Genomic DNA, 91182 nt, shown 5'->3' with positions numbered 1-91182 from the left:
CTCGTGCTTTGTAGTATAGCTTCTCGCTTTTAGTATAAGGCAAAACGTGGAGAAAGTCGAAACTTTCATTACTATTTGTGCCGCCAACTGAAAGGCGGCGGAATGGAGATTTTTATGAATTACACTTATATTCTCCGGTGCGGGGACGGTTCTCTCTACACCGGCTGGACCAATAATCTGGAAAAACGTCTGGAGGAGCACAATCAGGGACGGGGCGCGAAATATACCAGAGCTCATCTGCCGGTCGTACTCGCGTACTACGAATGCTTTGATACCAAAGAAGAAGCCATGCGGCGGGAGGCAGCTATCAAAAAATTAAGCCGCCCCCAAAAGGAACGGCTTATCGCTACTGGAGAAGGCTCATAGGATCGACGCTTTCTCCGTCCTTGCGGACTTCGAAATATACGTTGCAGCCTTCTTTTGTATAATAACGTGTAGGTTCACTTACATATCCCACGGTTTCGCCCGCCTTCAGATAATCTCCTTCCTTTACCGGAAGCTCTTTCAGCTGGCCGTAAACCAGTTCATATCCGTCTCCGATGTCCATGGTTACGGTCATGCCGGTTTCCTCCAGCGTCTCTATCTTCGTAACCTGTCCCGGAGCCGCGCTCATCACGTTTTCATCAAGCGTTCCCTGAATGATCACAGCAGGATTATATTTGTACTGATCCAAAGTGGCAAAATAGACGGTCTTGTCCATACTGTAGTCCATAATGACATTTCCGGCTACAGGCCAGAGCAGCTGATCCGTTTCCGGAGAAAAGGAAAGATCCATCTGCTCTGAAACCGCGTCTGCCGAGGACGCTTTCTCCGTTCCGTCCAAAATTACGGTTTCGCCGGTTCCCTCCGGATCTATCTCCGCGAATTCGCTTTCCAGCTCTGCGCCGTCTGCCATGCCTGTCCCCTCTGTGCCTGCCGTTTCTCCTGCTGCGTCTGCAGCCGCTTCTCCTGCCTTGTCACGGGACGCGGAGCCGGACGCCGCTTCCTGTGTCTTTTCCGCGTCCGCCAGCTCTTCCGTTTCTTCAGACTTTTCCGCCTCTTTTGCAGCCTTCTCTGCTTCCGCCTGAGCCTGTTCCCTGGCTCTGGCCTCCTCTTCTGCTTCGGCTACCTGCTGCTCCAGTTCTTTTTGCTGCTGGTCTGTCCTTCCGACGGTATACATGCCGATCATGGTCACCACCGCCAGAAGACACAGGCTGAACGCAACTGTGACGGTCCTTCCTCCGGAAAAGCCGCCTTTTTTCTTTCTTTTCACTGTCATAAGCTTCACCTCTATACTGTTTTCCACACTTTTTATGTGCTGCCGTCACTGCCCAGCCTTTCCGAACAGTCACCTGCCGCTATCTCTAGGATAGCCAGTTTAAGAGAAGCTTATACACTGGGTGTTTTTATAAAAATAATGCAGAATTTCCTGATATTGCATGCCTTCCAGGGCCAGAAGATTGGCCTGATACATGCTCATCCCCAGCCCGTGTCCCAGTCCCTTTGTGGTGATCCGCACCCCCGTCTCTGTCTGCTCTGCCGTAAAGCAGCTGGAATTCAGGCCGTACAGACTGCGGAACTCTTCTCCTCCCAGGGTTTCTCCCTGAACGCTTACCTCCGTTACATAACCGGCTTCGTCCCGTGACAGAATCCGAGGAACCTCATCCAAATCAAGCGTTTCTATTTTCAGATAATCGGATGACTGCAGGTCATCCGGGCATTCGGCAGACTCCAGCCAGGAATAGTCTTCGCCCAGGAGGCTGCCTCCACGGGTCCGTCCCGCGCTTACCGCGTGATAGGGCAGATCCGGAAGCGTTCCCTCCTCTTCCGCCGCTTCTGTCACCAACACCTGGCCTGCCGTACTCTCTGCGGCTTTCCCGCACTTCTCTGCGTACTGTTCCCAGCTGTCATATCCCCAGAGCCGAATCTGCTCTTCCCGGGGATAGAAGGTGAATCCCAGTGCCTCCAGATCGCTTTCCCGGACTGCTGACGCAGCCTCTGCCGCTGTTCCGTTCCCGTAGAAACTCATGGCCTGCCGCAGAAGGTTGGTGCGCACAATGACCGCCTGTGCTTTCAGCGCCTCTTCCTCATAGCTGACCGGCATCTGGGCGGGCAGGATTTCCGCGACCAGGTCTTCCACCCCTGCCTGACGTGCCGGTTCTTCCGTTCCGCTCATGCTCCCGGTCCGAAAAACGGCTGCCACATAAGGCAGTAAAATTAAAATAATCAGTACAGATATTCCTGTCTTTATTTTTTCCTTCATTCTACAATCTATGAGCATGAAAAAAGAGATAGACATGAGAATTCACGTCTATCTCTTACTCTTTTCTGTCTTTTTCTTTTATTCCTGAGGCAGAGTTACCTTCATCTTGTCAAGATGCCAGATATCATCCACATACTCCTGGATCGTGCGGTCAGAAGAGAACTTGCCGCTGCAGGCGGTATTCCAGATCGCCTTCTTTGCCCAGCCCTTCTCGTCTCTGTAAGCTGCTTCCACACGCTCGTGAGCCTCCGCGTAGGAACGGAAATCCTTCAGAATAAAGTAGGTATCCGCCCGGTCGCTGCTCTTGGTGTTCAGCAGGGAATCATAGATGTCGCGGAACATCTCCGGGTCCTGAGGCGCGTAGTAGCCGTTGATCAGCTGCATCAGTACGTGGCGGATATCCTGATCGCTGTTGAAGATATCCATGGGATTGTAGCCGCCGTTCTGCTCATAATTAATGACTTCGTCAGAGCTCAGGCCAAAGATGAAAGCGTTCTCCTCGCCCATCTCTTCTACCATTTCCACGGTAGCTCCGTCCATGGTTCCGATGGTCAGGGCTCCGTTCAGCATGAACTTCATGTTTCCGGTACCGGAAGCCTCCTTGCTGGCCGTGGAGATCTGCTCGGATACATCCGCCGCCGCAAAGATCAGTTCTGCGTTGGATACACGATAATCCTCAATGAAGACTACCTTCAGCTTGCCATTGATAGAAGCGTCGTTGTTGATCACATCCGCTACGGAATTGATCAGCTTGATGGTCAGCTTCGCTCTGCGGTAGCCTGCCGCCGCCTTTGCGCCGAAGATAAAGGTTCTGGGATAGAACGGCATCTCCGGATGCTCCTTGATCTTGTTATACAGATACATGACATGGAGAATATTCAGCAGCTGGCGCTTATACTCGTGGAGACGCTTTACCTGTACGTCAAAGATAGATCTCGGGTCCACGGTGATTCCGTTATGCTCCTGGATATATTTTGCCAGGCGTACCTTGTTCTGGTACTTGATATTCATGAATTCCTGCTGAGCCTTCTCATCGTCCGCGTAGATTTTCAGTTTGGAAATCTGAGACAGATCTGTGATCCACTCATCTCCGATATGGGCTGTCACCCAGTCAGCCAGCAGCGGATTGCCATGAAGCAGGAAACGGCGCTGTGTAATTCCATTGGTCTTGTTGTTGAATTTTTCCGGCATCATCTGATAGAAATCCTTCAGCTCCTGATGCTTGAGAATCTCGGTATGCAGTCTTGCCACGCCGTTTACGGAATAGCCTGCAGCGATAGCCAGATGAGCCATCTTTACCTGGCCGTCATAGATAATCGCCATCTTGCGGATTTTTTCCTGATCGCCCGGGTATTTCTTCTGGATCTCGATCACAAAGCGGCGGTTGATCTCTTCGATGATCTGATATACACGGGGAAGCAGGCGGGAGAACAGCTCGATAGGCCATTTTTCCAGAGCCTCGGCCATGATGGTATGGTTTGTGTAAGCGCAGGTCTTTGTGGTGACCTCCCATGCCTCATCCCATTCCAGGCCTTCCTCGTCGATCAGGATACGCATCAGCTCTGCCACTGCCACCGTCGGGTGGGTATCGTTCAGCTGGAAGGTGGCCTTCTCATAGAACTTGCGGATGTCGCTGTGCGCTCTCTTATAGCGGTCGATGGCAGCCTGCACGCTGGCGGAAATGAAGAAATACTGCTGCTTTAAGCGCAGCTCCTTGCCTGCCATGTGGTTGTCGTTGGGGTAAAGCACGTCTACCAGCAGCTTGGCCAGGTTCTCTTCCTCTACAGCTTTCTCATAGTCTCCCTTATCGAAGGCGTCCAGACGGAAGGTATTCATCGCCTCGGCATCCCAGATACGCAGGGTGTCTACCACATTATTTCCATAGCCTACGATGGGCAGGTCATAGGGGATCGCGCGCACGCTCTGGTATCCCTTCTGCACGAAATGAGTCTTGCCCTTTTCATCCACCTCTACGTCCACATATCCGCCGAATTTGACGATCTTCGCGTACTCGGAGCGGCGCAGCTCAAAGGGATTGCCGTCTTTCAGCCAGTCGTCGGGAATCTCGATCTGATAGCCCTCCTCAATCTTCTGCTTGAACATACCGTAATGGTAGCGGATTCCGCAGCCGTAGGCCGCATAGCCCAGGGTAGCCAGAGAATCCAGGAAACAGGCTGCCAGTCTTCCCAGACCGCCGTTTCCAAGAGCTGCGTCGGGCTCCTGATCTTCGATCAGGTTCAGGTCGCAGCCCAGCTCCTGCAGAGCTTCCTTTACTTCATCATAATAAGTCAGGTTAATCAGGTTATTGCCCAGGGCGCGTCCCATCAGGAATTCCATGGACATATAGTACACAATCTTCGGGTCCTGCTTCTTCATCTGCTCCTGAGTGGCCAGCCATGCGTCAATAATCGCATCCTTGGTCGCCAGAGCCACCGCGTTGAAGATGTGGCGGGGTGATGCTTCTTCAATGGTCTGTCTGTACAGGGTCTTTACATTGTAAACCACACTTCTCTTAAAGAGCTCCTTATTAAAAGGCCTCTTGCTCATATTGGTTTCCTCCTCATCTGCCATTTTGCGTGTAAGGCGCGGACGCGCTTTTAAGCGCGTTCCACACCCAGGGTTACCTCTTCCCCGTTAATATTCCAGTCTTTTACGTAGCCAGTCGTCTCTCCTGTCTGAATCCGGAGAGCCAGGACTTCCGACTGAATCTCTTCTTTATGATCCTCAAGAATCTTTTCAATCTTCTCATTGCCTTTGCAGGAGAGGACGATCTTGTCGGTTACCTGGAAATCTGCCTCTTTCCGCATGGTCTGTACCTTGCTGATGATCTCGCGGACGAAGCCTTCCTCAATCAGCTCCGGCGTCAGCTTCGTATCCAGAACAACCGTGATCTCATTGTCCCCATCGGATACATAGCCCTCTGTCTGAGCCATGTCGATCAGCAGATCCTCTTCTGATAATACCACAGCGGTGCCGTTTACGTCAAATGTAAGGTTTCCATTTTCTTTCAATTCATCCATGGCGCTGTTGCCGTCCACAGAAGAAAGGTATTCGCGGATACCGTTCAGGAATTTTCCATATTTGGGTCCTACTGTCTTAAGCTGCGGCTTGAAGCTGTAGGTGGTAAACGCGCGCACGTCGTCTGTGAACTCTACTGCCTTTACATTCAGCTCATCCCGGATAATATCACGGTAATACTCCGCAAGCTCATAAGGAGCCTTCACATACATCTGCGCAATGGGCTGGCGGTTCTTAATATTGGCCGCGTTCCGGCAGGCGCGTCCCATCACGACGATGCGGAGAACCTCATCCATATTCTTTTCCAGCTCCAGGTCGATCCATTCCTTCTTCACCTCGGGGAAGTCGCAGAGATGGATACTCTCGGGAGCGTCCTTGTCAATGCTGCGTACCAGGTTCTGGTAAATATCCTCTGTCATGAATGGAATCATGGGAGCTGCTGCCTTGCTGATGGTCACAAGGGCTGTGTACAGGGTCATGTAGGCATTGATCTTATCCTGCTCCATACCCTTCGCCCAGAAACGCTCGCGGCTGCGGCGCACATACCAGTTGCTCATGTCATCCACGAACTCCTGCAGGGCTCTCGCCGCTTCCGGAATCCTGTAATTTTCCAGATCGCTGTCTACCTCGCCCACTACTGTGTTCAGCTTGGAGAGCAGCCATTTATCCATTACGCTTAAGGTATCATATTTCAACTCATACTTTGTGGCGTCAAAGTTATCAATGTTCGCGTACAGCACGAAGAACGCATAGGTATTCCACAGGGTTCCCATGAACTTGCGCTGCCCTTCCGTCACGGCCTTTCCGTGGAAACGGTTGGGCAGCCAGGGAGCGCTGTTGATATAGAAATACCAGCGGATGGCGTCCGCGCCATAGGTGTCGAGAGCTTCAAAGGGGTCCACCGCGTTGCCCTTGGACTTACTCATCTTCTGTCCGTTCTCATCCTGCACATGTCCGAGAACGATGACATTTTCGTAAGGAGAGCGGTTAAACAGAAGCGTGGACTCTGCAATCAGAGAATAGAACCAGCCTCTTGTCTGGTCCACCGCCTCGGAAATGAACTGCGCCGGGAACTGCTGCTCGAACAGATCCTGGTTTTCAAAGGGATAATGATGCTGCGCGAAGGGCATGGCTCCGGAATCAAACCAGCAGTCAATGACCTCCGGCACACGGCGCATCTCACCGCCGCACTCGGGACACTTCATCGTGATCTCATCAATGTAGGGACGGTGAAGCTCCACGGTCTTCGCCTTCTCATTTCCGCTCATCTCATAGAGCTCTTCACGGCTGCCGATGGAATGCTGATGTCCGCATTCCTTACACTCCCAGATATTTAAGGGAGTTCCCCAGTAACGGTTCCGGCTGATGCCCCAGTCCTGAATATTCTCCAGCCAGTCTCCGAAACGTCCCTTTCCGATGCTCTCCGGAATCCAGTTTACCGTATTGTTATTCCGGATCAGATCCTCCTTTACCGCCGTCATCCGGATAAACCAGGATTCCCGCGCGTAATAGATCAGCGGCGTGTCGCAGCGCCAGCAGAAAGGATAATCATGCTCAAATTTCGGCGCGGAGAACAGCTTTCCTTCCTTATCCAGATCCTTTAAGATCTCCGGGTCCGCCTTCTTTACAAAGAGGCCCGCGTAAGGCGTCTCCTCTGTCATGTCTCCTTTGCCGTCTACAAACTGCACGAAGGGCAGGTCATAATTTCTTCCGATACGGGCGTCATCCTCACCGAAGGCCGGAGCGATATGAACGATTCCGGTACCATCGGACATGGATACGTAATTGTCACAGGTCACAAAGTGGCCTTTCTTCCTCTGCTTTGCGGCAGCCTCTCCGGCGCAGGTAAAGAGCGGCACATATTCCTTATGCTCCAGATCCTTCCCCACATACTTTTCCAGGATCTCGTAAGCCGGTTTTCCTTCCTCGGCCAGTCCGCCCAGTACCTTGTCAAGCAGCGCTTCCGCCATATAATATACGTAACCGTCCGCGGCTTTTACCTTCACATAGGTATCAGACGGATTTACGCAGAGAGCCACGTTGGAAGGCAGGGTCCAGGGTGTGGTGGTCCATGCCAGGAAATAGGCATCCTCGTCCTTCACTTTAAAGCGGACGATGGCAGAACGCTCCTTTACAGCTTTGTAGCCCTGAGCCACCTCATGGCTGGAGAGAGGCGTTCCGCAGCGGGGGCAGTAGGGAACGATCTTGAAGCCTTTATAGAGCAGTCCCTTTTTCCAGATCTCCTTCAGAGCCCACCACTCAGACTCGATGTAATCGTCATGATAGGTGACATAGGGATTGTCCATATCTGCCCAGAATCCCACAGTGCTGGAGAAATCCTCCCACATGCCCTTGTATTTCCACACGCTTTCCTTACATTTGCGGATAAAGGGATCAAGGCCATATTCCTCAATCTGCTCCTTGCCGTCCAGACCAAGCTCCTTCTCCACCTCCAGCTCTACCGGAAGTCCATGAGTATCCCAGCCTGCCTTTCTCGGCACATAATATCCCTTCATGGTCCGGTAACGGGGAATCATATCCTTGATAACCCGGGTCAGCACATGGCCGATATGAGGCTTTCCGTTGGCCGTGGGCGGTCCGTCATAGAAAGTATAGGTGGGACCCTCCTTGCGGTGTTCCATACTTTTCTCGAAAATGTGGTTTTCTTTCCAGAATTCTTCCACATTCTTTTCGCGTTCTACGAAATTCAGATTCGTTGATACTTTGTCGTACATAATAACCTCCTCGTATTCATCTGTCTTTTCGTCTGAAAGCATTGTGCCTGCAGGGATTTCCTGCCGCATAATAAAAAGCTTCCGTCCTGTAAAAGGACGGAAGCCATAGACTTTCGTTATACCACCTTATTACAACATGCCATCACATGCGTCTCCCTGTAACGGGGGAAACCCGTCGGTGCCTAAGAAGCCTTTCTTCTTTCAGTCCGCAGCTCGGAAGTGATCTTCGAAAAACCCTACTCGCGCCGGATTTCCACCCTCTCCGGCTCTCTGTGCCTTTTGGCGTCTTCCTACTCTCTTCGTCTCAGCCTTTTCACTGTGTCAAACACACTTTGTTTCGTCTGCTGAACGTTCATAGTATACCCTGTTTTTGCGGGATTTGTCAACCTTCCGCAGTTTTTTTCTTAAGGAAATGTGAACTTTTTTGATTTGCCCTTGCGCGCGAAATAGAAATGGCATATACTTGAATTTATAAATATTACAAATATGTTTCATTTTCGTTTCCAAAGGAGCTAATTCAAATGAAATTTTCACATAAATTCTGGGCAGGGGCTCTTGCGCTCTCTGTCCTTGGTTCTCTTTGTCTTCATCCTCTTACCGCAGATGCCGCCAGAATGACCGCTGCGGAACAGGCCGCGGCAGAAGCGGCGGAAGCTGAGCGCCAGGCCGCCTATGATAAAACCATCGATTCCAATTCCATCGAAAACTGGCCCCAGGGCCCCCAGATCTACGCGGAATCCGCCATTGTCATGGAAGCGGATACAGGAACTATCCTATATAATAAGGATATGGATATGGTCAATTATCCGGCCAGCATCACCAAGATCATGACAGCTCTCGTCACGCTGGAGAACTGCTCCCTGGACGAGATCGTAACCTATTCCTATTACGCGACTCATTCCATCGAGGCAGACAGCAGCACTATCGGTACGACAGAAGGAGAAGAGCTGACGGTAGAAGAATCTCTTTACGCCCTGCTGCTGGAATCAGCCAACGAGTGCGGAAACGGTCTGGCAGAACATGTGGCCGGCTCTATCGACGCTTTTGTAGAAATGATGAACGAAAAAGCCGCGGAGCTTGGCTGTACGAATACCCATTTTACCAATCCCCACGGTCTGCCCGATGAAAATCATTATACATCGGCTCACGACATGGCGCTGATTACCCAGGCCGCCCTGCAGAATGAGGATTTCGTGCGCATCTCCGGATCAGACCGCTACCAGATGCGGGCCACCAATAAGGACGAAGAAATTACTTATATGACGAATCACCATAAAATGATCGCTTCCTACAGAGGCGACGATCGTTTTCTGGATGATACCGTCATTGCCGGAAAGACAGGCTATACCTCCGCTGCAAAAAATACCCTCGTGACAGCGGCAGAACGGAACGGCATGACCCTGATCGTAGTCACTATGAAGACAGCCTCTACCGCAGAGTCCGGAATTCCCATGTACACAGATACGGCTCTGCTGCTGGATTACGCGTCTGAAAATTTCAGCAGAGTCAATGTGGCCGACAATGAGACGAATTTTGCGGTATCAAAATCAAATAATTTCTTTGCGGGAAGCTCCATTTTCGGCCAGACCATGCCGCTTATCACCATCAATCCGGACGATGGGATCATCCTTCCCAATGGCGTCTCCTTTACAGACGCTTCTCCGGAACTGACCTTTGTGGATGACAGCGGAGAATCTGATGTCATCGCAACCTTGTCTTATACGTACAGTGGACAGCCTGTGGGAACAGCCTCCATTATGCGTGGAGAAACCAATGTTCAGGACTTTACCTTTGACCGGGAGATCGATTCGGATGAAGAAGCCGACGCCATCACAGCGCTGAGCACAGGCGTACAGCAAAAGCGTTTTATCAAAATCAATGTGCGTCTGATTCTGATTTTCGCCGCTGTCATCGTCGTTCTCTTCCTGATCTACCGTCTGATTCGTCACCTGATGAAAAGCTTCCGGTTCTCTCTGGGCTTTTCCTCCAGACGCAGCCGTTACCGGCATACGCGCGCGCGGCGGCACAGAAACTTTTTCTGGCAGAAAAAGAACAGGAGCCCCGGCGGCAGGTACCACAGGACTCCAAAGAAAAGAGGCTCTTCCTCTTTAGATGATTTTGATCTTTAACCCCCGGCAGGACGGGGTTTCCGCGAAATTTTGAGCCGCAAAAACTGCTCCCAGACAAGAGCAGTTTTCGTGGCTCAAAATGATTCCGGCTTTGAACGGTTTCGGCTCAGATCTTCAGAATGCTTTTTGCCTCCTCAAATCTTGCGTAAAACTGTTCATAAAAATCCCGGTCCGTATCCCAGGGCTTCTGATAAAAACTTTTCAGAATATACAGACTGACCGTTTTCCGGTACTCCTCGCTGTCCGACGCTTCCAGCCGGGCGGTGAGGTCTTTTAAAAAGTAGTGCCAGTCAATGATAAATTTCTCATTTCTTCTGATATCCGGCGTATCGATCCACTTCTGCACCTTCACCTTCAGCTTCGGCTCTTTCTTACATTCATGCACCTGGAGAAAATACTGAAAGCTGCCGTTTTCATAATAACGTCCCAGCGGAAAGATCCGGCAAAGCCCCGGCCGCAGACTGTGAATGCTGCAGCGCCCCTCCTCATTCAGAAAACCGCAGCGCTCACTCTCTCCCTCCGTCTTCATATTCGGAAGAATGATTCCCTCCTGCACATTCAGCTCCAGCTTATCCAGCAGGAGCGTGTCAAAGGATACCTTCAGTCCTGTCGTCAGCCTCCAGACATCGTAAGGGTCCAAAATGATCGTGCTTCCCATGCTCTCGCAGCAGTCTGAGCAGCCCTGGCAGCCGCCGCAGTCTGCTTTCACCATATCCCGCAGGCCATAAAGCCGGCCGTCGGACACCTCTTTCATATCAATATCACGTTCCATATCCTGCGCTCCTCCCATTTTCCTGCTGCTTATACATTTCTGATACGTTTTCCGCCGCAGTTTTCCTGATGTTTTGAAAATTACCCGTCTTAACGGATGCTTTCACTGACGCTTTAAAAATTTCCCTTGTGGGATTTTTTATTTTATGGTACACTCTTTACTGGAAGTTCGTCAAGAGCGGCTTCTTGTTGTTTCCGTAGCTCAGTTGGATAGAGCGACCGCCTCCTAAGCGGTAGGTCGGGTGTTCGAGTCACCTCGGGAACGCCAGATTAAACGCCGAAAACCATTGATTTATCAGGGTTTTCGGCTTTTCTTATTTTCTCCGATTGCCTGAACATCCGAAAGATAAGGCCCTTGCTAACGGCCTTGCTAACGCGATTTCCGAGGATTGCAAAGAAAGGCGGCTGCTCTGTGTTCAAAGCCTTCTTTTCATGTCTGCTAATTTTGTTAGCAAGGATCGTGTAGATTTGCAAACAAATCGAGGTGCTTTGCAAACACGACCTCAAAACCTGCAAAAAAACCTGCTAACAAAAAAAGTGATTGGTCATAATACAATCCCGTTCAAAAGAAGAAAGCCCCTCATAAAATGAGAGGCTTTCTTTGCTGGGCCTGCTCTTACAGAGCACTGACAATTTGCTTTAAGAGCGCAGCGGTCTCAGGGTTTTTGAGGAGTTCAAGGATTTTTGCCGTATCACTTTCGGCAGTTTGAACGCATAAAGCGCACGAACACTATCCGCTTTCCCTTTTGTCTCTCGAAACTGTTTTTGGAGTTCAATATATTGCTTTAGGTATTCGTTCATAGACACATCCTCCTGCTCAATCCCACCAGAAGTACCAAACAGTGGACTGCCGCAGTACATCGGCCAAAGCACCAACGGTGGCTTCCTCCGGACCCTGGTCAATCACATCAGGGCAGAAGCCGTACAGCTCCACCGCCACATCTACAGCCTCTTTCTCGGAGACAGGAACCGGAAGCAAGAACTCCAGCTCATCATGAGTCATAACTGCGGGTACAGCGCCATACTGTTCAAACCAGTATTTTGCAACTGCCATTAACTCCGGCGTGTTAGGACATTCATTCCAGCCACCAAAGGGCAGATAGGCAAAAATCTCCCAAGGGTTCTTCACGGGGATTTTAGCCAGAATGAGAGGATAGGTCATATTATTATCGGAGTTCCAGTAGCTTGAAAAACGACGGTTATCATATCCGCCCTCCATCTCGCCAAGGATCTCCTCATCCCAGTCCATATCGTCATCCTCGGCTTCTTCCTTGCGCTGCCCAATCATTTCCTCCAGAACTGCTTTACTGTTCTTGATGGGGGCGGAGAGCATTTCCTTCCGGTATGCGGCAACTTTGTCCGGGTCGAAAGCATAGTCGTCCTCGCCATCGCTGTCCGGGTCAGAATTCATAATCAGGCATTCCCACAGGATTTCGGCATCCGCCTTAATCAGAACCGGCACAAAGCCCTCTTTGACACTTTCTCGTTTGGCATAGTTGTATGCCGACATGATGGGGTCATCATCCGTCATTGAGGGGAAATAGGTACATTCACAGTCCAGATATTCCATCATGGCTTTCGCAAGGTCTGAAGGCTCCAGAGTGGCCTCATCGAAACTCTGTCCCTGCCAGTTGACGAACCGCTTTTCCATGACTTTTGCCATAGCCTGATAATAGTTTTCATCAAATGGGATGAATAGATAGGCTTCATCCTGGAACTTATCGGAATAATATTGCTCTGAACCGAAATATTCCAAAGCATAGTTATCAATGTCGCTGGGGAAGTACGGGCTGTCCGCCTCGCCATAGTAATATCCAGCAAAGGCTGCGCCCTCCTTGTTGAACAGCGCCCCAAAGAGCTGTCCTTTCAGCTGGTCCCGGATAAAACCACGCAGATCGGCGCGGCTCAGATCTGCCATAAACGGCTGCACCTGCTCCCAGTACCGCTCCATGAATTCCGCGCTCATCAGATCATGCTCCATGCACCAGCGTAGATAGATTGCCATGTGGTTGTAGGCATTCATCTCGTCCACCGGCAAGCCCTTTTCCTGAATGGATTCCAGGTGACATGCGGCATCGTCCATATCGCCGGTGAATTCTTCCTCTGCAAGCGTTCCTCTGGTGATGGCATTCTGGCGGGTGGGATTAACCACAAAACTGATGCCTGCCATTTTTTTAAGCAGAGCGTCCGCATCATGCTCCATCTTATACTCCATCTCATTCCGATAGAGCGGGATCACCTGATAGAAGTTGACCTCCTCGCCGCTCGGCAAAGTGCAGACTTCGCCTCCGTTCCAGACAACATCCTGCGGACCTACCAGAAGTGCGGCGCAGAGTTCCGTATCCTCTGCAAACGGCGATTGCTTATCCATTGTGTGGCCAAAGCCCAGCCAGGTATCGTTGGAAATAGGCAGGCGTGCCAACACTTTCAAGAGACCAATAGGCCAGTACCACCGCTCATCCTTCAGGGATTCCTCATCCAGTTTCCAATCCGGTGGCAGAGCGATGGCCAGCTCTGCTCGCTCCAGCTTGTATTCCGCCAGTTCCTCCGGCACATTCATCCGGTGAGCACCCATGCCCATCGTTACCAGTGTGTAATAGTCCCGCTCATCAGAGGGAGGAACAACGCAGATGTCCACATGGATGTCAGGGGAAACCAGCTCATGGAACACATTCTCAAACTCGCCAAAGGTGTTTTTGATGTGCTGCTCTATCGCAGACATCTCATCCTCCGAATAAACCTCCGGCTCGCTGTTTTTTCTTGAGGACCAGAAGGCATCCGCCTTCGTGCCGTCCGGGTTCAGGAAAATCTGAAAATACTGATCGTCTCCCGGCTGTTGATAGACAAGACCAATGCGGCGGGTCTGGTCCACAAACACACCTGTTAGAATGCCCTCTGGTTCTCCTTCAGGGATGTGGGTCAGCCATTCACCGCTGTCCAGCCGTTCCTTGAGCTGCCGCAGCCAGTCGGTTCCCATCTTGGAGAGTCCAGCTTCGTTCATACGGAAGGAAAGCTCCACAAGATGTTCCTTTACCGGGTATTGAAATTCACAGCAGGGGGAATTTTTCTTATAGCTATACCGCTCTGGGTGGAACAGTTCATAAAATTCGGCAAGTCCCGCTTCGTCCACCCGAATGCAGGCTATGGCGCATTGTTTATCATCCGCATTCTCGTCCAGTCCCCGCTGGAGCGTTTGGTCAGCATCGGGATTGATCCAATGATATTCCATCTGTTCCAGGGTGGCTCCGGCTTTGATCTCTTTTTTTAAGGTCAGGAACTCATAATCTCCCGGTTCCAGTTTTAATCCTTGCTTGACGGCATCCAGCGCACCGGATTTATCGCCAAAATGCGCCCGTAGCTTGCCCAGATGGAGCCAGATCCAGGGGTAGTCCGGCTCCTCCAGAGCGCCCCGCTCCGCATATTCCAGTGCTTCTTCCAGCCTGCCGCAATACATCAACGCCACAGAATACCGGTAGTACCAGGTAGCGCAGCCCGTGGCGTTTTTCTCCGAATCCTTCATCCATTCCGCAGCGCGGTAGTAGTGGATGTAATCGTCCAGGTTAAGGCAGGCAAAGGCATACCAGAGGGCAATCTGTAAATCCTGGTGAGCCTGTTTTTCGCTGAATCGTCCTTCTTCTACGCCGCTTTTGATAAAATTCTCCAGCCAGTCGAGCATTTTCCCAAAGTAAGCGGCAGTTCCTTCGTCAAAGGACTCCAGTATTTCAATATCCTCTGTCGAGAGCAGGGAGCCAGTTTCCTCATGAATATCAGGCTCCGGTTCTTTCTCGTCCAGTAGCGGCACACCGCCCACATCCCGCCGAAATGCGTGGAAGTGAGCATAGGGCAGGTCGCTTCCCTCAAAGAATGCCTGTGCCGCTGTTAGTACAGCGGGCAGATCCCAGGCGATAAAATCCAGATACCCACAATACAGACCAGTGGCCCCACCCAGGAAGGTCACGGCTTCCTCTCCTGCATCCCGTAGGATGGCATCCCGCAGGTTATCCCGGAAATCCAGAATAGCTTTCACTCGTTCCTCACCGGTAAAACCGGACAGCGGGTACAGGAGGAATCCAGCGGCAATGCCATCCTTGTGGTACTCATCCACCATATCACTGCGGGCAGTCAGGTAGTCGTTGATGAGCACCGGCAGGCGGCAGCTTCCAGTATAAACATCCAGCCGCCAGTCAGCCTCCGGGTCCTCCACCGGTTCCAGTTCATAGGCAAGATAACTGTTTTCCAAGTAGTCGCTGCCATCCCGCCAGAGAGAAAGCCCCATGCTTTGCAGCAACTCCGGCAGTTCGGAAAGCAGCTTGGCCGGTTCGTCTTTCGGTTGAGCATAAACATCAAACCCAGCAACAAAGGCGATAGCGGAAACTTCTCCGATGGTTTGATCCACCAGCATAGAGAGTGCCCACCAGACCTTGTCTGTGTCCTCTTTCAAGATCGGGGTCAGCTTTTCACAGTAAAGGACCAGACTTACCTGATGATCCTCTGTTTCCTCTGCCCACATCTGCACATCCTCAGCCCGAACTTCAATCTCTCCAGCTCGCAGCTCGAACCCCTCACAGGGCTGGCGGCCTACCCAGATATTCCAATGCTCAAGCACCGATTCTGGGGCCTGCTTCTGGAAGTACACCAACGGGAACAGGCGGGAGCGAAGCCCCTCTGGACTGAGGATCAATTCATGCTTTTCGCCATTGAAGCCCAGCTCGAAGGAAGTATCACGCAGGGCCGTCTTGAGTGCATTCCCGCATTTTTCAACCAGTTCTTCGCCGCGCTGGTGTGTTTCGTCCGTATCTATGATTTGACGCAGTTCTGCCTCAATCTGAGAAAAGGCTGCCCATGCTTCCTGCGTCCTTTCACGGAAGTTCTTTTCAAAGCGGGGCAGGGACAAACGACGGCGGCAATCGTTTATGTACTCCTGAGTATCTTTGTCTCCGGGGCGGGCTTTCAGGGCCTTTTCAAAGTAACGCAGGGCGGGGCCTTCCTCATCCAGACAGTAATAGGCCAAAGCGATTCGATAATTCCAGCAGTGATCTTCGGCAAAATACTCCTCATGGGGAGCCAGAAGTTCCAGCGCCTTTTCAAAAGGCTCCCGTTCTCCTATATGTGCAACGGCAATATATGCCTTGGCCAATTCGCTGTCCAGTTCCGGGGTGCGCTCCTCGGCAGGAATCGCTTCCAGGGTGTCGATTACCTTCTGCGCTTCATCCTGTTCAAACCATTGCTGGCATTGTTTCAATAAATCCATATCATGATCTCCTTTTCCATCTTCGGTAGGGATAGGTTTTACTAATAAGCAGAGCTTGTAATTTCAAAGCTAAAATTCATATCTGCATTTATGGTGGCTTCTTCATTTGTGGCTGGTTGTATCACAAACTCAAATGTAGGTTCATAGTCCCCGTCCTGCAAGGTTTCTCCACCCAAAATCTCGATATGATACCAGCCATTTGCAAGCTCAATCATCGGCTTCTTATGCACTCTATAGTAAGAAATCAGATCTTTCACCTTTTCAGGCGTAAACTGTTCCAATATTGGCCATGTAAAAAGCATCAGCATATTATGAGCTACTTTGAGGGAATAGCCACTTTTTCTAAGCTGCAATCGGTTTCTTTCTTTGCACAGCTCCGGTCTATCACCAGAGAGATTGAACAATATGGTATAGGGATAGTTTTCAATACCGGTCATTGGGATTACAATTCCTTCGGCAAATATCCTGTCGCCGCTTTCGTTTGTGGTAAACTCCATCGCTAAATCATCTGAAAGATGATTTGCCTGCTTCCAGTCCTCCAGCAACAAAATGTCACCAAGGAGAAAATAATTAACAAGATCGTTTAATACTTCCGTAAACCTATATATCATCCGTTATGCCTCCCTTACAATCCTGTCCGTTGCCAGCCGTCCAGCCGCTCCTGCACCGCGTCAATCATCCAACCCTCGCCCACGCGCTTCATGAGAAAGCGGCGGTCAAAGCTGGTATTTTTCTCTCTGGTGTAGATGTAGAGCTTGTTCTTAGTGATCTGTTCCGCGTCAAGGAATTCTTCCCCGTTGTAGGTGCCCTGGGCGCTGTACGAAAGGCCCAGGGGCCGATAGCCCGGACGGGGCTTTTCACTCACATACTTCTCCCAGATCGCCAGCAGGCGGGGTACAGCCTCGGCATCCTCAAACCCGGCCTGCTCCATGTACCGCTCCCATTCAGTCATTTCGGCAAAGAAAGCGGACAACACCCTGCGGCATTCCTCCGCCGCCTGTTCATCCAGCTGGGCGGGCTTTTTCGCCTTCTCCCGCTGAAGCTGAGAGAAGTGTTCCATCTGCTCTTTGGTAAACTGCACATGGGCCACCGGATGGATGTAGTTGTTGCCGGCGACAGCCAGTAGTCCATCATAAGTAACAGCAGTGTGGTCGATCCAGATGTGGGAGAGTTTGGGGATGGAGGCTGCTCGAAGCAGACCGGCATCCTCCAGCCTGGTGTGGTCAAGGGCCAGTAAATCCAGCTTACAGCTTTGCAGGGCGGACAAGCCGCTTCCGTCGATCCCGGAATTCCCGGTCAGCAGCAGATAGCGCAGCTTGGGCATGGCGGAAAAAAAGGGGAAACAGGCGTCGGTGAGGGCGCCGTTCTCCACGCCGAAGTTGACCATACTTTTATGCCCGGCAAAGGGGGCAAGCAGTTCATCCGTCACCGGATACCCTTTCACATGGAAGCCTACCAGGGTGTAACCGGCCAACCGCTCCATGATCTCTGCGGTCAGCTTCGGGACTTCAAATTGTTTCTCTCTATCTAAGGCCAGGACACCGTTTTCCCAATCCGCTGTCCGCGCCCGTTTTGGCCATTCCATAGCTTTCCTCCTTACTCCTGTGCTCAATCTGCTAACATTTCATGGGGAAATCTCTTTTCAAATATCCCAGTCTATGAAATCTTCACGGTTCAATACAAAGTGCTGATACAGGCACTTCAAATTTTCTTGTTCATCCCGTGAGAGCTTCGCCCCGTTTTCATACTGTAAAGTGTCGGCATACAGGATAAAGCCATCCACTTTTCCTGATGAAGCCCGAAACTCACCGTTTCCAATAATGGCAACATCGCCACATACAAATGTAACCGTAGAAGAAGTGGTATGGATTTTCATAATTGCTTTGATCATGACTTCCTCCCAAAATCACATCATTGTGTACTTTGCTTATTTGGATTGTCTTTAGCGGGCTCCAATGCCGATGAATCGCACCTGCACAACGCAGCTTCGACCTTACAGATTGCGGATATATGCTTGATCTTCCAGAAACTTTTCCAACGAAATCTGCTGCTTTTCGTACATCAATCCCCAGCGGTCAAGAGAGTTTTCCAGCGGGGCGGTTCCGGTATCAAGACCGGAATAGATCAAGAGCGGCAGTTCTTTCAGCCTGTCTTTTGTCTGCTGAAAGCTGCTGTCGCCAAAATGCTGTTTTAGAAACACCAGAGCCTTTTTGGTGTCGGAAATCCCGGTTACAATCAGGCGGATGTAGTGATAGGGATATGCTGTTTCATATTCCTGCGTTTTGGGTACATCCAAAACGCTTTCGAGAAAATCTTCCAAACAATCAAAGGCAGGCTGAAAGTCCCAAGTTCCGGCGCCATGTTCTGCCCAGAACACGGCTGTATCGTTCCGTCGCAGGTCCAGGCAGTATGGATCACCAGCATCAGACGCAATCACCACAAGATGCTCGTCCCAATCTTTAATTACCTTTTGTTCCACAGGATTATAGGCGTATCCCTCCTGGCCCTTCACAAGGGTATCCAGTCCCCACAGTTCCAGGGCCTCATAGGTATCATTGCTCCACACGGTTCGCAGTCCACAGCAGCGCTCCAACAGCATCCAATAGTCTGCCGGAAGTTCCCAGCGTCTGCGGATCTGGCTCTTATACTGCTCGGACACGGCTTGCTCCATCGCAGGTATATCAATTTGCCTTAATAGCTCGTCCAATAATTGCTCCAATCGGCTTTTCATCAATATCACCTCTCATTTTCGGGTGATACCATTCTCCACCCGGATGTCTGCACCCGGATAACGGGACGGAAAAAGTCATAGTCATTGTGAATCTCGTTATCTTCCCGAACCTCCGGTTTACAGTGAGGGGAACAGGGTAAATATCCAAGCAAAGGACCCATGCCACCGCAGACATTGCAGCCACCGTCACCGCCGCAGGTGGTCAATGTTTTCCCGTCTACCAACTCTCGCTTATAGGGGTCGTAGGCAATAGACAGGCCAAAGAAGTTAGCCTGCTCCATGTCGTATGGCTTACCCTGATCTTCCTCGCTTTCAAAGTGGTGCAGATGCATGGAGTAGTCCAGTCCATCCCCCCAGGGAAACAGGGTGCGGCATCCGCCCCCGCACAGATAGGCCCACTCATCCGGCGTGGGAAGGCTGGCTGCCACCTCCCACAACAGGAATCGCTGAAACTCTGCGTAGGTCATGGGATGGCACAGCCACGCTCGCCAGCTATCACCATTGCGTTCAAAGCGGACAGTTTCATGTATCTCAAAACTCTGGCTGTTCTGGCCCGCCCACTTCTGCAAGTTCTCCAGCCAGTCGGGGTGGGCGGTGATGCGAGGGTCGTTCATGGGTACGCTTTCCCAGCCGATCTCCTCCAGTTTTCTGCCTACGAACATGGGGCCGATGGTCACCTGGCGTACTGGGGTCATGCCCTGCCGGAGAAATTCCTCCACAGAGCCCTCATATTCGATTTCCGCAAAAATACCCGCCAGTTCCTCTTGGTTGGCCTTGTCCATCCCTTGGGCAAAGCTCTCCCAGCCAAGAATCACGGTATCACCTGGGACAAAGACAAACTCCCGGCCACCTTTTTCAAACAGGCCGGTGGTGCAGCTTTGTCCCCAGCGGGAAAAGGCGTATAGTTCTTTGAATGTCAAATTATAACGAGTCGCCAGCGTCTGCATCAGCCAGAGCTTATCTGACAGTTTTAATGTATCAAATTGTGGGCGAAATAAATTCTCGTTCATAACAAGACCTCTTTCAATTTGCTCCGGCAGACTGTGATTCCTTTTCCACAAGGCGAACCGCCTCCGTCAACAGCTTGGGAAGCTGATTTGTTTCTGTCGTTTCATACTGCTGGACTGGATTCGCCCAATCGAAGTTATGAATCCTCCAGTTCAAAGAACAGGCAGGACAGCCCTTCCTCATTGTCCAGCTCCCAAGTCATTCTTTTTGCAAATAATTCCATCATTTTACCTCAGACTGCGTTCCAGTCGCACAACATTTCATTCTGCGTGACCCGGCGCAGTTCGTCCCGTACCTCCATTAGAGCAAAACCCAGCAGGTTTTGCCCCCGCCACTTCATCGGGTCCTGCGCCTCGGGGGAGCTGGCTGCGAGACGAATACCCCAGATGTTATCATAGGGACTGGCCTCCACCAGCACACCATCTCCGGTGGAGAGAAGAAATTCACGCAGGTCGCGGTTCTGGCTGAATTTGCACCAGTTGCCATTCAATACAATGGCGTATTTGAACTTGTCCCATACCTTCTGATCAAAACCCCGCACCTTGCGGCCCAGGGCCTTGATCTGTTTAGGGTCACTACACTTCAATATCTGCTCCTGGATTTCACTATCGCCAAAGAGCTCCGCCTTGGCCGCCATCATATACTGCTCCATACAAAGATAGGTATTGGCAATGGACCAGAAATCCTCCATCCACCACTGGCTGAGGCAGCTTTTTGTCAGCTGGCCGTCCTCGGAAGGCTGATGGCCCCAGAATAAGCAAAATTCCCGCTTTCTCCCAGCGGCAAACTCCTGCTGGAGCCACTGCCGGGTGTATTTAGGGATTCCTTCCGGCTGCCACGCATTCACCCAGAAGTCCCCATGTTCCAGCACTTCGCTGCTATCTTCATCATCCCACCAGCCCTTCCAGGTCACCGGCTCGGGAAAGAGGGTGCGGTATTCTGTCCGCTCATCCGGGGAGAGGGTGTCCAGCCAATCGCCAAATCGGTATATGTAATCCTCCCCGTAGCCCATGCGCCAGCCAATAGAGTATCGCTCGATCTCCCGGTGGGCCAGCCAAGGGGGAGGCATTATTTTCTTTTCCTGTAATGCCATATCATTTTCCCTCGTCTCACAGCAATTAAATTCTTCTTTTCCTACTTTTTTTGAAAAACACACTCAGCCCTCATAACTACTCCAAGGTCATTTCACAAAGAACCAGCTTATCTTTCTCATCGCTGAGAAATGCCCGATTTCCCCATACATCCAACACATGGAAGGAAGCGTATCCATGGGGCATGGCAAGGTCGATCAGCACCAGATCCGAAAGGCGCAGCACCTTTTGTTTACCCTTCCAGTCATCATTCTTAAAAATGGGAGATAGGATCAGGCAAGTCCTGTCACCGGAGAATTTTCCGCGCATCCCGTGTTTTCCGGGCAGGCGGCTTAAATTATCTTTGCCCCACAGTTTCTTTTTGAATAGTCCGTTTTCCTCCAGTTCCAGATACCAATAGTAGCCCATGAGAGAAAGACCCGCCGGATTGATGGTGCTGCTTTCCAAAAAGGCATAAAACTGTCCATTCTGTTCCAGTATGGAGCCAATCATAGGATAGTTGTAGTGAAAGTCTGCCTGGGCAAAATTTCCGCCAGCACGCTCTACAGCCGCCAAATGGGTCTGTCGGGTTCCTGCTTTGCTGTATACGCAAGAGCCGCTTTCTGCCCAGTGTGCAGTCATGGTTTCAAAGTCTACCGTCAGGCTGGTAAAACTGTTGGTCGCATCAGCGGAGTTGTCCACTCGGCACACAATAGGGAAAACGCCCTGGCTTCCGGTGACTGCCACCGGCTTGGGAATACCCTGGGCACACCAGTTATCCATGGGGATCGGAATCCACTCTCCATCCATCTGCGGCATCCACCAAAGGGATTTACTGGCCGGGCAAACCAACAGTATTCCTCTGTCGCATGAAAGCAAGACAGGATCTTCCCAAACATCTTGCTGCTCTTTCGGCTCCGGGCTGGGAATCCACCTGGAAACTTCGTCTTTGACCCACAAAACGCCGCTGCACTTTTGCGCGAAATGATAGGTCCAAAACACAATTTCATCTTCGCTGCGGGCTACCATACCTTTGCATCCAGTCGGGCTGTATTTGAAGGAAGTTCCCGTCAGTTCAAATTCCTCGAACTCCCAGTTCTTTATCACATTTAGTTTCGCTTTCATACTTTCACCTCACAGCAAGTCTACCTTGATACCGCACCGTTCCAGAACCGGCAGTACCTGTTCCGGCTTGGAGGACATGAGGGTAATATGTTTGAGATTGGGGAACTGGCGCAGTTCCGCCTCAGTAATGGTATTAAGATCAAAGGCTCCATCCTCGCCATCCCAGAACGGACAGAGCTGGGTATAAATCTCGCTGCCGCCATCCATCTCGATTTCTGTGACCTCCGGGGCCAACCGCTCCGGGACCGGGTATTTCTCCAGCCACTTCCGAATCTCTGGGATGGGTTCATACCCTTCCGCGTCAATGTCGATCTTGCGTCGGCTATACTCTCTGGCAAACTCATGGGCATCCAGTTTAGGAGCCAGTAAGCCTTTCTCGTACATCAGGACTTCCATGACCGCCAGCTTGAAGTTGAAGCTGGTAAAGGTGAGCACTGGTTCAGTCGGCTTGGATAACTTGTATTTCTGCGCTTTCGCTGCCTTTTGCTCTGGCTCTTTCCAGCTGATCTGCACCATGGCGGAGAGGGCCTCCAGCTTTGCTTTTTGCGCGGACTGCTCCTCTGGAACAGGCCCCGGCAAGCGGGTATAAACGGTAAAGCCGCCTAATTTGAGGGTATGGGCAAATCCGGCGAAATCCTTCCAGCTGGCCTCCCGGTAGTCCTTGGACCCGATCCAAACCACTCCGTCAAATGTCTGCCGGACCGCATACTCTCCCTGTGCCGCTACCCGGACACCAAGGGTTTTAATGGTCTGTTCATCTTCATCTAACCAGCCCTGGAGTCCAAGCTCGTCCCACAGAGCAAGGGCCTGGGTATAGGGACTCTCTCGGCCTGTAATGGGGCTTTTTCGTGTTCCATTTTGCAGGACAATGTGGGCAGGCCCCAACTTTTCCGCCAGCTGCGACAGGGTAAACGGCGGCGTAAATACCGACCCCAGGATGGTCAGGCTGTCTTTTTTGAGAATGATTTTTCGCTCCGTGGCCTTGGACGGTAGAAAGATGGGCAGATTCGGGTACACTTCTTTGTACTCCCGCCATTCCAGCTTTTTGGGCTTGTTTGCCGTCCGAAGGAAGCCCCAGAGGTCGATGGGATAACGAAATACCGGCCCAACCCTATCCCGCCGGGTGACGATGACCACCGTGCCATCGGTGAGTATTCCAATGTGCTGCATTTTCTCCCCACCGAACATTTCCGGACGGATACGCAGCACTTCACGGGTGTTCCTATTGATGAGCTGGGCAAAGTCATCGGAGAGGATCTCACCGTTCCCCTGCACCAGCAGCCAGTCTCCGGTAAACCAGCGAAGTTTCAGCCCCTCGCCCATTCCGGGCAGCGGGGCAATGCGGCACCGCCCGGTGTCCATGTCCAGTTCCAGCAGGCATTCTTCCATCCGCCCCTTGCCACTGACTGCGTGGATCATGGTAATGCGGCCTGTGCCGGGAACGGAAACGGCCTCGGAGAGATGGTCGTATCCATCCAGAGAGAAGGTGTGTTTTGTTACCTTGCCGTTTTCCCAGCGGTAAATCTGCCCCTTGTACCACTCGTTGGAAAAGTAGACCCGGCCCAGCCCGTCTGTCACGATGCCGCAATGGTATTTGGTGCTCCATCCATCTTCCGGCAGGGGCCAGTTTTTCACATCCTGACAGGTGCCCCGGTCTGTCAGTTCGATCCGTGTGGCGTTGGTGGGATCGCCCACCCAGAGGGAATGGTCAGCCCAGCACAGGGTCCGGGGCGGACCGTCATATCCAATGGGGGACGGCTCGAACCAGTTGAGGGTAGCCGGATTCTTGCTCAGTAATGCCCGCCCAATAGTCCCGCTGCCAGCGGCTCTGGACGCGGCATAGAGTCCATTTTCTGCGGAATAAGTGAGGCACCCAAGGTGCGGCAAACTGTGGGCGCGGGTCACCTGGGGCGGACGCTGGCGCAGATCGGCCACACAGCCGTTTTTCCATTCTTCTGCATCCTGGTTTTTCCATTCGCCCGCCGCAAAATCACCCGCCAGAGAGTTGAAGAAATAATCGTACTCATCCTGAAGTATGTATTCCTCGCAGGGCATCAGCTTTCCAGGGTCCTGCGCCTTGGCATGGTCGCCCCATTTTCGCCCTTGCTGTTTCATCAGGTGGCAATATTGCCCCTGCTTTTTGCAGTAGCGTTCCCATTCGTTGCGTTCTTCTTCTGGGATCAAGGCAAACAGATACTCGTCCTCATCGTCCAGGTTATACAACGCCCAGCCGAAGGCAGAGAGTTCCTGCCCCAAGGCCGCCGCTCCTTTTTCATGGGGCAATTTCATATATTGGATGCCGATGGCGTCAAAGCGTTCATCCAGCAGCGCCGGGACCTGTGCGCCCCATTTCCCTCGAAGTTCCGCCAGAGTGTCCTGTACGGCTCCGTCAAATTTTAGAATGTCCAGCGCATCGGATATGATTTGTGCCCAGTCTGGCATGAAAGTACCCCCTTTTTAGTGCCTCAAAGTTTGCTGCTCAGCCGCTTGACTGGCGCAGACATTACATCTGAAAAATGCTTACACAGAATCTCTGTGAATAAGGTCATTGCAAGAAACGGCTTGAGATTACCTGCTGCAATCTCAAAATATTGAGAATAGCCCCAATCCAACTCATCTTCTCCGCACCAAAAGTTGAGAAGTTCTGCCCCCAGATCCATCCGCTGACTGGATAGGGATTTCCATGGAATCTGTGACCGCAGATACTCCTGAACCTCTCTGAGCTGTTCTGCGGCAATGCGCTGATGGGCATAATCCCACACATTCTTAAAATAGGTATCCAGTTCTACATAGCCAGAAAAGATGATGCCGCAATCAATCTTGGAAAATATCTCCACCATACAGAGGATGCGCCGCCGGTGAAAAGCCTCCATTTCCCGTTCCAAGGCCTCAGCCTGAATCATTTCGTGTTTCTCTCTACAGGCATAGGCTTTATTTTCTGGTACCTGGAACGCTTCATCTACTTTCTTGGCTATGGTAAACATCTGGATTTCATCGGCATTCTTGCGCTTGCGCAGGTCATCCCAACTGCCTCGCTCCCATTTATCCTCTTTTGAATAACAAGCAGAGCATATCGCCTGTGCCGGGTCAATTTCTCTCGTCAAACAGTAAGGACAAAGAATTTTCGCATTCTCACACAATCTGATCGGCTCCTTTATATTATTCCATGTCCGCTTCTATTTCTTCCGCTTCCGACAAGCCATATACATCCGTTGGCGTATCCCCTGAAAACTCAACCATAAGTCCAAATGGCTCCCCCACAGGAAGGGTACAAATCTCAAAGTGCAGGCCCCATTCTGTCTCATCATAAAACAGAAATTGCGGCTGCTCGGCGGGAATCTCCGTTTCAGGGAATGGAGCGCGCTGCAATCCAAACTTCTCAGGGCTTTTACCAATCTGCGCCTGAATCTCATGCTCCGCTTTTGAAAGATACTCCCGCCAGTTTTGAAGCACAGAACGGATAAAATCCAGGTTTGCCGACCGGAGTTCAGATGTGTTCAAAATAATGGAAAACAGGATCTCTGTGTCTGCGATTCTTCCAGTCCAGCAGTGGATGGTCCCTGGTCCTTTCTGAAAGGTCAGTGTTCCCAATCCCAAATCGGAATGTTCAAAAAACTGTTCCATATCATTCTTCCCCCAATCCCCAGGTTACAGCGACAGCCATGTGGTCAAAGCACTAATTTCCTCCCGCAGCAATGCGGATTTCCCAGCGGCGGCAAAGGCTTTTTGGACACCGCCATAGCGCCGCTCGGAGCGATCCGCCAGCTGGAGCGCGGCTGCCTCCAGATTGGGAATCGCCATCACAGCATCTGCCAGCGCCTGGGCGGAGAGTTTATCCCCGATCAGAGAGGCGGCAAAGTAGCGCAAATGGCTGTGAGAGAGGGCGGACAAATCGTTTAGTTTATGCAGCTCATAGAGTTTCAGGGCATAAAGGGAAGGAAGCCCATCCAGAGCCGGTAGTTCCTGCACAGCTGGGAGTGACTGGAGATAGAGTTTCTGAAGCCGGGTCGCCGGAGTCAGGAAAGGGGTGAGATCTTCCGTTTTCCGCATTTCCTCCAAATGGAGATAGGTAATGCTGGTGAGAAGTGGGGTGATGTCGCCATTCTTTTCCCCACGCAGGTGGAGAACACGCAGACCGGGGAGAGAAACATTGTCCCAGGAAACAGGGGCCGACAGCCATAGGGACAGTGTATGAAGCTGCTTTAGCTCGGAGAGAACTTCTACACCCTCACACTTTTCCATTAGGGTTAGTTCCTCCAGATTGGGATAATCTCGCAGGAAGGACAGATTCACCCTCCGCTCTCCCGTCACAGACAGACACCGCACCGCATCTGGTTTTAGTCCATTCAGATCAATCTTTTCTCCGCCGCGCCAGAAAACTGCGGTGCAGTATGCCTGTTCCATTTTGCTTCTCTCCTTATTCTGCTAATGTGATTCAAAATTAGTATCCGGTCTTTGGAAATATACAACATGGTCTACATCTTCCATGTATTCCAGCATTTCATCTGTACTATGTTGAATCTTGTATTCCAGTTCGTTCTCTGTCAGAGGAATCACCTGATAAAAACCGACCCAACTTCCATCTGAGAGCTTACAGACGGCAGCACCCTCCGGCGCATCCTGTACGCCTAAAAGAACACACCCTGCCAGTAATGTATTATCTGCGTATGGTGTTCCGTTTTGAATAGAATGCCCATAGCCCAGCCAAGTGCTTTCTATGATTGGAAACCTTGCTAAATAGCGAAGCAACTCTACTGGCCAATTTTCTTGGCTTTCCTTACTTTCAGGGTTCCACTCAGGCGGAAGGCACATCATCAGTTCTATCCGAGAGGGAAGGCCATCCTCTTGGTATTCACTTGGGATCTTCATCGAAAACGCACCCATGCCTGTGGTTACCAAAGTATAATAGTTGTGTTCCTCATGGGGCGGAATGATGGAGACATCAACATGAATATCTTCGCTGAAAAACTCATGAACCACTGTTGTGGCTTTTCCAAAATATTTTTCGATATGGTTGTCCAATCGTTCAAGTTCATCGGGACTATATAACGCAGGATTCTCCAAATACTTTCCAGTAATCATTGATCACACACCTTACTTCTTTTCTCGGCTTACATTATCAACACCAATAATCGTCAAATTCTTACCAAAACAGTCCTATTGTACTCATGCCAGTTCCGCATCCAGAATCTGCACCTGTTTTCCTTTATCATTCACATAGTAAAGTGCAATGTAGTCAATACCGTCCCGTTTGACCTGCTCCCAGGGCATCCGCTCACCGTTAACCAGTTCCACGGTATCAGCCTCATCTACCTCGAAGTCCTCTTTTTCATCCTCATAGTCGATATTGTAGCCCAGTTCCAGCACCAACTTAGAGGCAGGGATCTCATACCGCTGGAGGGGGCGATGCGCCAGCTGGGCTGGATTGTGTTCATCGCAGAACATATTATCATAACCATGCTGCCCACCGTCGAAGATGACGAACTTCTCGCCGCTCTTTGGGTCGCGGGCTGCCACCAGTCCGGGGGCCTCGCCTCTATCTATGATATAGGATTGGGACTCCCCTTTCACTGTGAGCAAATCTCCGTAATACCACACTTCCAGCAGTTCATTTCCGGCAGAGGAGCAGAGGGTCACGGTGGGCAGGCGCTTTTGTTCCCGTTCTTTGACATGGCCCTCCAGCCAGGTAGGGATTAGGGGAAAGGAATCCCGTTTCTTCTTTTTTCGTGGTGATGCCTGTGCATCGTTCCACGGCTCCATATCCAAGCTGATGATCCATCCGCTATAATCGCTGTACTTCATTGTGGTGTGTGCCCGGATATAATCCTCCCCCCAGAGGGCCACATCCGCCTTACTATACCAGGTAGTCTGCGTTACACCATCCTCATTGGTAACATCGCAGCAGAGGTAATCTTCTGCTTTCCCGTTTCTCAACGCTATCATACGAAGAATTTCGGTATCTTCCGGGGTGACTTCATGAAAGTTCAATTTTAATGCCATAGGGGAGCCTCCCTGTATTAAAAGGTGTCGTAGCCAACCTTCGGACTTGGCACGAACTGCTCGTCAAAGGACACATTGAGATAGAGTTCCCCAGCCGGAGAGTCCCCAGTATCATAGCAGAGGGAAAATGTCCCGTAGCAGCCGGACTTGTCTATCGTAATGTCGGTCAGGGCCAGACCGGGGATGTCCTCATCATCGGGGAATTCTTTCTGTAAGATCTCATGGGCCTGCCGGTCCAGCTCATCCAGTTCCTGAATCAACCGCTCCCAGAAGGGCATTGCCAGAACCTCTGCCTCGGTATAATCACTGCAGTTGATATGCAGTTCCTTCCCCGCCCGGTGCGCCGTAAGGTAGACCCCGCAGCTCATTACCTCCCAGTTGTCCGCATTCCATAAAGATAAGAGTTGCTCTTTTGTCATTTGTGTTCTCTCCTTATTCCTCAAACTCGCCCTCAATCATCCCGTTCAGATATCGGCCGGGATCTGCGATGAAGTCATCCCATTTGGCCAGAGGGTGGAATTCCTCATGCTCAATATCCAGATACCATAGCTTCTTGTCCCTGGGGCTCCACAGCAGCAGATAGTCGCTGTAGTTGTCCATCTGCACCATGAGGGAGAGCAGCTTCTTCCGTTTCCAGGTCATCTCCTGCACATCCATGAAAGAGTAGAGCTCCGCCCACTTCACCCATTCCTGATCCGGGAACTCCAGCCGCAGGGGGCCGGTCTTCAAGTATTCCACCAGCTTGGCGGGCAGCTTGTAGGGCATGAGCTGCCGGATCTTTTCCTGTTCGTTATGCCATTCCTCCGGCTCCAGCGCTTTTAAGTAGGCGGACATTTCCTGATTTTTGTTCTGTACTGCCACGGTGTAGGGCCGGTCACCGTATTTATCCGGGATGGTGATGTCTGCACCCTGTTCCACAAGCCAGCGCACCATAGAAAAATCGTTGTGCCGTGCAGCTTCAGTGACAGGAGTCGAAGCGTAGGGAAACACCATATCTGGCTTGTGATAGTTGATGTCCGCCCCGTTTTGAATCAGATACTCCACCAGCAGCTGATTTCCATGGCTCGCCATACTGCGCAGGGCTTCACCGCCGTATTGTTTCAAATCCATGCCCATCCTTTTCAAAATGGGGAGTACATTAGGCTCATCCCGATCCACCAAGTGGAGAAACAGCCTGCATATATCCCTTTGCGTTGCGGGGATTCTGACTCCCACATCTACCAAAAAGGAAAACAGGGTCAGGTCTTGACTGCGCAGGGAACCACAAAGCAATTCTTCCGGGTTATGGGTCAAATCTGCTCCGCATTCGATCAGGAGCTGTACCATGTCCATCCGATTTTCCAGTACAGCCAATTCCAGCGGAGAGGCTTCGTCATCCCGCGGCCAATCTCCAATCATTACATGATAGCATTGTGGCTCATTGGGAGAATGCCCTGCGTGAAGCAGGGAACGAATCGCCTCTATGTCACCACTTTTGATGGCAGCCATCATGGGAGGTACATTTGAATAGCTTACTTCACTCATCCGAGTCCTCCTTATAGTCTATTGAAAAATTTCCTGATACCTTTCTCTCAGTTCCTTCGGAGCCGTCTTAATGACCTTGCTGCCGCCGTTTTCAGAGGCTTGCCCCCAGATGGCCCAGAGCAGGCTCTGCCAAGCGATGGCCCGGAATTTCGGGTCTTCGTTTTCTTCCGGCAGGAGATAAGCGGAAAAGCGGCGCTTGACTGCCAGCAGTGCATCCAGGCTTTCCCCATTGGCGATCAGGCTGCGGAATTCTTTGGCAGGCTCCAGCCACTGCATAGATAATGCGCCCCGCACCAATACCCCCAGTGTCCATGGTTGAAACCCAAACTTCCGGATCAAGGCATGAAGGAATTTTCCTTGCAGGGAGGAGTGCTCGTCGTCGCAGAGATCCAGATACTCCGTCACCAGCGGTGCCCACGGTTCTCCCTCCAGCCCCAGGGCAAACACGGCGAAGGTGCCGGGCATCGCACAGGCTTCATCTGCGAGGTTTTGGTACCACTCAAACTCCCGCATAGCCAGACGAGCGTATCGCTCCATAGCCGGATGAAGATTGGGGTGCTGCACAGCACAGGCAAAGAGCTGATTGACTCCCTTTTTGGGCAGGCCGGGAATAGGCAGATAGAGTTTTTCCTTCCCACGGAACTCCACCGAGTAACTGCGGGGAAATCCCTCCTGCTCCAACACCGCACACAGGTAGCCCAGGATTTCAGCATAGCACTCCTCCGTGGAGTCCCTGGCGGTGATGCGGATGGTAGCAAACACATCATTGGCCGATGCGGTGAAATGCTCCGTCTTACGCCGCTGGATGTCCTTTGGCAATTTGCCGCTGCCAGCTGTTTTCAGCTGCTTCACCATATCCGGGCGAAGCTGGGAAACCAGATCAAGGTAGTGTTCGGTTATAACCGTATTATCGCTGGCTCCATACACCGTATAGCAGACCGCCACATAGCAGGTAAAGCGCAGCAGGTTCTCGTCCACATCCTCCGGCCGTAGCTCCGGCCATGCGGTACAGAGTGGGAAAGGCGAAAAGTAGTCCTCATTCTCTCTAATCTCAAAAAACCTCTCCTGCACCTGATGTTTGATGTATTTTCCCAAGGTGTGGCCAATCTCTCTCCAGCCCACCAGCCGCCGCAGGGCATCGCAGAATATAACAGCTTCCTCGTAGGGGAATCCCTTCAAAGGCAGTTTGGACAGATACCGCTCCAGGAGTTGGCTGGGAAGAAAGGGCGTTCCGCTTTGGTTCCGAACGACCACCGGATAGCCGGAATGGTTTTCTTTTGCAGTTCCATCAAACACATCCTGGATGCACTGATCGGCGTGTTCCAGCACTTCGGGGTTCGTATCTGGTTTCTGGATCAAATAGTAACGGCCTTGTACGCCGTCGCGTTTCGGCAAACTCATAGCAGGCCACCACTTCCTTCCTGGTTCTTCGTTATCGGAATAAAAATCTGTCGGTAAAGTTCCTTCAGTTCCTCCGGAGCGGCTTCCACCACTTTCTGACCACCCTTGGCGCTGGCTTTGCCCCAGATCACATAGCAGACCGTTTCCCATGCGTATTGCAGCACTTCCTCCGGGCTGGCTTCTGTTTCCTCGGCGGGTTCCTCGTCCTCGTCATCATCGTCATCCTCGTCGGAGGAAAAACCGCTTGGAACGATCTCGGACAGGTGGATTTTTGCCTCCAGCAGAGCGTCCAGGCTTTCTGCGTTTGCCATCCACGCGGCATAGTCCTTGGAATACTTCATGTTCTGCATGGACAGCACCCCACGGACAAATACAGGGACGGTATCGGCGGTAAATCCGAACTGTTTCACATACTCCCGGAGGAATTTTTCCTGTAAGTGGGAGTGCTCATCATCGCAGAGATCGAGATAATCCCATACCAGCTGCCGCCACTCTTGCCCCAGCATTCCCAGGGCGAACACGGCAAAACTTCCGGGGAGAGCGCACTGCTCATCGCTGAGATTGGTGTACTGCTCATACTGCCGCATGGCAAGCCGGGCGTACCGTTCCATCAGGAGGTGGAGGCCGGGGTACTGCACGGCACAGGCAAAGAGCTGGTTTATTCCCTTTTTGGGCAGTCCTGTGATGGGAAGATAACTCCTTTCCGGCCCTTTGAACTCCACCGCATAGCTGTGGGGAAAATCCTCCTGCGAAAGAACCTCACACAGATAGTCCAGCACTTCATGGCAGCATTCCTCCGTATTGTCCCTGGCAGTAATACGGATCACGGCAAAGGCATCGTTGGCCGATGCGGTGAAGTGCTCTGTTTTCCTCTTTTGCAGAGAGAGCGGCAGCCTGCCGGTCCCGTGTTCCCGGAGCTTTTTCACCATATCCGGACGGACTTTCTCCACCAATCCAAAGAGGTAATTGGCGTCCAGATACTGAAAGTCCAAGCCATACACTTTATAGCTCACCGCCACATAGCAGGCAAAACGCAGCAGCGGCTCCGGGACCTGCTCTGCACGGATGCCTGGTTTCAAGGAATACTCCCGATCCCAGAAGTGGTCATCTTCATTGCCTGTCACGACAAAATACTTCTCCTGCAGCTCCCGTTTCAGCATATCAAGTAAATGGTGGTCAATTTCACCCCACCGGCTCTGGCGGCGCAGGTTTTCGCTGAAGGCGATGGCCTTTTCCGCGTCAAGGGTCTCAGCCCGCTGCGCTTCGGTCCATGTCCGAAGCAGTTGCCACACCTCAAAGGGCGCGCCTTCGCTGCTGACCACTACCGGCGGCCAGAGGGAATCAAGCCGCGTGATTCTCCCGTCAATGGCATCCTGGATACACTGGTCAAAGAGCGGTTGCAGTTCCTCCTGCACCTCGGGCTTCATCCAGTAACAGCGCCCGTCCGCACTATTTCGTTTTGGTAAACTCATATCAGGCCACCTCTTTCCGAACAATAAAAAATGCCCTGCGACACCCTGTCATTTGGACAGGCTGACGCAGGGCGCGAAAAGGCCGCACAGAACCAAAACCTGTATCCCAAGGCTCTGTGTCTGACGATATTCTGCTGTCTTTCCCGTCCGTTTGGACATGGGTACTCATCTCTATCCATTTGCTTTCACCTACCGCACATGCTCTTTTACCCGCTCCATCTCGTCCACCAGAGCCCTGACCTGGAAGTCCACCATATCCTCCGCCACCTCTGGGAATAGAAATGGCATGGTGTCTGGAATGGCTTTGTGTACCATCATCATGCTGAGGGCCAGATTGCCAAACAGCCGGGGATCAATACTGTCCACAGGGAGGCCAAAGATGGAAAGCAGCTTTCCATAAAAAATAATCTGATCCCGCCGGAACGCCTGGAAATTCTCCTCGGAAAGGCAGTGGCGTACTTGCTGCTCCTCCTCAATGGACAAAACGGCAACTCCGCTTTTAGCTCCATAACAGCAGTTTTTCAGAAAGGTTTCCACTCCCGCCCGCCAACTGAGTCCGGGGTCCTCCATTAGGGATCTGGCATAATCCAGCAGCTTGGGCTGTTGGTATCGCAGGGCGTAAAGCACCAGTTCTTCCTTGGATGAGAAAAAACTGTAGAAGAAGGTCTTGGAGATCTCTACTTTTCTGCACAAAACATCAATACTGCTGTGAATCAATCCCCGATCCGCGATACACTGAATCATGGTGGTCATTAGGGCATTCCGCACTTGCACTCTATCTTCTTCAGAATAGGCTTTTCGTGCCATATCTTCCCATCCCCCTATAAAGAACAGAATCATAAAACGGTATTTATATAATAACTGCACAGAAAAAAATATACAACTATATTTTGAAAATTTTTTATGAACTAAATAGCGGCAAGCAATGCTTGTGGCTATCCATTTCGCCACAAACGCTTGTTGAGGGCGCTGCCCCCAAGCCCCTTTGAACACAGGATTTTATCCTGTGGCCACGCGTTCTGCGAACGCTTTTGACTGCGATCAGCTCACCGCTGGTCGTGGTCTTTTTCTTTCTCCTGTTTCTGCTCCTCGTCCATTTTCAGCAGCCGATCCACATTCGCTTTGGCCGTCAAAAGTTCCCTCATTTCTTCGCGGGAACGCCGGTATTCAGCATAGATTTTTTTCTTTTCCTCCAGGAGTTTGGCATAGTCAGTTTGCAATTCTTTGACCTTGGGCAGCTTCTTAACCCCCATATCGTCGAAAGCATTTTTTGCTGCCTGGTGGAGCAGGATTTCTGCTTCATGTTCCTGGCGAAATTTCTTAGAGTAACCAGCCTGTCGATAAGCTACATAGATCTCGCGGGTCTTCGGCTCATAGCGTTCACCAGAGAAACCTCCATGCCGGAAAGCTGGATGTCAGCGGGCATCAGGTCAACGCCTTCCGGGTGATGCAGGATACCCTCGCCGGGGCGCAGCGGTTCGTCCATCAGGATACGGCCCATAGCATCAGAGAGAGTAAAGGGCAGCTTATCCGGCTGAGGGTGGCCCAGGCTGATGGTCAAGCTGCCTTGCGGATCTCCGTCGATCAGCAGCACTTTTCTTCCGGCCTGTGCAAGCCCAATGCCCAGATTCGCACAGGTCGTTGTTTTGCCCACACCGCCTTTCTGATTGGCGATGGCGATGATTTGCGTATTCATCATTTTCACCTCGTTTCACTCTGAGTTTTAGATATGAAAAAAAGCGCCTGCTTTACCTCTCGACTGAGAGATAAAACAGGCACTTTTCTTGCCCCACACATTTCTTGTAATGGGGCACTATGTATGATAGTATACTCAATAAGTGACAGACCAAGTAGATACTCACGCAGCATAATTTGAGTTTGCTCCGAGAGAAATCGAACTCAAAGCACACGCTATTAAGCCTTGATTTTGCTAACATCCTGCCAACAAGAGGGGGTAAAACCCCTTTATTTTGGCTTGATTTTGCTTGTACCAGATTTACACCTGACTTGGAGAAAAGCCTTGATTTCTCTTGGTTTTTTTATACTCGCTTGATAGTGCTTATGTCGCTTGGGGCCATCTCCTAAGCGGTAGGTCGGGTGTTCGAGTCACCTCGGGAACGCCAGCGCACAACGCCCGAAACCCTTGTAAATCAAGGATTTCGGGCTTTTCTTATACCCGGACAGTTTTGAACTTCAGGCCAAAATCATGCTAATTTCTATATGCGTAAATCCCCATTCAGCCATAGATGAATGTCCGGTATCCATCATATTAACCATAATTTTGCCGCCAATCCCCTTGAGTTTACAAGTATTTTGAAAAAGAGACACTCACAATACTTACAGGGCTCTATGACCTGACCGGCAAGCTGAATCATCTCGGTTTCGATACCTTCTTTGTTCAATTCCTCAAATACCCGGTTAATCAGAATGGCGGTATTTCCTCGTCCGTCAGCTCAAAGCAGAACAGGTCAAGATTTTCCCGGATGTGATCAGGCAAGATAGTCTCACGGCTCACAGCATCAGAGAGAGTAAAGGGCAGCTTATCCGGCTGAGGGGGCTCCAGGCTGATTCCCTATTCGATTACTTCCAGCACCTTCCCCTCCTGATCTGTGATGGTTGTGGGTACCAGTTCCACAGTCAAAGGAAGGTTGGACAGCATATAGATACCTGCATGGGCCCCCACTACGCCGGATAACTCCTCCAGGGCATCCTCCGGCAGAGTCAGGACAAGCCTGCCGTCTTCCTCACTGGCAGCGGCCTGCTCTCCTGGACGGAACAATACAGCCTGGCTGGCGCTCTGAAGGAACAGGATGCGGCCCTTTCCTACTCTGGCCCGCAGCATACGAACCAGGGTCTGTATGTGTCCTGTGCCCAGACGGAGGGCGGCATGGCCGTTTTCCAGCTTCGCGCCCAGCTCATCCATATAGAGAAAACTGGTGAAGGAGCCGTCCCGCTCCATCCCATCCTGCCAGGCTGTACGGAAGGCAGGAATCTCCATCATAGAATGCCGGGATAAATCGGTGACACACAGAGGAATTTCTTTCTCCAGTTCTGACAGAAATCTCTCTCCGTTCCAGCACATCATGGCTTCCATTTCATCTCTTGTCAGGCCCACCGCCTGCAAAAACATAAAACGGCCGTTAGGAGTATCCAGCTCTCCCAGTTCCGGGTCGATATGGAATCCCAGAGCGGTAAGACGGGTATCTGTTTCCAGTGCAATCGGGCCGTTGGCATCGATGTGGTGCCCGGGACCGAAAACATTTCCGCTGGAAAACACATACCGGGCAAGATTCTGCAGCAAGCTGACAGGCCAGACGGGAGGCTGTTCTTCATTCCCGCGCTTCAGGCGGAAAGTCAGCTCAAAACCATAGCCGCTCATCTCCGGATCTTCGCTCTCTTTTTCGTAAAGCTCGGTAAAACCGTATGTAATATAATGCCAGTGAGGGATGCCATGACCGCTTTTCCAGATCTCCACACCGTCCAGCGGATCGTTTCCACCCAGGACGTATGGGATAACGGTACCGTAATAGAGCCCCTCCTGATCAGGGTAAAGTTTCTGCACAGCCTCTGCAATGGCATCAAAACCAGTCTGGTTCAGTTCATTTTCACTGCTCATGTAAGTTTCTCCTTTTTCAATTAGTTTTTTCAGCGCCCCCTTAGCGGCCCCGCTAATCTGGGACGGAATCCCGGCGCTGTCATAACGGCAAAAGCCACCAAAACCTGAATAACAGAGTTCAGGCTTTTCTTCAAAGTACCCGGTACGACGTTTCCCGCTCCTCATACTCGGCTTTTCTCTGCTGATAAGCCCGCTCCTGAGCATACTGCTCCATATCATCTTCGGCATAAACCAGATCCCTGTACTCTTTAGAATCATAGAGCCCAAATACAGCTGCGGGAGCCTGTCTGCGCAGGCAGTCTATGGCTTCTTCCAGCTCCTGCCTCGACTTCAGGGAAGTGACCTGTCTCTGCCTGCGGTCATCTACGATCCAGACCTCGTAGATATAGGTCACACGGGTCCGGCCTCCACTATGGGACGTGTGCCGTTCTTCCCGGCTGAACACACCCCGGATACGGGGAATGAAAGAAACTTCATCCCCCAGAACCCATTCCTTTCCAATCCCCATCTTTCCACACCACTGACCATTTTGTTTCAGGTCCTGATCCACCATAGCAAAAAGCTCTTTCACCGGCGGTGCTTCGTCAGGATATGGAAGCTGTCTGCGGATAGACTGGGCCAGAGAGCTCTTCTCCGGAACCAGAGCGTCCCGCAGACTCCGGTAAGCCAGAAAGATCCCCACCGCCGCTGCGCCTCCTCCCAAAAACGGACTGAGCCGATAAACAAGGCGCATCTCCTCATCCAGCCGGGCTGTCTCCTCCGGAAGCGACAGCCCCATGAAAAAGAAGCACAGAAAGACTCCTCCTGCCAGGAAAAAGATCCCGGCCAGGATCAGTCCGCTCAGCCGCCCCCGGGTCCGATGGAGACAGTACCCCTCCTCCGGCCCATCCGGCTGCTGCTTTTTATTCCACCGCATAATGAGTAAAATTACCGGTATGGCAAAGATGCGCAGACTAACTGCCAAAACTATGTAGACCACCACATTCCAGGGCCATTTGAAATAAAAACGTTTTTTTGAAGATTCCTTTGATTCCATGATACCCTCCTCATCTTTATGCTTCCTCATCTCTATCTCTGATTCCTTTTACAAAACAGAAAAACGCCCCAGCGGCATCCTGTCATTTTGACAAGATACCGCTGGGGCGTGAAAAAGCCGCAAGGGAAGAACCGCATCTGCCAGCTGATGCAGTTTCTTCGGCTGCTAAAATAGTTCTGCTGTTTTTTAAAATAACCGGCTGCTGTCCGGGGACTTTGTCCATAACGGCACATCCTTACAGGCATTATTTCTTTTTATTATATCATAAGGCACTCGGCATGGGAAATGTTTTGTCCGTTCCGGCAATTAAGGTTTTGTTAATATTTGAGTCTCTCTGTCTGAACCGGAATTCCGGAGTGCCTGCTGCGGGATGCTTCGCCGAGTTTGACCGGTTTCTCCGTCAGCCGGCCGCTTTCTTCCTCACCAGTTCTTTCCCCGAAGTGACCACGATTGTCACTCCCAGGATCATCAGCAGTACCGCCACGATCAGCTGCAGACCTTCTACCATGAACACACCCGTTCCGGCGGAGAATGCCTGTACCAGAGAAATGGTGCGCTGCACCAGCGCCGTGAAGGTCACGCAGAGCATAATCACAAAGGGCGGTATCAGAGTTCTCAGCTCCCTTCCCGTAATCTTCAGGAATACACACAGAGTAATCAGAACCAGCGCGCTCAGAAGCTGATTGGCGCTTCCGAACAGGGGCCAGATATTGGAGTAGCCCACCTGCGTCAGAATATAACCGAAAATCAAGGTAATCAGCGTCGCAAAATACTTATTGCAGAGAACCTTTCTCCAGCTCTCCGCATGTTCCATATCATCTACGCTGAAAAGCTCCTGGAAGGACATACGTCCGATACGGGCCACGGAATCCAGCGTCGTAAATGCCAGAGCAGACACGCACATGGTCATGAAGCACTGGGCCACATAAACCGGGATGCCGAACATCTCCAGGAAGCCTGCCACGCCGGAGGAGAAAATCTGAAACGGCGTTCCCACCGCCGCGGTGCCATCCGCGCCGGCTGCGGCTCCTGCCACGCAGAGGGCAATGACAGCCAGAAGGCTTTCCAGGACCATGGCCCCATAGCCCACCTTCAGCATATCCTTTTCATTGGAAACCGTCTTGGAAGAGGTACCGGAGGATACCAGGCTGTGGAAACCGGATACCGCTCCGCAGGCCACCGTTACAAACAGAATCGGAAACAGATTTCCCAGGCTCTCATTGTGGAAGCCTGTATATGCGGGAAGATTCATCGTGGGATGCGCAAACACAAGACCCAGAACTGCTCCCGCAATCATTCCTGCGAACATAAAGGTGGACATATAATCTCTGGGCTGCATCAGGAACCACATAGGCAGAACAGCCGCCAGGAAGATAAAAGCAAACGCTATGTAAATCCACATGTCTTTTCCCAGAATTACCGGAAACGACATACCAAATACGAAGGCGAGAATCGTGCAGACCAGTCCAAGCACAATCTCTTTCCAGCCTGTGAATTTCACTTTCTTCTGAATCAGTCCAAACACAGCCGCGAACAGAATGAAGAACAGAGAAATGCTTCCCGCAGCCCCGTTTACTGTGGCATTTTCAGAAAGCGCCGCCACACCGTCTGTCACCACATATGCGTTAAAGGTATCCGCAACCATGTCTGCGAAAGCAGCTATTACGATCAGCGTAAACAGCCAGCAGAATCCGAGGAACAGTTTCCGTCCCGCCTTGCCGATGTATTTTTCGATCAGAAGCCCCATAGACTTTCCATCATTCTTCACGGAAGCATACAGAGCTCCGAAATCCGTCACCGCACCAAAGAATATTCCGCCCAGAAGAATCCACAGCAGCACCGGCAGCCATCCAAAAGCCGCCGCCTGAATTGCTCCGGTCACAGGGCCCGCTCCGGCGATAGAGGAAAACTGATGAGCAAATACCGTCCATCCGTCTGTGGGCACATAATCCTGTCCGTCATTGTGAAGGACTGCGGGTGTCTCCGCCTTGGGATCAATACCCCATTTTTTTGCCAGCCAGCGTCCATACAGCACATATGCCGCAAAAAGGCACACTGCCGCGATCAGTACAATTACCAGTGTGTTCATACATTTCACCCTCCTTTTAATTATAAATCCGGGCTCCGGCTTTTTCCGCCAGCCCGGGCTTCATTGTAAAAAGGACAAAAAAAACGCCCTCCTGCAGATCTCTCTGCAAGAAGACGAAGTATCTTTCCTCCGCGGTACCACTTCTGTTACCTTTAAGGTCTCTCTATCCCGTCGGCCGGTATTTCCCATCGTGCCCTGGCATATATGGCATACGGCGCGCAGGTGATCCCGGATTAACAGGTTTCCTTCTAACGGTGGAATTCCGATCAGAACTACTTTTGAAACTTTCGCCCTGACTGCTCGCAGGTGATGACTTTCCTCTCGCGCTGTTTCCTTTCACCAGCCGGAAACTCTCTGAAAGCGCTTCTTTCGGAAGCCGTGTCCTGTTCTTAGCTTTGTCGTTTTACAATTTAGATTTATTATAAATTAAATTTTGACAGTGTCAAGAAAATATTTTGTTTCTTTTTCATCTCTTTCCGAATTTTTTGCGGTTTTCCTTATTTTCAAAAGTATTTTCAGCACAGCAGAAAATCTGTGCCACAGAATCTGCCACAGATTGACGCTGTCAAAAATTTCATAGTATCATAAATTCAATGAAACCTAATTCATTTTCTGCAGGAAAGGAGCCTGTCGCCATGGAAACAACAGATCTCAGTATAAAGGAAACGGCACTTCAGGAACAGATTTCCGAAAAAAGAACACAGCTCTCCGAGTTATACCTGTCTCTTGGTCAAAAATATTATGAGTTCCACCGTAATGACGCGGAGCCTGCAATGCAGTCAGCTGTGGAGGCGGCAGACGCCGCAGAAACGGAACTCCGGCAGCTCGAAAGCCAGCTGAAAAAGCTGAAGGACGGCCTGATTTGCTCCAGCTGTGGAGCAGAGCTCAGTGAGGGAGACAGGTTCTGTCCCGGCTGCGGAAACAGAATCCTTCGAAATCATTCCGAAGAAGACAACGCCTCCTGTCCAAGATGCGGAACCGCGGCGGCGGCAGGCCAGAGATTCTGCGTAAAATGCGGCTGTCCTTTATCTGAGGAACCGGAAGAAAGCACGGAAAACACCTCTTTTGAGCCGGAAGTCCCGGCCGGCCCTGCCGTATGTCCCAGCTGCGGCGAGCCGGTGGATGATGATATGGCTTTCTGCATCTCCTGCGGATACAGACTGAAGCGCTGACTTTTTAAATCCAGATAAAAACCGTATAAGGACAGGTGAGATCCATGTATTGTACACACTGCGGAACACTCAACGAAGGCCGGGCGCGTTACTGCAAAAAATGCGGTACGCCGCTGGAATCTCCGCCAAAGGAAGAAAAAACATATAGTCCAGACAACAGGATTCAGGAAAACACTGCTGCGGAATCTCCGGGCAGAAAATGGCTTCTGCTCGCGGCAGGAATTCTGGGAATTCTGCTTCTCATCGTGCCGGTATACCTGTTTCTGAGCGGCAGACAGCGCAGTGGTTCCCTGGAATTCTCACAGCAGTATCAGAACAGAATCATAACAAAACGTCAGAACATGTATCAGGGGGCTGTCTTATTCAAACAGCCCCCTGATTCCATCCACGAACCCATCCAGAACGCCTTTCTCCTGCTCCTCCTGCAGCGGCAAAGTCTGCCCCATATAGATAAGTTCATCGTCTTCTTCTACCCGCAGATTATTTACCACAGTAACACATCCTGAACAGGAGGATGTCACCTTCCAGTCTCCTTCTGTAATCACCGCCGTATAGCTCAGAGAATTTCCGGATACAGTGACTGTCCCCTCCAGAACCTGCTCCTCATCTTTCTGGCTCGTCACTGTCACAGTCGGAGTTTCTGACACAGTCTCGGGAAAGCCCACATGCACCACGATATATTTTTCCGTGCTTTCTGTCTCCCACAGATACCCCTGTTCCAGAAGGCTGTCCATATATTTTCTTTCTGCGCTTTTCTGTCTTATGATACCGGTCAGCCCTGCAGCCGCTGTCATTACGATAACCGCCGCAGCTGCTACAGCCGCTGTTTTCTTTATTCCTGCGGGCAGTGAGCCAAGCGGACGCGCCTGCGCGTCCATTTTGCGAACGCCGCGGGGGTCAAATCCTCCGCCTCTTGATGCGCTGCCAGTCTGATGTCCGTTGCCCGCAGCGGAGTTTTTGACTTTGGATGCCAGTTTTCTGTTGTCTTTTTCTTTCTTTTTCATCTTTCCTGCCTCAAAACTACTGTACAGTTCATAATCCTGCTGCCGGTCTCTGGCTCCACCTGAACCTCTTCATACCCTTCCGCCCGGACAGAAAGCATCCCTGTCTCTTCCAGATTCACCATGGGACATACATAGCGGTTTTCTTCCAGCTTCACCAGCTCCAGCTGGCTGCCTGATGAATCCGTGACGCTTACCTCCTCCGGAAAAATTTCATTCCCTTCTGTGTCACAAAAGCTGAATCTCACAATCCAGTTCTCCATCAGATGAGTGTCCGCTGCCAGATCATATTCCGATGTTCCGTCAACAGTTCCCACGCCCAGACAAATAGATAACCCGTCATATTTCTGAACAAATTCATAGGTATCTTTTTTCACATGGATACTGCAGGTGCCATCCTCATCGAGCGCCTCCTCCACCGCCTTGCCGGTTCCGCTTTCTCCGATCAGCTGGAAGGAAATGTCTTCAGCCTGAATAGAACTGTCTTCCGGCAGTGACAGATTGATTGTAAGCGGAGATTTGACAAGTCCGATCTGCGCTCCCAGAAAGCGGATTCCATTCCAGCAGAGAAAGACAATCAGAACAATGACGAAAAGAACTGCCCCGCCTCCAATCAGCAGCTTAAAGCCGGCGTCCAGAATTCCCTCAAAAAAGCCGAATATCCCGCCGATCAGTCCTCCTCCGGAACCGGAGCAGCCTCCAGAACTTCCTCCCGTATAGCCGCCGCCTGCGTATCCGCCGGAGTACCCGGAATCATAACCGCTTTCCGCAGAAGCCCTTCCATATTCCGGCTGAGAAGAATAGCCGCTTCCGGAATATCCATCTTCTTTTTTTGTCTGACCGCCATCTGAGCTTCCGCCGGAGCTGCCGGAATTACGAAAACTGTCATCCCCGTCCAGATAAGGGCAGTGCCTGTAGCTGGTGCTTCCGCTGCAGTAATTTTTCCAGTAAGACGAGTCTACATACATTCCTTCCTGATTGCAGTACCATCCCTTGGACGGCCCGCTTTTGGCCTGATTTACATACGGACAATTTCCCATATTTTCTGCTCCTCTTCGCTCAATAAACTTTTGCGCCCACGTAATCTATGTGAGATACTTCTTTTCCCACTTTCGAAGCAGCTCCGCTGACTGGCTTTCGTCCAGCACATTTTCTCCGTCCGCAAAACTCTGCAGAAAATCGTAGGTTGCCTCCAGGATATCCCTCTCTTCAAACCAAAATACCTGAAACTGATTCTGATAAACATACTGGAACAGCATGCTGCTTCCCCTGTGGGCAAGAATTTCCCAGTGATAACTCAGCGGAAACTCTTCCGCCGGTACCATGCGGATGTGATACCAGCCCTCATCCACCGCTTTTAAAACCCGATCTACCAGTTCTCTCCGATCCTCTCTGCTCACCGGCTCCGCAAAGAAAACAGCCGGATATTCCCGGAACACGCCTGTTTTGATGAACTCCTCTACAAAAGAGCAGTTCATCAGCTCCACCGCCTGCCCCTGTTTCTTTCTCTGGTATGGTGTTGGAAAAATCTGTCCTGTTCAGATATACCAGTCCCCATTTGGCCTGTTCGCCTCCAAAACTGTCCATACTTGATACCAGCGGATGGCTCTGCTGACACATTTTATCAAAAAACTCATTCAGATACTCCACTGTCCTTGGGTCATTATGTAAAATTGCCGTCTTCCTGTCTGAGGATATCTGAATGCCATACTTCTCTGTGACGGCCAGATAGGGCATCACATTCATGGTCCCATAATGTTCCCTTGGTTTTCCATAATAATAGCGCGGCTCATAATGGCAAATCCCCACGCTGTAGCGCAGAATTCTCCGGATAATTTCCAGGTTGCTGCAGCCATCCTGGCCGCTGTCCGGTTCCAGACAGATAAGCTGGGTCACCTTTGTGTTCTCCAGACCGCCTTTCACCAGCATCAGAGATTCCATCATCAGATCATAATCAGGCTGAACCAGAAGCTTCAGTTCTCCGCCCCGCTCTGCGGTTTCGTAAATCACCTGATGGACAATCCGGTTTACCTCCAGTTCTCCCCGGATCAGACCCTGGTTTTCCACCTCCGCCGGAATCTTCTCCTGTACTGTCTTCACCGTCTCTGTTTTCCCTTCCTCCAGAGTCAGAAGCGATTCCAGAATCTCCCGGACCTTCCGGCGCCGGTTATAGTTTTTCATTCCTATCCGGGTGATTTCATAGGCTTCCAGCACGTCCGTCCTTTCATCCGGCGTCAGATGCAGATCTGCCATAATCGACTCCAGCTGAACCCGGTTCTGCAGCGGCCGCCTGTCTTTTATATATTGATAAAGGGTTGATCTTTCGATTCCGCTGCTTCTGGCCAAATCAGCTATGCTCAATCCTTTCTGATCAATAAAATACTTCAGCTTTTCTGACAAAACCGACATTTTCCACCATTCCTTTTCAGCCTTCGTAAAATACCGTTTCTATGATATTATATATTTTTTTATACTGTCAATCTGTGGCAGATTTTGTGGCATTATTTTTGTGCCGATGAAGGCTTTCCGCGCGGAACAAATCTGCATACGGAACTATGGGATATGACAAAAGCACATTCCGGATATTTTCTGGCAAGCGCAAGTATTTTATCCGTGCCTCCGGGAGCATACAGCATCCATGTATAGATTCCCAGCCTTTTCCCCTGTTCCAGCACACGGAGATACTCTTTTTCATTCTTTTCATATTCTTTTCCGGAAATAATCAGGCTGATGGACCAGGGAATATTAAATTGCTCCTTTTTTTCCAGCGCGCGGATCTTTTTTGCTCCGGCCGTACAGCTGTTATAGCCCAGATTAATTCCGAAATTGATAATTTTTTCCGTATCTACATGGACGGCCATATCCGGGATCAGCCTGTAATAAGCGCTGTTCTCATCCCGGAGCATGGACTGGGCTGTCTCAAAAAAACGGCTCTGGAACCGCCCCTCCGAAAAATTCAATGCCATATCAATCAGGTTCCGGGTGTTTCTTTTCGGAGAATCCCGGATATCCCGGATCGCCTTTCTTACGATTGTCTCTATCAGAATCTGAGGAAATACAGCGCTCATACGAAAAAACCTTCTTTCTCATGTTTCCATATTCCTTATTTCTATATTTCTGCCATCTCTTTGGACAGCAGACTGTCATGATTCCCATTAAAAATACCTTATTCGGTTCTCCTCTGTTTCTCAACGGACAAACCCGCAGATTTGTCCAAAAATGTAACACTCTCTTCTTTTGTCGTAATTTTTGACACTGCCAGATTTCTGTCCCATGACATTTATTTTTTCTTTTTTTATAATCTGCTTAAAATTTAAAAATTTAAAGCATTTGCCTGGAAGACAAATGCAAAAAACGCAAAAGAAAGGAACGATTTATTATGACTGGCATGAAAACCTCCATGCAGAACTTTGCAATCAATCAGGCGCTTAAATACATAGAAGGCGATCCGGAGACCAACATTCCAAAGCTGATGGCTCTGGTTGATAAATACTCTCCGGAAAACTGGTACAAGGGACAGCGCGACGCGATCCGCGGCGTCATTGAAAGGAAAGACAACTGGTATCAGCTGATTCTGAAAATTTATGATCTGGACCCCGGCGTAAGAAAAGCCTTTTTCCAGAACTTTCTGTTCAATGCCAGCTTAAGCGGCACCTCCCGCCAGAACGAGATGAAAGAAACTTACGGCTGCAATATTCCCTGGGCAATCCTGCTTGATCCCACCTCCGCCTGCAATATGCACTGTACCGGCTGCTGGGCGGCAGAATACGGAAACCGGCTGAACCTGAGCCTGGAAACCATCGACTCCATCATCCGCCAGGGCAAAGAGCTGGGCGTCTACATGTACATCTACACCGGCGGGGAGCCTTTGGTCCGCAAAGCCGACTTGATCAAAATCTGTGAGATGCACCCGGACTGCGAGTTTCTGTCATTCACAAACGGCACGCTGATAGACGATAATTTCTGCCAAGAAATGCTGCGCGTGAAGAACTTTGTTCCGGCTATTTCCCTGGAAGGCTTCGAGGATGCCAACGACGGACGGCGGGGAGACGGAAGCTACGCAAAGGTAAAGCACGCCATGGATCTTCTGAAAAACTCCAGGCTTCCCTTTGGAATCTCTACCTGCTATACCAGCCGGAATTACCAGGATATCAGCAGCGAGAAATTCTTTGATTACATCATTGATTCCGGCGCGCTGTTCTGCTGGTTCTTCCATTATATGCCCGTTGGAAACGACGCCGCTGTAGAGCTTCTTCCCACACCGGAACAGAGAGAGACTGTTTACCGCCGTATCCGGGAATTCCGTAAGACGAAGCCGATCTTTACCATGGACTTCCAGAACGACGCCGAGTATGTAGGCGGCTGCATCGCCGGCGGACGGAACTACCTGCACATCAACGCAAAGGGAGACGTGGAACCCTGCGTATTCATCCACTATTCCAACTGCAACATCCACGAGACCTCTCTTCTGGACGCGCTCAAAAGCCCGCTCTTTATGGCCTACCACGACGGACAGCCCTTTCATGAAAATATGCTCCGTCCCTGCCCCATGCTGGAGAATCCGGAAAAGCTGCGGGCCATGGTAAAAGAGACGGGAGCTGTCAGCACCGACTACCAGAGTCCCGAAGCTGTGGACAGTCTCTGTGACAGAACCTCAAAATACGCGGAGAAATGGACGCCGAAGGCAGAAGAACTCTGGGAGGCAGACGGAAAGTCAAAGAAGCAAAAAGGAGCATAAGCAATGGCTGATTATCAGATTTTTACAGACGCCACGGCAGATTTGAGCCCTGAAATGCTCTCAGGGCTCCCTCCTGTAGAGATGCCATCGGCGTCTCCTGGCCTCTTTCTATCAATGTAAACACCTTTGGAACAGGCCGTATTTCTGACAAAATTCTTGAAAAATGGATTGAAAATAATCTGGATCTGTACCCCGCAGCTATCATCAATCGGCTGCAGCTGCGCAATCCCATTTATGCATCCACCACCAATTACGGACATTTCGGAAACAGCTGCTTTTCATGGGAGCAGATAGGCGATACTCTTATCAAGTCCCTGAAACAGCTTCTTGTAAAACATATGGTTTAATGTTTCCGCCCCAGCTCCCAGAACGCCACCGCGCTGGCCGCTGCCACATTCAGCGAGTCCACGCCGCGGGACATGGGAATCCGGACCGTATAGTCGCAGTCAGCGATCGTAGAGAATGCCAGGCCGTCACCTTCTGCCCCCAGAATGACGGCCAGCTTCTCTTCTGCCAGAAGCTGAGGGTTATCAATACTGACCGAGTCATCACGGAGCGCCATGGCTGCCGTCCGGAATCCCAGCTCTCTCAGAAGACGGATTCCCTTTTCCGGCCAGGCATCCTTCTCAAAAAAAGTCCAGGGAATCTGAAAAACCGTTCCCATGCTGACACGGACCGCCCGGCGGTACAGGGGATCGCTGGAATCATAAGTCAGAAGAACCGCGTCGATTCCCAGAGCCGCCGCCGAGCGGAAAATCGCCCCTACATTCGTGGGATTTACCACGTTTTCCAGAATGGCAATCCGGCGGCTTCCTTCGCAGATCTGCCGTACCTCCGGAAGCGGCGGCCGGCGCATGGCACAGAGCATCCCTCTGGTCAGCTTGAAACCGGTGAGCTGCGTCAGCACATCAAATTCCGCCGTATAGACGGGAACGTTACCGATTTCTCCGCATCTTCGGATGATTTCTTTTGCTTCCCCTTCGATATGCCTCTTCTCCACAAGGCAAGAGACGGGCCGGTATCCCGCGTCCAGCGCCCGCTCGATCACCCGCGGACTCTCCGCGATGAACATTCCCTTTTCCGGCTCGCAGCGGTTCAGGAGCTGATTCTCCGACAGGCGGGCATACACGTCCAGCTCCGGCGCCTGAAAGTCTGTGATTTCGATGATGTTAGAAGTATTCATTTCTGTCGTTCTCCATATGTTTCTCAATTTTCTTTTGATAGATTATATTTTCTGTCCTTTATCCGATCAAAACCGCGCAGCTTTTCCCTGCCGGAAACAAAACTCCGCTGTCTTCCTTCACATCTCTGCGCTTTCCTTCCGCACGCAGGATCAATCCCTCTTCATTCTTTCTATACTGGCGCACGCACAGATTTCTGTAAATCTGCTTTTCTCCATATAGATACCAGGTCCACAGGACCCTGGAAGCATCCCTGACCACAAATCTGTCTGCTTTATTTTCCACCACCTCAGGGTCCGTGATATACAGAGACTCGCCGCCCTTAAAATGAATGGAAATGCTGTCTTCTGTCCATTTGACGGTCTTCACCTGATGAAAATTATCACCGGGCCTTCCAAACCATTCTCCCCAGATACAGACGCTCCCACCCTTTATTTTCAGTTCTTCCTTAAAGTACTCTCCCATGAAGCATTTTACCTTGTCCAGAAGTTCTCCGCACTCCGGATATTTTTCGATCCGTTCTCCGCTCATCTGGTCTCTGTATAAAAAGCGGCCTGTATGAAAATACCTGCAGTGCAGATAATGGATTTCTGTCTCAGCAAAACGCTTATCCTGTTCACAAAGCTCATACCAGTATCTGTTTTTCGTTTCCATCACGATATAGGCTTCTGTCTTTATTCCTGTATCTACAGACCAGACTACATCGTTCATTTTGGGGAGATAAGCGCAGATTTTTTCAATCACATCCGACAGCGTTTCATTTTCTGCCACCGGAAAAATCTTTTCATTTGGAGCCGTTACGTCGTCCCCCATACATACGCTTTCCCGGTCTACCGTAAGCTCAATATGCCTGGCTTTCTTTTTTACTTTTTTTCTAAACAACATAAACTTTTTGACCTTCTTTATTCTTAATTGGCGAAGACATTTCCTCCCTGTCAGTCAGAGATACTTTTTTCCAATTATAACATCTGTTTTTTCTTGAGGAAACTGTTCTCGACTGATATACTGAAGACAGATGCCATAAGTTTACGAGAGTATATACCTATGCAAACTTATGATATAGAAAGCAGATTACTGTGAACGAAGCAAATAATAATAGATTACTATGAGATAAGGGGGATTTCCATGCGTCTGCTGATCAAACAGCGTGTCTTTTCCTGGTCAGACACCTATGATATTTATGATGAAAATGAAAACATACGCTATTTTGTAAAAGCAGAGGTTTTTGCACTGGGCCACCAGCTTCATGTATATGATGCCTGGAACAATGAAGTCGGCCGGATCAGTCAGGAGCTTCTGACTTTTCTGCCCGCTTTTGAAATAGAAGTAAATGGGGTAAAGCAGGGAACGATTCAGAAGAAATTTTCATTCCTGACGCCAAAGTACGAGATAGATTTCAACGGCTGGCGCGTGGAAGGCGACTTTCTGGGCTGGGATTACGACGTCTACTCCCAGTGCTGTCCCATTATTCATATTACCAAAGAGGTTCTGCACTGGGGAGATACTTATGTCATCGACATTGCGAATCCGGAAGATGAACTGATGGGACTGATGCTTGCCATTGCTATTGACGCTGCCAATTGTACAAACTGACCGCGTTCATTCTATTTTTTATTCTTTACGAAAATACCCCCGGCTGCAAAGGAAGTATCTTTTTCATCTCTTTCTCTGTCAGCCAGGGATATCCTGATAAAACTTTTTTTATTTTCTAATTCTGGAAGCTTACGTTTCCCTGAAGCCACACAATTCCTTTAAATCTTCTGCCCACTGCCGGCTCTCCCAGCAAATCCTTCTGATTGATACAAACCTCAAAAATCAGATCATGACTTTCAATTGTGAGTATATATACTCTCTCTCTGGTCAGGCTGTTTTCTACCATCTCGATATTCAGAATTTCGCCAAGTACATTATAATGATCACACTCTACGCCATAAGGCATAAAGTAGGTGGACACAATGGAAAACACATCTTCATCCGCAATCCGCCTGGAAATCATGGAATAAGTGTCCATATCCTCCAGTGTCAGGTTTTCAATGGCTTCCTCATCTCCCTCTCTGGCTGCTTTGAGAAGACGGGTTCTCTGCAGAATCGCTTCCGAATTTTCCTCTTCTGTCATGCGTTTTGCCACAGGAAGAAGAATCCGTCCGTCAATGGAAAGACCGGAAAAACGAATCCGCGCGGTGCAGGATGACAGATGATTCAGGTGGCGCTCACTCAGATAATCCACAATATTCTGCACATAGAAAATGATGGTTACTCCCATGGACAGATCTTCACAGACACCTGCATAAGATTCCTTCTCCGCATGACGCTCTATGCTGATATTATCATAAAATTTTTCCTGCGTTCCCTCAAAATAAGGAAAATAATAATCTCTCTGATAATCGCCTTTCTCATCATATTCTCCCCGGAGAATAATCCCCATCCGCGGAGCGAATTCTTTTTTTCTCTCGGAGAAATCATTTCCGTTCCCGGAAAACGCGGTCTTTTCACTTTGATAAGAATCCTCTGTCATTTCCAGAAGATGCTTCAGCTGTTCCTTATTTTCTATACTGCTGAAGCCTACAGCTCTCAGGTATTCGTGCACTGTATTCACCTCCTCAGGATCAGGTTATCCACATTTCCACGTGCTTTTCCACAAATGTGGATAAAGCTTACTATTTGATAATGGTCTTTCCTCCCATATAGGGCTGAAGAACCTTCGGTATCTTCACTGTGCCGTCCGCCTGAAGATTATTCTCCAGGAACGCAATCAGCATTCTGGGCGGAGCAACTACGGTATTATTTAATGTATGCGCAAAATACTTGCCCTTCTCCCCGTTAATACGGATTTTCAGGCGGCGCGCCTGAGCGTCTCCCAGATTGGAACAGCTTCCCACCTCAAAATACTTCTTCTGGCGGGGAGACCAGGCTTCCACATCCACAGACTTCACCTTCAGATCTGCCAGATCTCCGGAACAGCACTCCAGAGTTCTTACAGGAATATCCAGAGAGCGGAATAAATCCACGGTATTCTGCCACAGACGATCAAACCACATGGGGCTCTCCTCCGGCTCGCAGACCACGATCATTTCCTGCTTTTCAAACTGATGGATACGGTATACGCCGCGCTCCTCCAGACCGTGGGCTCCTTTTTCCTTACGGAAGCAGGGAGAATAGCTGGTCAGAGTCTTCGGCAGCTCATCTTTCTGAAGAATCGTGTCAATAAATTTTCCGATCATGGAATGTTCGCTGGTTCCGATCAGATAGAGATCCTCTCCCTCAATCTTATACATCATGGCATCCATTTCCGCGAAGCTCATAACGCCTGTAACTACATTGCTGCGGATCATAAAGGGCGGCACGCAATAGGTAAAGCCTCTGTCGATCATAAAATCACGGGCATAGGCCAGTACCGCGGAATGCAGTCTTGCAATATCTCCCATCAGATAATAAAATCCGTTTCCGGCTACCTTTCTTGCGCTGTCCAGATCGATTCCATGAAATTTTTCCATAATTTCAGTGTGGTAGGGAATCTCAAAATCAGGAACCACCGGTTCTCCGAAACGTTCTCTCTCCACATTCTCGCTGTCATCTTTTCCAATGGGAACGCTTGGATTGATGATATTGGGGATCACCATCATAATTTTCAGGATCTTCTCATCCAGTTCTTTTTCCTTTTCCGACAGCTCTGCCAGACGGTCTGCCTGTGCAGCCACCTGTTTCTTTACTTCTTCTGCCTCATCCTTTTTGCCCTGCCCCATCAGAGCGCCAATCTGCTTGGAAAGCTTATTTCTGTCTGCCCGCAGGCCGTCCGCCTCCTGCTGAGCGGCACGCTTCTGCGCGTCAAGCTCGATTACTTCGTCCACCAGTCCAAGCTTCTGGTCCTGAAATTTATTTCTGATATTCTGCTTTACAATTTCCGGATTTTCCCGTAAAAACTTAATGTCTAACATCTTTTTTCTCCTTTTTCATTCCTGCGCTATATTTTAAAACTGTATTTCAGCGTCAGACTTATTTTTTATCATATACCAGTCTGTACTCTTTTTCAAGACTGGCTTTTTGCTTTGTCAAGAGCAGCCTGCTCTTCCTCAGAAAGCTGAATAACGCTTTCTCCGTTTACGATCTCTTTGATATAGGAATACCCGCCTTCCTTCGCATATACAGAATTCATGAGAAAACCGTTATTCTGCTGATCCAGAAGAGCAAGGGCATAACTCAGATCCCCGCTCATCTCACGAAAAGCGTTATATTTTACCATTCCCATTTTCTGATAAGTAATACGCTGATTTTTTCGAAGACCAATGATATCTTCCCGCAGTATCTGATTCATCTGGTCAAGCTTTTCATTCTTTTCGATACAGGAAAGAATCGTATCTTCCATACTTTCCGCATCTTTTCCTCTCATAAAACGGTCATATCTGCGGTGCAGTTTTTTTAGTTTACATAACGCCACAATTACCAGAATGAAAAGAATCAGAATCAGCACAAGCATCCCGATCAGAATGTATGCCGCGTCAATTCCTGTCATCTGATATACATAATCTAACATTGGACTCATCTTTTGTTTCCTCCTGCCGCTAACGATTCTCTGCGTGTGTAATGATGTCAATGATTCGCTCCAGATCTTCTCTGGAGTAATATTCTATTTCAATCTTTCCTTTCCCCTTCGCGTTCTGACGAATCGAAACTTTCGTACCTACCGCTTCTTTCATCTTCTCTTCCAGGTCAGTGTAGATGAAATCATGTATGGTTTCTTCTTTCTTCTTTTCTGCCTTTCCCTGCTGAATCTTCTTTACCAGCTTTTCCACTTCCCGGACACTGAGTTTTTCATCGAATACTTTTGCCGCTGTAGTATACTGAAGCTCCGGATCTTCGATTCCCAAGAGAGCTCTCGCATGTCCTGTGGAAAGCATATCGTCAATGACCATCTGCTGGACTCTCTCATCCAGCTTCAGAAGCCGCATAGAGTTTGTCACGGCTGTCCGGCTCTTCGATACACGCTCCGCCACTTCATCCTGTTTCAGATTAAATTCATTCAAGAGACGTTTATAAGCCAGTGCCTCTTCAATGGGATTCAGGTTCTCTCTCTGAATATTTTCGATCAGAGAGATTTCCACCACTTCCAGATCCGAATAATCTTTTACAATGACAGGAACCTCTTTCAATCCCGCCAGCTTTGCGGCACGCCAACGGCGTTCTCCGGCAATAATCTCATAAAAACCGTTTTTTTCCTGTACAATCAGAGGCTGGATAATACCAAACTGTTTGATCGAATCTGCCAGCTCTACCAGCGCGTCTTCATCAAACTGTTTTCTGGGCTGGTCCTTGTTGGGACCCACCTTTGATATTTTCACTTTCAGTTCTACCGGTTTTTCGACAACTTTTTCTACTACCTTCTCCACAACCTTTGTTTTGTCGGGCGCTGTAGTTTTAATCGTCTCGGGAATCAGACTGTCCAGTCCTTTTCCGAGTCCTCCTCTTCTTGCTGCCATTTTATTCGTCCTCCCTGCTAATTACTTCCTCTGCGAGAGCTCTGTAGCTCTCCGCTCCTGCCGACTTGGGATCATAGATGGTAATCGGATATCCATGGCTGGGAGCTTCCGCAAGACGTACATTTCTCGGTATGATGGTACTGTACACCTTCTGCTTTACATTTGCGCGTACATTTTCTACTACCTGAAGAGAAAGATTTGTCCGGGCATCAAACATGGTAAATACAATTCCTTCAATATCCAGATAGGGATTCAGACGCTCTTTTACAAGATTGATTGTATGTATCAGCTGGCTCAATCCTTCCAGAGCATAATATTCACATTGAATCGGCACAAGCACCGTGTCGGCTGTAGTCATTGCGTTTATAGTAAGAAGATTCAATGAAGGCGGACAATCGATCAAAATAAAATCATATACGTTTTTGATCTTTTCCACTTCTTTTCTGATGATAAATTCCTTATCCGGTATTCCAATTAACTCAATCTCCGCCGCAGCTAAATCTACATTGGAAGGAATTAAATGAAGATTTTCAAACTCTGTATATTCAATACATGACTGAATCGTTGTTTCTCCAAGGATCAAATCATATATTGTGTTTTCCACTTCATTCTTTTCTACACCTACTCCACTGGTAGCATTACCCTGAGGATCAATATCGATCAAAAGAACCTTTTTTCCCTTTTCTGCTAATGCTGCCGACAGATTAATTGCCGTCGTTGTTTTACCAACGCCACCCTTTTGATTTGCTACCGCTATAACTCTTCCCATAATTATTCTCCTCAATGTTTCACGTGAAACATTTATAAGTATAAACTGTTAATTCTCGCAGCTTCTAACTCAAGCACGTAACAAAGCAGACTTCCTGCAATTGGATTACTGACACTCTTCATAATCTGCCCGCATAGCTGAGATTCAGTTGTATGCTCTCATGCAGCCAGCTGATAGAAACAGCCATAGGTGTAAATATTATAAACCGTCAAAGTTCTGCCGTTGTCCTGCCACTGCAGCCTGTTTTCATTTTTAAAAGCATACTGCGAAAATATAACTCTTTGCCTAGATATTATAGCATAGAATTTAATCCATCTACAAGAGAACGAATGTTTCACGTGAAACATTTTTATTCACAAGTCAGCCATGCGAAAAAGAATAAATGAATTAACCGGGGGAGCTCGCTCACTAAGATTAATTCATTTGTTCTTTTTCATAGGGCGGACGCCCTATAAGCGAGAAGATGCTTCTCCTCCTTTAAGGCCGAAGGCTCAGATACTTCCCCGCATATTCGAGCTTCATGGCTGACTTTCTCCGGATTTCTTGATTCTTCAGCCATGCGAAAAAGAATAAATGAATTAACCGTGGGAGCTTGCTCACTAAGGTTAATTCATTTGTTCTTTTTTACCGGATTGGCTCCTTTGTCGGTGTCCCTGCTTTTCTCGGATACTTCTTTGGTGTTTCCTGAATCTTTCGAATGCAGAGCAGACATCTGTAAATATCCGATCCCGGCAAAAGAAACTCTTTCTGCTCTTCCATCTTTCCTCCGAGAATACGGACTGCCTTTTCCGCTCCTTTGATTTCTTCCTGAATTTTTTCCGATTTATACGGCACAAAACATCCTCCTGACTTTACAAAAGGAAGACAATATTCCGAAAGTGAAGCCAGATTGGCCACTGCTCTGGACACACAGCAGTCAAACTGTTCTCTGTACTCTGCTTTTCTGGCAAGCTCTTCCGCACGGCCGTGGACAGCATCAATTTTCTTCAAATCCAGTTTTTCTATAACTTCCTGAAGAAACTTAACCCGCTTATTCAGCGAATCCAGGAGTACAAGCTTCAGTTCCGGATATACAATTTTCAGAGGAATTCCCGGAAAACCTGCTCCTGTTCCCAGGTCGAGCCAATATTCTCCGGCCTTTGGTTCCAGAATATTTTTTATTGTCAGGCTGTCTACGAAATGTTTTCGGACCACATCCTCAAATTCTGTAATCGCTGTCAGATTCATCACTTCATTTTTCTGAATCAAAATCTCGTAATAACACGCAAATTGCTGAATCTGCTCTTCATTTAAAAAGATTTGGATTTCTCCAAAAGCTTTTCTTATATAATTCTGTCTTTCTTTTTCCATTCAGTTTTTCCTGCCCTTTCTCTGTTCCAGCCATACCAGAAGAACCGAAATGTCCGCCGGGGAAACGCCGGAAATCCGTGATGCCTGTCCCACAGACAGAGGCTTTACCATTTTCAGTTTCTGCCGTGCTTCTGTCCGAAGACTGGGAATTTCATCATAATCCAGATTTTCCGGCAGCTTTTTATACTCAAGCTTCTGAAACTGTTCCACCTGCTTCTGCTGACGGCGGATATATCCGTCATATTTAATATGAATATTTACCTGCTCCGCCACTCCTCTCAGAAGCCGGGGTCTGTCCGGATCAAGCGGCTCCAGAATCTCATAATTAAGTTCCGGCCTGCGGATCAGTTCCGCCAGAGAAATACCGGAATGAAGAGGGGTACTCTCATACTTTTCCAGGAGCTCCTGAACTTCTTCGGAAGTTCCCACAAATACCTTTTCTACCCGCTTAATTTCTTTCTCAATCTGACGCTCTTTCTCCAGAAGCTCCTGATACCGTTCTTCTGAAATCAGACCCATTTCGTATCCAATCTTTGTAAGGCGGAGATCCGCGTTATCCTGCCGTAAAAGCAGACGGTATTCTGAACGGGATGTCATCATCCGGTAAGGCTCTCTGTTTTCCTTTGTAACCAGATCGTCAATCAATACACCGATATATGCCTGGGACCGATCCAGAATCAGAGGGTCCTTTTTCTGAATCATCCGCGCCGCGTTGATTCCAGCAATCAATCCCTGAGCCGCCGCCTCCTCATACCCAGAGCTTCCGTTAAACTGGCCGCCGCTGAACAGACCATGAATCTTTTTAAATTCCAGACTCGCATAGAGCTGCCGCGCATCGATACAGTCATATTCAATCGCATAGGCATTTCTCACGATTTTCACATGCTCCAAACCGGCCACAGAAGAATACATGGCGTGCTGCACATCTTCAGGAAGGGAACTGGACATGCCGCCCACATACATCTCATTGGTATAGAGACCTTCCGGCTCTATAAATACCTGATGCCGGTTCTTATCGGCAAAACGGACCACTTTATCTTCTATAGAAGGACAATACCGGGGGCCGGTTCCCTCTATCATTCCAGAATACAACGGGGAACGATCCAGATTATTTCTGATAATTTCATGGGTCTTTTCATTCGTATAAGTCAGCCAGCAGGAAACCTGAGGAATCTGTACCGTATCCGGATCAGTCGTAAAAGAAAATGGTACAACCTTTTCATCTCCAAACTGCTCTTCCATTTTACTGAAATCAATCGAACGTCTGTCGATTCTGGCAGGCGTTCCTGTCTTAAACCGATACATTTCGATCCCAAGCTTTTTCAGAGAATCTGTCAGATGATTCGCCGCCTGAAGACCGTTCGGTCCCGTATAGGTACTCACATCCCCGTAGATACAGCGGGCTCTCAGATAAGTGCCTGTGCATAGAATTACAGCCTGAGCCTCATAGATCGCTCCGGAAGCAGTCTTTACTCCTTTTACGATCCGATTTTCTCCGGAGCCTTCTGTCAGAATCTCCGCCACCTCAGCCTGAACGATAGACAGGTGATCGGTATTTTCCAGAACTCTGCGCATACTGCGGCTGTATTCTGATTTATCTGCCTGGGCCCGGAGAGAATGCACTGCCGGCCCCTTGGATACATTCAGCATTTTCGACTGAATAAAGGTCTTATCGATATTTTTTCCCATCTCGCCGCCAAGGGCATCGATTTCACGGACCAGATGTCCCTTGGAGGTTCCTCCAATATTGGGATTGCAGGGCATCAAAGCAATACTGTCCACACTCACTGTAAACATTACTGTCTCTATCCCCAGTCTGGCACAGGCAAGGGCCGCTTCACAGCCCGCATGTCCTGCTCCGACTACAACTGCCTGGCACGTCTCTTTGTATACTGTATTCATAATATCTCCTGTTATCTATCCATTACCTGTCTGTTATCGGTCACTTATTTGCCCATACAGAATTTTCCAAATATTTCATTGATCAAATCTTCTCCCATCTCTTCTCCAAGAATTGTTCCCAGAGCCTGATAGGCGTCTGTCAAATCAATAGTGTAAAAATCTTCCGGCATCCCGTTCTGAATACTGTCCATCACCATGGACAGGCTTTCCTTCGCTCTCTGCAGAGCGGTCTTATGACGCACATTTGTGATAAGAACCTCATCATTAAAATCCAGTTCTCCCTGGAAGAAAAGGGAACGAATCTCTTCCTCCAGCTCACGGATTCCCTGTTCCTCCTTTGCTGAAATTAAAAGGACCTTATGATTCGTCCTTTTTTCCATCATCTGAGGGGTTATGGCAGACTCCAGATCTGACTTATTCAGAAGCACCAGCGCCTTTTTGCCCTTCAAAAGATCAAGAATCTCTTCATCGCTTTCATCCAGAGGCCGAGAACTGTCTGCCACATACAAAATCAGGTCCGCGTCCTCAGCCTGCTTCTTCGCTCTCTCTACTCCAATCTGCTCCACAATATCTTCCGTAGAACGGATTCCAGCCGTATCCAGAAGTGAAAGAGAAAGATCGCCGAGCTGAAGCTGCTCTTCCAGCACATCACGGGTTGTACCCTCTATCTCTGTCACGATAGCCCGTTCCTCTCCCAGAAGCACATTCAGAAGCGACGATTTTCCCGCATTGGGCTTTCCCAGAATAACCGTTTTGATTCCCTCTCTCAGTATTCGTCCGTTTTCTGAAGATTTCAAAAGCTTCTCTATTTCGCCCCCTATCTCTTCCACTGTTTTGTACAGCTTTTCCGCATATCCGTCCAGACTGATATGCTCCGGATCGTCCAGCGCCGCTTCCAGAAAGGCCGTCTCATAGAGAATCCGGGAACGGAGCTTTTCGATCTGCTGGCGAACAGATCCCTGAAGCTGAGATACAGAGGACTTCAGAGCCATTTTGTTTCTGGACTGTATCAGATCCATGACTGCCTCCGCCTGAGACAAATCGATTCTTCCATTCAAAAAGGCCCTCTTTGTAAATTCACCGGGTTCTGCCGGCCTGGCCCCGCTTCTCATTACCAGATCCAGAATCCGCTGCATCACAAGCCTTCCCCCATGGCAGTCTATCTCCACCGTATCCTCTGCCGTATAGCTGTGGGGCCCTCTCATTAGAAGAACAAGCACTTCATCCAGAACTTCCTCTCCATCCACAATCGTACCATAATGTACGGTATAAGAAGGCTGCCCTGCCATATTCTTATTTCTGTTATGAGGCCTGAAAATTTTTTCCATCACAGAAAACGCATCTTCTCCACTGATGCGGATAATTCCAATCCCGGAACTTGACATGGCTGTGGCCGCAGCCGCTATCGTCTCAAACTCTTTCATCTTTTCTTCCTTATCTACTACTCTGCGAACGTCTTCTTTTTCAATCCGGACAGGCGCTTACAGGAAACATCGCCCCATGCAGAAAAAGGAACGCATCAGCGTTCCTTTTTCTTATAATTACGGTTATAACGATTTCTTCCCCGTCCGTTGTAATTATCCAGGCGGACGCCTTCCTTCAATGAAACTACCACACGGCGGTAGGGTTCTTCTCCTTCGCTGTGGGTGCAGACATATTTGTCATTCTGAAGCGCGGAATGAATCACTCTGCGCTCGTAGGGATTCATAGGCTCCAGAGATACAGGCTTTCTCGTTCTCTTTACCTTCTGAGCGATATTTCTCGCCAGATTTTCAAGAGTCGCTTTTCTACGCTCACGATAATTTTCCGTATCCACCTTTACTCTGATATAATCGTCACTGCCCTTATTGACCACAAGACTGGTCAGATACTGAAGGGAATCCAGAGTCTGTCCTCTCTTTCCGATCAGAACGCCCATATCGTCGCCTTCCAGATCGATATTTACTTCATGCTCTTCCGGCTTCTGGGTGATAGTAATCTGAACCTTCATATCCATAGCCGCAAATACTTTCTCGAGAAAAGCTTTTACTTCCTCTGTATTTACCGGCTTGGCAGGAGCCGCTTTTACCTCTGTCACGGCTTTTTCCGGCTTCTGAGGATTCTGAGAAGTTTCTGCCTTCTCTTCCTTCTTTTCTTCTTTCACAGGCGCAGGCTTCTTCTCCACATTTTTCTGCTCTTTGACAGGAGCCTTCTTCGGCTTTTCCGCCTGCGGTTTTTCTTTCCGCGAAGGCTGCTCTTTATCCCTGCTCTCCGTCTTTTCTTCTTTCTTTTCCTCAGACTTCACAGGATTTTTCTCTTTCTCTTTTACCCTCTCAAGAAGAGCTTCCATCTCCTGCTCAGCCTTATAGCCGGCTTCTATCTCTGCATCCGTCTTTTTACGGGCTCTGATAACTGCTTTTTTACTTCCAATTCCCAGAAATCCTGAACTGCCCGGGGTAACTACTTCATAATCTACTTTATCTCTTGTGGTTCCAAGCTGTATCGCAGCTTCCAGAACTGCGTCTTCCACTGTCTTCGCTGAAACCTGAATACTTTCTTCCATTATCTGAAAACCCCCCGTTCCCTATTTTTTCTTCGTTTTTTCGTTATACTGCTCCACCATTCTCGCTTTTGCGGCAAGGCTTCCGGGTTTTGCCTCGCCCCTCTTATAATACTCCGTAGAATCCTTAATCTGTTTCTGACGTTCTTCCGAAGTAATCTCACGTTTCTTTGTATAATTCGGTTCTACCGATCTTGTACTTGTCCGCGCCACATTATTCAATCTTTCCGGCGGGAGTCCGTCCTTCTCACGTTTTCTGTTATATTTTTCGATATTCTTCTTAATCTCTTCATCAATGTCCATCTTTTCCAGATACTTATTGATCACAAGCTGCTGGACTGTACGGACCACAGCACTCATTACCCAGTAAATACCCACGCCGACGGGAAGCGTAAAGCAGAACCATACGGAAATCAGCGGCATGAAATTATTCATCATACGCATGGATTTCATCATATCCTCGCCGTTTCCATCAGCCGTGCTCACATTCGCCGCAGCCTGAGGCATCAGACGAACGCTGATCCACTGAGTCAGACCTGCCAGAATCGGAATCAGAAGAGCTACGATCATTAACAGATAAGCTCCCTCAGACCAGAACTGCTGGATGCTGAACCAGGGAGAATTGGAAATATTCAGTCCAATGAAATTATTAAATCCTTCCAGAACATTTCTTGCCTGATCGATTACTCCACTCAAATCCGGAAAATTGGACGCAAGGGAGTCCCACTCCGCGGTGGATGCTTTATTCAAAATATCAATAATCGTATTTTCGTTGAATTCCTGTCTGGAAAACTGAGCCGCGCTCGTAAGATTAGTCAGAAAATCCTGCGCGCCGGCGCTGTTCAGAAGCTCTGTAACCAGCGGATAATAAGCGGCTCTTACCTTATCCACGTAAGCCGGAATTGCGTATACCACCCGGTATACAGCCAGCAGGAAAGGCAGCTGAATCAGAAGAGGCAGGCAGCTTCCTGTCTGAGATGTGCCATATTTCGCGTATACGGCCTTCATCTCGTCCTGCATCTTCAGCATGGATACCTGATCCTGCTTACCCTTATATTTTTTCTGAATCGCCTGCAGCTCCGGATTCATCCGGACAGACATCCGTGAAAACTTCTGCTGCTTATAGGTAAGCGGCAGCATCAGGGTATAAATGATGATCGTAAAAAGAACAACTGCAAGTCCTACATTCGGAATTCCGATAGAATCCAGCAGATTAAATATCGCGTTAATCAGCCAGCCCAAAATAGACGCAAACTGCCCCAGGATAGGCGTCGCATTTTTTGTCAAAAACAAACCTGTCAATGAAAAAATCCTCCTTCAATTCTCCTTATGGTACGGGATCATATCCACCACTGGAAAACGGATTGCACCTTAGAATTCTCCAGGCAGCCAGAAGACCGCCTTTCAGGGCTCCGTACTTCTGGATGGCTTCCAGACCATACTGAGAACAGCTGGGAAAATAAGGACATTTCGTACGTTTCAACGGCGATAGATATCTTTGATAAAATTGAATCAATTTGATCAATACAATTTTCATTTTTTGATGACTCCCTGAAGCTTTCCCAAGTGAAGCAGCGCGCTGCTGATTTCATCCATGCTTTTTCCCTTTGCGCTGACCCTTGCGATGACTGCCATATCCAAACCACTATTGAACATGTCTTCATGCAGCCGGTAACTCTCCCGAATCAATCTGGTGATTCTGTGACGGACTACGCTGTTCCCCACTTTTTTACTGACAGAAACACCAAAACGATTCTTCTCCATCCCGTTTTCTTTCACATAGAGCACGAGATAACGATTTGCGCGGGATTTTCCTTCCTTATATAAAAGCTGAAAATCCCGGTTCTTTTTTAAAGACTCTGAATGCGGATATTTCATGTATCCTCCGGACTTCTGCCGCCATGTAACTGTGAAGATACTGAACAGTTACAAAGTACATAGGAAAATAGGCCACATATATGCGGCCTACGCGGATAACTTCTTTCTTCCTTTTAATCTTCTGGCTGCTAATACTTTTCTTCCACCAGCTGTACTCATTCTGGCTCTGAATCCGTGAACCTTAGATCTGGATCTTTTCTTCGGCTGAAATGTCATTTTCATCGTCTCTGGCACCTCCTATCTAAAAAACATCATTTCAATTATATTCATAAAATCCCGCAAAGTCAAGCAATTTGGCAGTATTTTTCTTTTTCTTCTTCCCTCCGTCATATCTTGTAGGACCAAAATATTTATCCACAAGATGTGGATAAGATGTGGATAACAAGTGGACAACCTTGTGTCTTTTCGTTGGAAATTTAATTCATTACTTGATCACACCCGTAATTTGGTATATTATAAATCATAGGATAAATTGCTCTTTTACGGGCATTGAGGAGATATAAGAATGAACTTGATAGAAAAAAACTGGAACGAGATTCTGGAGCATGTCCGGAAAGAGCATGAGCTGTCAGACGTGTCTTTTGAAACCTGGCTTCTTCCTCTGAAGGTGCACAGCGCCGAAAATCATGTGGTAAAAATCATTGTTCCCATGGGCGAACAGATGATCACTTATCTGAATTCCAAATTCAAGACTCCTATCTTTGTAGCCATCGCAGAGTTTACCGGCGAAAAATACGAGGTGGAGTTTATTACAGAAAAAGAAGCGGCAGAACAGAGCAGCGGCGCGGAAAAGCAGCGGAAAGACAGCGAAAGCAGCCAGAGTTCAGGAGCCATCGATTACGAAAAATCAAATATCAATCCGAAGTATACCTTTGACACCTTCGTAGTCGGAAGCAACAACAAATTTGCCCACGCCGCCTCCCTGGCTGTAGCCGAGACGCCCGGCAATGTGTACAACCCGCTGTTCCTGCACGGAGGCGTAGGACTGGGTAAGACCCACCTGATGCACGCCATCGCAAATTACATATTAAAAGAAAATCCATCCATGAAGGTTCTCTATGTTACCAGTGAGTATTTCACCAATGAACTGATCGAGACCCTTCGAATCGGCGATCCCTCCGGTATGACCCGTTTCCGCGAGAAATACCGGAATATTGACGTGCTTTTGATCGACGACGTACAGTTTATTATAGGAAAAGAAAGTACTCAGGAAGAATTCTTCCATACCTTCAACGCCCTTCACAGCGCGAATAAGCAGATTATCATCTCCAGCGACCGTCCTCCGAAGGATATCGAGACCCTGGAGGAGCGTCTCCGCACCCGTTTTGAATGCGGACTGATCGCAGACGTATCTTCTCCGGATTTTGAGACCAGGATGGCCATTCTGCGCAAAAAAGAAGAACTGGAAGGCTACCAAATCGACGATAATATCATTACCTATATTGCCACCAATATCAAATCCAATATCCGTGAACTGGAAGGCGCCTTCAACCGTCTGATCGCTCTTTCCACCCTGGAAAAGCGGCCTATCGACATGCTTCTGGCGGAAGAGGCCATCAAGGATATTATTTCACCGGGAGAAAACCGGAAGATCACGCCGGATCTGATTATTGAAGTGGTTGCGGAGCATTTTCATATCAGTCCTGACGACATCCGCGGAAATAAGCGTACTGCAAGCATCGTCTATCCGCGGCAGATCGTTATGTATCTCTGCAAGGAAAACGGAACTACCTATAAAAAGATCGGTGAGATTCTGGGAGGCCGGGATCATACGACCATCATGCATGGAGCGGAGAAAATCGAGCATGAGCTTCAGTCCAATGATTCCACCAGCCGTCTGATCAGTACGATCAAAAAGAAACTGAATCCCAACTGAGAAAGAATTTCAGCCTTACAGGATTTATCAACATTCTCATGTGGACAGGGTGTTGATCCTGTGGGGAAAACTGATCCGCCGTTTCAGGCATGTGTAAAACCCCGGGGGTTTACGGCCGGTTATACAGCGGTTTTTCACACAGTTATCCTTGCCGGATCTTCGGTATTTACAGGGCCTGAGACCAGTTTTCAACATATTCACAGCCCCTACTACGAATACGACGGATTTAATTATTTATATATACATACGCGCCCCCGGAAGGCGGAGGAAAGGAGTTATACACATCATGAAGTTTATCTGTAAAAAATCAGATTTATTAAAAGGTGTTAACATTGTCCTGAAAGCAGTTCCATCCAAGACAACCATGTCTATTCTGGAATGTATTTTGATCGATGCTTCCACCGGACAGATCAAAATGACAGCCAATGATATGGAACTTGGTATTGAGACTGTCATCGAAGGAGATATTCAGGAAAAGGGAATCATTGCCATTGACGCCAAGATCTTTTCCGAGATCGTGAGAAAGCTTCCGGATAATGATGTTACCATTGAGACAGACGCCGGATTCCAGATGCAGATTACCTGTGAAAAAGCCAGATTCAGCATTGCCGGCAAATCAGGAGAGGATTTTTCCTACCTTCCCTATATAGAAAAAGCAGAGCCTGTGGTGGTATCCCAGTTTTCTCTGCGGGAAGTGATTAAACAGACCATTTTTTCTATTTCTGATAATGAGAATAATAAGATGATGACCGGCGAACTTTTTGAGATCGATGGAAATCGTCTGAAAGTGGTTTCCCTGGACGGCCACCGGGTATCCATCCGAAACCTGGAGCTGAAAGAGGAATACCAGCCCAGAAAAGTGATCGTTCCGGGAAAGACTCTGATCGAAGTGAGCAAGATTCTGTCCGGAGAGATGGATGCTCTGGTAAATCTGTTTTTCACAAAGAACCATATTGTATTTGAGTTTGATGAGACGACCGTGGTATCCCGTCTGATCGAAGGAGAGTATTTCCGGATTGAGCAGATGCTTTCCACAGATTATGAGACGAAGGTAAAGGTCAATAAGAAAGAGCTGTTAAGCTGTATCGACCGCGCTACGCTGCTGATCCGGGAAAATGACAAAAAACCGATCATCATTCAGATCACTGACGGAGAGATGCGCCTGAAGCTCACGTCAGGACTTGGCACCATGAACGAAGAGATCGTAATCGAAAAGGAAGGAAAGGATATTCTGATCGGTTTCAATCCCAAATTCCTGATCGACGCGCTCCGGGTTATCGACGATGAAATGGTGACTCTGTATCTTGTAAATCCGAAAGCGCCCTGCTTTATCCGGGACGAGAATCAGACCTACATCTATCTGATCCTGCCGGTGAACTTTAACAGCGCTTCCGTGTAAGGAGAAAGATTCATGGAATATATTGAGGTTGCGATCCGGGATGAATTTATCCGGCTTGGCCAGGCCATGAAGCTGGCCGGGATTCTGGACAGTGGTTCAGATATCAAATATGAGATCCTGGACGGAAATGTGGAGGTTAACGGAGAGGTCGAAGAGCGGCGGGGCCGCAAGCTTCATAAGGGCGATGTCTTCCGTTATGCCGGACAGGATTATAAGATCGTATGATTGTGGAGTCTGTGGAGCTGAAGAATTTCCGCAATTACAGGGAACTGAAGCTTTTATTTGACGAAAAAACGAATATTTTTTACGGAGATAACGCTCAGGGAAAGACGAATATCCTGGAGGCCGTATATTTAAGCGGGACTACAAAATCCCATAAGGGCAGCCGTGATCGGGATATGATTTATTTCGGCGAGGAAGAGGCGCACCTGCGTACCTTCGTAAAAAAGAGAGAACTGGAATATCAGATTGATATTCATCTGAAAAAGAACAAGGCGAAGGGAATCGCCATCAACGGGGTGCCCATCCGGAAAGCCAGCGAGCTTTTCGGAATCGCAAATTTTGTATTTTTTTCTCCGGAGGATTTAAGCATCATCAAGCAGGGCCCGGCTGAGCGCAGAAGGTTTCTGGATATGGAACTCTGTCAGCTGGATAAAGTCTATCTGCATCAGCTTTCCGGTTATAACCGCATTCTTGTTCAGAGAAACAGACTGTTAAAGGATCTTTCGTTCCGACCGGAACTGATCGATACGCTGGACGTATGGGATCTGCAGCTTGCGGAGTACGGAAAGAAAGTCATAGAGGGGCGGGAAGATTTTATCAGGTCTCTTGGTGAAATCGTTCAGAGAATTCACCGGAATCTGTCAGGAGGAAGAGAAAACCTCCGGATTTCCTATGAAAAAAATGTTTCCAGAGAAGAACTTTATGAAGTGATCAGGCAGAACCGGGAAAAGGATATCAGGCTCAAGACTACAAACGCGGGCCCCCACCGGGACGATCTGCTGTTTGAGGCGGACGGCGTGGATATCCGGAAATTCGGTTCCCAGGGACAGCAGCGCACGGCTGCCCTTTCCCTGAAATTGTCTGAGATAGAGCTGGTGAAGCAGGTGATACGGGATACTCCTGTGCTGCTTCTTGACGATGTATTGTCTGAACTGGATCAGAACAGGCAAAACTATTTGCTGAACAGTATTCATGATATCCAGACTCTGATTACCTGCACGGGTCTGGATGAGTTTGTAGGTCACAGATTTTCGATCAATAAGATATTTAAGGTGGTTGAAGGATCTGTTATCTGTGAGAATTAGGTAATTATGTATTACAGGCCGAATCACCTGCTGATGAGGCCGCAGGAATATGATTAAAATTAGTTGCTGGGAGGAACGAAAATGAGTGCAGAATATGGAGCAGATCAAATTCAGATCCTGGAAGGACTGGAAGCTGTCCGCAAAAGACCTGGTATGTACATTGGAAGTACCTCCGCCCGCGGACTTCATCATCTGGTATATGAGATTGTAGATAATTCTGTAGATGAGGCACTGGCAGGCTACTGCAAAAATATCGATGTCACGATCAATCCGGACAATTCCATCACAGTCGTAGACGATGGACGGGGAATTCCGGTAGGCATCAACCACAAGGCCGGAATTCCGGCTGTGGAGGTAGTCTTTACGGTTCTTCATGCCGGGGGAAAATTCGGCGGCGGGGGATACAAGGTATCCGGAGGCCTGCATGGCGTGGGCGCTTCTGTGGTAAATGCCCTTTCCGAGTGGCTGGAGGTAAAGATTCGCAGCGAGGGAAAAGTGTATTTCCAGCGCTATGAGAGAGGCCATGTGGTTGATAAGCTGAAGGTGATCGGAGACTGTGATCTGGAAGAGACAGGAACTATGGTGACCTTTCTGCCGGATAAGGAGATTTTTGAGGAAACTGTATTTGATTACGATACGCTGAAAGTCCGTCTGCGTGAGATGGCATTCCTTACCAGAGGACTGAATATTATTCTGCGGGATGACCGGGTGGAACCGCAGCATAAGAAAGAATTCTGCTATGAAGGCGGAATCAAAGAGTTTGTAGAGTATCTGAACCGGTCCAAGACAGCTCTCTATGATCAGATTATTTACTGCGAGGGCATGGTCAATGACGTCTATGTGGAAGTGGCCATGCAGCATAACGATTCCTATACGGAGAACTGCTACAGCTTTGTAAATAATATCAATACGCCTGAGGGCGGAACTCATATGACCGGTTTTAAAAACGCCCTCACAAAGACCTTTAATGATTACGCAAAAAAGAACAAGCTTTTGAAGGACAGTGATCCCAGCCTGAACGGAGATGATATCCGGGAAGGTCTGACGGCGATCATCAGCATCAAAATCGGCGAACCCCAGTTTGAGGGTCAGACCAAGCAGAAGCTGGGGAACAGCGAGGCCAGGGGAGCTGTAGACAATGTGGTTTCTGAGCAGCTGATGATTTTCCTGGAGCAGAATCCTGCTGTGGCAAAGGTGATCCTGGACAAATCCATCCTGGCTCAGAGGGCCAGGGAGGCCGCGAGAAAGGCCCGGGATCTGACGAGAAGAAAGACAGCCCTGGACGGTATGGCTCTTCCGGGAAAGCTGGCGGACTGCTCTGACAAGAATCCGGAAAACTGTGAGATCTATATCGTGGAGGGAGATTCCGCGGGAGGCTCCGCGAAGAAGGCACGTTCCAGAGCCACGCAGGCGATCCTTCCCTTAAGGGGAAAGATTCTGAACGTGGAAAAGGCAAGACTGGACAGAATCTATGGGAATGCAGAGATTAAAGCCATGATCACAGCCTTCGGAACGGGAATCCATGATGATTTTGATATATCAAAGCTGCGTTACCACAAGATCATTCTGATGACGGATGCCGACGTGGACGGAGCTCATATCAGTACGCTGCTTCTGACCTTTATCTACCGGTTTATGCCGGATCTGATCCGGGAAGGGTATGTGTATCTGGCCCAGCCGCCCCTTTACAAGCTGGAAAAGAACAAGAAAGTCTGGTATGCCTACAGCGATCAGGAACTTGCTTCTATCCTGGATGAGGTGGGAAGAGATCAGAATAATAAGATCCAGCGTTATAAGGGACTGGGCGAGATGGACGCCGATCAGCTCTGGGAGACTACCATGGACCCGGAACGCCGGATTCTGAAGCGTGTGACTATGGATGATACGTATTCCGCGGAAATCGATCTGACCTTTACCACTCTGATGGGAGACAAGGTAGAGCCGAGACGGGAATTCATTGAGACAAACGCCAAATTTGTAAAGAACCTGGACATCTAAGCAGGGGAGAGGAAAAGGAATGGAAGACAATATTTTTGATAAAGTCCATGACGTGGATCTGAAAAAGACCATGGAGGATTCTTATATCGATTATGCCATGAGCGTAATCGCGGCCCGTGCCCTTCCGGATGTCCGGGACGGCTTAAAGCCCGTACAGAGAAGAGTTCTTTATTCCATGATTGAACTGAACAACGGTCCGGATAAGCCGCACAGAAAATGCGCCCGTATCGTCGGTGATACCATGGGTAAATACCATCCCCACGGAGACAGTTCCATATATGGGGCTCTGGTTAATATGGCCCAGGAGTGGTCTACCCGCTATCCGCTGGTGGACGGCCATGGAAATTTCGGTTCCGAGGATGGAGACGGTGCGGCGGCCATGCGTTATACAGAGGCCCGCTTAAGCAAGATCTCCATGGAGATGCTGGCGGACATCAATAAGAATACCGTAGACTTTGTGCCGAACTTTGATGAGACAGAGAAGGAGCCTTCTGTGCTTCCTTCCCGTTATCCGAATCTTCTTGTGAATGGAACGACGGGTATCGCCGTGGGAATGGCTACCAATATTCCGCCTCATAATCTGCGAGAGGTCATTAAGGCGGTAGTCAAACTGATCGATAACCGGATTGAGGAAGATCGGGATACCACCATAGAAGAGCTTCTGAAAATCGTGAAGGGACCTGATTTTCCCACAGGAGCGGAGATTCTGGGGACAAGAGGAATTGAAGAGGCTTACCGCACCGGACGGGGAAAGATCCGGGTGCGCGCGGTGACGAATATAGAGACCATGAGCAATGGAAAGAGCCGTATTGTGGTGACGGAGCTTCCCTACATGGTAAATAAGGCGCGTCTGATCGAAAAAATCGCTGATCTGGTAAAGGAAAAGCGGATCGACGGCATCACCTATATCGGAGACGAGTCCAGCCGGGAAGGTATGCGGATCAATATTGAGCTGAGAAAAGACGTGAATGCCAATGTGATTCTGAATCAGCTTTACAAGCATACCCAGCTTCAGGATACCTATGGCGTGATCATGCTGGCCCTCGTGAACAACGAGCCGAAGGTCCTCAATCTTCTTGATATGCTGAAATATTATCTGCTTCACCAGGAAGATGTAGTGACGCGCCGTACAAAATACGAGCTGAACAAGGCCGAAGAGCGGGCCCATATTTTACAGGGTCTGCTGATTGCCCTTGACAATATTGACGAAGTAATTCGGATTATCCGGGGCTCCCGTTCCACCCAGGAGGCAAAGCAGGGACTGATGGAGCGTTTTGCCCTGGATGATGTGCAGGCACAGGCTATCGTAGACATGCGTCTGCGCACGCTGACAGGTCTGGAACGCGAAAAGCTGGAAGCAGAATATAAGGATCTCATGGAGCAGATTAATTACTTAAAGGGAATCCTTGCAGACGAGAAAAAGCTTCTTGGAGTCATCAAGGAGGAGATTCAGGTAATCTCCGACAAATACGGAGACGAGCGCCGGACTCATATCGGATATGATGAGTTCGACATCTCCATGGAAGACCTGATCCCCGAGGAAGATGTGGTGATTACCATGACGAATCTGGGCTACATCAAGCGGATGACTATGGATAATTTCCGCAGCCAGAACCGCGGCGGCAAGGGCATCAAGGGCATGCAGACCATCAGCGATGATTATATCGAGGATCTGATGATGACATCCACCCATAATTATCTGATGTTCTTTACGAATACCGGAAAGGTATACCGGCTGAAGGCCTATGAAATTCCCGAAGCCAGCAGAACCTCAAGAGGAACGGCAATCATCAACCTTCTGTCTCTGCAGCCCGGCGAGAAGATTACGGCCGTCATCCCCATCCGGGATTACAACGACGGCAAGTATCTCTTTATGGCTACCCGGAACGGGCTGGTGAAAAAGACCTCCATTCAGGAATATGCCAATGTGAAGAAGACAGGTCTTCTGGCTATCAATCTGCGGGAAAATGACGAACTGATCGAAGTCAAATATACGGACAACCATCAGGATGTCTTCCTGATTACCAAGTTTGGAATGTGCATCCGCTTCCATGAGACAGATGTAAGAGCTACCGGCCGGGCGTCCATGGGCGTAATCGGCATGAATCTGACAGATCAGGATGAAGTTGTGGCCATGCAGGTACACACCCAGGGAGAGTATCTTCTGGTCGTGTCGGAAAACGGACTTGGAAAACTTACAAAAATGGAAGAGTTTACGGCTCAGAACCGCGGCGGCAAAGGCGTAAAATGCTATAAGATCACGGAGAAAACCGGAAACGTGGTAGGAGCCAAGGCGGTTAACGAAGACAATGAAGTCATGCTCATCACTACCGAAGGAATCATTATCCGGATTCCCTGCAGCGGAATCTCTGTGGTAGGACGTATCGCCTCCGGCGTGAAGCTGATGAATGTGGATTCTGAGAATGTAAGCATTGCCGGCATAGCGAAGGTACGGGAGCAGAGCAACAAGGATGATGAGGACGTGGAGTCTGAGGAAGAAGAGCAGAGGGGTGAAGACAGCGCTTCTGAGGATTCCGATCAGAAGTAAGTTCTGAGAAATAAACCTCAAAGAAACAGAACCGGCAGTCTCCGATTCGTAAAAATCAAATTATTTATTGAAAAACAATAAAAATATATTGAATTTCAATAAATAATGTGCTATGATGCAGTTATCAACTGGAAACAGGGGGTAACTGCATTCTTTTGTTTATATAAGACAAGAGAGTTCCGCCTGCGGATCGCTTGATTTTCAGAAAAAGAAGGTTTTTGACAGGAGGGCTTATGAGAGATATGAAGCTTGCAAAGCTGACCAAAGGAATTCTTGATTTTATGTTTTACGCGGGGATCGCGGCCTGTCTGACGCTGCCCCTCTCGCTGAAATTTATCGGAAATTATTTTCCCCATTATCAGATCTTTTATTACCCGATGCTGGCGCTGTTTTTTATCTCAGGAATCTTTGCGGTGCTGATTGTCCGGGAGCTGCGCAGAATGTTTGTTACGGTTCTGAAGGAAGACTGCTTTGTGGAGGAAAACGTAAAAAGCTTAAGAAAGATGGGAACCTGCAGTTTCTGCATTATGGGAATCAGCATCATCCGGCTTTTTATAATCATTACGCCTGCGACGCTTGTAATTATTCTGGTATTTCTGATTGCGGGACTTTTCAGCAAGGTCCTTGCGGGAGTTTTTGATCAGGCGGTCAGTTACAAGCTGGAAAATGATCTGACCATATAGGAGGAACGCGGATGTCAATTGTGATTAATCTGGATGTGATGATGGCAAAAAGAAAAATCGGCCTGACGGAGCTTTCCAAAGAGGTGGATATCACCATGGCGAATTTGTCCATTCTGAAAAATAATAAGGCCAAGGCAGTGCGTTTTTCTACGCTGAACGCCATCTGCAAAGCGCTGAACTGCCAGCCCGGAGATATTCTGGAGTACGTAGAGGACGAAGAAGAGACGGAAGACAAAAAATAGAAGCTTCCCGGCTGAACAGCGGGAAGAAAAGGAGGAGATTGGAAGATGGAAGAAAACAGAATAACGAAGACGGAAGAGACTGGAGAAAAACCTGCGGTCTGGGAAAATGCACCCTTTTTTCTGAAAATCATCGTTTTATTTTCAGCATTTTATGTGTTCTGTCTGTATGATAATATCATGGGTATCACGTATCCGCTTTACACGGCAGGACTTCTGGGACTGTATCTGTATTTTTTGAAAAAGGAAAACAGGGAACTGAAGAAAAGTTCGATCTTTTATATGGCTGCGATTTTTCTGCTGGGGCTGTCGAGTTTTCTTACGGATAACGAAATGATCGTATTTTTTAACAATGCAGCGGGCTTTCTGTTGTACGCCGTACTTTTTGTCCACAATTCTTACAGCGATAAGAAATGGAGTTTTCTGAAATATGTGGCGGCTCTTCTGGAATTTGCCCTTTCCGTGGCGGAAAATGTTCCGGCTGTATTCAAAACGGCGGGCCGTCTGTCTGTCGGAAAGAAGAAGGACGGAAGCGCAGAGAAAAAAGAATCAAAGGTTCTTTATGTAGTACTGGGGCTTCTGATTGCGCTTCTGCTTCTATGTTTTATCCTGCCTCTTCTTGCCTCGGCGGACCCGGTATTCGGTGATTTGATCGACCGCATCTTCAATCTGATTTTCATTCAGATTGCGGTACCGGAAAATCTGATTTCAATTCTTCTGATGTTCTGCTGGGGAGTGCTCTTTTTCTTTGCCCTTATCTCTGCGGTACAGCAGAGAAAGATAAGAGAAGAACAGAAGGAGCTGCGCTGTCTGGAGCCGGTGACCGCAGTTACGGCGCTCTCTGTGATAGGAGCTGTCTATCTGCTTTTCTGCCTGATTCAGATCTCCTATCTTTTTACCGGAGGACTTACGCTTCCTTCAGACTATACCTACAGCGGCTTTGCAAGAGAAGGATTTTTCCAGCTTCTGTTTGTGAGCATGCTGAATCTGGCGCTTGTGCTGCTCAGCCTGGAGCTTTTCCGGAACAGTAAAGCTCTGAAGATCCTTCTGACTTTTATCTCAGGCTGCACTTATATTATGATGATTTCATCGGCCTGCAGAATGTATCTGTACATTGAGGCTTACGGCCTCACCAGACTCCGGGTGCTTGTGCTGGCAGCTCTTTTGGCCATCGCTGTGATCCTGGGCGGAATGATACGGAATATCTATAAAAAGGAATTTCCGCTGTTCCGGTTCAGCATAGCGGTCATTACAGTCGTATATGTGCTGCTTTCTCTGAGTCATATGGACGCTCTGATCGCGAAATATAATATCGCGCAGCGCGGGCTGGATATCACTTATGAGAATTCCTATCTGATGACGCTTTCTGCCGACGCCGCAGGCGTCTACGCAGATGCGGTCTCCGAAAATGTGGAGAGGACAGAGCTGGCAGATGAGATGCTGCAGGATTATTTTGAGAAGATCCGAGGCTATGAGGATCTGGGAGTTCGAAAATTCAACCTGTCCCGTTATCTTGGCGTGCAGGCGGCAGAGAGATACGAAGCATTGACTGCGGAAGAATAACAGAGAGACATAAAGCCCGGGGACACTGTAATAGCAGCGTTCCCGGGCTTTCCCATGCGGTTTATGAGAGGCCATTCCCGGGAAAGCTGGAAATGCACAGGTGACAAAAAGCTGACTTTATACTATAATTATTTTGAATATGCAAAGTTGTGGAGATCTCAATGAAAAATCTGATTCTGCGGGGAGCGAAGGGCACCGTATTCTGGCTGTCTCTGATTTTTATGCTTTTTCTGACGGCCGTAAGCCTTGTAAGCACCGCATATTTTAATCAGGCGGATTTTTATGGGGAACACCCCAGATACCGCATGGACAATATACTGATAAATCTGGTATTTATTTTTCTTGTTCTGGCTGTTCTGGTCTTTCTGAATGCAAAAGGAATTCTGGAAAAGATACCGGTCAAAGGGCTGGCGGCAGCGGCGGTGCTGTTTGTGATCGCTGTCAGCATTCTCTGGGTGAGAGTGAGCCACACCTATCCGGAAGCCGATCAGAAGGCGGTTTCCTGGGTGTCGTATCTGATGACCCAGAACAACTTTCTGTTTTTTGAGCCGGAAAAATACATGCAGATTTATCCCAATCAGCTGGGGCTTGCGGCGATTCTGGAAGCTCTTTACCGGATTACGGGCGGAGAGAACTGGGATGCCTTTCGTTATCTGACGGCGGCGGCAAACGGAGCTGTGGTGTATCTGCTGTATAAGATTACGGACCGGCAGTTCCACAGCCGGAAAGCGGACTGTCTGGTGCTGATCGGCTCTGCGTGCTGTGTTCAGATCATTCTTTATACCACGTTTCTGTATGGGATTATGCTGGGATTGGCCTTTGCTCTGGCGGCCTTTTATGTTCTGCTTGTTTTTCTGGAAAAGGGAAGGATCGGCTATGCTGTTCTTTCCGGTATTCTGATAGGAATTTCAATTCTGGTAAAAAATAATTACAGCATTTTTCTTGTGGCCATGGTGATTCTTCTGCTGTATCAGGCTCTGGAGAAGAAAAGCTGGAAGGCTGTCCTGGCCGCTGTGATCCTGGTTCTGGCCTTTGCAGGACTGAACCGGGGACTGACCGCGTTTTACGAATACCGTTCCGGCATGGAGATTGGAAGCGGCATGCCGAAGACGCTCTGGGTTGCCATGGGAATGCAGGAAGGAGAACGGGCAGAGGGCTGGTATAACGAATTTAATTACAATACCTTTCTGGAGACCGGCTGCGACGCGGAAGAAAGCGATGCCATCGCAAAGGCTTCTATCGCGGATTCTCTGGAAAAATTTAAAAATGACCCGGCTTATGCTCTGAATTTTTATTATAAAAAGACAGTGTCCCAGTGGAACGAGCCCACCTGCGAGGCTCTCTGGGTCAATCAGTTTCACAGCGGGGAATTTTCCCGGATTGTGCAGAGCATCTATGACGGAAAGCTTTATACGGTATTGGAAGAATACATGAATCTTTTTCAGAGTCTGGTCTACGGGGCCGTGCTGTTTCTTCTGTGGAAACGAAAGAAAAGCTGGAGCATGGAGCAGCTTTTCCTGCCTCTGGTGATTCTGGGCGGATTCTTTTTCCATACCTTATGGGAAGCAAAATCTCAGTATATCTTTCCTTATTTTGTGTGTCTGCTTCCCTGTGCGGCTGCAGGACTTGCAGAGGCCTCGGACATTCTGAAAAAGCGGACAGCAGAAAAGATACGATCAAAAAAAGAACGTATCAGAAAAAATGCGGAGGAACGGTAAGATTATGAAGAAATATTTTTCACAGAAAATCTGTGTATGCGCAGCGATTCTGTCTCTTCTGGCCACAGCCCTGACTTCCTGGCTGATTATGCGGGTCCAGTATCAGCGGACGCCGGAATATGAAGAATTTGTCACGGGCTATACGACCTGGACGGGATATTATAAGCAGGGCGATATGAATCTGGCATATCTTGTGATCGGCGGCATTTTGATCTTTTTTGTATTGTTTGCTGTTCTTTTAAGCCTTCTTTCCAGAAAAGTGACATGGCTTTCGGGAAATATTGATCGAAGGACAGAGTATGGGGCAGGCTTTCATGAAAAATATGAGAAGTTCGAATATGTGGTATTTCTGCTGATCTTTGCGGAATTTTCACTGGCCGTCCTCTGTAAGATGATTCAGATGGCGGCGGGAATTTCCTGGCTGGAACAGATATTTCCTGTGCTTCAGATTCTTCTTTTGATTCCTGCAGGCATCTGTTCTGTTCAGTATGTGAAACATGGAAAGACAGGTCTTATGAAACGGGCGGTGGAGTGGAGCCAGTTCTTTCTTCCGCTGTGTTTTCTGTGGATTGCCCGCTATGAATATCTGCGGGACGGAGAAATCATTCAGCTCTATGATTCCTGGAAAATGAAGACGGCGGCGGCTGTCTTTGCCGGGATTCTGATCGTCTATAATGTCTGGAAGCTGTTTACCAGAAACAGAGAAAAAGAAAAGCCGGTGATTTTGCTGAGCAGCTTTCTTTCTCTGGCTGTGTTTGCGTCCTATACGCTTCCCAGCGGCACCATTTCCGGCACGCCTCTGGAAATGTACCATTATGGAGAACTTTCGGAGCCCCTGCATCAGCTTCTGAATTTTGGAATTGTTCCCTATCTGGATACGATGCCGATCCACGGCGTCTGCGATTATTTTCAGGCGGCGGTATGGTATGGACTGTTTGACGGAACCTATGCGGCCTTTGAACCGGCCATGATTATAGGCTGTGTGATCATTGCCGTGATTATGGCAGCAGTGTATTACTGTTTTGTGGAAAACAGGCTGGCGGGCCTTCTCTGTATCCTGCTGTTTTCCCTGTTTGGCGACAAATACTATTATGTGCGCTGGGCCTTTGCCCTGCCCTTTATTCTGATCGTATTTTCAAAGAAAATACGAAAGAATTTTCCGATGCTGCTCTGGTGCTGGACCTTTATCTCCATTCTCTCCATTGCCTGGAATTCCTCCATCGGAGGAGCCTGCGCCCTGGCGGCCCTTCCCATGGTGCTCTGGGAAGGCATCCATGAGAAGGGATGGAAGATTTTCCTGCGCCTGAATGAAAAGGAGGTCAGAAAAAAGATTCTGCCCTGGTATCTTCCCCTTTTGATCCTGGGAATCTGCTTTATCCCCATGTTTATCGCGATTCTGCGTTATATCGTGGAAAATTCCCAGGCAATTCTGGAAACCACGGGAGATATGCTGATGGAAGAGCTCACCAGTCCTTATGTCTGGTACGCCACCTTTGGCTTTGTATTTTCCCTGCTGGCAGCTCTGATCTATCTGGCCGGAAAGAAGGGGGAGGAAAAGAAGCCTGCGGTATACGCTTGTGTTTTCCTGGTGATTTTTAATCTGATCATCGTCCGTTATACCTTTGTCCGGACTCAGTTCGGAGAGAGAGGCGTGATCGTGACCACGATCTGCAGCCTGTTTTTGCTCCTGATGATCTTTCTGCCTTATCTGCGCCGGCGTCCTTCAATCACGACGGCAGTTATGACGGCCTTTCTCTTTGTCTGCACGGTCCTGTCCAAAGGATCAAATCTTCTGGCTATGCCCGCGAATGTGTTTGAAGTGGGAGAGATTTCAGAGGAATATGTGTACGCGGATACAGAGGAGACAGGAATAGGAGGACTTGGTGATATTTATATTACCGAAGATCAAAAGGAAGAGCTGATGAATCTCAACGAGCTGGCAAATGATCTCTGCGCGGATCTGAAATTCGTGGATATGACCAACCAGCTCTCGCATTATAATATTCTGAACAAAGAAAATTTAATGCCTTTCAGCAGCACCTACAATACCAATAACAAGGTGATGCAGACGCGGGGCATCGAGGTTCTGAAAGAGCTGCAGCCGGAGATTATCGTGGTATCTCCCGAGTGGATTCATGATTCCGGCTCTTTAAGCACCCGGAATTACTATCTGTATCAGTATCTGGCGGCCAATTACACGCCCTGTAAGTATAAAAATATCATTTTCCTGACCAACAGCGACGAGGTGAGAAGACAGTTTGATTCTGCCTATGAAGAACTGGGCCAGATCATGCATATTGAACGTCTGGGTAAGCTTCCTCTGCTGTGGGGAAATGAATATCTGGAAGAGCAGGAGACGGAAGATCTGGATCTGGAGATGAATCTGGTGGATACTAACGCAGAACAGCTGGAAGGAGATTTCTATCTTCTGTCCGCAGAGGAAAACTATTTTCTGTATGGTTTTGACGAAAATCAGTCCGGAATGGAGATCCCCTTCCTGCGGATTACGGTAGAGGATCAGAGCGGCTCTGAGGAAGAGCTGCGGTTTGAAGGAGTCGTATACTTTATGGATGAAGGAAAGGGCGTCAAGGAGAGCCACCGGTTTATCTTTGACGGCGGAGAGGGAACCTATCTGATTCCTCTGACCACCAGTCCATACTGGAGCTACTCAGATGAAATTCAAAGCATCATGATTGATTTTATCAGCAGCAGCCTTCCCGGAAAACAGATATCGATGCAGCTTGAGTTTGAGACATTAAGAGAAAGTGAAGGATAAACTATGTGGCGGATCATTTTAATGGTGCTTTACAATCTTCCGTTTGCTCCCTGGTGGTGGTATCAGCTCTGCCATTACGCGAAACATACGGATGAAATTCCCGAGGATAAGAAATATGCTCTTTTGAAAAAGATCACGGTTCATGCCAATAAGGGAGGCCGTGTGAAAATCGACGTGCACGGGCAGGAGAACATCCCCCGGGAAGAAAACTTTGTGTTCTTTCCCAACCATCAGGGACTGTTTGACGTGCTTTCCATTATTGAGGCCAGTGACAGACCGTTCTCTGTAGTGGCAAAGATTGAAGTGAAAAACATCTTTTTCCTGAAACAGGTCTTTGCGATTATGAAGGCCAAGTTTATGGATCGGGATGATGTGCGCCAGTCTCTGAAGGTCATTCTTTCCGTGACAGATGAGGTGAAGGCGGGACGAAACTTTCTGATCTTTCCCGAAGGAACCCGGTCCAAGAACGGAAACCACCCCGGCGATTTCAAGGGAGGAAGCTTTAAATGCGCCATGAATGCCCGCTGTCCCATTGTTCCGGTGGCGATGCTGAATTCCTATCAGGCCTTTGACACGAACAGCATTCATCCGGTGACAGTACAGGTGCATTTTCTGGAGCCCCTTTACTACGAAGATTATAAGGATATGAAATCTACAGAGATTGCCAAAGTCGTGCGCGCGCGTATCGTAGAACGGATCGAAGCAGCGGAGAAGGAGATGTAAATGTATGAATCAGGAGGTTCTGTTTTTCTTTGAAAAAATGCCTGACGCGGTTCCTCTTTATGAAGCCCTGGAAGAGCACATATTATCTGAAATCGAAAATGTGCAGATAAGGGTGCAGAAGACCCAGATCACCTTTACGAATCCGAAGGTGTTCGGCTGCGTCTCCCAGCTTCGTGTCCGGAAGAAAAGCGAGCTTCCGGAGGTGTATATCGTTGTGACCTTCGGACTGGAACACAAGGTGGAATCGCCGCGGATCGCGGTAGCTACAGAGCCTTATCCCAGAAGATGGACCCATCATGTGGTAGTCTCCAGTCTGGAAGAGATCGACGGCGAGCTAATGGGATGGATGAAGGAAGCGGCAGAATACGCGGCGCGGAAGGGAAGAAAGTAACAATGGAGATTCGAAACGCGGTGTTTTCTGACTGGAAAGCCCTGGCAGAGATAGAAAGAGTCTGTTTTCCAGCAGAAGAAGCGGCTTCCGGGGACAGTATCCGGGAGCGGCTGTCCTGTTTTCCCGATCATTTCTGGCTTTTATCCGACCAGGGAAGAATCGTATCTTTTGTGGATGGAATGGTTACAGAGGAAAAAGATCTGACAGATGAGATGTATGAGCGGCCCGCCATGCACCGGGAGGAAGGGTCTGGTGCTTACCTGTAAGGAAGCGCTGATTCCCTATTATGCAAAGTTTGGGTTTGTAAACGAAGGAGTATCAGAGTCTGTGCATGGAGGCGCAGTCTGGTATCAGATGAGGTTGGAATTGAACAATGAAAAAGAGTAGCGTAAAGATAGACAGACTGGAAGAAAAAGATTTGGAGCGGGTGATGGAGATCTGGCTCCACACGAATCAGACTGCCCACAGCTTTGTGCCTGCGGATTACTGGAAGAGTCATTATGAAGAAGTGGAAAAAGCCCTTCCGGAAGCGGAGGTTTATGTGGCTCACTCTGAGGAAAACGGGCAGGAAGAAATTCTTGGTTTCTTAGGCTTAAGCGGCGGCTACATTGCCGGTCTTTTTGTGGCGGAAGCATGGCAGTCCCACGGGATTGGAAAAGAACTGACAGATTATGTGAAGAGACGGAAGGACAGCCTGGAGCTGCATGTATTTGCGGAGAATCAAAGGGCTGTCCGTTTTTATAAACGGGAAGGCTTCCGGATTCAGGAGCGGCAGATCGCTGAAGATACAGGAAAACCGGAATACCGGATGGTCTGGGAAAAGAAGAAAAGGCAGGGAATCCCTGTGGGAAGCAAAGCAGGAATCGTCTGCTGTTCCAATGGACTGCCGCCGGAAAGAAAAGAGACAATGGAAAAGCTGTCAGCTTATCTGCGCGGGGCCGGCCTGACGCCTGTACCTGGCAGTTTTCTTTATCAGAAACATTCCGTTTTCAGCGGAACAGGAAGAGAGCGGGCGGAAAATCTGATGAATTTTTACCGCGATCCGGAAATTCGCGTGATTTTTGATGTATCGGGCGGCGATCTGGCAAATGAGATTCTGCCGTTTCTGGATTTTGACAGAATCGCGGAAAGCGGAAAAGAATTCTGGGGCTACAGTGATCTGACCACGGTGATCAATGCCATTTACGCAAAAACAGGCAGAAGTTCCGTGCTCTATCAAGTAAGAAACCTGATTTCCGATCAGGGAAAAATACGCGCGGAGGCTTTTGAAAACACGCTTTTTGAAGGGACAGACGAGTTATTTGATATCTCATATGAGTTTCTCCAGCAGGATTGCCTGGAAGGAATTTTAATCGGCGGAAATATCCGCTGTCTGCTAAAGCTCGCCGGAACAGAATACTGGCCGGATATGGACGGAAAAATTCTTCTTCTGGAAGCTCTGGGCGGAGATGTCCCCAAGATGGCCACGTACCTAAGCCAGCTGAATCAGCTGCATGTCTTCGATCAGATTGGCGGCATCCTTTTGGGAACTTTTACGGAGATGGAGAAAAACGGGTACTCTCCTTCTGTGGAAGAGCTGGTAAAACAATATACCGGCGGAAAGCTTCCCATAGCGAAAACATGGGAAATCGGACACGGGAAGGACGCAAAAGCCGTCCGGATTGGAGCAAAAATCACGTTAAACTCACGCCAGGTTGATAAAAGCGGAAAACAATGTGGATAACTTTAAAAAAATAACAGGAGGAAGTGGAAAATGGCAGTCAGACTAAGAGCATGGACACTGGCAGACGCGCCTGTGCTGGCAGAGCTCATCAATAACAAAAAAGTACAGGATAATCTGCGGGATGGTATTCCGTTCCCTTATGGGGAAGAAGACGCGAAGGTATTTCTGTCAGAGATGCTCGCCTCCGATCCCGATCAGAACATTGCCTTTGCCATTGAGGCAGATGGAAAGCTGATCGGAAGCATATCAGCTGTCCGCTGCGGAAACATTCATTTCCGGACAGCCGAGCTTGGTTATTATCTTGGAGAGCCCTATTGGGGAAAAGGCTTTGCCACAGAAGCGGTCCGCCAGATCTGCGAATATGTCTTTCAGAAGACAGACATCATCCGGATATTTGCGGAACCCTTTGCTTATAATGCAGCTTCCTGCCGCGTGTTGGAAAAAGCAGGTTTTCAGCTGGAAGGGGTGCTGCGCAGCAACGCAGTGAAAAATGGCCGCGTTCAGGATATGAACATGTACGCAAGAATCCGAAAGGAATAAAACAGGAGAACTGAAAGAGCTAAAACAGAAGAAAGAAAAGAAATAAAGAGGGAAACAGAAAAGTCATATGATACGGAAAGTGACAGATACAAAGCAGGTAAAACCTCTCTTCGACGGCTGGGAAGAGACCATGATCTGGTCCTGCCTGCAGGGCGTCATGGGAGATTTGTACGCGGATTATTCCGGAGACGCTGCAGACTCTTACCAAATTTCCGGACCGGAAGCCGCAAAGGCCATACTTGGGGATTTTGTCTTTCTTGCGGGAAAGCCATCGGAAGAATTGCTTTCGTACCAGCCGCCCTGCAGAGCCGGGAAAAAAGTAGAATCTCAGATTCTCGTTCCCCGGGACGCAGACTGGGAAAATCTGATCGAAAAAGTCTATGGATCCCGGGCGGAAAGAATCACACGCTATGCGATCCAAAAAGAGCCGGATGTCTGGGATGGGCAAGGAAGAGAAAGGCTGAAGAAAATGGCTTCGGCGCTTCCGGAAGGGTATGAGCTTCGTCTGATCGATCAGGAGCTTTACGATCAGTGCAGGCAGCAGGAGTGGAGCCGCGATCTGGTTTCACAGTTTCCGGATTATGAAACATATCAGAAATGGGGACTGGGAACCGCCGCGCTTCATGGAAAACGTCTGGTCTGCGGGGCTTCTTCCTATTCCCGCTATCTGGAAGGCATAGAGATTGAGATAGATACGAGAGAAGACTGCCGGAGAAGAGGACTGGCCCGGGCCTGCGCGGCCCGTCTGATCCTGGAATGTCTGGACAGAGGACTGTATCCAAGCTGGGACGCACACACGGAGATTTCCGCGGAGCTCGCGGAAAAGCTGGGATATCACAGGGGAGAAGAGTATACGGCATATCTGCTGATGGGGAGCAGGAAATAAAAAATGACAAAAAAGGAAGCAAACAGACTGATTTTAAAAATACGTGATGAAATGTACGAGGAAATTGCCTGGTACATATGGAATCATTGCCACGACGAAGAAATGGCAAAAGATATTCTGCAGGAAATTTTTCTGGAGGTGTGCAGAAATGCGGAAAAACTGGCGGTTCATGAATGTTATCGCGGATGGGTATACAAAACAGCAAAATATAAACTGATGAAAATGAAAGCGCTGGATTCTGAACAGAAAAAGCGCTAGATACCTTTGGAAGATATTGAAAATATGGAGTTCTCATCGGAAGATGAGCATGATTTTCTTGTTTTTAACGAATACAGCCACATATTGAGCTCAGAAAAAATTGAGCTGCTGAAAGATTATTATTATACAGGAAAAACGATTGAAGATATCGCAGAAGAGAAGGGAAAGACAATCGGCGCGGTCAAAATGCAGCTGAAAAGAATACGGGAAAAGATAAAAAATTTTCCGAAGGAAACAGATAATGAAAAAGAATCAGGCTTTAATTGATGAATTGAATAAAGAGCTGGAAGCGGAACTGGAGAAAGAACCAGCTCAGATAGACACAGAAAAAATACGTGAAATAAACAAGATCATTGCGAGGCTGGAGGGGCAGACAAAGCTTCCGGAAAGCTTGGAAAAATCAAAATTCTTTAAAGAATTTGATCGTAAATACGGTTACAGTCCTGAAAAGGAAGAAAAGTATACAATTACATTTTCCCGTAGAAAACTGCAATTCGTAAAAAAGGCCGTGGCAGCCTGTGCAGTTCTCTGTATTCTCTTTTTAGCGGGAAATGCCATATCTGTGTCAGCGGTAGATAAATCCTTATTTGAGATTTTTCAGGAGACAGCCCACAGTTTAAGGTATATGGCATATGGAGCTCAGGAATCAGATACTCAGATAGAAGAGTTTACCGGTGAACCGGTTGCCTTTTCTTCATGGAAAGAAGCAAAAGAGCAGGTGTCATGTTCACTCCTTGACTTTGAATATATGCCGGAAAACTTTACGCTGGAGCAGGGAGAAATATATGATTTCGGATCTTTGTGCAGGATCTCGGCATATTTTACCGACGGGGAACTATATGTAAATGTATCAGCTCAATATGGAGATGCAGCAGGAACAGGTACGATAGGAACAGACGGAGATACAGAAAAGAAGAAAATAGGAGAGAGGGAAGTATATTTTACGGATGGAGAGAATAAATCAGTTATTTTTGAGGAGCAAGGGGTGATGTATTCTATTGATTCCAATCTGGATTCAGAAGAATTAATAAAAATTGTAGAAAATATGAAATAGGATGTTACTTTTTCCGGATATTGCAGGATGTATTATACAGCAGGAAAAATAAAAAGAACGGAGTGAACCAAAATGAAAAAAACAGTAACCATCGTACTGTTGCTTTCAATCATTGCTTTATCCGGGTGTACGACAGATGAAAAAAATACATCTGCTGAGACGGAGATAAGCACAGAGACAGAAAGCAATGACGAAAAGACAGAGGAAGAAGATTCAGAACCAGAACCTCCGGAAAGAGAAGAAGTGCTTGCTGCCCGTGAGCTGGCGCTGGAAGGCATATCTGAAGAAGAGGCAGAGCGTTTAACAGAAAACATAAAAACAGCGAACCTGGTGCTGGAACAGGCGTATATGTATGATAACATCTTCGGAAAACTGGAGGATAAGGACAGTCTTTATTGGAATTACTTCGATCAGACAGGTGAAATTCAGATAGGATGGGCTTATGAAGGCGATATCGTTAAGAAAGAAGTTATGGAAGAAGAAAACCTGACGGAAGAAGATTTCTATTCGAAGTACGGTTCACCTGTCGTAGCAGAAAATCACTATGACGCAGAGGCATTTGCAGAACTGCTTGCAGATATGAAAAGTACCGTAAATAACGAAAATCTGCAAAATGATCTGCAGCAGATTATAGACAATACAAAACTGGCAGCGGAAACTCATGAAATGGAGTATGCGAATAATATTTACAAGCTGGTGCATGACATGGATTATTTTCTGCTCAGATATGGGCCGGACGATGTGGGCTCATATGTGCAGGACAAGTCTATGATCAGCAGGTATTATGGCACTTTGTCATTTTATGACTGATGCGGATTGATTACAGACAGTGAATGATTTTGCTGCCTTGAAACAATTTGCCGGCAAAACATCATATACGAGGGGAAAATTCAAATGAAGAGAAAACACATGATTTCTGTTATGGTCCTTTTTCTTTTTGTCTTTGCAGCCGCCTGCGGACAAAAAGAAAACGTGCAGGAGTCTCAGCCGGAGAAAGCAGAAGAGACAGAAGAAGCCGTGGAGGAACTTCCGGCTCCGGATGAAACTGCGGAATCAGAAGAAGAACTGGCTGTCCAGAAGCTTGTGCTGACCGAAGGAGAACTTTTAAACAGAAACTATTACAACAAAGAGCTGTGCTACTGGAACGGCTCTGTGTATGGCCTGCGGAAAGGCGGTCTTTACAGACGCGCAGATAATGAAGAGGAATGGGAGCTTTTGTGTGAGCTTTCGCTGACACCGCAGAAAAGCATGGAGATTTATGAGCACTGGCTTTACTTCATGATTCCTGCGGATGAATCCGATGCAGAAGATATCCGCGCGCCTAAAATACTGTGCCGGTACGATTTGGAAAATCAGACGCTCGAGAATCTGATGGAGCTGACAAAAGAAACAGTAGACATTACCATTTATAATTCCGTTTTGTATCTTAAAATTGCCGGTCTATCCTCCTCCTGTCGTTATGAAGGGTGGAAACTGAATGAGTCAGGAGTGCCGGAGACAGAACTGGAAGAAAGTTCGCCGGAGTTTGTCTGCCGCATGGCAAATGAATATCAGAAGGAAGAGGAAGAAAACAGCGAAAATGTGAACTGGATTCCCAAGCTGCCAAATGAAGTGATTGCGTCGCCGGACTGTGCCCTTCTGCTGGATGGAAATATGTTGTTTTCTGAGCCATACGACGAAGCAGGCCGGGAAATTTTCCTTTATTCTGCGGACGGCAGCAGGAAGGAATCCCTTTTTACGACAGCAGATATTTTTATGGTTACAGAAGATGGAATCTATTACATAAAAGAAGGGGTGAAAATCAATTACTATTCCTTTTCTGACCAGACAGAGAAGTCATTTGCAGTACTGGATGAATGGACTTCTCTGGAACCGCTGACTTATGACGAAGAATACCTGTATGGATATGATATGGAATGGAAGGTGCTGCGTATTTCCAGAGACGGCGGAGAAATAGAATATCTGGAGGAATATCAGTTCCAGGAGATTCCCTGGTGCTGTTTTGTGGATAACGGAACCTTATACATGGAGTAGCTGTGGAAAATCTCATGTAATAGGTATGCCTTTGTCAATTAAGGGGAGGTATATAGAGTAGAAACAAAAATAACAAAAGAGGGAGAGTCAAATGAGAAAAACGAAAACAAAGTATTTTATGTTCGGCCTGATTTTTCTGCTGATTCTGTCCGTGAGCGCCTGTGGGAAAAAGAGAGAAGAGCAGATAGAAGAGGAGAACACAGAAAGCGTATCAGAATTTCACACGGAAGATGAAGTAATTGCAGAAGAAGGTACGGGAAAAGGCACAAAGGAGGAGCCGGACAATACGGAAGGCGGCACAGATGCGGTTCCCGAAGAAAGCTGGGTAAATCATTATTATAACCGTGGAATTTATTTTAAAGACGGTTATACCTACCGCCAGTTTGCAGATGGGCTTTACAGGCGCCAGGCTGGAACGGACAGCTGGGAGCTTCTCTGCGAGATTACGACAAATTATGGTCCCGGGCTTACCTGTTATGGGGACAGGCTGTATTTCACCGGATACGAGGAAGAAGCGGATACAGAGGGAAGCGGCTGGAATAATGCTGTCTTCTACTATGATTTGGACACGGGCGAATCAGGGAATCTGCTGAACGTAGGAACACTGACCGGGGCGCTGAATGTATATGACGGCTGTCTTTATGTTCAGAGTTTTGCTCTGGATGGCGGGTATATGGTATACGATGGCTACCGTCTGAATGAGGAAGGAGAAATTCTGGAACAGCTGGATTCGGAAGCGGAAGATTTTTTGTGCCGGGAGCAGAATGAATACAGTATAGCAGAATATGAACTGATGCATGGTCCGGTATCGGGCAGAAGAAGCAGCGGCACGAGTATTGATGAACTGAAAGAGGAAGTGATTTCCACTCCGGCCTGCGCGGCGATGCTGGACGGGAAAGTGGTTCTGCGTCAGCAGAAAGGCGAAGGCGGCAGCAATTATTTTCTACGGGATCTGACTACAGGAGAGGACGAACTTCTTTTTGATGCCAGTGACATCCTGACAGTAATGAAAGATGGGATTTATTACTTTCCATCCACAGGGGCGGAAGAATCATTGATGTATTATTCTTTTGCAGACGGAACGAATCGGGAACTTCCCTTGCCTGAATTCTGGCAGGGAGACAACCGAATGATGAATCCATCTTCTTATATAACCTGGGATCAGGAAGCGCTTTATTTTTTTAATTATGGAAGTGAAGATGATGCAGCCCAGATTGTGAAGATATCTTTGTCTGATGGTTCTGTCGAAACCATAGTCGAGGGAGAAGCATTGATGGAGACAGAAGCCTATAGGATCAATCAGGTGGATGAGGAATATTTCTATCACGGCGCTCAGATGTATCCCCTTCCCTGATAAAAAACGGGGGAGATAAATGAAAAGAAAGTATGCTGTACTTTGTATTCTGGCAGGAACTGTAGGAGATCGTGTATACAGAAGAACTGAGAGAAAATATCTGGAAAATGAATGGAGGATATTTTAACGGGCAGCCTTATTACAAAGTGGAAGACGGTCGGATTTTCATGGAGTGCCAGCCGTCTCTGAGCGTTGAACAGAGGGCGGCACTCCATACTTTTGAAGAAATTCTCAGAATGGAAGTTCTGTATGAAGAAAATTCAGGAGGAAAACTTAAGATGGCAGAGGATTGACGATTTCATCAATCTTCTGAAGCTCCTCCGCAGACAGTGGTGCGCCCTCCAGGGCCTTCAGGTTTTCCAGAATCTGTTCCGGCCGGGAAGCTCCGATCAGAACGCCGGTGACGGCGTCATCCTTCATGACCCATTTGATTGCCATGGAAGCCAGTGATTCGCCGCGTTCTCCAGCCATATCGTTTAGTTTCCGGACGGCGGTAAGTCTCTCTTCCGTCAGGGAATCCTCATGGAGAAAACGGCCGTCTGTCCGGATACGGCTGTCCTCCGGGATACCATTCAGATAACGGTCTGTCAGGACGCCTTGTTCCAGCGGCTTAAAGGCGATGATTCCTTTGCCGTATTCAGCGGCAGCCTGTTTCAGGCCGTTCTTTTCGATTGTCCGGTTAAAGATATTATAGGCATTCTGGTTCAGAACGAAGGGGCAGCGCAGATCCTCAAGAATCCGGCATGCTTTTATCATGGTCTCTCCGTCGTAATTGGAAAGTCCGGCATAAAGAGCCTTTCCGCTTTTGACAGCCTGGTCGAGAGCGCCCATGCTTTCTTCCAGGGGAGTCTCCGGGTCCATCCGGTGGTGGTAGAAAATGTCCACGTAATCCAGATTCATCCGTTTCAGACTCTGGTCCAGACTGGAGAGCAGATACTTGCGGCTGCCCCAGTTTCCGTAGGGACCGGGCCACATATCATATCCGGCCTTGGTGCTGATGAGAAGCTCGTCCCGGTAAGAAGCCAGATCCTCTTTCAGAATCCGGCCGAAATTGCGTTCCGCGCTGCCGGGCGCCGGACCGTAATTATTGGCCAGATCAAAATGGGTGATGCCCTGGTCAAAAGCCGTGAACAAAAGCTGTTTCATATTATCAAAATTGCCCGTATCCCCGAAATTGTGCCACAGGCCCAGAGAGATGGCCGGAAGCTTCAGGCCGCTTCTTCCGCAGCTGCGGTATTTCATGGAATCATAACGGGTTGGTGCTGGCTGGTACATGAAAATTCCCCTTTCTCAGTTTCTCATAATCAGAAATATATATAAAAACAGTATAAACGCCGGCGGCAGGACTTGACAAGCCCCGCCTGAAATGCTATTTTAAAATTAATTATACGACTGACGGAAGTGGAAGTAACCACAGGGAGTATAAGGAATGAGGAGCCGACCGTCTGGGCATGAGTACGCTTGGAGGCCAGGCTTATTTTATTTTAAAAATGAGCCGGCGCGACGGCTCAAAATTACAGCCGCAGAAAACAAAGACACAGCTTTTAAACAAGGAGGAGAACGTATGGAAATGATTTCACTGGCACAGGAGCTCAGAGAGAATTCCTATCCGGGCAGAGGCATTATTCTGGGACGCTCGGAGGATGGAACAAAGGCAGTTGCCGCCTATTTTATCATGGGCAGAAGTGAAAACAGCAGAAACAGAATTTTTGTGGAAGACGGGCAGGGAATCCGGACGCAGGCCTATGATCCCTCAAAGCTTACCGATCCGAGTCTGATCATCTACGCTCCGGTACGCGTGCTGGGCAATAAGACGATTGTCACCAATGGGGATCAGACAGATACCATCTATGAAGGCATGGATAAGCAGCTGACCTTTGAACAATCCTTACGTTCCCGTGAGTTTGAGCCGGACGCGCCCAATTATACGCCTCGTATTTCCGGCATCATGCACATTGAAAACGGAAAATACAGTTACGCGATGTCCATCTTAAAGAGCAACAACGGAGATCCTTCCTCCTGTCTCAGATTTACCTTTGCATACAATGATTGTGCTGCTGGAGAAGGCCATTTCATTCACACCTACAAGGGAGACGGTAATCCCCTCCCCAGCTTTGAAGGAGAGCCGAAGCTGGTGGCGGTTCCGAACGACATGGAGAAGTTTACAAACATGCTTTGGAACAATCTGAATGAGGACAACAAGGTATCCCTTTTCGTCCGCTATATCGATATTGCCACAGGAATTACCCATACAATCATAAAAAACAAAAACGGTCAGGAGGAGTAAGAAAATGAAAGAACTGGAACTGAAATACGGATGCAACCCCAACCAGAAGCCTTCCAGAATCTACGTGGCGGATGGCTCGGATCTGCCGATCACGGTTCTCAGCGGCAAACCCGGCTATATCAATTTTCTGGATGCGTTCAATGGCTGGCAGCTGGTAAAAGAGCTGAAAGAGGCTACAGGGCTTCCGGCGGCCACTTCCTTTAAGCATGTATCTCCGGCCGGCGCCGCAGTGGGACTTCCCCTGGACGACACGCTGAAGAAAATTTACTGGGTGGATGACATGGGAGAACTCTCACCGCTGGCCTGCGCCTATGCAAGAGCAAGAGGCGCGGACAGAATGTCTTCTTTCGGAGACTTCATCGCTCTTTCTGATGTCTGCGACAAAGATACCGCTTCTATTATTAAGAGAGAGGTTTCCGACGGAGTGATCGCACCCGGATTCACAGAGGAAGCTCTGGAGATTCTGAAGCAGAAGAAAAAAGGAAACTATGTGGTGATTCAGATTGATGAATCTTACCGTCCCGCGCCCCTGGAGCACAAGGAAGTATACGGCGTGACTTTTGAGCAGGGCCGTCAGGAGCTTCCCATCAATGACGAGCTGATTTCCAGGATTGTGACAAAAAATAAGGAGCTCCCGGAATCCGCGAAGCGTGATATGAAGATTGCGCTGATTACATTGAAATATACTCAGTCCAATTCCGTATGCTTTGTAAAGGATGGACAGGCTATCGGCGTAGGCGCCGGACAGCAGTCCCGTGTACACTGTACCCGTCTGGCGGGCCAGAAAGCTGACAACTGGTTCCTTCGTCAGAGTCCCCAGGTACTCGGTCTTCAGTTTGTGGACGGAATCGGCCGCGCCGACAGAGACAACGCCATTGACGTCTACATTGGAAATGAATATATGGATGTTCTGGCGGACGGTGCCTGGCAGAAGGTCTTCAAAGTGAAGCCAGAAGTCTTTACAGAGGAAGAAAAACGTGCCTGGCTCGATAAGATGGAGGGAGTTACCCTCGGTTCCGACGCGTTCTTTCCTTTCAGCGACAATATTGAGCGCGCAAAGAAGAGCGGCGTGAAGTATATTGCGGAGCCGGGCGGATCTGTCCGTGACGATCTGGTTATCGAGACCTGTGACAAATACGGAATGGTAATGGCCTTTACGGGAATCCGTCTGTTCCATCACTAATAATTAATATTGATTTCAGAATCCGGCATCGGATGGCAGGGAGAAAAGTCTCGTCTGCCATCCGGTTTTGCTTATAAGGAAAACTTCCGATACTGCTTCTGCGTATCGTATATATAGAAGAAATACGGAAGAGAATCTCTGCGGAAGATCAGATTTTTTTGGAAACCACTGTCCGGGAAAAGGAAGATATAGTATAATAAAATAACTGAGAAAACTTTGAAATTCTGGAGGAAAAGAATGCGTATTTTGTGCATCGGCGACAGCAATACCTGGGGGTATCATCCTGGAGTGGGACTCCGTCATGAAAAAAGATGGACGAGACTGTTGAAAGACTGGTTTCCGGAGGATGAGATTATTGAGGAAGGTCTTTGCGGGCGGACCGCCGTATCTATGGATTTTGCAAAACGGGAACGCTGCGGCATTGACAGCCTGAAACCGATTCTCATGACTCACAAGCCTGTGGATCTGGTAATCATCATGCTGGGTACCAATGACCTGAAAACGGTATTTCATACAAATGCCAAACATATTGCTTCGGGAATTAAGGAATATATCAAGATCATTAAGAATCCCTTTCAGTGGGAAAAATACAGCGTTCCGGAAATACTGATTGCCGCCCCTGTGGTATTTCGGGAGAGTATTGCGGAAAAAGAAGGACCTGGCGGAAACTTTGATGACTACAGTCTCGAGCAGTCCAGGCTCCTGCCGGCTGCGCTGGAAAAGATCTGCAGGGAATACGGGGTGGATTTCCTCAACGCATCCGATTATGCGGAGGCTTCAGAGACAGACGCCATTCATCTGGATGCAGAAAATCACCGCAGACTGGCAGAAGGTTTCGCTGAGAAGATACGGGAAATTCATCGCCGTATGGAACAGCAGCAGGGAAGCGGAACGAAAAAGTAAAAATGTAAAATCTATACGAAAAAATTGTTGACAAACAAAAATGCGTTTAGTATAATAACGTATGCGTCAAAGATGACGTAAAAAAGAATATCGTTTGGAAAACGAACTTCAGGAGAAATACTCAAGAGGCTGAAGAGGCGCCCCTGCTAAGGGTGTAGGTCGGGAATACCGGCGCGAGGGTTCAAATCCCTCTTTCTCCGTTTTCTTTTCAAAAGATATTTTTTTTGCTCCAAAAAGCTGTTGACAAGCTGGTGGAGAGGTGATATAATATAATTCCACTGCGAGAGCGGTGGAAAGTTCTTGAAAAGGAAACAACAAAAACTTCAAAAAAAGTTAAAAAAGTTGTTGACAAACAGGAACGGACATGATAAAATGTCAAAGTTGCGTCTGAGAGATGCACAGCGAACCTTGATAACTGAACAGTGCTAAAGAATCCTTGAAAATTCTTAAGAGAATTGTTCAAAGAACAAAACCTATTTATAACAGTAAACGGGAAAGAGATTGCCAGAAGCGATTT

General features: G+C 48.7%; 82 protein-coding genes, 2 tRNA genes, 3 pseudogenes, 1 riboswitch and 1 other annotated feature. Of the genes and pseudogenes, 36 read left to right on the top strand and 51 right to left on the bottom strand.

All coding sequences use genetic code 11. The annotated features are described in order from the left end of the window. Nucleotides 1-114 precede the first annotated feature (114 nt). Nucleotides 115-366 (top strand): GIY-YIG nuclease family protein, encoded by a 252-nt coding sequence (locus B5E82_RS12855; protein WP_087307967.1) that lies wholly within the window; start codon nucleotides 115-117, stop codon nucleotides 364-366. Here B5E82_RS12855 and B5E82_RS12850 read toward each other — a convergent pair. The 4 genes from B5E82_RS12850 to ileS form a co-directional block, all read right to left on the bottom strand. After that, nucleotides 347-1258 carry a M23 family metallopeptidase gene (locus B5E82_RS12850; protein ID WP_140393143.1) on the bottom strand — a complete coding sequence of 304 codons (912 nt, stop codon included), beginning with the start codon at nucleotides 1256-1258 and terminating at the stop codon, nucleotides 347-349. The two genes, B5E82_RS12855 and B5E82_RS12850, sit on opposite strands and share 20 nt — an antisense overlap. Nucleotides 1259-1357: 99 nt before the next feature. Then, nucleotides 1358-2155 (bottom strand): SpoIID/LytB domain-containing protein, encoded by a 798-nt coding sequence (locus tag B5E82_RS12845; RefSeq protein ID WP_162610776.1) that lies wholly within the window; start codon nucleotides 2153-2155, stop codon nucleotides 1358-1360. 165 nt (nucleotides 2156-2320) lie between these two features. Continuing rightward, entirely contained in the window at nucleotides 2321-4789 is a 2469-nt protein-coding gene (locus B5E82_RS12840; protein ID WP_087307956.1) for a glycogen/starch/alpha-glucan phosphorylase, read from the bottom strand. A gap of 50 nt (nucleotides 4790-4839) precedes the next feature. Then, nucleotides 4840-7995: an isoleucine--tRNA ligase gene (ileS, locus tag B5E82_RS12835; protein WP_087307965.1), complete on the bottom strand. Its 3156-nt coding sequence runs from the start codon at nucleotides 7993-7995 to the stop codon at nucleotides 4840-4842. 521 nt (nucleotides 7996-8516) lie between these two features. On the opposite strand from ileS, the gene B5E82_RS12830 reads away from it, so the two are divergent. Continuing rightward, nucleotides 8517-10124 carry a serine hydrolase gene (locus tag B5E82_RS12830; protein ID WP_087307955.1) on the top strand — a complete coding sequence of 536 codons (1608 nt, stop codon included), beginning with the start codon at nucleotides 8517-8519 and terminating at the stop codon, nucleotides 10122-10124. A gap of 106 nt (nucleotides 10125-10230) precedes the next feature. Here B5E82_RS12830 and B5E82_RS12825 read toward each other — a convergent pair whose 3' ends face one another. Then, complete coding sequence (locus B5E82_RS12825; RefSeq protein WP_087307964.1) at nucleotides 10231-10896, bottom strand: YkgJ family cysteine cluster protein; 666 nt, start codon at nucleotides 10894-10896, stop codon at nucleotides 10231-10233. A gap of 190 nt (nucleotides 10897-11086) precedes the next feature. Here B5E82_RS12825 and B5E82_RS12820 point away from each other — a divergent pair. Beyond that, a tRNA-Arg gene (locus tag B5E82_RS12820) sits at nucleotides 11087-11163 on the top strand. Between the two features lie 371 nt (nucleotides 11164-11534). Here B5E82_RS12820 and B5E82_RS18135 read toward each other — a convergent pair. From B5E82_RS18135 to B5E82_RS12685, 25 genes and pseudogenes are all read right to left on the bottom strand, one after another. Then, nucleotides 11535-11696 (bottom strand): hypothetical protein, encoded by a 162-nt coding sequence (locus B5E82_RS18135; protein WP_162610773.1) that lies wholly within the window; start codon nucleotides 11694-11696, stop codon nucleotides 11535-11537. Nucleotides 11697-11712: 16 nt separating this feature from the next. Beyond that, nucleotides 11713-16146: a suppressor of fused domain protein gene (locus B5E82_RS18995; RefSeq protein WP_087307953.1), complete on the bottom strand. Its 4434-nt coding sequence runs from the start codon at nucleotides 16144-16146 to the stop codon at nucleotides 11713-11715. A gap of 41 nt (nucleotides 16147-16187) precedes the next feature. Then, nucleotides 16188-16757, bottom strand: a complete 570-nt coding sequence (locus tag B5E82_RS12805) for a hypothetical protein (protein WP_087307952.1) — start codon at nucleotides 16755-16757, stop codon at nucleotides 16188-16190. Nucleotides 16758-16771: 14 nt separating this feature from the next. Next, the gene (locus B5E82_RS12800) at nucleotides 16772-17731 is read right to left on the bottom strand and encodes an NTF2 fold immunity protein (RefSeq protein WP_087307951.1); all 960 of its coding nucleotides are present in this window, start codon (nucleotides 17729-17731) and stop codon (nucleotides 16772-16774) included. 57 nt (nucleotides 17732-17788) lie between these two features. Further along, complete coding sequence (locus B5E82_RS12795) at nucleotides 17789-18037, bottom strand: hypothetical protein (protein WP_087291736.1); 249 nt, start codon at nucleotides 18035-18037, stop codon at nucleotides 17789-17791. A gap of 102 nt (nucleotides 18038-18139) precedes the next feature. After that, nucleotides 18140-18805: an SMI1/KNR4 family protein gene (locus B5E82_RS12790; RefSeq protein WP_242966322.1), complete on the bottom strand. Its 666-nt coding sequence runs from the start codon at nucleotides 18803-18805 to the stop codon at nucleotides 18140-18142. A gap of 77 nt (nucleotides 18806-18882) precedes the next feature. Beyond that, nucleotides 18883-19797, bottom strand: a complete 915-nt coding sequence (locus tag B5E82_RS12785; protein ID WP_330398370.1) for a hypothetical protein — start codon at nucleotides 19795-19797, stop codon at nucleotides 18883-18885. Between the two features lie 320 nt (nucleotides 19798-20117). Continuing rightward, entirely contained in the window at nucleotides 20118-20954 is an 837-nt protein-coding gene (locus tag B5E82_RS12780) for an NADAR family protein (RefSeq protein WP_330398369.1), read from the bottom strand. 100 nt (nucleotides 20955-21054) lie between these two features. Then, nucleotides 21055-22080, bottom strand: coding sequence for a hypothetical protein (locus B5E82_RS12775; protein WP_087307948.1), 1026 nt, complete (start codon nucleotides 22078-22080; stop codon nucleotides 21055-21057). Nucleotides 22081-22089: 9 nt separating this feature from the next. After that, a complete protein-coding gene (locus B5E82_RS12770) occupies nucleotides 22090-24522 on the bottom strand; it encodes a DUF6892 domain-containing protein (protein WP_087307947.1) in 2433 nt (810 codons plus the stop codon). Nucleotides 24523-24545: 23 nt separating this feature from the next. After that, nucleotides 24546-25220: a hypothetical protein gene (locus B5E82_RS12765; RefSeq protein ID WP_242966321.1), complete on the bottom strand. Its 675-nt coding sequence runs from the start codon at nucleotides 25218-25220 to the stop codon at nucleotides 24546-24548. A gap of 19 nt (nucleotides 25221-25239) precedes the next feature. Next, nucleotides 25240-25704: a hypothetical protein gene (locus B5E82_RS12760; RefSeq protein WP_087307946.1), complete on the bottom strand. Its 465-nt coding sequence runs from the start codon at nucleotides 25702-25704 to the stop codon at nucleotides 25240-25242. Nucleotides 25705-25728: 24 nt separating this feature from the next. Next, nucleotides 25729-26484, bottom strand: a complete 756-nt coding sequence (locus tag B5E82_RS12755) for a hypothetical protein (protein WP_087307945.1) — start codon at nucleotides 26482-26484, stop codon at nucleotides 25729-25731. A 21-nt stretch (nucleotides 26485-26505) separates the two neighbouring features. Then, nucleotides 26506-27162 (bottom strand): suppressor of fused domain protein, encoded by a 657-nt coding sequence (locus B5E82_RS12750; RefSeq protein ID WP_008394719.1) that lies wholly within the window; start codon nucleotides 27160-27162, stop codon nucleotides 26506-26508. Nucleotides 27163-27246: 84 nt separating this feature from the next. After that, nucleotides 27247-28080 (bottom strand): hypothetical protein, encoded by an 834-nt coding sequence (locus tag B5E82_RS18540; protein WP_087307944.1) that lies wholly within the window; start codon nucleotides 28078-28080, stop codon nucleotides 27247-27249. Nucleotides 28081-28097: 17 nt separating this feature from the next. Beyond that, nucleotides 28098-28499, bottom strand: a complete 402-nt coding sequence (locus B5E82_RS12740) for a hypothetical protein (protein WP_087307943.1) — start codon at nucleotides 28497-28499, stop codon at nucleotides 28098-28100. A gap of 13 nt (nucleotides 28500-28512) precedes the next feature. Next, a complete protein-coding gene (locus B5E82_RS12735; protein WP_206415711.1) occupies nucleotides 28513-29604 on the bottom strand; it encodes an ankyrin repeat domain-containing protein in 1092 nt (363 codons plus the stop codon). An 18-nt stretch (nucleotides 29605-29622) separates the two neighbouring features. Next, entirely contained in the window at nucleotides 29623-31005 is a 1383-nt protein-coding gene (locus B5E82_RS12730) for a DUF6138 family protein (protein ID WP_087307942.1), read from the bottom strand. Continuing rightward, nucleotides 31002-32477, bottom strand: coding sequence for a DUF6138 family protein (locus B5E82_RS12725; RefSeq protein ID WP_164488696.1), 1476 nt, complete (start codon nucleotides 32475-32477; stop codon nucleotides 31002-31004). The genes B5E82_RS12730 and B5E82_RS12725 overlap by 4 nt, the downstream gene beginning before the upstream one ends. A gap of 189 nt (nucleotides 32478-32666) precedes the next feature. After that, on the bottom strand, nucleotides 32667-33284 hold the full coding sequence (locus B5E82_RS12720; RefSeq protein ID WP_020225646.1) for a TetR/AcrR family transcriptional regulator: 618 nt from the start codon (nucleotides 33282-33284) through the stop codon (nucleotides 32667-32669). A gap of 239 nt (nucleotides 33285-33523) precedes the next feature. Further along, nucleotides 33524-33844 (bottom strand): annotated as a pseudogene (locus tag B5E82_RS12715) (relaxase/mobilization nuclease domain-containing protein); the annotation flags it as partial. Then, nucleotides 33844-34173: pseudogene (locus B5E82_RS12710) on the bottom strand (ParA family protein); the annotation flags it as partial. The pseudogenes B5E82_RS12715 and B5E82_RS12710, both read right to left, overlap by 1 nt. Before the next feature lie 876 nt (nucleotides 34174-35049). Next, a complete protein-coding gene (locus B5E82_RS12700; protein WP_087307941.1) occupies nucleotides 35050-36093 on the bottom strand; it encodes a suppressor of fused domain protein in 1044 nt (347 codons plus the stop codon). A 130-nt stretch (nucleotides 36094-36223) separates the two neighbouring features. Further along, a complete protein-coding gene (locus B5E82_RS12695) occupies nucleotides 36224-37129 on the bottom strand; it encodes a hypothetical protein (RefSeq protein ID WP_140393141.1) in 906 nt (301 codons plus the stop codon). 400 nt (nucleotides 37130-37529) lie between these two features. After that, complete coding sequence (locus tag B5E82_RS12685) at nucleotides 37530-39218, bottom strand: carbon starvation CstA family protein (protein ID WP_087307938.1); 1689 nt, start codon at nucleotides 39216-39218, stop codon at nucleotides 37530-37532. A gap of 106 nt (nucleotides 39219-39324) precedes the next feature. After that, nucleotides 39325-39618, bottom strand: a binding site (T-box leader). A gap of 235 nt (nucleotides 39619-39853) precedes the next feature. Here B5E82_RS12685 and B5E82_RS12680 point away from each other — a divergent pair. Both B5E82_RS12680 and B5E82_RS18990 read left to right on the top strand, forming a co-directional pair. Further along, entirely contained in the window at nucleotides 39854-40390 is a 537-nt protein-coding gene (locus tag B5E82_RS12680) for a zinc ribbon domain-containing protein (RefSeq protein WP_162610775.1), read from the top strand. A 44-nt stretch (nucleotides 40391-40434) separates the two neighbouring features. Further along, nucleotides 40435-40500 (top strand): annotated as a pseudogene (locus tag B5E82_RS18990) (DUF7577 domain-containing protein); the annotation flags it as partial. A 249-nt stretch (nucleotides 40501-40749) separates the two neighbouring features. On the opposite strand, the gene B5E82_RS18530 reads toward B5E82_RS18990, so the two are convergent. The 5 genes from B5E82_RS18530 to B5E82_RS12655 all read right to left on the bottom strand — a co-directional run bounded on the left by B5E82_RS18530 (nucleotide 40750) and on the right by B5E82_RS12655 (nucleotide 44459). Then, on the bottom strand, nucleotides 40750-41394 hold the full coding sequence (locus tag B5E82_RS18530; protein WP_242966320.1) for a hypothetical protein: 645 nt from the start codon (nucleotides 41392-41394) through the stop codon (nucleotides 40750-40752). Next, complete coding sequence (locus B5E82_RS12670; RefSeq protein ID WP_087307935.1) at nucleotides 41391-42431, bottom strand: hypothetical protein; 1041 nt, start codon at nucleotides 42429-42431, stop codon at nucleotides 41391-41393. Before B5E82_RS12670 ends, B5E82_RS18530 begins: the two co-directional genes overlap by 4 nt. Nucleotides 42432-42476: 45 nt before the next feature. Next, complete coding sequence (locus B5E82_RS12665) at nucleotides 42477-42791, bottom strand: hypothetical protein (protein ID WP_140393140.1); 315 nt, start codon at nucleotides 42789-42791, stop codon at nucleotides 42477-42479. Beyond that, a complete protein-coding gene (locus B5E82_RS12660) occupies nucleotides 42736-43800 on the bottom strand; it encodes a helix-turn-helix domain-containing protein (RefSeq protein WP_087307933.1) in 1065 nt (354 codons plus the stop codon). Before B5E82_RS12660 ends, B5E82_RS12665 begins: the two co-directional genes overlap by 56 nt. 92 nt (nucleotides 43801-43892) lie before the next feature. Next, nucleotides 43893-44459 carry a hypothetical protein gene (locus tag B5E82_RS12655; RefSeq protein WP_087307932.1) on the bottom strand — a complete coding sequence of 189 codons (567 nt, stop codon included), beginning with the start codon at nucleotides 44457-44459 and terminating at the stop codon, nucleotides 43893-43895. A 311-nt stretch (nucleotides 44460-44770) separates the two neighbouring features. Between B5E82_RS12655 and B5E82_RS12650 the strand changes: the two genes are divergently transcribed. Then, nucleotides 44771-46129 (top strand): radical SAM protein, encoded by a 1359-nt coding sequence (locus B5E82_RS12650; protein WP_087307931.1) that lies wholly within the window; start codon nucleotides 44771-44773, stop codon nucleotides 46127-46129. Nucleotides 46130-46215: 86 nt separating this feature from the next. Further along, a complete protein-coding gene (locus tag B5E82_RS18870) occupies nucleotides 46216-46476 on the top strand; it encodes a methionine adenosyltransferase domain-containing protein (RefSeq protein WP_087307960.1) in 261 nt (86 codons plus the stop codon). On the opposite strand, the gene B5E82_RS12640 is transcribed toward B5E82_RS18870, so the two are convergent. Both B5E82_RS12640 and B5E82_RS12635 read right to left on the bottom strand, forming a co-directional pair. Further along, the gene (locus tag B5E82_RS12640; RefSeq protein WP_087307930.1) at nucleotides 46473-47312 is read right to left on the bottom strand and encodes a TrmH family RNA methyltransferase; all 840 of its coding nucleotides are present in this window, start codon (nucleotides 47310-47312) and stop codon (nucleotides 46473-46475) included. The genes B5E82_RS18870 and B5E82_RS12640 overlap by 4 nt on opposite strands. A gap of 58 nt (nucleotides 47313-47370) precedes the next feature. Continuing rightward, entirely contained in the window at nucleotides 47371-48195 is an 825-nt protein-coding gene (locus tag B5E82_RS12635) for a hypothetical protein (RefSeq protein WP_087307929.1), read from the bottom strand. A gap of 225 nt (nucleotides 48196-48420) precedes the next feature. Here B5E82_RS12635 and B5E82_RS12630 point away from each other — a divergent pair, with 225 nt between their 5' ends. Continuing rightward, the gene (locus tag B5E82_RS12630; protein ID WP_334293277.1) at nucleotides 48421-48903 is read left to right on the top strand and encodes an LURP-one-related/scramblase family protein; all 483 of its coding nucleotides are present in this window, start codon (nucleotides 48421-48423) and stop codon (nucleotides 48901-48903) included. A gap of 115 nt (nucleotides 48904-49018) precedes the next feature. Here B5E82_RS12630 and B5E82_RS12625 read toward each other — a convergent pair whose 3' ends face one another. From B5E82_RS12625 to rpmH, 13 genes are all read right to left on the bottom strand, one after another. Then, entirely contained in the window at nucleotides 49019-49897 is an 879-nt protein-coding gene (locus tag B5E82_RS12625; protein ID WP_087307927.1) for a DUF3881 family protein, read from the bottom strand. Nucleotides 49898-49967: 70 nt separating this feature from the next. Next, entirely contained in the window at nucleotides 49968-51245 is a 1278-nt protein-coding gene (serS, locus tag B5E82_RS12620; RefSeq protein ID WP_087307926.1) for a serine--tRNA ligase, read from the bottom strand. Between the two features lie 92 nt (nucleotides 51246-51337). Then, on the bottom strand, nucleotides 51338-51850 hold the full coding sequence (locus B5E82_RS12615; RefSeq protein ID WP_242966319.1) for a DUF4446 family protein: 513 nt from the start codon (nucleotides 51848-51850) through the stop codon (nucleotides 51338-51340). Between the two features lie 19 nt (nucleotides 51851-51869). Continuing rightward, nucleotides 51870-52784, bottom strand: a complete 915-nt coding sequence (locus B5E82_RS12610) for a ParB/RepB/Spo0J family partition protein (protein ID WP_087307924.1) — start codon at nucleotides 52782-52784, stop codon at nucleotides 51870-51872. A gap of 1 nt (nucleotide 52785) precedes the next feature. Then, nucleotides 52786-53553: a ParA family protein gene (locus tag B5E82_RS12605; protein ID WP_087307923.1), complete on the bottom strand. Its 768-nt coding sequence runs from the start codon at nucleotides 53551-53553 to the stop codon at nucleotides 52786-52788. 624 nt (nucleotides 53554-54177) lie between these two features. After that, nucleotides 54178-54903: a 16S rRNA (guanine(527)-N(7))-methyltransferase RsmG gene (gene rsmG, locus B5E82_RS12600; RefSeq protein WP_087307922.1), complete on the bottom strand. Its 726-nt coding sequence runs from the start codon at nucleotides 54901-54903 to the stop codon at nucleotides 54178-54180. Continuing rightward, on the bottom strand, nucleotides 54904-56805 hold the full coding sequence (gene mnmG / locus B5E82_RS12595) for a tRNA uridine-5-carboxymethylaminomethyl(34) synthesis enzyme MnmG (protein ID WP_087307921.1): 1902 nt from the start codon (nucleotides 56803-56805) through the stop codon (nucleotides 54904-54906). A 44-nt stretch (nucleotides 56806-56849) separates the two neighbouring features. Next, entirely contained in the window at nucleotides 56850-58229 is a 1380-nt protein-coding gene (mnmE, locus tag B5E82_RS12590) for a tRNA uridine-5-carboxymethylaminomethyl(34) synthesis GTPase MnmE (RefSeq protein ID WP_087307920.1), read from the bottom strand. Between the two features lie 95 nt (nucleotides 58230-58324). Then, complete coding sequence (jag, locus tag B5E82_RS12585; protein ID WP_087307919.1) at nucleotides 58325-59347, bottom strand: RNA-binding cell elongation regulator Jag/EloR; 1023 nt, start codon at nucleotides 59345-59347, stop codon at nucleotides 58325-58327. A gap of 21 nt (nucleotides 59348-59368) precedes the next feature. Next, nucleotides 59369-60646, bottom strand: a complete 1278-nt coding sequence (locus B5E82_RS12580) for a YidC/Oxa1 family membrane protein insertase (RefSeq protein WP_087307918.1) — start codon at nucleotides 60644-60646, stop codon at nucleotides 59369-59371. A 25-nt stretch (nucleotides 60647-60671) separates the two neighbouring features. After that, nucleotides 60672-60881: a membrane protein insertion efficiency factor YidD gene (gene yidD / locus B5E82_RS12575; protein ID WP_087307917.1), complete on the bottom strand. Its 210-nt coding sequence runs from the start codon at nucleotides 60879-60881 to the stop codon at nucleotides 60672-60674. Beyond that, nucleotides 60878-61222, bottom strand: a complete 345-nt coding sequence (rnpA, locus tag B5E82_RS12570; RefSeq protein WP_087307916.1) for a ribonuclease P protein component — start codon at nucleotides 61220-61222, stop codon at nucleotides 60878-60880. Before rnpA ends, yidD begins: the two co-directional genes overlap by 4 nt. Nucleotides 61223-61309: 87 nt before the next feature. After that, nucleotides 61310-61444, bottom strand: a complete 135-nt coding sequence (gene rpmH / locus B5E82_RS12565) for a 50S ribosomal protein L34 (protein ID WP_075717635.1) — start codon at nucleotides 61442-61444, stop codon at nucleotides 61310-61312. 283 nt (nucleotides 61445-61727) lie between these two features. On the opposite strand from rpmH, the gene dnaA reads away from it, so the two are divergent. The 24 genes from dnaA (at nucleotide 61728) to B5E82_RS12450 (ending at nucleotide 86292) form a co-directional block, all read left to right on the top strand. Continuing rightward, nucleotides 61728-63098, top strand: a complete 1371-nt coding sequence (gene dnaA, locus B5E82_RS12560) for a chromosomal replication initiator protein DnaA (RefSeq protein WP_087307915.1) — start codon at nucleotides 61728-61730, stop codon at nucleotides 63096-63098. A gap of 286 nt (nucleotides 63099-63384) precedes the next feature. Continuing rightward, nucleotides 63385-64497 (top strand): DNA polymerase III subunit beta, encoded by a 1113-nt coding sequence (dnaN, locus tag B5E82_RS12555; protein ID WP_087307914.1) that lies wholly within the window; start codon nucleotides 63385-63387, stop codon nucleotides 64495-64497. Nucleotides 64498-64509: 12 nt separating this feature from the next. After that, the gene (locus B5E82_RS12550) at nucleotides 64510-64722 is read left to right on the top strand and encodes an RNA-binding S4 domain-containing protein (protein ID WP_087307913.1); all 213 of its coding nucleotides are present in this window, start codon (nucleotides 64510-64512) and stop codon (nucleotides 64720-64722) included. Then, the gene (recF, locus tag B5E82_RS12545; RefSeq protein WP_087307912.1) at nucleotides 64719-65804 is read left to right on the top strand and encodes a DNA replication/repair protein RecF; all 1086 of its coding nucleotides are present in this window, start codon (nucleotides 64719-64721) and stop codon (nucleotides 65802-65804) included. The genes B5E82_RS12550 and recF overlap by 4 nt, the downstream gene beginning before the upstream one ends. 81 nt (nucleotides 65805-65885) lie before the next feature. After that, nucleotides 65886-67802 carry a DNA topoisomerase (ATP-hydrolyzing) subunit B gene (gyrB, locus tag B5E82_RS12540; RefSeq protein ID WP_206415704.1) on the top strand — a complete coding sequence of 639 codons (1917 nt, stop codon included), beginning with the start codon at nucleotides 65886-65888 and terminating at the stop codon, nucleotides 67800-67802. A 19-nt stretch (nucleotides 67803-67821) separates the two neighbouring features. Then, entirely contained in the window at nucleotides 67822-70350 is a 2529-nt protein-coding gene (gene gyrA, locus B5E82_RS12535; RefSeq protein ID WP_087307911.1) for a DNA gyrase subunit A, read from the top strand. A 233-nt stretch (nucleotides 70351-70583) separates the two neighbouring features. Continuing rightward, nucleotides 70584-71033: a DUF2975 domain-containing protein gene (locus B5E82_RS12530; RefSeq protein ID WP_087307910.1), complete on the top strand. Its 450-nt coding sequence runs from the start codon at nucleotides 70584-70586 to the stop codon at nucleotides 71031-71033. Between the two features lie 11 nt (nucleotides 71034-71044). Further along, nucleotides 71045-71275, top strand: a complete 231-nt coding sequence (locus tag B5E82_RS12525) for a helix-turn-helix domain-containing protein (protein WP_087307909.1) — start codon at nucleotides 71045-71047, stop codon at nucleotides 71273-71275. A 45-nt stretch (nucleotides 71276-71320) separates the two neighbouring features. After that, complete coding sequence (locus B5E82_RS12520) at nucleotides 71321-72835, top strand: DUF4153 domain-containing protein (protein WP_087307908.1); 1515 nt, start codon at nucleotides 71321-71323, stop codon at nucleotides 72833-72835. Between the two features lie 161 nt (nucleotides 72836-72996). Next, nucleotides 72997-74553 (top strand): ArnT family glycosyltransferase, encoded by a 1557-nt coding sequence (locus B5E82_RS12515; protein ID WP_087307907.1) that lies wholly within the window; start codon nucleotides 72997-72999, stop codon nucleotides 74551-74553. A gap of 4 nt (nucleotides 74554-74557) precedes the next feature. Then, nucleotides 74558-77329 (top strand): hypothetical protein, encoded by a 2772-nt coding sequence (locus B5E82_RS12510; RefSeq protein WP_087307906.1) that lies wholly within the window; start codon nucleotides 74558-74560, stop codon nucleotides 77327-77329. 3 nt (nucleotides 77330-77332) lie between these two features. Then, nucleotides 77333-78052 carry a lysophospholipid acyltransferase family protein gene (locus B5E82_RS12505; RefSeq protein ID WP_087307905.1) on the top strand — a complete coding sequence of 240 codons (720 nt, stop codon included), beginning with the start codon at nucleotides 77333-77335 and terminating at the stop codon, nucleotides 78050-78052. A 4-nt stretch (nucleotides 78053-78056) separates the two neighbouring features. Beyond that, the gene (locus B5E82_RS12500) at nucleotides 78057-78443 is read left to right on the top strand and encodes a DUF5655 domain-containing protein (RefSeq protein WP_087307904.1); all 387 of its coding nucleotides are present in this window, start codon (nucleotides 78057-78059) and stop codon (nucleotides 78441-78443) included. A gap of 2 nt (nucleotides 78444-78445) precedes the next feature. Continuing rightward, nucleotides 78446-78709 carry a hypothetical protein gene (locus B5E82_RS12495; protein ID WP_330398367.1) on the top strand — a complete coding sequence of 88 codons (264 nt, stop codon included), beginning with the start codon at nucleotides 78446-78448 and terminating at the stop codon, nucleotides 78707-78709. After that, nucleotides 78696-78830 (top strand): hypothetical protein, encoded by a 135-nt coding sequence (locus tag B5E82_RS18725; RefSeq protein WP_330398365.1) that lies wholly within the window; start codon nucleotides 78696-78698, stop codon nucleotides 78828-78830. The genes B5E82_RS12495 and B5E82_RS18725 overlap by 14 nt, the downstream gene beginning before the upstream one ends. Then, nucleotides 78817-80166, top strand: coding sequence for a GNAT family N-acetyltransferase (locus B5E82_RS12490; RefSeq protein WP_162610774.1), 1350 nt, complete (start codon nucleotides 78817-78819; stop codon nucleotides 80164-80166). Before B5E82_RS18725 ends, B5E82_RS12490 begins: the two co-directional genes overlap by 14 nt. A gap of 30 nt (nucleotides 80167-80196) precedes the next feature. After that, complete coding sequence (locus B5E82_RS12485; protein ID WP_087307903.1) at nucleotides 80197-80706, top strand: GNAT family N-acetyltransferase; 510 nt, start codon at nucleotides 80197-80199, stop codon at nucleotides 80704-80706. Nucleotides 80707-80773: 67 nt separating this feature from the next. Next, nucleotides 80774-81592: a GNAT family N-acetyltransferase gene (locus B5E82_RS12480; RefSeq protein ID WP_087307902.1), complete on the top strand. Its 819-nt coding sequence runs from the start codon at nucleotides 80774-80776 to the stop codon at nucleotides 81590-81592. 3 nt (nucleotides 81593-81595) lie between these two features. Beyond that, nucleotides 81596-81850, top strand: coding sequence for a hypothetical protein (locus B5E82_RS12475; RefSeq protein ID WP_087307901.1), 255 nt, complete (start codon nucleotides 81596-81598; stop codon nucleotides 81848-81850). Between the two features lie 6 nt (nucleotides 81851-81856). Further along, on the top strand, nucleotides 81857-82117 hold the full coding sequence (locus tag B5E82_RS12470) for a sigma factor-like helix-turn-helix DNA-binding protein (RefSeq protein ID WP_140393139.1): 261 nt from the start codon (nucleotides 81857-81859) through the stop codon (nucleotides 82115-82117). After that, nucleotides 82092-82904: a DUF4367 domain-containing protein gene (locus tag B5E82_RS12465; RefSeq protein ID WP_087307899.1), complete on the top strand. Its 813-nt coding sequence runs from the start codon at nucleotides 82092-82094 to the stop codon at nucleotides 82902-82904. The genes B5E82_RS12470 and B5E82_RS12465 overlap by 26 nt, the downstream gene beginning before the upstream one ends. 72 nt (nucleotides 82905-82976) lie before the next feature. After that, nucleotides 82977-83714: a hypothetical protein gene (locus B5E82_RS12460; RefSeq protein ID WP_087307898.1), complete on the top strand. Its 738-nt coding sequence runs from the start codon at nucleotides 82977-82979 to the stop codon at nucleotides 83712-83714. Nucleotides 83715-83798: 84 nt separating this feature from the next. Continuing rightward, nucleotides 83799-84938, top strand: a complete 1140-nt coding sequence (locus tag B5E82_RS12455) for a hypothetical protein (RefSeq protein ID WP_087307897.1) — start codon at nucleotides 83799-83801, stop codon at nucleotides 84936-84938. Nucleotides 84939-85029: 91 nt separating this feature from the next. Further along, the gene (locus tag B5E82_RS12450; protein ID WP_087307896.1) at nucleotides 85030-86292 is read left to right on the top strand and encodes a hypothetical protein; all 1263 of its coding nucleotides are present in this window, start codon (nucleotides 85030-85032) and stop codon (nucleotides 86290-86292) included. Nucleotides 86293-86565: 273 nt separating this feature from the next. On the opposite strand, the gene mgrA is transcribed toward B5E82_RS12450, so the two are convergent. After that, nucleotides 86566-87567, bottom strand: a complete 1002-nt coding sequence (gene mgrA, locus B5E82_RS12440) for an L-glyceraldehyde 3-phosphate reductase (RefSeq protein WP_087307894.1) — start codon at nucleotides 87565-87567, stop codon at nucleotides 86566-86568. Nucleotides 87568-87670: 103 nt separating this feature from the next. Further along, nucleotides 87671-87750, top strand: a riboswitch (ZMP/ZTP riboswitch). 106 nt (nucleotides 87751-87856) lie between these two features. On the opposite strand from mgrA, the gene B5E82_RS12435 reads away from it, so the two are divergent. The 4 genes from B5E82_RS12435 to B5E82_RS12420 all read left to right on the top strand — a co-directional run bounded on the left by B5E82_RS12435 (nucleotide 87857) and on the right by B5E82_RS12420 (nucleotide 90865). After that, nucleotides 87857-88579: an IMP cyclohydrolase gene (locus B5E82_RS12435; RefSeq protein WP_087307893.1), complete on the top strand. Its 723-nt coding sequence runs from the start codon at nucleotides 87857-87859 to the stop codon at nucleotides 88577-88579. 4 nt (nucleotides 88580-88583) lie between these two features. Further along, nucleotides 88584-89762 (top strand): phosphoribosylaminoimidazolecarboxamide formyltransferase, encoded by a 1179-nt coding sequence (locus B5E82_RS12430; RefSeq protein WP_087307892.1) that lies wholly within the window; start codon nucleotides 88584-88586, stop codon nucleotides 89760-89762. Between the two features lie 237 nt (nucleotides 89763-89999). Next, nucleotides 90000-90665 (top strand): GDSL-type esterase/lipase family protein, encoded by a 666-nt coding sequence (locus tag B5E82_RS12425; RefSeq protein WP_087307891.1) that lies wholly within the window; start codon nucleotides 90000-90002, stop codon nucleotides 90663-90665. Nucleotides 90666-90776: 111 nt separating this feature from the next. Next, a tRNA-Ser gene (locus tag B5E82_RS12420) sits at nucleotides 90777-90865 on the top strand. The last annotated feature ends 317 nt before the right edge of the window (nucleotides 90866-91182 follow it).

The organism is Lachnoclostridium sp. An138, from assembly GCF_002160765.1.
Classification (GTDB): Bacteria; Bacillota; Clostridia; order Lachnospirales; family Lachnospiraceae; genus Laedolimicola; species Laedolimicola faecalis.
This window is presented reverse-complemented; position numbering and strand designations above follow the sequence as displayed.

Bases quoted from the DNA above. Each gene is read 5' to 3' on its own strand.
- B5E82_RS12855 (WP_087307967.1), top strand. From the start codon at position 115: ATGAATTACACTTATATTCTCCGGTGCGGGGACGGTTCTCTCTACACC.
- B5E82_RS12850 (WP_140393143.1), bottom strand. From the start codon at position 1,258: ATGACAGTGAAAAGAAAGAAAAAAGGCGGCTTTTCCGGAGGAAGGACC.
- B5E82_RS12845 (WP_162610776.1), bottom strand. From the start codon at position 2,155: ATGAGCGGAACGGAAGAACCGGCACGTCAGGCAGGGGTGGAAGACCTG.
- B5E82_RS12840 (WP_087307956.1), bottom strand. From the start codon at position 4,789: ATGAGCAAGAGGCCTTTTAATAAGGAGCTCTTTAAGAGAAGTGTGGTT.
- ileS (WP_087307965.1), bottom strand. From the start codon at position 7,995: ATGTACGACAAAGTATCAACGAATCTGAATTTCGTAGAACGCGAAAAG.
- B5E82_RS12830 (WP_087307955.1), top strand. From the start codon at position 8,517: ATGAAATTTTCACATAAATTCTGGGCAGGGGCTCTTGCGCTCTCTGTC.
- B5E82_RS12825 (WP_087307964.1), bottom strand. From the start codon at position 10,896: ATGGAACGTGATATTGATATGAAAGAGGTGTCCGACGGCCGGCTTTAT.
- B5E82_RS18135 (WP_162610773.1), bottom strand. From the start codon at position 11,696: ATGAACGAATACCTAAAGCAATATATTGAACTCCAAAAACAGTTTCGA.
- B5E82_RS18995 (WP_087307953.1), bottom strand. From the start codon at position 16,146: ATGGATTTATTGAAACAATGCCAGCAATGGTTTGAACAGGATGAAGCG.
- B5E82_RS12805 (WP_087307952.1), bottom strand. From the start codon at position 16,757: ATGATATATAGGTTTACGGAAGTATTAAACGATCTTGTTAATTATTTT.
- B5E82_RS12800 (WP_087307951.1), bottom strand. From the start codon at position 17,731: ATGGAATGGCCAAAACGGGCGCGGACAGCGGATTGGGAAAACGGTGTC.
- B5E82_RS12795 (WP_087291736.1), bottom strand. From the start codon at position 18,037: ATGATCAAAGCAATTATGAAAATCCATACCACTTCTTCTACGGTTACA.
- B5E82_RS12780 (WP_330398369.1), bottom strand. From the start codon at position 20,954: ATGCCTCCCCCTTGGCTGGCCCACCGGGAGATCGAGCGATACTCTATT.
- B5E82_RS12775 (WP_087307948.1), bottom strand. From the start codon at position 22,080: ATGAAAGCGAAACTAAATGTGATAAAGAACTGGGAGTTCGAGGAATTT.
- B5E82_RS12770 (WP_087307947.1), bottom strand. From the start codon at position 24,522: ATGCCAGACTGGGCACAAATCATATCCGATGCGCTGGACATTCTAAAA.
- B5E82_RS12760 (WP_087307946.1), bottom strand. From the start codon at position 25,704: ATGGAACAGTTTTTTGAACATTCCGATTTGGGATTGGGAACACTGACC.
- B5E82_RS12755 (WP_087307945.1), bottom strand. From the start codon at position 26,484: ATGGAACAGGCATACTGCACCGCAGTTTTCTGGCGCGGCGGAGAAAAG.
- B5E82_RS12750 (WP_008394719.1), bottom strand. From the start codon at position 27,162: ATGATTACTGGAAAGTATTTGGAGAATCCTGCGTTATATAGTCCCGAT.
- B5E82_RS18540 (WP_087307944.1), bottom strand. From the start codon at position 28,080: ATGGCATTAAAATTGAACTTTCATGAAGTCACCCCGGAAGATACCGAA.
- B5E82_RS12740 (WP_087307943.1), bottom strand. From the start codon at position 28,499: ATGACAAAAGAGCAACTCTTATCTTTATGGAATGCGGACAACTGGGAG.
- B5E82_RS12735 (WP_206415711.1), bottom strand. From the start codon at position 29,604: ATGAGTGAAGTAAGCTATTCAAATGTACCTCCCATGATGGCTGCCATC.
- B5E82_RS12730 (WP_087307942.1), bottom strand. From the start codon at position 31,005: ATGAGTTTGCCGAAACGCGACGGCGTACAAGGCCGTTACTATTTGATC.
- B5E82_RS12725 (WP_164488696.1), bottom strand. From the start codon at position 32,477: ATGAGTTTACCAAAACGAAATAGTGCGGACGGGCGCTGTTACTGGATG.
- B5E82_RS12720 (WP_020225646.1), bottom strand. From the start codon at position 33,284: ATGGCACGAAAAGCCTATTCTGAAGAAGATAGAGTGCAAGTGCGGAAT.
- B5E82_RS12700 (WP_087307941.1), bottom strand. From the start codon at position 36,093: ATGAGCAGTGAAAATGAACTGAACCAGACTGGTTTTGATGCCATTGCA.
- B5E82_RS12695 (WP_140393141.1), bottom strand. From the start codon at position 37,129: ATGGAATCAAAGGAATCTTCAAAAAAACGTTTTTATTTCAAATGGCCC.
- B5E82_RS12685 (WP_087307938.1), bottom strand. From the start codon at position 39,218: ATGAACACACTGGTAATTGTACTGATCGCGGCAGTGTGCCTTTTTGCG.
- B5E82_RS12680 (WP_162610775.1), top strand. From the start codon at position 39,854: ATGGAAACAACAGATCTCAGTATAAAGGAAACGGCACTTCAGGAACAG.
- B5E82_RS18530 (WP_242966320.1), bottom strand. From the start codon at position 41,394: ATGAAAAAGAAAGAAAAAGACAACAGAAAACTGGCATCCAAAGTCAAA.
- B5E82_RS12670 (WP_087307935.1), bottom strand. From the start codon at position 42,431: ATGGGAAATTGTCCGTATGTAAATCAGGCCAAAAGCGGGCCGTCCAAG.
- B5E82_RS12660 (WP_087307933.1), bottom strand. From the start codon at position 43,800: ATGTCGGTTTTGTCAGAAAAGCTGAAGTATTTTATTGATCAGAAAGGA.
- B5E82_RS12655 (WP_087307932.1), bottom strand. From the start codon at position 44,459: ATGAGCGCTGTATTTCCTCAGATTCTGATAGAGACAATCGTAAGAAAG.
- B5E82_RS12650 (WP_087307931.1), top strand. From the start codon at position 44,771: ATGACTGGCATGAAAACCTCCATGCAGAACTTTGCAATCAATCAGGCG.
- B5E82_RS12640 (WP_087307930.1), bottom strand. From the start codon at position 47,312: ATGAATACTTCTAACATCATCGAAATCACAGACTTTCAGGCGCCGGAG.
- B5E82_RS12635 (WP_087307929.1), bottom strand. From the start codon at position 48,195: ATGTTGTTTAGAAAAAAAGTAAAAAAGAAAGCCAGGCATATTGAGCTT.
- serS (WP_087307926.1), bottom strand. From the start codon at position 51,245: ATGTTAGACATTAAGTTTTTACGGGAAAATCCGGAAATTGTAAAGCAG.
- B5E82_RS12615 (WP_242966319.1), bottom strand. From the start codon at position 51,850: ATGAGTCCAATGTTAGATTATGTATATCAGATGACAGGAATTGACGCG.
- B5E82_RS12610 (WP_087307924.1), bottom strand. From the start codon at position 52,784: ATGGCAGCAAGAAGAGGAGGACTCGGAAAAGGACTGGACAGTCTGATT.
- B5E82_RS12605 (WP_087307923.1), bottom strand. From the start codon at position 53,553: ATGGGAAGAGTTATAGCGGTAGCAAATCAAAAGGGTGGCGTTGGTAAA.
- rsmG (WP_087307922.1), bottom strand. From the start codon at position 54,903: ATGGAAAAAGAAAGACAGAATTATATAAGAAAAGCTTTTGGAGAAATC.
- mnmG (WP_087307921.1), bottom strand. From the start codon at position 56,805: ATGAATACAGTATACAAAGAGACGTGCCAGGCAGTTGTAGTCGGAGCA.
- mnmE (WP_087307920.1), bottom strand. From the start codon at position 58,229: ATGAAAGAGTTTGAGACGATAGCGGCTGCGGCCACAGCCATGTCAAGT.
- jag (WP_087307919.1), bottom strand. From the start codon at position 59,347: ATGGAAGAAAGTATTCAGGTTTCAGCGAAGACAGTGGAAGACGCAGTT.
- yidD (WP_087307917.1), bottom strand. From the start codon at position 60,881: ATGAAAATTGTATTGATCAAATTGATTCAATTTTATCAAAGATATCTA.
- rnpA (WP_087307916.1), bottom strand. From the start codon at position 61,222: ATGAAATATCCGCATTCAGAGTCTTTAAAAAAGAACCGGGATTTTCAG.
- rpmH (WP_075717635.1), bottom strand. From the start codon at position 61,444: ATGAAAATGACATTTCAGCCGAAGAAAAGATCCAGATCTAAGGTTCAC.
- dnaA (WP_087307915.1), top strand. From the start codon at position 61,728: ATGAACTTGATAGAAAAAAACTGGAACGAGATTCTGGAGCATGTCCGG.
- dnaN (WP_087307914.1), top strand. From the start codon at position 63,385: ATGAAGTTTATCTGTAAAAAATCAGATTTATTAAAAGGTGTTAACATT.
- B5E82_RS12550 (WP_087307913.1), top strand. From the start codon at position 64,510: ATGGAATATATTGAGGTTGCGATCCGGGATGAATTTATCCGGCTTGGC.
- recF (WP_087307912.1), top strand. From the start codon at position 64,719: ATGATTGTGGAGTCTGTGGAGCTGAAGAATTTCCGCAATTACAGGGAA.
- gyrB (WP_206415704.1), top strand. From the start codon at position 65,886: ATGAGTGCAGAATATGGAGCAGATCAAATTCAGATCCTGGAAGGACTG.
- gyrA (WP_087307911.1), top strand. From the start codon at position 67,822: ATGGAAGACAATATTTTTGATAAAGTCCATGACGTGGATCTGAAAAAG.
- B5E82_RS12530 (WP_087307910.1), top strand. From the start codon at position 70,584: ATGAGAGATATGAAGCTTGCAAAGCTGACCAAAGGAATTCTTGATTTT.
- B5E82_RS12525 (WP_087307909.1), top strand. From the start codon at position 71,045: ATGTCAATTGTGATTAATCTGGATGTGATGATGGCAAAAAGAAAAATC.
- B5E82_RS12520 (WP_087307908.1), top strand. From the start codon at position 71,321: ATGGAAGAAAACAGAATAACGAAGACGGAAGAGACTGGAGAAAAACCT.
- B5E82_RS12515 (WP_087307907.1), top strand. From the start codon at position 72,997: ATGAAAAATCTGATTCTGCGGGGAGCGAAGGGCACCGTATTCTGGCTG.
- B5E82_RS12510 (WP_087307906.1), top strand. From the start codon at position 74,558: ATGAAGAAATATTTTTCACAGAAAATCTGTGTATGCGCAGCGATTCTG.
- B5E82_RS12505 (WP_087307905.1), top strand. From the start codon at position 77,333: ATGTGGCGGATCATTTTAATGGTGCTTTACAATCTTCCGTTTGCTCCC.
- B5E82_RS12500 (WP_087307904.1), top strand. From the start codon at position 78,057: ATGAATCAGGAGGTTCTGTTTTTCTTTGAAAAAATGCCTGACGCGGTT.
- B5E82_RS12495 (WP_330398367.1), top strand. From the start codon at position 78,446: ATGGAGATTCGAAACGCGGTGTTTTCTGACTGGAAAGCCCTGGCAGAG.
- B5E82_RS12490 (WP_162610774.1), top strand. From the start codon at position 78,817: ATGAAAAAGAGTAGCGTAAAGATAGACAGACTGGAAGAAAAAGATTTG.
- B5E82_RS12485 (WP_087307903.1), top strand. From the start codon at position 80,197: ATGGCAGTCAGACTAAGAGCATGGACACTGGCAGACGCGCCTGTGCTG.
- B5E82_RS12480 (WP_087307902.1), top strand. From the start codon at position 80,774: ATGATACGGAAAGTGACAGATACAAAGCAGGTAAAACCTCTCTTCGAC.
- B5E82_RS12475 (WP_087307901.1), top strand. From the start codon at position 81,596: ATGACAAAAAAGGAAGCAAACAGACTGATTTTAAAAATACGTGATGAA.
- B5E82_RS12465 (WP_087307899.1), top strand. From the start codon at position 82,092: ATGAAAAAGAATCAGGCTTTAATTGATGAATTGAATAAAGAGCTGGAA.
- B5E82_RS12460 (WP_087307898.1), top strand. From the start codon at position 82,977: ATGAAAAAAACAGTAACCATCGTACTGTTGCTTTCAATCATTGCTTTA.
- B5E82_RS12455 (WP_087307897.1), top strand. From the start codon at position 83,799: ATGAAGAGAAAACACATGATTTCTGTTATGGTCCTTTTTCTTTTTGTC.
- B5E82_RS12450 (WP_087307896.1), top strand. From the start codon at position 85,030: ATGAGAAAAACGAAAACAAAGTATTTTATGTTCGGCCTGATTTTTCTG.
- mgrA (WP_087307894.1), bottom strand. From the start codon at position 87,567: ATGTACCAGCCAGCACCAACCCGTTATGATTCCATGAAATACCGCAGC.
- B5E82_RS12435 (WP_087307893.1), top strand. From the start codon at position 87,857: ATGGAAATGATTTCACTGGCACAGGAGCTCAGAGAGAATTCCTATCCG.
- B5E82_RS12430 (WP_087307892.1), top strand. From the start codon at position 88,584: ATGAAAGAACTGGAACTGAAATACGGATGCAACCCCAACCAGAAGCCT.
- B5E82_RS12425 (WP_087307891.1), top strand. From the start codon at position 90,000: ATGCGTATTTTGTGCATCGGCGACAGCAATACCTGGGGGTATCATCCT.